The following is an 85,283-nucleotide window of genomic DNA, read 5'->3' on the forward strand; positions in this document are numbered from 1 at the left end:
CCGGCCCCTCTTATATATTGTCTAAACTCGAGGTAACTATGCCTATCAATGCCTCGACTTCCGGTCGCCCCGAACAACCTCTCACTCCCGAGCCAGAGCAACGGCCGTCGGTACCCCGCGAGATTCGTGTTCTCGTTGCGGCCGCGTTCGTGGTGGCGCTCGGATTCGGACTCATCGCACCGATCCTGCCGCAGTTCGCAACCAGCTTTAACGTCGGTGTAGCCGCAGCCAGCGTCATTGTCAGCATCTTCGCCCTGGCCCGGTTGGTCTTTGCCCCGGTCAGCGGAAAACTCACCGATCGGTTGGGCGAACCCACCGTCTATGTCACGGGCGTCCTGATTGTTGCCGCCTCCACCATCCTGTGTGGTTTTGCCCAGAGCTATACACAACTGCTGATTTTCCGCGGCCTGGGCGGGCTGGGTTCAACCATGTTCACCGTCTCGGCCATGGCATTGATCGCACGTATTTCACCACCACAGATTCGTGGTCGGATCGCCGGGTTGTATTCGGGCTCGTTTTTGCTCGGAAATGTCGCCGGCCCGGTGCTTGGATCATTCGCCGCTGGCATGGGCTTCCGCATCCCCTTTTTCATTTATGGCGGGGCACTGATCGTTGCGGCCGCGATCGTCTATTTCTCGCTCTCGCGCACACGCAGGACGCTGACTCCCGGCTCAACCACCAAGGTGCTCGCGGTTGAACGGATCTCCCTGTCTGAGGCCTGGAGTTTCTCCACGTTCAAGGCGGCCTTAGTGTCCGGATTCACCAACGGGTGGATGGCCTTCGGCGTGCGAATGTCATTGATCCCACTCTTTGCCGTGGCAGCCTTCAGCTCCAATGGCACTGTCTTGGCGGGACTTGCTTTGGCCATCTTCGCCGTGGGCAATGGTTTGGCCCTGACCGTCGCCGGAAGGATTACCGATACCTTTGGGCGGCGTGTGCCCATCCTGTGGGGCCTGTCGATTGCCTCGCTGGCCACAGCCACCATCGGTTGGGTCGACAACGTCCCGCTCTTTATTGCGTTATCGGTCCTCGGTGGCATCGGGACCGGGCTCATGGGTCCGGCCCAGCAGGCTGCCATCGCCGATGTTGTGGGCCAGGGGCGGAATGGCGGCAAGGTCTTAGCCACCTTCCAGATGGCCACCGACTTCGGTTCGATCATTGGACCGGTGATTGCCGGCTTCATTGCCGACCAGGCTGGCTTCGGTTGGGCTTTCACGGTCAGTGGTGCCCTCGGCCTGTTGGGTGTGTTGGCCTGGCTTCCCGTCAAGGAAAAACGAAAAGTCGAAAACGCGGCCGGCCCGGGCGCACAAACGCCCCCATCAACAACCGCTGGCACCGAGGACTAACAACTCTGGGGAGCCCTTTTCCGGATGTTCGCGTGTGGAAAGGGTCAAAGAAACAGCAGCGGCTCGGTATCCCTGTTAAGCGCTGAGTTGCTGATCGCGTTCGATGCGCTGACTGATCACCGTGGACACACCGTCTCCACGCATGGTGACTCCATAGAGGGCATCCGCCACCTCCATGGTCCGCTTCTGGTGAGTAATCACGATCAACTGACTGGATTCGCGTAGTTCCTCAAAGATCGTGATGAGTCGACCCAGGTTGGTGTCATCCAGCGCGGCTTCAACCTCATCCATCACGTAGAACGGTGAAGGGCGAGCCTTAAAGATCGCCACCAGAAGCGCAACGGCTGTCAGCGACCGTTCCCCACCGGAGAGCAAGGAAAGTCGCTTGATCTTCTTGCCGGCGGGCCGGGCCTCAACCTCGATACCCGTAGTGAGCATGTTCGCAGGATCGGTCAGGACCAGGCGGCCCTCTCCCCCGGGGAAAAGCCGCTCGAAAACGCGCTCGAATTGCGCTTCGGTGTCCCGATAGGCCTCGGTAAAGACCCGTTCCACGCGCTCATCAACATCCTTGATGATGTCCAGCAGATCCTTGCGGCTCTTTTTGAGGTCTTCAAGCTGCGAGGTTAAGAACACGTGGCGTTCTTCCAGCGCTGCAAACTCTTCCAAGGCCAAGGGATTCACGCGGCCGAGTGCCGAAAGATCACGTTCGGCCGTCTTGAGACGCTTTTCCTGCTCGAGACGATCATAGGCAGTGCCCTGGGGAAGAGCATTTCCTTGCTCATCAACCGTCTGATGTAGGGCTGCCCATTTATCCTCTTCCGCTAGGGGCTGAGGAATGAGAACGTGAGGTCCGAAGTTTTCGATCAGATGCTCACTGGTCAGGCCCAACTCTTCAATGGAACGGTTCTCCAGCGTTTCAATGCGTAGTCGTAGCTCGGCGCGGGCCAGCTCGTCACGATGGACCGAGCTCGTCAGCGCGGCAAGTTCGGCGCCCAACTTATCTACGCGGGCACGGACCAGGGAAAGCGATGCCTCAATTTCTTCACGTCGGGCCTGGAGCAGCTCTCGCTCCGCATCGGCGCGATCGATGGAAATGTTGGTGAAGGAGATGATGCGTTCTACCTTCGCCGATACTTCGCTGGCGGCCAGGGCCTGCGCGCGACGGGCTTCGGCACGTCGTTGAGCCTCCACCCGCGCTCGGCGCTCTGTTTCCGCGGCGCGCTTGAGCGACTCAACACGGGAACGGATTCCGTTGGCGCGTTCCTCGGCACTACGCAGTGCTAATCGGGCGTCGAGCTCCTTTTGCCGAGCGGCAACAGCAGCTGCTGCCAGTTCGTCACGTTCGTCGGTTTCCGGTTCGTGATCTTCGGGTGCTTCCTGGGCCAGATCCAGTCGTTCCAGGAGCTCGGCGAGCCTTTCCTGCTCCACCTCGAGCTTTTCCTCCGCGAGGCTGACCTGCTGATCGAGGCGTTCACGCTCTCCGTACCCCTGGCGCAGCAGTGAACCGAGGTGCTCCATCCGTTGAGCGACCGCAGAGATTTTGGCATCAGAGTCATGCAGGCGACTCAGTGCAGCGTCCGCGGCTTCTTCTGCCGTCATCAATTGTGCCGTCAAGTCTGCGGCGCTCAGCCGCAATGCGCTCAACTGCTGTTGCACCGAATCGAGTTCGTTGGCGGTCTCGGTAATAGCGGCATTCTGTTCGATGAGCGAGGGTGCAGCCGTGGTTCCGCCGCTTGCGGTCCCGGCTGTGAGGATGTCACCGGAAAGCGTCACAGCCCGAGTCGTCGGGTCAAGGGACATCAGTTCCCTGGCCTCACCCAAATCCGCCACAATGATCGTGGACCCCAGAAGATGTGTCAGTGTGCCGCGCAGGGGCTCGGGCGCCGAGATCACCTCAAGGGCAGATTTGCCGAGGGACGTCGTGGGGTGGTCCTTGGCTAGCGCCTCAATATTGCCGCTGATGAGATGGACACGTCCACCGTCGCTATCGCGCAGTCCGCCAAGAATGGCCGTGGCGTGGTCAAGTTCCTCTACGGCAAGTGCTTCGGCCAGCGGGCCCAGTGCTGCCGCTACGGCAATTTCATAACCGGCCTCAACCTCGAGGTGATGGGACAGTCGGCCCAACACGCCCCGATGGTCGCCGGCCAGGATATCTTCCGACGCGTCCTTACGCACCGCTCCCATGCGCAAAGCTTCCAGCCGTCCGTTCAGGGCGCCGAGCTGGGTGGCAAGTTCTTGTTCTCTCTTCTGTTGAAGATCCATGCGGACGACCAAGGCCTCGTGCCGATCTGCGGCATGTTCGTAGGCGGTATCCAGGTCTTCTTCGCCGTCTTGCACGGTGGCTGCTTGTTGTTCCAAGACCGCAAATTCATTTGCTGTTCCTTCCCGCCGGGCGGCCCAGCCCTGGAGGGATTCGCGGAGCCGGCCGAGTTCTCCGGCCGTTGCATCCACCTTGCTACGTGCCGCTCCCACTTGACCTGCGAGTCGGGCCACTCCTTCTCGCCGGTCTGCGGCGACTCGTAGTTGGTTGGTTAAGCGGCGCTGTTCGGCCTGAGCAGCTTCCTCGGCTTCACCCTTCTCCTCTACGGCAGTTTCGAGCAGCTCCCGGCGCATCTCAAGGTTTTCTTCCAGTTCCTCAAGTTCATCGTGCAGTCGTTCGGCCTGCGCCTCGAGTCGGTCCGGGTCCCGGCTGGAGTCGAATTCGAGAGCGTCGGTTCCCAGCAGTCGAGATCGTTCCGCCGCCAGTGCTCCTAGGGAGCGGAATCGCTCACGTGCCGAGGAGAGCGCGAACCACAGGTCTCTGGCCCGATTGAGCTCCGGCGTTGCCTGCGCGGCAGCGACTTCGAGCGTGGCCAGCTCCGCGCGTGTTTCATCAAGGTGAGCCTGGACGATCTTTTGGTTTTCGCGCTGCGTGGTTTCGTCGGCGATATCCTTGCTCAGGGCATCCGACAAGGTCACCAGGTCATCGGCAAGTAGTCGGGATTTGGCATCACGCACGTCAAATTGGACGCTCTGGGCACGGCGGGCGATCTTGGCTTGTTTTCCCAAGGGGGTGAGCTGTCGACGAATTTCGCTGGTGAGGTCCTCGAGTCGATTCAGGTTTCCCTGCATGGCGTCGAGTTTCCGGACGGTTTTTTCCTTGCGCCGACGGTGTTTCAGTACTCCGGCAGCTTCCTCAATGAATCCCCGTCGATCCTCGGGAGTGGCATGCAGGATCTTGTCGAGCTGTCCCTGGCCCACGATGACGTGCATTTCCCGGCCCAGTCCGGAGTCCGAGAGGAGTTCTTGGATATCAAGAAGTCGACATGACGTGCCATTAATCGCATATTCCGAGCCCCCGGCTCGAAACAATGTGCGCGAGATCGTCACTTCGGCGTATTCGATCGGGAGCGCACCATCAGCATTGTCGATGGTCAACGAAACGTGTGCCCGTCCTAGGGCGGCTCGACCCGATGTCCCGGCAAAGATGACATCTTCCATTTTTCCGCCACGCAAGGTTTTAACCCCTTGCTCCCCCATGACCCATGCCAGCGCGTCAACGACGTTTGATTTTCCCGAGCCGTTGGGGCCAACAACGGCCGTGACACCGGGCTCAAACTCAAAGGTCGTCGCCGAGGCAAACGACTTGAATCCGCGAACGGTGAGGGTTTTCAAATGCACGTGGGAGCGTCCTGAGTTTTTGGTGGCTAAAGTTATTGGTGGGCTGCCTTCAATACTATCGAGTCACTATCACTCATTGGCGCTCCCCGCCCCGCTAGTCAGCTATTTCACCAATCACACCAGGAGAAGACCCCCTTGAAGAGTCTTTTGACCATCGATTCATGGCCTTCGACACATGCGGCAGCAGCCGTTCTCTCCGCCGATGGAACAGTCCTTGGCACTCATGGGGATCCACATCACCGCTACGCGCTGGCCTCGGTGACCAAGTTGCTGAGCTCCTATGCCTTCTTGGTCGCCCTCGAAGAGGGTGCCTTTGAACTCGACACCCCGGCCGGACCGGAGGGATCCACCGTGAAGCACCTGCTGGCCCACACCTCGGGCTATGACTTTGCGGAGCGGACGGTGCGCTTTGCCCCTGGCCAGCGACGCTTGTACTCCAATGCGGGATTCGAAGTGCTTGCCGAAAGTTTGGAAGCGGCCACCGAGATGCGATTTGGTGACTACCTGTCCGAAGCAGTTCTTCAGCCGTTGGGGATGGATTCCACGTCTCTAGACGGCAGTGCCGCCGCGGGAGCAACGTCTACACTGCAAGATCTTCTGTCCTTTGCGAACGAACTGCAGAATCCGACCTTGTTGGACACGCAAACTCATTCCCAAGCCACACACGTCGTCTTTCCCGACCTGGCGGGAATCCTTCCCGGCTACGGCCGCCAGAAAAATAACACCTGGGGTTTGGGGTTTGAGATTAGGTCGGAAAAATCACCGCATTGGACTGGGCTGCAGAACTCGCCACAAACTTATGGCCACTTCGGGCAGGCTGGGACCTTCCTGTGGGTTGATCCGGCGTTGGAGGCTGCGTGCGTGACGTTGACCGATCAGCCGTTTGGGCCGTGGGCCGTTGAGGCGTGGACACCATTTAACGACCAAGTTATCAATGAACTGCAAAACCGCTAAAGGCCTCAACGACACATCGCCTTGTGCCAACTGAGAGCCACAATTCATTTCGCTAAATCGGGAATTTACTTATTGACGTCTCTACTCACCGATACAACCACCAACCGCGAGTTCCCTTGGCCGAAGGCCACGTACGGTGCTGGGCACCGTACGTGGTTCTCTGTGGACCTCCGCTATTTTCGCAGGTCGATGCTCAGGCTGCCGTGAGCCGTCGAATAGACGCGAACGTTATTCGTGAGAGGCGGGAGCTTCGTTCCGATCGGACAGACCACCCGGGCAAGCGTTCCTACCTTCCCTGAACTGTCACGAACTACGGTCCAAAGGTCCACGATCTCTTTTCCAAAAACCAACATATCGCCTCTGCCAATCGTTGCGGTATGCAGATTTGCGTTAGATTTTGTCGTAGCCTTCGTTATTGCAATGTTGATGTCGACTTGTTTGGTGGATGCCCGGTTTTTCAGAACAAGGGTAGCGCTGTTCAAGGGGGCGATGCTCGAAAGTTGTAGTTGGATGCCAGCTCCGTCAAGAACTGCAGATTCGGCTCGCATCGGAGCATCGACAGCGTATGCAGTGCGTTGAACGTCGACGATGGCTTCGAACGCTCGCTGCCGGATCAGCTCAGTAAGTTCGGATTCCGCCGGAGCAAGACTTGCCAGCGACTCCTCGGGAAGAAAACGTTCAAGGAACTCGGAATGGGAATCGATCCACTGCAACTGCACGTCGCGCTCGAAAGCCAAGAATCTGCCTGGTTCATAGAAGCGGAGGCCCTTTCGCCTGAACAAGTCAAGGACTAGAAGCTGGGCCAGCTCTCTGTCGGGAACATCCTGCAACAGGTTTTTCGCAATCTCTGTCAGAGAACGTACATAACCAGCGGGTTCAATGGGGGCACTACTGATGTTAGAACCCACGGTACGAGTCCGAATGAAATAGTAATCATAGTCAGCAAGAATCGAGGTCTTTCTGGACCTGAGGTAGCAGGCCGACATCACAATTCCGTCTTCTAGCCGGACCCGCTCTTCATGAAAACGAATGTTGTTTTCGAGCAACAACGAGCGGCGAACTAACTTCTGAGGCGACAATGACCTTAAGACTAAGCGAAGTGGGACGTCTTCTATGGTCTTGGTAAAAAGCGATGCTTGTACTCGTCGTCCACCGAGTCCAACCATTTTAGGAACAACCACGTCCGATTCGGTTTTCCGAGCATAATCGACCATACGACGAAGCGCTTCAGGACCTAACCGATCGTCTGCGTCACAAAAGAAGACGAACTCGGATTCACTGGCAGCAATGCCTACGTTTCTAGGCTTGCCGGGCCAGCCGCTATTTTCCTGGTGAATGACGCGGAAATTTGCATTTCTTGCGGAATACACATCGAGAATCTGACCACTAAAATCATCAGAACCGTCATCCACCGCAATAACATCAAAGTCATCTGAGCTAAGATCTTGCGCTTCCAAAGAGTTAAGTAACTCGGTCAAATATGGCATCGCATTATAAACGGGGATTATTACAGATACCGATCGCTGTACCGATCCCAGCGGAATAGGGGAAACCCGTTCGCGCACGTCAGGGCCGACAGGCGAAGCCGAATTGCGTTCTTGGGAATCTAGAATCTTGGGTGTGCCTTCGCTAGATTTCGACCTACCAGTTCCCCATTTGGACAGCAAACCCATAGTGACCTCCATTAGCGTTCGAAGAGGTTAAGAATCTCCTTTAACTCCTCATACGGAGACTGAAACTCACAAATACGAATATTTCCTCTATTCGATATTATCATTTGCGCTCGAAAACCGAACACAGCTAGTACTTTGCGATTCGTCACGTCGAAGATGAGCCTCAAAAACGGTGGTTCAAGCAGTCGAGGCGTTTTTGCCTCTCCAGCTCAGGCTTACAACCCGCCTACATTCGCTTGAGCGAAAGGCAACCGTGCAGGGTTTCGTAAATTCGCCAGCCACCGACGGCTTTAGCTTCCATACGGCCGAATTCGACTCGCTTCCTCAGTGATCCGTCATTCGTGGTCGCGAAAACATCCAAGATTCTCCCCGGACGGCTCTCCTCCACTGACAAGATCCATGCGCCCGCATTGATGGGCTCCGCCGAAGCAACGTCGACCCCCTCACGATTCACAAGGATCAAGCCAAGCTCCGCACTCAGTGGGCCATTCGACAAGAATTCCAGTTCGCCTGGTGCAACCTCTTTGACTTCCGAGACGACTGGCCCGATGGTATTTCCCACCACTCGGTTTGGACGTGGTTCAGCGCTAAATACTTCTACCCAGTTCTCAACGAAATGACTTTTGCTGAATTTTTCTAGGGTTTCGCGACACACAGACTTCATGGCATCGCGCTGAGCAGGATTCTTCATCAGTTCAAGAATTTTCTCTGCCATCGCTTCGTTGGCTCCGAACGGCAACAGGAATCCATTCTGACCATTATTGATAACGTCCCTAGGGCCATAGTTTGCATCATATGCCGCTACCGGTACCCCGTGCCCCATGCTTTCCAGAAGGATCAGAGGGAAACCTTCAGATGCCGAGGTCAAGAGCGTGACTAGGGCAGAACCATAGATCTCTGCGGGATTGTTTGTGAACGGCATGAACTTCACGCTGTCCTTGATGCCCAACTCGTTAATGAGATCAGCCAGACTATCTTCTTCGGCATCCTTATAGCCGAACCCGAACACCTCCATGCGAGCACGAGGTTCCGCGGCCGCAACGTGTGCGAATACTCGCATTGCCTCATCAAGGCGCTTCTTCGCGTGGATTCGCGCCACCAGGACGATGCGGTAAGGATCAACGATGGCAGATTCGGCGGACGCCTCCGGGGCCACCTGACCAATAACCTTCATAATGTCGCCGTGGCCAAACTGCGATGACAAGTCGCTCTTCTGCGCAGACGTCAGCACAACGAGGCGGTCCCACGCGTCGAGGTTCTTTCCCGCCCGCGTCCAATTGACGCTCGTTGCCGAACCGGACACATACGGCGGTTGCAGGTGATTGCTGTGGGCCGTCATGACCTTGAGGAGATTTGGATGACGGAGTGAACTGACGATGTCGTCAACGTTCTCCCGTGGCAAGTTAGGAAGATTCTCCCTAAATTCTGAAACGATGGCCGGAGCCGCTTCATCTTTGAGGACGCGCTCAAAGGCAAATTTATAGAGGGCTCCCATGGTGGCAAAAGAACGAGGATTCTCACCATGAACGAACGAGACTCCCCAATTTGGGTTACCGGGCGTCTGCCAGATAGTCAGGAAGCACGCCGTATCCTTGCCGAAAAAGCGCTGAACGGTCGGAGATGCACTGCCCGGCTGATACGTCAGAGTCCTCGCGACAGAACCGGTTTCATCCATCTCATCTCGTTGGTAGCGGAATCTGGCCTCGTTAAAGTACTCGACAACTTCGATTCGGCCCACCGGATCCAAACGTACGTATTTTTCGTAAATGCCGTCTCGGAAGTGACGAAATTCGCGACCAGATGTCCCCGTCGGAAATACAGTGATCCCTGACCCTTTTTCGATTTCGAAGGGGGAACGCTTATCAACCGAAGAACTGTCAAGGGAGTACAGAATGCTGTAAGCAGTCACATCTTGGTGCAGGTGACCATCCCTCTTGAGCTCGTCAACATCCAGTTGTAACCGCGGCTGTCCAGCGAGAACCGCGATCTTGACGTTGCTCATCGACCCGTCGGCAGCGAGTGCATTGGCACGCTCGCGAACGGCTTTAACGAGCCCACCGCGTTTGAGGGCGAGAGTATTTACAAGAAAGTGCGCCGTCCGAGTCATACCGACAATCCTACCCAACTCAACTGGTCAGCTAATCATTTACCGGCGTTACGAGTGCCCAGAGTCGTCCATACGATGCGGACGGTCTTCCATATCACCCAACACGTCGTTCACCCGATTGCGAAGTACCCGCTGAATTTTCCGATCCGCACGTTTGAATCCGCTAGGGGCGAGGTTTGCGTTGGCACCTGGGACAGCTGAAGGAGGATCGCCCCATGAAGGGGTCTCGACGAATCAGCGAGGTCAATTCCGCCTCGGCGCAGCGCTGGCACGCCTTACCTTCGCGGCCATAGGCGTTTAAGGATCGGTCAAAGTAGCCAGAAGCGCCGTTGACATTTACGTAGAGTGCATCGAAGCTCGTTCCGCCTGCGGCTAGCGCCCTATCCATGACATCTACGAGCGCGGTGTGCAGCCGCACGACATCCGGGCGCCGGATGGTGGCTGTTGATCGCAGGCCATGAAGTTTCGCTGCCCAGAGTGCCTCATCCGCGTAAATATTGCCCACACCCGAAATGACCTGTTGATCTAGGATGGCGCGCTTGAGTTGTGTGGTGCGCTTGCGAAGGGCCACAAAGAGTGTTTCCGGTGTGGAGGCAGGGTCAAGAACGTCGCGGGCAATATGCGCAGCAGCCTTCGGAATCACCGGAATCTCCGATCCGACGCCACCGGGAAGGTGGTCAACGGTGGAAACTAGGGGTGACAGGAACATCCCTCCGAAGATTCGTTGATCAATGAATCGTAATTCGGCCGGCTTTTCTGCCTCGGGAGATAGCTGCAGCCGCACCTTGAGATGCTTCTCATCGGTTGCGCTGGATTCTTCAACAAGGAGCTGACCGCTCATCCCCAAGTGCGCCACCAAGGCGCTGGGAGTCTCCAAACCATCAAGAATCATCCAGAGGAATTTTCCGCGGCGGACGGCTGAGGTGATACGAGTCGATGTGAGCGTTGCCGAGAAATCGGTGGGGCCTTCAAGATGGCGCCTGACCGAACGAGGATCGACGACCTGCACCGATTCAACGGTTCGGCCGACGACCCAGTCGTCCAGGCCTCGGCGAACCACCTCAACTTCAGGTAGTTCGGGCATGAGTTAGTTCGCCTTTGCGGAGTCGTCCTGCGGGCGAACCATTTTCCAGGTTTCGGCCGCGGCTTCCTGTTCGGCTTCCTTCTTAGAAGGTCCGGTGCCCTGGCCATAGGGGTTGCCGCCAATATGAAGGATTGCAACGTAGCTACGTGCATGGTCCGGGCCGGAACCCATGACGCGGTATTCGATGCTGCCCATTTTCTGGGCTGCTGCGACTTCTTGAATGGCCGTCTTCCAGTCGGTTCCGGCGCCCAAGACATCAACGTCGTGGAGCAGCGGGAGGATCAGTCGCATGACCATGTCCCGGGCAACTTCGACGCCGTTGTTCAGGAAGGTGGCTCCGATGAGCGATTCCATGGTGTCGGCCAAGATGGAGGACTTGTCCTTGCCGTTGGTCAGGATTTCTCCTTGACCCAGCAAAATGAACTCGCCCACTCCGAGGGAACGCGCGATGCCGGCTAGGGCACGGGTACTGACCACGGCTGAGCGTCGTTTGGCCAGATCGCCTTCGGGAAGGTCTGGGTAATTCTTGTACAGGTGGTCGGTGACGGCATAACCGAGCACCGAGTCGCCTAGGAACTCCAGACGTTCGTTGGTGGGGATCCCACCATGCTCATAGGCGTAGGAACGGTGTGTGAGTGCAAGACGAAGCGTCTCGGGGTCAATAGTGACCCCGAGACGCTTCAAAAGCTCTTCTGTTGAAGGCATGAGACAGACTTAAGCGTCTGCGACCTTGCGACCCTTGTATTCAAGGAACAGCTCGGTGCCTGCAGAATCGGTAACAACCTTCGCCTGGTGCGGCAGGCTGTAGGTAACCTGTCCGTTCTCCATGGTCTTCACCAGGGTAGGCGCGGTTGCCTTCCACTGGGCGCGACGGGCGCGAGTGTTTGAGCGGGACATCTTCCTCTTCGGGACAGCCACGGCTACTTCTCTTCTCTCTCGACTGAATGTGTACTCTGTGTCGCATCCTCTGCGACGATGTCGGTCAGCCCGGCAAGAGCTGCCCAACGAGGATCCAAGACCTCATGGTGATGCTCAGGATCCTCATTCAGGCTTTTTCCACATTCGGAGCAAAGCCCTGCACAGTCTTCCCGGCATACCGGTTGGAACGGCAGTGCGGTCACCACTGCATTCCGGAGTACCGGTTCGAGATCTATACGATCATCAACAACCTGGTACTGGTCAAGATCTTCTTCTTCGGTGAACTCGTGTAAGCCCTCGTAATAATAAAGTTCTTGAATGTCGGCATCGAAGTCATACGCGATGGCTTCCAAGCACCGGCCGCATTCACCGTCGATTTCGACAGTAGCGGTTCCGGAAACTAGAATACCCTCGTGCACGGCTTCGAATCTCAGATCCAGATCAATCTCTGATCCTTCACGAACTCCAATGAGTGCCACACCAATTTCACCCGGCGCGGCGACCACTTCATCAAGTTTCGTCATATTTCCTGGGCTTCGCCCAAGATCCTTGGTCAAGAAGACCAAGGGCGAGCTGCGATCAATCCCGTGTGACGACGATTGATCTGAACGCTTTTCGCTGATGATGACTCCTGTAGAACATAGACCGACATTCCATCCTAGCGTGATTCGTGACCGGAACCAAAACCGTTTGCGGCAACACGTGCTGGATCAGATCCTTCAACACCGAATATTTCATCTACAACCCTACGTGCCGAGAAACCATCATCGTGCGGAGCGAATTTCGCGATGAAAGCATCGCTGGGGCCCGTCACGGCCTGTTGACCGCTGAGCGCCTCACCCAGTACGTCCCAAAGCTCCTCTTCGTCACGAACAATTGGCCCAGGAAGTTCTTTGTCATAGTCCAAATAGAACCCACGCAGGTTGTCACGGTAGTTATCGAGATCATATGCGAAGAAGACAATCGGGCGCCTCAGCAGCGCGTAGTCGAAGAAGACCGAAGAATAGTCGGTGATCAATACATCGCTGACAAGGTACAAGTCTTGAATTTCGGGATAGGCAGAAAGATTCAGTACCCTGCCCGCCAATTCGTTGGGAACAGAAATTCCGGAGCTTACCAAGACATGCATGCGAAGGAGCAGCACGGTGTTTTCGCCGAAGCGCTCGTTAAACGTCTCGAGATCGAAGGGAAGCTGAAAAGTAAACCGACCTTTTCCGTTGCCAGCGTCATCGCGGAAGGTAGGCGCGTAAAGGACGACCTTATGCTCGTCCGGAATCCCCAACGTGTTTTTGATCGCTTGGGCACGTGTTGGCGCCGAAGGCTCCAACAATGGGTCGTTTCGCGGGTAACCGAGTTCCAAGATCGGCCCCTTATACGCAAAGGCGCTGCGCATAGCTTCGGTTGCATATGGGCTCGGTGACAGAAGGTACGACCATTGACTGATAGCCCGAGTGACGCGCTCAAGGTAGCCCTCGTCGCGACCCTGAATATCTTCAATGTCATTGAGCATGCGCTTGAGGGGTGTCCCGTGCCATGTCTGAACATAAATCCCTGCCTTGCGACGCGTCACGTAGAACGGCAGGTTCTGGTTCACTACCCAGTACTTGGCCCGGGCGAGATGCCAGAAGTATTCCATCGAAAGCCGTTTTACCGCGATCGTGTTTGGATCCGTAAATTTGTGTTGTCCGGAGTAGATCCAGACCTTCTTGCGAGTGTCACCTCGCCGAAGCAGCTCCTCATAAATGTATCTAGGTGAATCTGCATACTGCTTACCCAGACCAGATTCGAAAACGATAAGTTCCCCATCGGTCGGTAGGCGCCGGAGCAAAGATTGCATGCGTTTCATCACGGGGTAGTAATAGCCACTTCTTCGGAAACGATTCTGCACCTTGTCGGCAAGTTCGTTCTGTTGTAGCTTTTTGACGCGAAGTGGTGACACCTGCAGTTTTGAAATCGCCTCAAAAACACGCGCCGAATGGTTTCGGTCACGAGCCACGATAAAGTTCGATGCTCGATCGTGATTAGTAGGATCGATAGACATCCCTCGCTCCACGGTCTCGGAGAGGCGCTCGATTAAGGCCTCACGTGTGACGGCAATTGCACCAGGTAACTCCTGATCCAAGTCAAGGTGAGATCCGGACTTACCCAAAAAACGTCCGCGATCGAATTGGAAGTAATGCACTGGCTTTTCGAGGAAGCTAAAGTCGAAACCAACACTTGAGTAGTCGGTCACCATGGCGGCACTCTGCTTCATCAAATACTGGACATCGACTTCCCCTTGTTCAATGATTCGCACCGGAGCGTCCTGGAAGTAAGCCCTGAAGTGCTGCATGTTTGGGTGAAGACAAAAAAGCAGCTCAAGATCGTTTTCGCGAACAAGTTTGGCCAACTCGGGGTCATGCAGGAAACCGTTCCATTGCTGGAAGTACTCGGACTCAATGAATGCCTCGCCATTTTGGAGCCAATCTCTCCACGTCGGGATGATCAGAACTTGTCGCGAACGAACTTGAACATCCGTGTTGAACAATGCATCGAACCGAGGCAGGCCGGTGACAGCGACTTCCTTCGGATCGTAACCAAAATCGCCAACGATATAAGACTTTTCATGCTCAGACGACACACAGAACAGGTCTGTTGTGAAGCCGACGGACTTTTTCCCGTAATTTGGCACCATCCACTTAGTACCCATGACTCCGTGCTGAAGGAAAACCTTTCCAGCACGAGACTTTGAAACGAAAGCTGGGTGCCGAGTTGGATACAGATAATCGGGATGGTGCGATCCAATAATGCGGTCGGCTGCCAACGCGATCTCAAAATGTTCTTTCGACTGGTAGCCAACGACGTTGCCCAGTGCGCGAACGTTTTCGAACTCTGGGGAGGACAAATCGATGACGTAGTACGCGTCGACCTCGGGGTGGTTCTCCCTGACGTATTTGAAGAAGTGGTAGCCGTTGTCTTGAGCTTTATATGGCAATTCGCCGATGAGCCATATCGGTTTCCGGCCGCGAGCCGCGACCTTGTTCAGAACGGGGTTGAAGTTCTGAAGAACTTCGAAGGATTCCCTCTCGATGACTTCAAGAATCAGCGAGGTGGCCTTGCGCTTGAACGTGTAATAGGGGTTAATTACCAGCGTCTTACCGTCTAAGGTGAAGTCACCGCCACGAGTTGTCGCCCGAATAGCATAGGGAGTCCGTGCAATGCGAAGGCGTACAGGATCTTCAACGCCAAAAATGACAACTTCGAGATACACGTCAAAATTGTCCGAGGTGTCGATCTGTTGCCAATCCTGACCGACAAAGGACACTTCGGCGTTCCATGAATATCGCCCGAATCCGTATCGCTTACTCGTCTGCGGTTGGACCAGTCGAAGGTCAGCCGGTGCCGTGAATTCTTGGCCGCTACGGCGCCCGATGACAAGCAACTGACCGGAGACAATACGTGAGGTCTTACTGTAGGCAAGGCCCGCCAAACGCAAGGAACCCTCATGAACCGATATCGCGTCAGTACGCAGTTTAACGCTGTGCGTAACTGAGCGGTTCATCGCGATTGCAAGCTCGCCTCGCTTATTGATGTATGGATGCGCACTGCCATAAGGACTATTGTTTTGTTCGAGTTTCCCCAGCTCAGTTTCTCCGGCGCGGCCAATAACACGGTGAAAGCGCACCGCATCTCCCTCGTCAAGAGTGCCCTCTTCGACAAGCTGGTTCATTTCTGCTCTGGAGAGGGGCAAATCATGCCCGGGAATCTCGACTGCCGCAACACCAAGCGGAAGCGCTCCGACTTCACCGGCATACTCCATACACACTCGGAGATAGCCAACGGTGGGATCGTATCCGCCTCCGTCCTCGGATTCTTCAGCGTTCTCAGGATCCTCAGCGAATTCAGAATCTTCGGCAAGCATTTTAGTTACTGCCGTTTGCCATTGTTTTGTCAGTCGGACAAGATCGAAAGTACCGAAGGAGTCGAAAACGTCAGGGCCAATTTGCGTGGAAGTTTTCAGTTCCGAACGGGCAATGATGGTTGTTCCCCGCAAGAAGCTGAGTCCCGAAGGTTGTTGGTTGCTGTGCGTCCTCACCAGCAGGTCCGTACCTACTTGGCTTACCGTAAGTGAAAGCGCGCCCTTGTTTGTTCGGGTCTTGCGGTTCAAGTCCTTACGGTGAAGGTTCCTCCCATATAGGTCCTGGATCATGCTCGCCAAGCTCGTGGGTTTGTGCTTCACAAAGCAACCTTTCAGTCTAAGAAATCATGCAAAATCGGATCAAGTTGGTCTTGTGCCAGCAGCCCAGCGGTAGTCCTCGGGGTCGTCCTAACCGACCTGTCGAGGTTGTGGCTGAAATGCTGTCAGTAGCTGGGCTGCATCAGGCGCCTTCGGGCATGGTGCTTGAAGCCTATGGGGTCTCAAACGAGGACGGCCACGGGAACATTCTCTGTAGGAACTGCTCGACACTAGTCGAGACTTCAGCCGTCCTAGCTGGCGTTGAAGTGACTTCGTTGAGACAAAACATCTGGGGACGTTTTTGTAGAAAAAGTCGCGCAATTTTCTGCTGTGCACTTTCGGAGCCCAGATCGATGTATCGATAATCGACGTCAGCCGGAAAAGCCGCACCCATCGCACACCCGTAGTAATGGGCTAGTGCAGAAGGTATCGAAAGATCACTCTCGCTCCTGAACCTAGCTTTGGCGGTAGCCGTCACTTCCGCCGGATGTGTCTCAGCGATGGTCTTTAGTGTGGACATAAGTTGTGCATGCGCGACATGCTTGAATTTGTGGCTGGTTGTCATCCCGAACGTGGATGCCAAGAGCCGATTGTTATTTCGGGCAGCAATATTCACCGGCAAGTTGGCGGTCTCCGGTAGATCAAAACGTGCGTCCGACAGTGAGAATTTGGGGTACCCGGTTGGAGTGTAGAAAACCTGTTTGCCTAGTGGTCGACCGAAAAACACATCGTCGTTGACGTAGAGGAAACGCTCGGACAGATTCGGGATCCGGTACAACTGCGACTCGATCGAATGCGAATTGAAAGTCGGCAAGGCAGCAGGATCCTCGAAGATATCGGCGTGGTCCACCAGGGTAATCTTCGGATTGTCGGTGTCGAGCCAGGCGGGATGCTGTCCGGCCGTCACGATGAAGATCTGATTAACCCATGGCAGGAACGCTTCAACGGATCTCAACGAAAATCGGAGTTCATCATGCGATTGGTAACGAGCCTCATCGTTGGCCGTCGGTGGAAGTTCACCGGTGATCCGATCCTCGGCCCGCAACCGGTTCGCCTTCCACTCCTCATCAGAACCGTCAACCCACGTGTACACGAGGTCGATGGTCTCTCTCACATCCAAAAGATTTCTAGAGGTCGGCTGCTGTCCGCCAGAAGCCACTAACAACCGAACACCTATCGTCTCGGTCAAGTCCCTCCGACGCCCGACCTGAGACCTGGTGGCGCAGCTCCATCCAGCGATAGCATCTTGGCTCAGCGCTTCCTTCATGATGGGCTCGAGGCTAAATCCTGCGGAACTCAGTAGGGCGCGCAATTCGGTCGCGTCGTTCGGTCCGACATTGACCGTGGCTACACCGTTGGCCCAATGCACCTTCAGACCTGAGGAAGCAATGACCGTCTCCATTGCTTCAGCTTGCATTTGCCGCAGGCTGGCGATGTTGGTGATTGCAGCAGGGGTCTTTCTGTCCACTAGAGCAATGGCGTGTTGCCAGTAGCTTGGAGGAATCAAGGCACCAACCCGTCCTTTCCAACCGGATATCAGGCTCATGTCCACTTCCTTCAAGGTATTACCGTCAAAGCGCTGTTCGCGTTTGCTGCCTGTCTAGTCTATTCATTTTCCCTGAGAAGTTCTGACAACCTGAACTCACCACATAATTCGAGACATCTAAGATGGGTTCGTGACTATCCTTGAAACCTTGACGCGCCAGACCAAACTTCTTTCCGGAAGAATCCATGCGATGGCCGTGGAAAAGCGAGTCATCGGAGCGCTACGCTCATCCACTCCTCAGCAGGACGACGCGGTGGACTTCATCCTCTTCTTCGCCGATGGCCCCGGGCAGAGGTACCAATTAGAACAGTGGCTCGTCCCCTTCGAGTCCCTTGCCGATCGCGGTTATGGTGTGTGTGTGGTCGTCATGAACTCGCTCACTGCAAAATTCGTGGCCAGCAGCACGCGTCTGCCAATCTTGCTTTCTCGTTCGATGGAAACCATCGAGTCGTTGCTGGCATCCTGGGGAACATCGGGCATCTTCTACGTCAACAATTCTCAAGCGAACTTTACAATGCTTCGAGTAAGCGGCCCCGCCCACGTTCATTTGAGCCATGGTGAGAGTGAAAAATCATCAATGGTGTCGAACCAGCTAAAAGCCTACGACTTCGCCTTCATTGCCGGCGAGGTTGCCCGATCTCGAATCATCAACGCCATCCCACGTTTTGATGCGACCAAGCTGGTAGAGATTGGCCGACCGCAGCTCGACGTTGTCGCCAACGGTTCGCCGCCTCGGTTAGCAGAATCACGTGTGAAGGTCCTATACGCGCCGACTTGGGAAGGCGACGGAAAAAATATGGACTACAGCTCTATCGCGCGGGTCGGCCTCAAAATCGTCACGGCGTTGCTTTCCGATGAAAGATTCACTGTCATCTTTAGGCCCCACCCAAAGACAGGGAGCTGGTCGGCAACGGCGCGACAGGAATTGGCTAATATCAGGAAAGCCATCTCCGCTGCTTCCAGCAAAGCACCCGCAGCCGGCCATCACATTGATCAGAACGACGACTCGGGACTGAGCATCCTCGAAGCAGATATTGTCATCTGCGATATTTCCGCCATAGCCATGGATGCAGTTGGGTTGGATAAGCCTATGCTGCTACTTCACAGTGAAAATACCGAAATAACCAAAGAACTCGCTCCCAGCCAAACGCTCTTGCTGAAGCAGGCCAAGGACCTGCTCGATCATGACAACACTCGAGCGTTTGGGGACGAGCTAGAACGCCTCGCCACCGCGGGTGTTACGAGTGAACAACGATCACTGCAAAAAAGGGTGTTTGGTTCTCCCGCACTTGGCCACTCCACTGACCGATTCATAGAAGCTGCAGCTCGCGTAGCCGGAGTTCGCCAGCGCTAAGGACTCCCCTGCCCGGATTGAATCACCCTTGAGTGACTATGCCGTGATCAACGGACGTTGCCTGCTAAACCTTGTGCGTGATGTTCGCGGCGGCGAGCGTCGTTCACTGCAACTACGAGGCTCGCTTCAACGCCTTGACTATGTCCTTTTCTAAGTACGGGGACAAGGTGGCAGCATACGATGCGGTGATGTGCGACCCATCGAAATAGACAACAGTGCCGCCGATGACAGCCGGGCACGTGCCCTTCTGGCAGAAGTAACGCGTGGGATCCACAACTTCAACGTTTGGAATTTTCATGGCCCCTGCAGCATCAGCCAACGGGTCCATCCATTGCCATTCGTCCGTGCTGCCGGAGCACGAAGCATTGGGATTGGCAGCAACAGCAACGCAGTCCGGAATGTTTTTAACCGTGGCTCCAGGGAACGGCGTATCTCGAATGATCACGATTGGAGTGCCGGCGGCCGCCCACTTTTTCAGATAGCTTTTGTAACCAGCACGTGCGGAAGGTTCTGTTGAAGCAAAACTCTGATTCGCAACGGGAACGGACTGCCTTTCGGACGTAATTACAAAGTCAAACTGCCCCTTGCTGGTCTGGTCAAGAACCCATTGTCCGTAATCCGAACAGCCCTGTGCCTTCACCTCTGCATCAAATTTCAGCTTGGCATCGGTCGGGTTGCACCGGGAGACAAGGAACGTGGTGATCGTCCAATCGTTCTCATCTGCAATCCTTTGCAACGCGGGTAACCAATGTCCGGCGTGGGAATTGCCTACCAAGGCAACCTGAGTTTTTCCGGTTCCGTAGGTGCACTTCGGTTTCTTGGCATACGGCTCGTTAGACCAGCAACCATCTTTATAGGCATCGGACTTGTCGGTCTTGGCCAATGATGCAGGCAGTATCAGGTTATTGCGTGGGTTATACGCGCACGATTCTGTTTCTTCGTGCAACACCGAGGCTCCGAAACACGGGACCTCGCCCTTGAGTGCCGCAGCGAGTTGAACTGATTCGTTTGCCTTGCGGATACTTGCTTCGGTAGCAATGCCTCCGGCGATCAGTGAAATGACAGCGGTTCCTACAATGAGGAACCTGACGGGTGTGACATATCGGGAGACATCCAGTGTTTTGCGAAAAGCATCCTCGACATATTTCTTGCTGAGCATCGAAAGAACGATTGTGGCTGCAGCGATCGCCAAGAGATCCAGCGTCCCCAAGGGGCCCGACACAAATGGCACTAGGACAAGGAGGGGCCAATGCCAGAGATAGATCGAGTATGAGTGAGCCCCCAAAAACTGGAAAGGCTTCGAACTAAGCAGACTGTTGGGCGAGACACGCGAGGTGGCAGCTACCCAAATGACAAGCGCCGTACCGAAGACCGGAAGTGCCGCGGCATAACCTGGAAACGCGGTTCCTGCATCAAAGCGAATACCTGCAACAACGATTCCAGCCAATCCTGCCCATGCAAGGAGCGCGGCTACGGGTGTACGGCTAAAGGAAGGACGAGGCCTCGGAAGAAGCGCTACGACGGCACCCGCCGCGAGCTCCCACGCACGAGTGAATGTGGAGAAGTAGGCCACCGACGGATTGGTACTTGTCAGGTAGACAGAGTAGATCCCAGAAACCACAACTATGAACACAACACCAGAAAGCAGGATGGTCTTTGCTTTTAACTTCTGCTTTGCAGCGAACCAGACTAAGCCAGCGATGAAGATCGGCCATATCAGGTAGAACTGTTCTTCAACGGCCAGGGACCAATAATGTTGCACCGCTGTGGGCGCATTGTCTTCGGCCAGGTAATCAACACTGGTCTTCAGCAGATACCAGTTTTGCGAGTAGAACGCTGAGGCAATGGCTTGCAACGTGTTCTCGCGCCAAAACGATTCCGGCGTCAGGACGCGAACGGCAACGATCGTGCTCAGGAGCACCAGCATTGCGGCAGGCAGTAGTCGTTTAACCCTACGCAGCCAGAAAGATCCTAGGTCTTTGATCTGACTCGGTGGATGCTTGACCAGATGCGAAGTGATCAGATAACCGGAGATGACGAAGAAAACATCAACTCCAATGAAGCCACCAGTAATCGATTGAGGGAGCAAGTGATAAATTACGACAAGACCCACAGCAATAGCGCGTAGTCCCTGAATGTCGAGTCTGAATTTTGTACCCGTGATCGTGTTGCTCATAAATCTTTCACTCGTTTCGAATCCTAAGGATCCCGTGGCATAACGACGACGAATCAAACTTGCTGCACCTGATATTTTGAGTTTGGAGAGCAGCGAAAGCGTCGGAAACGGTTCTAACCACCATTCATGTGGATCGCTTTGTGCCAAGACACACCGAAACTATCGCCCCACCGACAGCGCTTGCCTCTAGCCTCGTGATTTGAGACGGCTAACTAAGTTCCTTGACAATCTGGCTCAGGGAATCGAGGGTGTCCTTCAGCTTCGCGACGTGGCGCTCGTCGAAGGCACTGAGGACTCGCTTGAGTTCCGTCGTTGAGATCCCTGTGGTTCGCGGCAGGTAGATGACTTCCACCTTGTCGCCCAGGTCGTCAAACTTGCCCTTCCAATCCTCACCAATGCCGAAGACGTCAACATCGTACTTGGCAATGTCCAGACGCTTTTGGTCCCAGTTGTCTTCCGGGATGGCCAAGTCAACGTACTGAATGGCCTGAACGATTTCGAGGCGCTGTTCAAAGGGCACGATGGGCTTTTTGCCTTTGACGGCGTTGAATTCATCGGTGGAAACACCGACGATCAAACGATCGCCCTTCTCCTTGAGTCGCTTGAGGATGTTCAAGTGACCCACGTGGAAGAGGTCAAAGGTTCCGTAGGTAAGTACTGTCTTGGCCAAGATTGGCTCCAATGCTTGGATCGGCGGAGGGGGTACACGCGTGGCGCCGGTAATTAGATAATGGGGGGCCGGCCGGCCAACATCATCCGAAGATGAGTTGACCATTTCAGTTTAGGTCTCGGGGATGAGTACCAAGGGTTCTCGCGCCACCCGGCGCGCCAGCCACCAAAGTATTGCCGCACGGCTCCGGGTTCTTTGCGCAGACGAGCGGTTTCAATCAGAGCCCAGCTGCTGACGTAGATCCAGCTAAATGGCCAGCGTAGGTTTCGCTTGGCCAGCCACACGCGGTTACGGGCGTTGAGCCGGTAGAACTCTTCGTGCCTGCGCTGATCCACGACAGGGTGGGCAATCCGCAGATCACCCGCGTACCAAACATGGTGTCCGGTGTCCCAGACTCGCCAGGCCAGTTCGATGCCCTCGTGCGCGTACCAAAAGCCGCCGGCCCATCCGCCGGTTTCATCAAAGATGTAGCGTGGCATCAGCAGGCATGTTTCCCCCACATGGAAGACTCGGCTTGATTCGATGGCCGTGCGCTTGTTCAGCCGCGGGATCCAGCGGGTGGGATCGTCATCGCGTTCGGGATCGGTAATTCGGGGTTGCAGCAGTCCCATTTTTGGGTGCTTCTTGAAACGCTGGATGGCAGTTTCAAGAAAGTTGTCATCCAGGAACCAGCAGTCATCATCAACGAAGCAGAGGTACTCCCCCGCGACATGTGGCACGCCGGCATTTCGACCAGCGGGGATGCCGAGGTTATCTTCCAGGTACTTACCGCGGACGCCCTCGGGCAGGCCCAGTGGATCCCACCCGTTACCCACGACAATGACGTCAAGCTCGACGTTCCGTTGCGCCAGCAAGCTCTTGAGGGCTCGGTCCAGCTCCTGAGGCCTGGCACCCATGGTCAGCACTACCACTCCGACGGTGGGTAGAGCAGGTGAAGCGTTTTTCACTGGATCACCGCAACCGTGATGAAGCCATGGTGGCGACGAAGTGACCGAAATTGACCAGCACTACCGCCGGGAGAAGAATCCACAGCATCCACTTTTCGGCGATTCCCGGAGTTCCTGCAATGAGCGAGACCACCGACAGAACCAAGATGAGCAGGCTGAGTTCAACAGCGTGAAGCATCTTGTGGAAGGGAAGGAATCGTGCTGCCGAACGCAGCTTGCCCACGAGGCTCGTCTGCGAGACGGCTCGCGCTTCGGCGGTATCCGGGAGCTTGCCCAGACCGGCCATGCTGCGAGCCGCGTGAACCATGAGGCTCTGGGAACGGTTAAGCACCAGAAGGGTGGAAAGCACTGCGGCAATAAATAGCGTCGGCCATGCTTGAGAGGCATCTGCCCCCTGGGTCTGTAGCTCACGGAATACGCGATAACCCAAAGCCAGAGGAATGAGGGCCTCGGTGGTGTGGTGGCCAACCATATCGATGAAGATCCCGCGGGGTGACTGCGTTCCGCGCCAGCGCGCTACTTCACCATCACTGCAATCGAAATAGAGCTGTACCTGGGAAAGAACCACCGCCAGCAGCGGTCCCCAAACGCCGGGAATGAGTAGTGCAATCGACATGAGCCAGCCAGCCAGGATCATCAGCCCGGTGACACCATTGGCGCTGATGCGGGTGCGCACCAAGACGGCCGTCAGGTAGATCGAAATGTGGCGCAGGTACAGTTCGGCGGTCCAGTGTTCGGCGTTGCGTCGAGCTCGGACCTCCGGCGGTTGGCAGACGGCACGCAACTGCTCGAGGGTCGGATTACTGGGGCGTGCAAAATCGTTGCTCATGAACGTACCCTTCCCTTGTCAATTGTGCCCTGCGCGCCACGGAGGCGTCCCTTAACAAAGCCGACGGCCCACGGGAAGTGGATGGTCGGCAAGACCCTGAGCATCAGGACCTTTTCAAGGGTCGATGCTCGCTTCGACCGTGCTGCGGCAAATACCACCAGGCCCGCATAACCAATTGGTGCAACCTTGGCCAGGTTGACGATGAAATTCACAACCGGAGGCAGATGCTGAGCTACCGACGGGTGCACGATCCAGGCCACGAGGCCGAGGGTGGTACCGACGACCATCAGTGGCGGGAGATCATGACGCAATGACTTGCCGTCCGGATATCGACGGGCAATCTCCCCGCGCCACATCCCAGAAGCATAGGATTGCGCGGCCAAGGACTTAAAGTCATCACGTGGGAAATATCCGGTGCAAAGTTCCGGGTCAAACCAGACTGTTCGTCCTGCCTGCCGAATCCGCAGGCAGAGCTCCCAATCCTGGGCGCGCCACAGCGACTCGTCGTAGTATCCAACTTCGTCAAAAATTTCTCGACGGAAGATGCCAAGGTAGGCGGACTCTGCCGGTCCTTCATCGCCACCGTTATGGTAGGCGGCGCCGCCCATACCCCATGGCGAATGGTAGGCCGCAGCCACCGCTCGCTGAAGCGGATTCTTGCCGCGGGCGTCCATCAGGCCGCCCACATCATGGGCGTCAACACGAAACAGCGTCTCGATACCGCGAGCGGTATAGGAAGGTTCCAATTCGCTGTGCGCATCAACGCGCACAACGATTGGCTGTGTGGACGCTTTGATCGCAAGATTTAGGCCAATGGGGGTTCTCCCCATTGGATTGTGAACCAACTTCACCCGAGGGTCCTCCGACGCAAGCTGCGCGGCAACCTCGTCCGTGGCATCGGTGCTCGGTCCTAGGGCGAGAACGATTTCCTTGTCACCTTTGTACTCTTGGGAGAGCACGCTAGCGACGGCTTCACGTAAATAGTTTGCCTCGTTGAGAACCGGCATGACATAAGAGACGCCGTGAAACTTTGCCGTCTGGGCACTTGTCACTTTTTCTTGGCCTTGTAGGCGTTCACGACGGTCTTGGCATCCCCGTCCATGATCAGAACGCCCTTCTCAATCCACAGAGCCCTATTGCACGTGTCAATAATCGAGTTCATGGAGTGGGAGACGAGAAAAATGGTGCCTGCGTTTTCCCGAATTTCGCGGATCCTGGCTTCACTGCGCTTGCGGAAACGCGCATCGCCGACAGCCAAGGCCTCATCAACGATGAGGATGTCATGCTGTTTGGAAGCAGCAATGGCGAATTTCAGACGCGCCGACATACCCGAGCTGTACGTTCGCATCGGAAGATCAATGAACTCTTCCAGTTCGGCAAACTTGATGATGTCTTCACGCATGGCACTAATTTCTTGGCGGTTGTAGCCAAGCGCTAAGCCACCGAGAACAATGTTTTTATCCCCAGAGAGGTCTGCGATCAACGCTGCGCCAACGCCCAACATGTTGGGACGAGAAGAAGCATAGACCGAACCCGAAGCGGGTGTGGTGAGCCCCGTGATGGTACGCATCAGCGTGGACTTGCCCGAACCGTTGGAGCCAATCACACCGATCGACTCGTTTTCGTAGGCCACAAACGAGATGCCTTTAATGGCGTGTACTTCGCGAATGCCACGGGTTGAGGCTTGCAGCAACCTCTTGGCCCCTGCGCCACCCAAAGACTTTCCACTGGAATAGACCTGGTACTTCACATGCAAGTCATCGACGATGACTACGGGAACACGATCCCCGTCGATGGCTACTTTGGGCGATTCGGAAGCCACCATTGGCGAATCGTCGAAGACGGGTGCCGGTTCAAACTTTGCATGTAGACGTGGATTAATTAAGTCATCAAAACTAGTCAATTCGACCATAACGTTCCTCCGCAGACCAGAAGTAGATGGTGCCTCCGACAAGCGCGACAACAGCCCAAACGCCTAGGACCACCCAATAGAACGGCGGATAGTCGACGCTGTTCATGATGGAGCCACGGGCAATTTGCAGCGCTTGATAGAGCGGGTGGAAGTCAAACATTCGCACCAAAATGGGGAAGGCATTGAGAATACGGTCAACACCGAACAGCACGCCAGAGGTGTAAAACAAGACCCTCGTGATAAGAGGGAGGAACTGCGTAAAGTCGCGTATATGTACGGTGAGTCGAGCACATACCAAGGCCATGCCGGTATTAAACATCGTAAAGAGAGCCAGCAGAGGAACAACCATCAGCCAACTCCACTTGGGCGGTGTACCCAGGATCATGCAGTAAATGAACATGACCCCCAGCATTGGAACCAAGGTCAGAAACTGTTGGATCACCGCAGCGATGGGAAGGGTGATGCGAGGGAATGAGAGGGATTGGACCAAGGAGGCGTTACCGGTGATGGATTTAGCACCGGAATTCACCGAACCCGTAAAGAACTCGAAGAAGAAGACACCAATGACTACATAAGCCGGGAAGTCGTGCGGCTTATTTGCCTGCAAAAGTCCAAAAATAACGCCATACATCAACGCGTTCATGGTCGGTTTGATGATGACCCACAGCATACCCAGTCGGTTTCGCTGGTTAGTCGCCTGGAGCCGGCTTCTGGCAAGTTCAAAGGCAAAATCACGTCTTTGCCATGCCTGCATCAGATAGCTCCGCAGGCTGGGGCGAGCACCGACCCTATTCAGGCCTTGCTGCTCCGCATATTCGGCAGCTGTCATAAGTCTTGTTACCTCGTTGATCACGGTTTACTCGTCCGCTGACGCTGACGAACCTAATGAAGTCTAGTAGATACCCACCGTGATGCCCGGCTGTCGTGGGGCGATCGACCAATGTGTGATCTATGTATCATTGCCTACTTGTCTAGTTTTGCGCCGTCCAGGTAAGCCTTAAGGGTGTCACTTTTCAACGCTTTGCCGATATCGGTAAGGGCTTTCTCGTCGCGCAGGACGATGGACTGGCCGTCGGGAGAGGTGCCGACCCCGGCAGTTGGCAGGGTGAACATCTTGATGTCGGATGCCCTGACGTTCTTGAGCTGAACGCCCAAGCCCGCAGCAGTCGCTGCATCAAAACCATTATCCAGCGAAAGATACGGCGAAACCTTGTCGATGATCTCAAAGATGGTGGAAGGGTTTGTCAGGGTGTCCTTGGACAAGAGCTCCGACATTGCCGCATTAATGAACTTCTGCTGGTTGCGCACTCGCTGGTAATCGCCGTCAATGAATGACTTTCTTTCGCGAACAAATCTCAGGGCGCGATCACCCTCTAGTTCGATGTCACCGACGGGGTAGAAGTAGTCTGTATCGTTGGCAGTGAATTCGAAGTCGTTGGTCACCGTGACGCCACCAAGCGCTGTGGTCAGCTCCCTGAAGCCCTCAAAGTCAATCATGGCTACGTGATCAATCTTGGTATCCAGCATGCCTTCAACCGTCTGGACGGCTAGTGGCACACCGCCTTCGGACATGGCCGCGTTGATCTTTTGACTTCCATAGCCAGGAATGTCGGTGTAGAGATCGCGCATGATCGACATGACGTAAACGCCGGACCGATCTTCAGGAATATGCATCAGCATCATCGAGTCTGAGCGCTGGTCGGTTCCGCCGCCCTGAAGCAAGTCCGCGGTAGCTGTACCGGCTGCACCGTGGTCAACGCCCAACAGCAAGAAGTTCAGTGAACCGTCTTCGGGGTCTTTGACAGGACGAGATTCTTCTTCGGGGAAGGCGTTGTCAATGACTTGGGTTTTTGAATTGAACGTCTGTACCAAGTTAACAACGTAGGTAGAGGCCACGATTGCGGCGATGACCACGACGGCGATGCCGACAATGAGCGCAATTCGTCCTCGACGTTTTTTACGTCGAGTGAGCCTGCGAGGCACATAATCTGGGGGAAAATCATTCTTGGTAGGCAATCAACGTCTCCATTAGACCGGAACGAGAAGTCTTGGGCGACTCGAGGCAATGTATCGGTCGAAAACTTTCGTACAAACAAGGCAAGGCTAACCAGCGTCCCTGTGAGGACGCTGAGTCAACCTTGCCACCATAGGTCATTTTAGCGTTTTGCTACAAAGTCCTTAAGCCATGGCACCAATGCTGGCCCGAGGTCAGCGCGATCGCAGGCTAGGGAAATAACGGCCTGGATGTAGCTGAGCTTGTCACCCGTGTCGTATCGTCGGCCGCGGAAAATCACTGCGTGCACTCCACTACCCGGACCCTCGGCGCTTGCCAGTGTTTGGAGGGCATCTGTTAACTGAATTTCTCCACCCCTGCCCGGGCCGGTCTCATCTAGTACCTCAAACACACGCGGGTGAAGGATATAGCGGCCAATTACCGCGAGGTTTGAGGGTGCTTCTTCGACCGATGGCTTCTCCACCAGACCATTAACCTTGACGAATTCTTCTCCGTCGACGGCCGAGACATCGGCACAGCCGTAGGCGCTGATCTGCTGGGGGTCAACTTCCATCAGAGCAATGACGGAACCACCAGTCTTTTCCTGGACGTCGATCATGATCGAGAGCAATTCATCACGCTCGTCAATCAAATCATCGCCCAGCAGAACCGCAAACGCTTCGTCGCCCACGTGCTGCTTGGCACAGAGGACCGCGTGGCCGAGCCCCTTCGGATCGCGTTGGCGAATGTAATGTATATCACCGAGAGAAGTGGCTTCCCGAACGCGCCTAAGCTTCTCCGTGTCGCCTTTGGCTTCGAGGGTCGCTTCCAACGACGGAACACGGTCAAAGTGGTCTTCAAGAGCACGCTTGCTTCGTCCGGTAACCATCAAGACGTCGGTTAGGCCAGCGCGTGCAGCCTCGGCCACCACGTACTGGATGGCGGGCTCATCAACAACTGGAAGCATTTCCTTGGGCATGGCCTTGGTCGCTGGCAGGAAACGAGTTCCCAACCCTGCAGCCGGAATAACAGCCTTGATTACACGCCTACTTTGAGTCATGGTTCTGACTTTACGTCATGGAATGAACAAACTCAGAACTCAATTACGACGACTGGGTTGGATTGCGCAAACGCTTCAATACTGTTCGTGGCAAATAGTCCGAAACGTCGCCCCCGAGAGATTGGATCTCTTTGAGGAGCGAGGAGGAAAGGTGCGTGTACCGGTTATCTGCAGCCAAAAACACTGTTTCCACACCGGTCATGTGGCGATTCATCACGGCCATGGGCGTTTCATACTGATAATCAACGGTGGAGCGAAGCCCTTTAACGATCGCATCGGCGCCATGGAGCTTGCAGAAGTCTGCCAATAGACCTTCGCCCATCGGCTCTACGCTCACTCCGCGTAAACCACCAATGGTCTCGCGAACCATCTCAAGGCGTTCATCGGCGTCAAAACGGTACTTCTTCGAGTAGTTCGTGGATACGGCCACGATGACTTCATCAAAGAGATTGCTTGCACGGGCAATGATCTCAACATGACCATTATGGATGGGGTCAAAAGACCCGGGGCAGACGGCTCGACGCATACAGTGAAATCTACCAAGCCCACCTCGTTCATTCCCCGTTCGGCCCGCCTAAAGACTCTGCGTGTCGTTTCGGTGCTTTGGCAGTGCTAAATCAATCTCAAGCAATAATGGAGTCATGTCCACTCACGTATTTCCGTGGCAGCGCATGGCTGCTGGTGCCAACTTGCTTTCTCCCAGCGGCGACCTTGGTGTCACCATATTTGAGGAAATCACCACCCTCGCAGCGAAGCATGATGCCATCAACTTGGGACAAGGTTTTCCGGACACCGATGGTCCCCACATCTTCAAGAACATCGCGGCCAGCGGTGTCGCAGGCGACCTCAATCAGTACGCCCCGGGGGCAGGAATACTCCCCCTTCGCAAGGCCATTTCGGATCACCAGCGGCGTTTTTACGATTTAGATGTTGACTACAACGACGAAATTGTCGTGACTACCGGCGCCACCGAAGCCATCGCGGCGGCGATCCTGGCTTTTGTGCAACCGGGCGACGAGGTCATTACCTTTGAACCTTTCTACGATTCCTATGGGGCAACTATCGGGTTGGCTGGTGGCGTGCATAAGACCATCGCTCTGAGTGCTCCTAGCTTCCAGCCCGACATCGAGGATTTGCGCGCCACCTTCACCGATCGAACTCGCATGGTGGTCCTGAACAATCCACACAATCCAACGGGCGCCACCTTTGACAAAAAGGTGCTGGCTGAGATTGTTGCGTTGGCAACCAAACACGATTGCCTCATTCTCTCCGATGAGGTTTATGAACATCTCACCTATGGGGTTACCCATATTCCGATCGCGTCGTTGCCCGGGGCCTGGGAGCGTACGATCACCGTATCTTCGGCTGGGAAGACCTTTTCATTCACCGGGTGGAAGGTTGGCTGGGCAACGGGACCAGCTGAGCTCATCGCAGCCGTTCGAACTGTCAAGCAATTCTTGAGTTACTCCTCGGGCACCGCGTTCCAACCCGCCGTTGCCGAAGCGCTGGGCTCCGACAAATCATTCTTCGATAATTTTGCTCGCGATCTGGGTGAGCGCTGCGAAATTCTTGCCGGTGGATTGGAAGCTGCAGGAATGACGGTATATCGCCCGCGTGGTACCTACTTCATCGTCGCCGACGTGGCACCGCTGGGGTTCGACAACGCCCTGGATCTGGCTCGTCAAATGCCCGAATCGATCGGAGTTGCAGGCATTCCACTCTCAGTCTTCTGCCAACCGGACGGGGCTGAGCGGACTCGAACCCTCATGCGATTTGCCTTCTGCAAGAAGCCGACTTTACTCATGGAAGCATCCACCCGGTTGTCCCTACTATCCGCAAAGCTGGGTGGCTAAGGGTGGCACAGCGTGCCAGCCGCTGGCTCAGCCAACTTGGAGCCCATGCGACCCTGGAAGAAGACGAGTTCGTCCCCGGTGCGTGGGTCTTGTCGTTAGGCGATGCCCAACAATCCCATGTTAACGTTGCACACCCAGAAGAAATCTTCTACGAGTATCTTCGTCGATTGGCAAACCATGTGGATGAGCAGGCCGCGCCGGGAGTCCCCCTACGTGTGCTCCATTTAGGCGCCGGTGCCTTAACCCTTGCTCGCTATATCCAAAAGTTGCGCCCGGGCAGCGATCAAGTCGCCGTTGATTTGGAGCGTGAGCTACTTGACTTCGTCTTAGACGCGCTGCCGATGGCAGATCCTCACAAACTCAGGACAATCATTGGTGACGCTCGGGAGGTGTTGACCGGTGAACTAATCAATGAATCATTCGATATCATCGTTCTCGATATCTTCAGTGGCTCTGGCGCTCCGGAACATCTAACTGTTTCATCCTTTTACGCGGAGATGGATGCGCTGTTGTCACCCGGGGGGATCATCTTGGTCAATGTCGGCGATGACCCGCCCTTTTCCTTCGCGGATACTCAAATTAGCGCCATCTCGGAGATTTTCACCACGGTGATCGGCAGTGCACCTACAGAGATCTTCACTCGAAAATATCCTGGCAACATGATTCTCGCCGGCACCCAAGCCAAGCTCGATCTGGCAAGGGTGGAAAGGTTGCGCAGTGCGGGCCCTCATCCGGGGACCGTGCTATTTGGTTCCGACCTGGATGGGTTCGGCAAACCATAGTCGTGTTTCGCCGTACTTCTTCTCAGCGAACCTTTCCATGCCGGCCGGCCAGATAGGTTCTGGAGATCGGGTGGATCGCTCGATCACCACTGTAGCGTCAACGTCGAGGACCAATGAGACCTTTTCCAAGGTTGTCGCTAGTTCTTCTTCGCTCAAGGGGTACGGCGGATCCATGAATACGAGGTTCCATGATTTCCCGGCGGTTCCGCCAGGGACTGGTGCGAAAGAATCGAGAACGCTGTCCACCGAACCACGACGAACACTCACCAAGGCGCTGTTCCGCAGAGCCTTGTTAACTAATCCGGCGTTTGTTTGGCATACGGCCACCGCCTTGGGCGCCAGTTCTACCAGCAAGACCGAACGCGCGCCCCTGCTGGCTGCTTCAATGCCTAACGACCCAGCGCCAGCGTATAGATCCAATACGCGTGCGTTGGCTAGGACGTCGTAACTTTCAAGTCTGGAGAATAAAGCCTCCTTGACTCTGTCGGTGGTTGGCCGGGTGGAGTCCCCTGGCACGCTCTTGAGTGGAATGCCTCCGGCGGCGCCGGCCACAATACGAGTCATGGTAGATCTATCCCCTTTCCAGGAATGCTTGCATGTCTTCATCGACCCATGCTTCAACGGCCGACTGCAGCCCGGGATAAGAATCCAGACTTACTTCTCCTGCAACAAGTGATTCGGCGGTAGTACGAGCACGGGCAATGAGTTTAGCGTCCTTCATGACGCGTAAAACCTTGAGTGCCGATTTGGAACCGGATTGGCTCGCGCCGAGGATATCGCCTTCCCGGCGTTCATTCAGGTCGGATTCGGCGAGGATGAATCCGTCCGTGGTCGATTCTACGGCCTGCAGTCGGGCCACTGACGGATGATCCGCATCAAGCCACGTTGCCATCAAACACGTTCCGGGTAAACCACCGCGCCCAACACGCCCCCGCAGCTGATGCAATTGCGATATGCCAAAGTTTTCGGCGTCAATGATCACCATGAGCGTTGCGTTGTGCACGTCGACACCGACTTCGATGACGGTGGTGGCCACCAATATGGCAGCTTTTCCGCTATCAAAAGCCTGCATGGCTTCGAATTTTTCATCGCTAGACATCCGGCCATGGAGGGCACGAATCTCGGTGTCGGCAAAGATCGGCATGGACTCCAAGATTTCCATCATCTTCTCAACCGTCATCGACGCCGGTTTTGGGGGCCCGTCACCGGCTGGCGCTTCGCTTTCCGGGTCGGCGGCGGCCGGCAAGAAGTCGTCCTCGGCTGTCTTCTCACTAATCCGAGGGCAGACGACATAGACCTGGTGGCCTTTTGCTGTTTCCTCGGCGATGCGAGTAAATAGCCGCTGTTGCATCTTCGGAATCTGGAGCGGGACCAGATGCGTTGAGATAGGTGCTCTACCCGGAGGGAGCGACTTCATCAGACTGATCTCAAGGTCCCCAAAAACTGTCATCGCGACGGTTCGTGGAATCGGAGTCGCCGTCATAACCAGCATGTGCGGGGGTGTTTCCGCCTTGGAGCGCATGGCATCACGTTGCTCAACACCGAATCGGTGCTGCTCGTCAACGACTACCAGTCCCAAATCCACGAAACTCACCATGTCGGCGAGCAGAGCGTGTGTCCCCACAAGGATTCCGGTCTCTCCGGAAGCCGCTCCCAAGAGCGCCTTTTTCCTTTGCGCGGTGTTCAGCGAACCGGTCAGGATATCCACGCGTGTGGCGCGAGGGTCCGATCCTAATTCTCCACCGGCGCCCAAGGAACCAAGCAGCTTCCTGATGGACTGATAGTGCTGCTGGGCCAGCACCTCGGTGGGGGCCAGCAGTGCCGTCTGTCCTCCGGAATCAATGACCTGCAACATGGCGCGCAGTGCCACGAGTGTCTTGCCCGAGCCCACCTCGCCCTGGAGCAGCCGGTTCATCGGATGTCCGCGGACCAAGTCAGCGGAAATCTCCATGCCAGAAGTGATCTGCCCATCGGTGAGGGTGAACGGAAGTGTCTTGTCGAACGCCGATAGCAGCCCATCGGATGAACCGTGACGAGCGATGGCCGGCTGCTGCAAGCGATAGACGCGTCGCTGTGCCAAGGCCAGTTGCAGGAGGAATGCTTCTTCGAAAGCAAACCGCGTTCTCGCGGCGTAGCCTTGTCCGACGGTCTGCGGCCGATGAATGTTTTCGTAAGCCAACACCCGAGTTGGAATTCGTTGCGTTTCGAGAATTGCCTCGGGAATGAATTCCGGGAAGCCACTGGGCGAAACTCCCGCTAGCACCAACGCCAAAACGTCTCGGATCTTCTTGTTCGGGAACTTTGCCGTGGCCGGGTAAATGGGAATGGGACGTGGGTCGGCATCGGCCGCCGTGTCGAGCAACGAGTAATCGGGCTGCGTAAGTTCCAGATGGTTGCGGTAGATGGTGACTTTGCCGCTGAACATGGCCGTGGATCCGACCTGCAGGTCACGCTTGGCCTCGAAGCCATTAAAGAACGTCATGCGAAGCGTCGACTGATCCGGTCCAAGGGCATCGGAGACGACGACTTCCAACAGGAAACCGGACCGTGACTGCATTCGGCGTTGATTAACCGATTGCACCTCTGCGACGATCGTGACATCGTCTCCCACTGGCAAATCCGAGATCTTGGAAAGCTCTCCGATTTCCATGTAGCGACGGGGAAAATGCGCGAGCATCTCCCCCACCGTTACATAGCCAAAAGCAGTTTCGACCTTGCGAGCGGTAGCTGTTCCAAGAACTGAATCCAACGTGGTTTCGGGCGTGAAAAGTTGATTAGGCGTCATGCGTGCAAAGGTCAGTGACTGAAACGTTGACCGGTGAGCCCATACCTTTGATCACGCTGAGTGCTGCCTCTGCCTCTGGCACGTGAACGTGGACCCGCCAACGGTACCCCTCCTCGGTGGGGTTGACCGGGCTCATGATGACCGAATCGCCGATGGCATCGAGCTGTCCGCGTAGGGTTGCTGCACCCAAGGCATCCAAATTGATCGTGCACATGACTTCCACTCCGGTGTCCCTATTCTGGACTTGGTGGATATGTGGGTCTTGGATGCCGTAGCCGTGAAGTTGTGAGTATTCTTCGTGGTCAATGGTGAGTCCAAGGAGAGTCCCGCGCAGTTCATTAAGAATGATCAGCACGCCCACTGCTCCCGCATCAACGATCTGGGCCGCATGTAATTCGCCCAGTTCGTTTTCTGTTGCCACCACGCCACGTTCGGCCGCAAGGCACAAAGCGTCCAGCAGTTCGATCAGTGCAGCTCTACTTTCGGGTTCCAAAGCGCTGGAGCGCACAGTCGTCAGAGCAGCATCGGAGACCACTGCCATCACCGAAAGCATGGTCCCCGATACTGGATCGCTGAGCGCTGACCAGGCCCTGACTTTCCCGCGTTCCAACGCCGTGGCGAGAACCGGGGCGGTGAGGCGTTCAACGCCACTCAACGGTTCCGCCATCCCTGCCATGAACACAGCCAATAAGGTGCCGGAATTACCTCGTGCCGATTCCATCGCCGCGCGGGAGGCCATGGTCATTAGCTCACCAATGTCTGCAGTTTCCAATTTGGAGATGGCATCATGGGCACTTCGTGCGGTCAGGTATAGGTTGCTCCCGGTGTCGCCGTCGGCTACCGGAAAGATATTGATCGCGTTGAGCCGATCACTATGATTCCCGAGGCTCTTAACGATGCGTTGGAGCCACGTTGCCAGGGCCTTGGAATTGGCGTGTATTTTTTGGTTCATGGTGTGGATGATCACTGGATCCTTAGAGCCCGTTATCCGTGACGAACTTTCCCACCTTGTCATCCTGGAGCGCGTCGGCAAAGGAACCAATAACATCCATGTCCGGTACAACGATGGACTGGCCATCGGCGGAGCGCCCGGTTCCCTTATTCGGAAGCGTGAAGAAGTGCATGTCACTTGACCGCACGTTCGCCATGGTGGTTCCCAACTTTGCTACCTTGACGGCGTCCAGGGTTTCATCCACTGCAACGTAAGGGGCGAATTGCTTGACCGTCTCGGAAATCTTGGCCGGGTCGGTCAACGTTTCCTTGGACATTAGCGTGCTCATGACAGCCTTAACGTACAGCTGCTGGTTGCGAACGCGCTGATAGTCCCCATCCTTGAAAGCGTAGCGTTCACGGACGAAGGCAAGGGCTTCCTCGCCTTTAAGAGTCTGAACTCCCTTCGGGAAGACAAAGCCATCCTTGAGATTCTGCTTGAAGGCGATGGGGTTATTGATTTCGACCCCACCCAACGCATCCGTCAGTCCTTTGAAGCCCTCAAAGTCAATGGAAGCGACGTGATCGATACGCGTATCAAGCAACCCTTCGAGGGTCTGAACTGCTAAGGCCACTCCCCCATAGGCGAAGGCCGCATTGATCTTGGCGCTTCCATGTCCGGGGATATCCAGCCACGTGTCGCGCATGATTGAGGTGACGTAAACACCTTCACGGTTTGAGGGGATGTGAACCAACATCATGGTGTCGGAGCGACCACCGTTAGGGAGCGATGCAAAGTTCTCTTCACCTTGGTCGGTTGCCCGCGTGTCATTACCCAACAGCAGGATATTAACCGCGTCCTTAGAAGCCTCTGCCTTTACTGGCCGCAAGGATTCCTCTGGGAAGGCATTGGGCAGCTTCTCGGTTCCATTGTCGAAGCTGCGTGCCAGCGAGAAGAGGTATCCTCCGGCCACCAGCAGGGCAATGAGGACCAGAGATACTGCACCAAGCAGCACCATCAATCCGGTGCGCTTCTTCTTTTTGGGCGTTTCGTAGCTGGCGCCTTCATAGGAACCATTCATATGTGTCATTTATGCCTCTCAAGCAATTACTCCATTACATCCTAGTCATGTCCCACGCCCGGTAGGCTGTTTAAGTGCCTAGATCGATGTTTACCAGACCAGATACCTTGAACTCACAGTCTTCTTTCAGAATTGAGCGCCCCCGTACGCCGCTCCGTTTCAGGGCCAGCACGAGTATTGTGCTTGGCCTTTCGGGGCTAGCAGTTCTCACCGGATGCGCACCTATCGCCAATGTTCAGTCCGCTGATGACGCGGGGAATCCACTGTGCGCGGAGATGATGGTGGTACTGCCACCAGAAGTCGCAGAACAGCAAAAACGTCAGACCAACAGCCAGGGAACTGCGGTGTGGGGTGATCCTGCGCAATTGGTTCTACGTTGCGGGGTCACTGCTCCGCCACCGTCCACAGATCCCTGTGTCAGCGTGAACGGCGTGGATTGGTTGGCCAAGGAAGGCGAAGATGCCTGGACGCTCACCACCTATGGTCGTGCTCCCGCCACGGAGCTGGTCTTTGACCCTAACGTCATTCCATCGAGCACGGTTTTGGCAACACTCTCCAGCGCAGCATCCAAGATTCCGGCCGAACGTACCTGCACCACCGTGAGCAAGACCGTCGACGTTCCCTAACCCCATAAGCAACGACAGGGGCACGGCACCAATCCAACGTGGTGCCGTGCCCCTTGATGTTTGGGATCAGAATCGTTAACGCAAGCCAGTCTTACGGCTCAGGCCCAGGTGAATCAGTTCATCAATGAGGTCCGCGTAATCGATGCCGGTTTTGGACCACATATGCGGATACATGCTTGAAGGGGTAAAACCTGGCATCGTATTGATCTCGTTAATTATCCATTTGCCGTCCGGTGTGTAGAAGAAGTCAACACGCGAGAGGCCTTCGGCGTTCACTGCGTCAAAGGCATCGGCGGCCAGTCGACGTACTTCCTCAATGGCCTGCTCCGAGAGCACCGCGGGGCAGCTAAGTTGTGCAGCAGCTCCGTCAACGTATTTGGCGTCAAAGTCGTAGAAGGTATGGTCTCCGGCATCAACCACGATCTCGCCCGGCATCGATGAACGCGGCGGAAGTGAACCGCGGCCCTCCAGCACACCGCATTCGATTTCGCGGCCAATAATGCCCTGCTCCACAATCACCTTCGGGTCGTGGATTCGTGCTTCTTCGATGGCCGCGACAAGAGTGTCGGGCGTGTCCACTCGCGAGATTCCTACGGAGGATCCGGCACGAGCAGGCTTAACAAACAGCGGATATTCTAGGCCTTCAACGGACTTCAGCGAGCCTTCGCGATCGCGCTCCCACTGCTTGTCGGGGATGACCACGTAGGGTCCGACTTCGAACCCAGCGGCTTCGAAGACAACCTTCATGAAGTGTTTGTCCATGCCGATGGCGCTGGCTGCGATGCCCGAGCCGACGTATGGCACGTCCACCATTTCCAGCATTCCTTGCAGCGATCCATCTTCACCGAATGGACCGTGCAGCAATGGGAATACCAAATCAACCTCGCCGAGGCTGCGGATCGCGTGTGTTTGGTCGGCCGCCAGCAGCTCGTGGCTTCCCGGTTCCCCGGTCAGCCGCAGGCTTTCTTTTCCCGCGTGCACTTCCGGCTTCTCGGCGTTCGCCAGTGACCAGCCCGCAAGATCTCCGTCAACCAGGGTCCAGGCTCCGTCGCGGGTGATACCCACCGGAATCACATCATACTTCTCGCGATCGATGGCATCCAGAACGCCGGCAGCGGTGACACAGCTGACGGGGTGCTCGGAGGACCGACCACCAAAAAGCAGCAGGACGCGGGGTTTGTTCTCATTTACTTGACTCAATTGAGCTCACCTTCAGACTTCAGTCGACGCCCCAGCAGGCGTGCTCCCATGTTCTCCACGCTCAGCGTGCCTTCCAAAACCATGACCACTGCCTCGGTAATGGGTACTTCTACATTGTGGCGAGTTGCCAGATCCAATACTGCCCGACCGGACTTAATACCCTCCGCGGTCTGCGACATCCGATCGTTGACTTCATCAAGATACAACCCTTGACCCAGCAGCCTGCCCGCGGTGTTGTTCCGTGAGAGAGAAGACGAGCACGTGGCCACCAAATCTCCCAATCCAGCCAGCCCTGAGAGCGTTTCGTAACTGCCGCCCAGTGCCAGGGCCAAGCGCGTCGTCTCCGCGAGGCCACGGGTGATGATCGAGGACTTGGTGTTGTCCCCCATACCCATGCCATCACAAATCCCGACGGCCAAGGCAATCACGTTTTTAGCAATTCCACCGATTTCAACGCCAATGACGTCGGTATTGGTATACGGGCGGAAATAGTCTGTTGAGCACATTGCGGCTATCCAGCTGGCCGTCTCAAGTTCGCGGCAGGCCACCACGGACGCGGTGGGCTGCTTGCGCGCGATTTCCATGGCCAGGTTGGGTCCTGACAACACCGCGATACGCTCTTCGGGCAGATTGGTAACCTCGGCGATCACCTCGCTCATGCGCAAATCTGTGCCGCGTTCCAGACCCTTCATAAGGGACATCAATACCGCTGTGGGTTCCAATGAATCTTTGAAGCCAAGCAACTGCTCGCGAAGACTTTGTGCCGGTACCGCAAGCACCACTATATCGGCAGCAGCAAGTACTTCTGCGGTGTCCGAGGATGAGGTGATGTTGGCGGGCAGCATCGTCTCTCTGAGGTAGCGCGTGTTGGTGTGACGGGTGTTAATCTCAATCGCAACTTCGTTGCGCCTCGCCCACACCATCACCTCGGTGCCGCTTTCGGCCCCGGCGTCAGCCAAAACCTTGGCAAAGGTAGTTCCCCAGCTGCCTGCGCCCATCACGGCGATTTTTCTTGGAGCGGGTCTCATAATTCTTCCTTTTTCGTTTGGTTCGGCGTCGAACCCTTCTCGAAATCACGACCGTTGACTGCTTGGCCGTGCGCTGCCGGATCCCACAGTTTCTCGGGGGCGGTTTCCCCCCGTAGAACCGCAAGGTCCTTGGTGATAGCGCGCATGATTCGATCCGTCGCTTCGTTGAGCACGGTTCGCGTTAGCGGGAGATCTCGTAGATCATCTAGATCCACCGCATCGCCAGCGACCACCGTGACACGCCTGCGCGGAAAGAGCTTGATTCCCTTCGCATAACGTGGGAAGAGCTCTTGGGCTCCCCAATGGGCCATGGGAATCACCGGGGCCCCGGTCTGTAGGGCAAGTCGAGCCGCACCAGTGTGTCCGCGCATGGGCCACAGATCTGGGTCTCGGGTCAGTGTTCCCTCGGGATATATGACAATGACACCGTTGGCGTCTATCACTTCACGGGCGGCATTAAGCGATTGGGACGCGCCGCCGGAACTTCGAGCCACCGGAATTTGCCTGGTCTTGCGCAATATCACTCCAAGGACAGGCACCTTAAACAAGGATTCCTTGGCTAGGTAATGCGGATACCGCTTGCTGCTGTAAATCGCATGGCCAACCACAAGGGGATCAATCTCGGTCACATGATTAGGACACAAGATGAAGCCACCATGTGGCAGTTTGTCGAAGTCACGCCACGTTCGGCCAATCATAAGATTCATGAGTGGCCGAACGATTCCAGCAGCTATAGCAAACGCGGTTTTTGTCCCGCGAGATTCTTTCATGCAAGCAACACTATGCGGATCAGGCGATTTCGTTCATCTCGACGCGCGCACCCAAGTCAGTGAGCTTGTCCATGAACTTTTCGTAGCCCCGGTTGATGAGCTCAATGCCGGTGACGTGGCTGGTACCTTCGGCCGCCAAGGCCGCGATCAAGTGTGAGAAGCCGCCACGCAGATCAGGAATGTCAATATCGGCTCCGACCAATGGGGTGGGACCGGAGATCACTGCTGAATGCTGGAAGTTTCGCTGACCGAAGCGGCAAGGAATGGCACCGAGGCATTCGCTGTGTAGCTGAACCTTTGCTCCCATTTCCACGAGGGCGTTGGTGAAGCCGAAACGGTTCTCATAAACGGTCTCGTGGATGATCGAGACGCCCTTGGCCTGAGTCAAAGCAACGACCAGTGGCTGCTGCCAATCGGTCATGAACCCGGGATGGACATCCGTTTCCAAAATCAAGGGATGGAGTTCCCCACCGGGGTGGAAGAAGCGAATTCCTTCGTCAGTGACCTGGAATTCCCCACCGATTTGGCGGTACGTGTGGAGGAAAGCGGTGAGGTCTCGCTGCGAGGCCCCCTCAACAAAAATGTCGCCCTTGGTGACCAAAGCCGCTGAAGCCCAAGATGCTGACTCATTGCGATCCGGCAGCGCCTTGTGGTTATAGCCGCTGAGGCTCTCGACGCCAATGATGCGAATAATCCGGTCACGGCCGACCGTGATAATCGCTCCCATTTTCTGCAGAAGTGAAATCAGGTCAAGGATCTCGGGTTCGATCGCTGCATTCTCAACCTCGGTGGTGCCCTTGGCACGCACTGCGGTCAGCAAGACCTGCTCGGTGGCTCCGACGCTGGGGTATGGCAGGCTGATCTTCGCGCCGGTGAGACCGTGAGGTGCGCGAATGCTGGTACCCAAGGGGCCGGCCTTGTCGATGACAGCGCCGAAGTGCCGCAGGACGTCAAGGTGGAAGTCGATCGGACGATCGCCGATCTTGCATCCGCCAAGATTGGGAATCAACGCTTCGCCAAGGCTGTGGAGCAAGGGTCCACAAAAAAGAATCGGGATGCGGGAGTCACCGGCGTGGGTGTCAATCTCGTTGGTCGTGGCGGTCTTGGTGCCGCTGGGATCCATGGTCAGATCACCGGTGACTTCGTCCTTGGTGACGGTGACGCCATGGATCTTGAGCAGGCTAGTGACAACGGCCACGTCCTTGATTTCCGGGACATTGCGCAATACAGAGGGTGAATCGCCCAAAAGAGCCGCAACCATGGCCTTGGGGACCAGGTTCTTGGCACCCCTGACGGTCACTTTTCCCTTGAGTGGCACGCCGCCGTGAATCGTTAGGACTTTCGCCATGAACTTGAGAACCTCACCAAAATTGTTAGGCCTTCGAAACCGAAGGAAAGACTTAGCAAGCATACAGCCCCCGGCATTGCCGGGGGCTGTATGGATGGTGTAACGCTGGTCGCGCCGCCGTGGTAATCCGTTTCGATTTACCTTTGTTTCCGGGGCTAGAGAACCACTATGAGCCCAACCAGGCCCCAGTTACGCGGTGAGCCGAAGGCTAGGAAAAGCGTGCCGGAAGAGTGGTCGGCTTAAATGCTGGCCGTTCATTCTCAAACGCCGTCACTTCTTCTTCGTGCTGAAGGGTCAGGCCAATGTCATCAAGACCTTCCATTAGGCGCCACCGCGTGTAGTCGTCGATTTCAAACGGGGCAATGATCGAACCACAGGTGACGGTGCGTGCAGCAAGGTCAACCGTCACCTCGGTGCCCGGGTGGTTCTCAATTTCCTTCCAGATCAGCTCAATATCGCTCTGAGCGACCTGGGCTGCAACGAGGCCCTGTTTGCCCGAGTTGCCTCTGAAAATATCGGCGAACCGCGAGGACAGAACTGCCTTAAAACCGTAGTCCTTTAGCGCCCACACGGCGTGTTCGCGCGACGATCCCGTGCCAAAATCCGGACCTGCGACCAGCACAGATCCCTGAGAAAAGGGCTCCTGGTTCAGGATGAATGACGAATCCTTGCGCCAGCCAGCGAAGAGCGCGTCCTCGAATCCCGTCCGTGTGATGCGCTTGAGGTAAACGGCGGGGATAATTTGGTCGGTATCCACATTGCTTTGACGCAGTGGAACACCAATACCTGAATGAGTAGTAATTTTCTCCATGATGAATCCTTAGGCTACTTTCGCGTCGGAGGAAGAGTCGACAAGGTCGGACGGCGAAGAAAGAGTTCCACGGATCGCCGTGGCCGCGGCAACCTGCGGTGAAACCAAGTGGGTCCGGCCGCCCTTTCCTTGACGTCCTTCAAAGTTGCGGTTTGAGGTGGATGCGCAGCGCTCACCCTCTGCCAACTGGTCCGGATTCATGCCCAAGCACATGGAACAGCCAGCGAATCTCCATTCGGCTCCAAATTCGAGGAAGATCTTATCTAGGCCCTCGGCTTCGGCTTCCAGCCTGACTCGTGCCGAGCCCGGGACAACCATCATGCGGATATTAGGGTCCTTGACCTGCCCCTGGACGATTGCTGCGGCAGCGCGCAGGTCTTCCATGCGGCTGTTGGTACAGGAGCCGAGGAACACCGTGTCGACACGGATCTCCTTCATCGGAGTCCCTGCCTTCAGGTCCATGTACGTCAGTGCACGTTCACAGGCCGCCCGGGCGTTCTCGTCGTCGAAGTCCTCGGGTGCCGGAACAACACCTGAGAGGGAAATGCCCTGACCCGGGTTGGTGCCCCAAGTCACGAAGGGCTCCAGATCGTCGGCGTCGAGGAATACCTCAGCATCGAAGGTTGCACCATCGTCGGTTGCCAGCGTGTCCCATTCGGCAACGGCGGCGTCCCAGTCCGCACCCTGCGGTGCGTGCGGGCGACCATTGATGTATTCGTACGTGGTGGCGTCGGGGGCAATCATCCCGGCACGTGCACCTGCCTCGATGGACATATTGCAGATGGTCATGCGGGCATCCATGGATAGCGAGCGAATCGCTGAGCCGCGGTATTCGAGCACATAACCCTGACCGCCACCGGTTCCAATCTTGGCAATCACGGCGAGGATGATGTCCTTGGCGCTGACGCCCGGCTTCAACGTGCCTTCAACGTTGATGGCCATGGTCTTGAATGGCTTCAAGGAGAGCGACTGGGTGGCCATCACATGTTCGACCTCTGAGGTGCCGATACCGAATGCCAAGGCGCCAAAAGCGCCGTGGGTCGAGGTGTGGGAGTCTCCGCATACGACGGTCATGCCCGGCTGAGTCAAACCCAGCTGCGGACCAACCACGTGCACAATGCCTTGCTCCTTATCGCCCAGCGAGTGCAGACGCACACCGAACTCCGCGCAGTTCTTGCGCAAGGTTTCGATCTGAGTCCGGCTGGTGAGATCGGCTATGGGCTTGTCGATATCCAGTGTGGGAGTGTTGTGGTCCTCGGTGGCTATGGTGAGGTCCACACGGCGCAACTTGCGACCAGCCAAGCGCAATCCCTCAAAAGCTTGGGGTGAAGTCACCTCATGGAGCAGGTGCAGATCGATATAGATCAGGTCGGGCTGACGAGCAGCTCCAACGCCTTCACCTTTGCGCACAACGTGTGCATTCCAAACTTTTTCGGCCAGCGTCTGTGCTGCCTGATGTGCGGCCATAACCGACTCCCTTACTTGAAACAAAGTCCTATGAGACAACTGTTTCATCGCAGCCTACGTAATATCCAGTAAGCGGACTTGCATCTCAAATACTGAGATAGCAATATCATAGTATGGACACATCAAGTGGCGTTGGCGTCATCGACAAAGCGGCCCAGATCCTCAATGCGCTTGAGGCCGGCCCCACTTCACTGGCCCAGTTGGTTGCCCTCACCAAAATTTCACGGCCCACGGTCCATCGCTTGGCTCAGGCCTTGGTTCACCATCGTCTGGTTGGCAAAGACATCCACGGCAGATTCGTCTTGGGTGGTCGCTTGGTTGAGCTCGCCTCCGCAGCCGGTGAAGACCGCCTCATTGCTGCGGCGGGACCGTTACTGATTCAACTTCGAGATGCCACGGGCGAAAGCACCCAGGTCTTCCGCCGCCAAGGCGACTACCGCGTATGTGTGGCTTCGGCCGAGCGGCCCGTTGGCTTACGTGACACCATTCCCGTGGGAACTCAACTCTCAATGCGTGCAGGGTCAGCCGCACAGGTACTCCTTGCCTGGGAGGACCACGAACGCTTGCTTGACGGGCTGCAGAGTGCCAGATTCACTCCCACGATTCTTGCTGGGGTACGTCGTCGCGGTTGGGCTCAGAGTCTTGGTGAGCGAGAGCCTGGAGTCGCCTCAGTTTCGGCACCAGTTCGTGGACCGTCGGGACGCGTGATTGCCGCGGTTTCCATGTCCGGCCCCATTGAGCGGTTATCTCGTCAACCCGGCAGGGCTCACCAAGAGGTTGTAGTCCAGACCGCCAATGCGCTGAGCGAAGCGCTGCGCAAAACAGGAGACTGAACCAACTCTCTTAGGGACAACTTTGACGCCCGTCTATGGGCATTTCTAACCCAATTCCTTGCATCGTGTTGCGTCCCCAAGAACACCTGAAACCACCAAGCTAAGCGGCGAAGTGGTCATAACCCTTAGCTACGTCCGGTTTCTTGCCATCAAGATAAATAGCGGGGCCCATGACCCCGACCTCTATCGCCTTCACCCGTCCAATGACACGGAACCCCACGGGCAGCTGCGTCGATTGAGGGAATGTGGCTAGGAGTCCGTGGTCTTCCCCTCCTCCAAGTACCCAATTCAGCGGGTCTATCTGGAGTCGTTCAGACGTTCTCTTCAACCGCTCCAGATCTAATGACAGCTCCGCGGTGTCCAGATCGAAGGCGACGCCGCTGGCCATGGCCATGCGTTGAGCATCCTTCAGCAGTCCATCGGAGAGATCCATCATGGCCGTGGCTCCGGCTCGCGCGGCTGCCGGTCCGGCAGCCAGCGGCGGCCTCGGGCGTCTCTGGCCCAGTACTAGAGCGCTTTCTTCCTCGCTCCACTCCACATACGTTAATGGTGAATCAAGTAGAGCCAAGCCTGCCGCAGCAACTCCCAAAACACCATTCACGGCGACCACTTCCCCAGGTTCGGCGCCGCTTCGAAGCACCGGCTTCTCAGTTGCCAAGTCTCCGGTGACTGCGGCCGTCACCGATAATTCGCCACCTCTGCCAAGGTCTCCCCCGCCGATGGCACAGCGAATAGCTCCCAGTTCTCGGACAGCGGTACTAAAGCCGTCAGCAAAGTCCTCGACCCAAGCGACAGGTGTTGTGGGTGGCAGAGTCAGGGAGATCACCGCGGATGAAGCATGGGCACCCATGGCATTAATATCGGAGAGATTCTGCGCGGCCGACTTCCATCCGATGTCGAAGCCGCTACTGCAGAAGCCGCTGGGCCAGCACAACCGGAAATCTTGGTTCTCGACCAAGGTGTCGACGCTGATGACAAACTTTCCGCCCGGCGCGGCAATCAATGCAGCATCATCTCCCGGGCCGAGCAACGGGTCGAATGCCTTCAAACGCGGCAAAATCCTCGCCAGCAAACCGCTTTCGCCAAGATTTTCAACGGTCAGCGGTTCAGCTTTGGGCACGTTGTAAAGCTCCAATAAAGTTGTTGTGTCGGGTGATTTCATTTTCGACCGGCTTGACCACCGAGGCTCCAGCAACCACGCCGATGGCGCCCTGAAGGACTTTTCTGGCCTTTCGGGCTCTGCCCGCAGCGCCTATCCGCGCCACCAATGAGGTAACCAGGCCCAAGACGATGCCGAGGAGAATTCCAATGCCGAGCATCAAGGTGGGAACGGGGAAACCTTCAACCTTCGGCGCGGCAGGCACAGTGAATTGAAGATATTGCGCCCCAAACAAGGCACCAAGCCACAATGCCCCAGCCAATGCCGTGGCTAGTGAAATCCACTGAATGACCGAGATGATCGGCCACCACCAGGCGCCTCGGGTCGCACCAATATTGGTATTGGCGATGGCTTGGTCAAGTTCATCCGGGAGGTTTTCGCGTCCCGCTCGTGCAGCACGGCGAATAGATCCCTGCCATGCCTCGGGTGCGCCAGAACTCGCCCCATCAGCGAAGCGTCGGACCGCAGAATCGGCTTGCGCCTTCTGAGCTGCACCCGCGGCCGGCAACGACGTCCGGTTCAACGTGGGGTTCACCTCAGCACTTTTGAGATTAAGTCGGCGTAGCGGATCCGGACGCATTTTTGCCAACCAACGCGTCAGTGGCCATCCGGTGCGCTTATGGGCATCTAACCGGTAGGAAGTTCGTACGGCGTTTACTACCGTCTCAACACCCGAAGCCGAAGCCAGCTCTCCGGTGAGTGTCCGTTTAGCAGCCTCGGCCGGGAGTTTGAGCACTTGCAGTGGCGCACCATCCACCATTTTTGCCGCAACTATGGCCACGTCGGCACTCAGGCGGTTGGTGACGGCGGCGCGTTCGGTCACGACCTTGGCGATCTCCTGACGCAAGGCATCAACGCCTTCACCCGTGAGGGCAGAAACGCCTAAAATTCGGGGAGCTGATAACCCATCGGAAACAAGAATCGACCGCAGGGAATCCATGACTGGTCCCCGTTCGTTTTCCCGGAGTTTGTCGATTTGGTTCAGAACAACCAATGTCACCGAGCCGTGTGTGGCTAGGGGCCTGATGAAGTCATGGTGTACGGCGGCGTCAGCGTACTTTTGTGGGTCAAGAACCCAAATCAGTACGTCAACTTGTCCCGCAAGCTTCGTGGCTATTTCTCGGTTGGCCGCCACTGTCGAGTCAAAATCCGGAAGATCGAGCAGGATCAGCCCGTTAACGTCTTTTTCGGCCCCAAAGATACCCTTTTTATCCAGCCGCAAGGGTGACTTTACGATGTGGCGTTGCTGCACGCCTAGCCAATCAAGCAAGGGATCAGACCCCGCTTGTCCCCAGATCCCGGCCAAGGGCTGGCTAGTGGTGGGACGCGTGGCAGCGGCCTTGGCGAGGTCTTGACCTGCCACGGCGTTGAAAAGGGTAGATTTTCCACTGCCGGTTGCCCCGAAAAAGCCCACGACCGTGTGTTCTGCAGAAAGAGTCCGACGCGTTGAAGCCAATTCGAGGACTCGCCAAGAAGCCGAACTAACCTCTTCGCTTAGTCGCTCCGCCCCCAGTTCGGTGGCTTCCTTCAGAGCTTCAAGACGCCGTTCCAATGGGCTGTCGGCGCTGGTTTGTCGACGGCGGCTCATGCACCCTGCTCTCTGGCTAGTCGGCGGACGGCCGCCGAATTTTTCTTCATGTCTGCAGCATCGTGTTCTGTCGGAACGTCTACTAGGTGGGAAAGGAATCGTTGCTTCTCGGTTTCCAGTAGCGCGGTGCAACGTGTCGACAATGAATCCTTGGCTCGTTTTGTCAGTCGCCGTACGGCGTCCTCACCAAAGATTGTTTCGAGAAGTTTCTGGCCCACAACCGCGGACCCGCCAGCGATGCCAACTTCCAATCCCGTGAGTCCTGCGGTGGAGGCAAATACAACCACCATGAGAGCCACGGCCACGCCGTTAACACCGAATGACACCATTCTCGCAGTCATCCGTTTACCGGCACCCTCTGTCCGAATAATCTCCATCAGGTCCCCCTGCCACGCGCGCACCTCAGCGGCCACGTGTTCAGAGAACCGCGGTGAGAGCGAACTCAGATTAGTGGCAGCCGCAAATGACTTACCCGCCGGGTCCGCACGCCAACGCTCCTCGGTGGTCTCACTGGCCTTGGCCGCTTGATCAACCACCACAGCGTGAAGGCCCGTCTCAATCGCAGCAGCCACGGTGGTGACCGGCTTGGGCTTGCCGGTGAAGAATGCGCCAACTCTGTCGCGCAAGCGTCCAATTCCCGATTCCAAGGATCTGAAGAATTCTCCCGTTCCCACAAAATCCTGCCATCGGGCAAGAACTTCGCCCCTGAGCAAGGTGCCATCTTGGACACTGACAAGTATTTCCTCGTGGGCTTGTTCAAATGCTTCATGCGCAAATTGCGCCAACCGCGCTCCGTTTGATTCTTGCTCCATCATCGCTTGGGAAATGGCGTCGCCTCGGTCAGCAAGGTGGGCCAACACCCCGGCCAGGGTTTGCCGGGCAACGGCCGCTCTGGATTCACTGTCAGCGGCGAGATCACCCAGCCATTGCTTCAACGGCGCCACGGAGCTAGGCGGAAGCATGTCTAATTCGTCGAGAGTCACCTCAGGAACAACAAAGAGCTCTGCGCTATCGAGGCCCTCACGTCCCAGCATTCCCCGTAGGTCCTTGGCTATTTCCTCTTCGACGCCCACCGGTACACGGTCAAGAACCACGGCTACAGTAATATTTCGCCCGGCTGCATCGGAAAGTAGCTTCCAGGGAACTGCATCCGCATACCGGTTAGCCGTGGTGACGAAGATCCACAAGTCCGCAGCTGCCAGCAATTGTCCGGCTAGTCGGCGGTTCTCATCGGATATGGAATCCACGTCCGGAGCATCAAGTAGTGCTAATCCTCGGGGAACCGCATCGTCTTGGAGGAGGATAATCGAATCGGTAAGTTTAGCATCCGGCGTAGCGCCTACCTGCGACGCTGAAATCTCATGACCAGTGCCGACAGCCGTTCCGGTGATGCGGCGGAGCCCAGGCAAGATCCGTTCGTTCTCCAGCCAAGGCAGGTCTAGTTTGTGATGCAACAGGATGGGCTGTCGAGTTGTTGGCCGAATGGCACCGGCTCGCGTCACAGGATGGCCGACGAGAGCATTAACAAGTGTTGATTTGCCTGCGCCCGTGGAACCTCCGACCACCGCTAGTAATGGAGCGTCCAGGCTGCGGTATCGCGGCAAAATATAGTCATCAAGTTGTTCTACCGCGGTACGCACATTTTCGCGTACTTCCTCAACGCCGGCGATATTCAGCGGAAGAACTCCTGCCGCGAGATTTTTCCTGACGGCGGTTAGTAGGTTGATGGCTTCCATGTCAGCGGGCATTGCTTCGCCGAGTGGCGCACTTTCCGATTCAGAGCCATTACTAGTAGTCACCACTACATCATGCCAAAGACTTGCATGATTTATCCGCAAGGCTACCCGAGTCATTTTCGGAACAGATCATGTCGGCTTAAAAACAAATGGTTCCAAACAAGGTTTGGAACCATTTGTGCTTGTGACCCCAACGGGATTCGAACCCGTGTTACCGCCGTGAGAGGGCAGCGTACTAGGCCGCTATACGATGGGGCCGTATAGCTGTAACGTTTTAGGACTGTTACCGTCCGATTCATCTGAATCGTGACCCCAACGGGATTCGAACCCGTGTTACCGCCGTGAGAGGGCAGCGTACTAGGCCGCTATACGATGGGGCCGTATGCTTTGCGCGGAGGACTAACGTCCCCCACGCAAACCGGTCCTCGCTTTCGCGAAGACCGTGACGCTGGGGTACCAGGACTCGAACCTAGAATGTTGGTACCAGAAACCAGTGTGTTGCCAATTACACCATACCCCACAGCGTTGATTCGCCCTCCAACTTCCTTTCGAAAGCTTTCCTGCGCCTCAGCACGAGAAATAACTATACAGTCGGATCTGCATAAAGTACAAATCGGCGGATCACTTGGACTTCCAACCCCCAAAAACCGCGTACTTACAGCGATCCGAGCGGCAAATCGATGACGATTCTTGGATCTTTTAGGTGAAACTGCTTTGTGATCTGGCGCACGAATTAGCGCGGATTTCTAGAGGCCTTCGGCGCATCCGCACTGGTCAGCGCGGCCATCACCGAACGACCGTGAAAACCTAGGATCCTGTCCCAACCACGTGAGTGTCAGTTCGCCTTGCGAGCCGACACTCATGCGGCTGACCGCCCGCGGGCTCCGAGCCCTCGACGCCTGCTTCCTGCCGCTTGAGCTTGAGCTTTAGCTTTAGCTTTAGCTTTAGCGCCACTTTATCGACGCAATTGATGCCATCTGGCGCCGGTCGCTAAAACGTCAATCCCTTTGCGGAGAAACCCCCTCGCGCCAATGACGGCGCCTTGCGGTAGGGCCATGAAGAGCGCATTGGTCTCGCAGTGGCGCTCTTTACGGCCAGGAACACTATGCCTTGGCTCAGCGAGTACCGGGAAGATCCGAAAATCCGCACCAGAGGTCGCATGAAAAGCGGCAGTCAACACGGCTTCTCTTGTACTTCTCCTACTATGCCGAGGAATAAGAAAAGCCCCAGCCCACCCGCGAATCGATATTCGCGGGTGGACTGGGGACTTAGTTCTCGTTATTGGTATTGGTGATGACTTCTTTAGCTATCGGGTGGCGCGGAAGGCGCGCACCCGGTTCAGTGAAGACTCTTTGCCAAGGATGACCATCGACTCGAACAGTGGCGGTGAAATACGCTTTCCCGAAACTGCGGTGCGAATCGGACCAAAGGCGTGGCGGGGCTTAACGCCCATTCCTTCCACTAGTGCCGACTTCAAGACGTCCTGAAGGGTCTCGGCATCCCATCGCGCGGCAGACTCCAGCGCTTCGATGCCCGCGTCAAGAATCTCTGCCGTGTTTTCCGGCAGTCCCTTCAGTGCATCGGCGGCCGGCTCGATAGCCGAATCCTCGGTGAAGAGGAACTCAAGCATTTCTGGCGCCTCGCCGAGCAGCGTGATGCGTTCCTGTACCAGCGGGGCTGCTTCCGAGAGGATTTTGTTCTCTCGATCACTCAGCTGCTCCCCCACCAAGTTATTGGCCTGGAGGTACGGGATCAGACGGTTGCGGAAGTCTTCTGCCTCGAGCATACGAACATGGGTGCCGTTGATAGCTTCAGCCTTCTTGATATCAAAGCGCGCCGGGTTGGAAAGCACGTTATGGACATCAAATGCTTCGATGAGCTGGTCTCGGGTGAAGATGTCTTCATCAGCACTGAGTGACCAACCAAGCAAAGAAAGGTAATTCAGAAGGCCTTCCGGAATGAATCCGCGATCGCGGTGCAGGAAGAGGCTGGATTCCGGATCACGCTTTGAAAGCTTCTTGTTGCCTTGGCCCATAACGTATGGCAGGTGACCAAACAGTGGCATGTACTCGGCCACTCCCACGTCGATCAAAGCGCGGTATAGGGCAATCTGACGTGGAGTGGAAGAGAGCAAGTCTTCACCGCGCAGCACGTGGGTAATGCCCATCAAGGCGTCATCCACGGGATTAACGAGCGTGTAGAGCGGCTGCCCGTTAGCACGAACCACAACGAAGTCAGGAACGGATCCCGCCTTGAAGGTGATCTCCCCGCGCACGACGTCGGTGAACGTCAAATCTTCATCCGGCATGCGCACCCGCAACACGGGATCGCGACCCTCTGCACGGTATCCGGCAATCTGCTCTTCGCTTAGCTCGCGGTCAAATCCGTCGTAGCCCAGTTTCGGGTCGCGGCCGGCGGCCTTGTGGCGGGCTTCCACTTCTTCTGGAGTAGAGAACGACTCGTAGAGGTGGCCTGCTGCGCGAAGTTTGGCGATAACGTCGGCGTAGATGTCACCACGCAGGGACTGGCGGTACGGTTCGTGCGGGCCACCAACGTTAACGCCCTCATCCCAGGTGATACCCAACCAGTCCAAGGCATCAAGCAACTGGTTGTAGCTTTCCTCGGAGTCGCGCTTGGCGTCGGTGTCTTCAATGCGGAAAATCATTTTTCCGCCGGTGTGGCGCGCATAGGCCCAGTTAAACAGGGCTGTACGAATCAGGCCAACGTGCGGGGTGCCGGTCGGAGACGGGCAGAAGCGTACGCGGACGGGGGTTTCATCGGTCACGGTGGGAATGAGGGATACATCAGTCATGATGTTCCCATTCTATGCCGCCAGTGCGCTCGGCCCGTCAAGAGAGTACAGGCGGCCTGTCGGTAAAGGACGTTAGGCGCCTTCGTCCCCTACTCGGGGAGGAAAGCGCCTAACCTCTTAGTTCAATCTATGGCTCTATTTCAAAGACTTAGCGACGGAAGGTATTGCTCAAAGTTCCGATGCCTTCGATCTCAATTTCCACGCGCTGACCGTCAACCACTTCGCCAACACCGGCGGGTGTGCCGGTGAGGATCACATCGCCCGGAAGCAGAGTGAAGGCGGCCGAAGCATAGGCAACTAGGTCGTTGACGCCCCACACCATTTCCGAGGTGTTGCCGTCCTGGACCACTACGCCGTCAAGGCGGGTCATCAATTGTGTGTCCTCGTGATCAAGCTCGGTCTGGATCCATGGACCCAGCGGGCACGAACCGTCCCAGCCCTTAGCGCGGGCCCACTGACCATCTGTTCGCTGGGCGTCGCGCGCCGTCAGATCGTTGGCAATCGTGTAACCAAAAATTACATCTTGGGCCTTGTCGGCCGGAACGTCCTTGCAAATACGTCCAATAACAACGGCCAGCTCCCCCTCATAGGATATTTCCTCCGAGAAGCTGGGCAATGTGATCGGGTCGCCGGTTCCAACTACCGCCGTGTTGGGCTTCAAGAACATCAATGGTTCGGGCGGAACCTTGTTACCCAATTCTGCCGCGTGGTCTGCATAGGTGCGCCCGAAGCACACCACCTTGGAGCGGGGAATAATCGGGGCGAGCAACCTGACGTCTTCAAGCTTGTGCTTGACGCCGGTTGGCTTGATTCCTTGGAAGAACGGGTCGCCGGCGATGACGAGAACCTCGCCATCCTCCACGACGCCGTACATGGGGTCACTGTCAACGACAAAACGAGCAATACGCATGGTTTACAGCTTAGTGGCTTTGTGACTACTAGATGCCCGTTTTGCCGCCGAGGCCTTAGCCACACCTTCTTCGCTTTGATCCTCGTCAGCTACGACATAGGATTCTTCGTCTGGATATCCGGTGGGGTTTGCTGACTGCCACCGCCACATGTCTTCAACCATTTGTTCGAGCCCACGTTCGGCCTTCCACCCAATTTCTTCACGGGCCAGCGTTGGATCTGCGTAGCTTGCGGCAACGTCCCCCGGACGTCGGTCAACAACCTCATACGGAACTTCTTTCTCGGAGATACGAGCGAAGGCCTGGATAACTTCTAGTACTGAAGAACCGTTACCCGTTCCGAGGTTCCACGCGTGTAGCCCACCATGATCCTGCAAGTATTCCAGAGCGGCTAGGTGGCCGGCGCCAAGATCCAAAACGTGAATGTAATCGCGAACACCTGTGCCATCCGGAGTTGGGTAGTCTCCACCAAAGACGTTGACTTTTTCTCGGACACCAACTGCTACCTGGGCGATAAAAGGCATGAGGTTATTTGGAATACCCTGGGGGTCTTCACCGATACGGCCAGACTCATGTGAGCCAACAGGATTGAAGTAGCGCAATTTAGCAATCGACCACCGTGAATCAGAGGCTGCGAGATCATCAAGCATGTACTCGATGTGAAGCTTGGTGCGTCCATAGGGGTTGGTTGCAGAAAGGGCGGTGGATTCGTTGATGGGAAGCTCGACGGTATCCCCGTAAACCGTGGCCGAGGAACTGAAGACCAGCGTTCGAACCCCGTGCTCATCCATGGCTTCGAGCAAGTTCAGGGTTCCGGTGACGTTGTTACGGTAGTAGGTCAACGGCTTGGACACTGATTCGCCAACGGCCTTGAGACCCGCAAAATGAATGACGGCTTCGGGTTTCGCCGCAGCGATGACCTCGGCAACACGGTCCTGATCCAAGAGGTCACCAACATGTAGGTGGGCTTGCTGCCCGGTGAGGTCGGCAACACGCCGCAACGCTTCGGGTGAGGAGTTACTCAGGTTATCGAGGACGTGGACTTCGTGCCCTTGTTCCAGAAGCAACAAGACAGTGTGGGAGCCGATGTAGCCGGCGCCGCCGGTAACCAAGATTCTCATAAGGCTAGTCTACGGAAAACACTAGCCATTACTTGGCTTCAACGTCTCGCCTTTTTGGGTACAGATGTCACTGTGCATCCATTTCGGGCGTCTGCTTGCGGCGGTCGAGAGGCCGGCGCACGCTCTGATTCGTGTAGCTACCTAATCCGTTGGCAATCTATGTGGACGTCTCACTTGCCTCGCGGTAGCGCATCGTGGCCACGAGGGAAAGTCGTCGGGTTGCCTCGAATCGATATTGGCAAAAACCATCTGAACTAAAAAGCTCGATACACATAAGCCTTGTGTTGCCCAGGGTAGATCCCACGGATGCTTTCTCGCGCAGGGGTGCCTGCACCCAGTCGAATGTAGAGAATCTCGAGGCAGGGGATGTGTGCTAAAGAAGTCGCACTTGATTAGCGGTACTACCAGCGATCCATCGCTATCCACCGCGCTTCATAAGCGTGAGGCCTGAACTCTTGGCCAAATCACCGGCTCCACCCGTTTCAAGTGATTCCAGACGCAGCAAGACCCGGACTGACATCGAAGTTCTAACGAAAAATGCGCAACTACGTCAAAAACTTAGCTAGCCTTAAATGGTTCCGTGATCATTTATATCGATGAACCCACATCCTTCCGCAAGCTTGCTCACGAATACCGAATTTTCTCCAACTCCAGAATGTGTAAACCACGCAGTGCCAGCAGCCATTGACCAAATGAAATCAAATCAAGTCAAATCAAAAGAATCGACCCTGTTTCAACACGTAGAGGCGAAATAGCCGTCCGAAGAAAAATGGGGTACCGCCGCGGATAGCGACGGCACCCCATAGCCACAAAGTAGGCTTATGATCGGACGCTCGAGCTGGAATAGCCGATCAGAATCTTCGATCCCAGGGGCAGAGTTCCAACCGCCTGCTTCAAGACGATTTCGATCATGGTGACGGTTATCGTCGTAGTCGATTTGCTTACCTTGTGCAAAGTGACCTGCCCCAGACCCGGCACCTGAATCACTGTGTTCGGGGCCACCGATGCATTGATTGCTGGCAATCCCGCGATCCTGAGATTGGCGAAAGTCGAGGTGTCTGTCAAAGTCACTTTGCCGCCTTCCGGGGAACGACTAGCACTGGTCTCCGCCTTGATGGCGTCTGCCCGAATCAAGCCATTGAGAACATTGAGCCCGACGAGGTTGTTCGTCACGCTACTCTTGAGCGCGGGCGTCAAGACACCCGAGGTCTTCGTCGAGGAAGCCCCGACAGATGCGAGACCAGAGACGGTGACTCCGGCCAAGTTTGCCGCCGTGGTTCCGCCGCCGCATTTGACAGTCGCAAGCGCTGTCGGACCTGACCCTATGAGACCAGTCAATAACGTAGCCTGAGTAGTAAATCCTGTACCCGCCAGATATCCTTTCTGCGGTGGCGTCAATTTGGCGATACTAACACCAAGATTAATGTCTGTTCCGGCCTTAACGCCCACTATCCCGGCTTTGAGGACCTGCACACGCAAGGCGGTCGTGGACACCACGTAGTTGCCGTCAATTAGTTGTTTCGACTGGCCATTCAGCGTAATTTTGCCCACCGACCCCAATACAGGCAATTTCAGGTCAATGATTGTGTTGGGAGCCGCACTGGCGCTAACGGGGAGACCCAGCACCTTGAGACTGGTTATGATCGACTTATTAGTACCGACAAATGCACCAGAGGCGCCCTTCTCCGCGGAGCTGTCGGAGGTAATAGCCCCGGCTGTGATGAGACCGCCCAACAGATTCGTACTGGCCACGGTTGATCGTGCGTCGATTCGCTTCCCGGTCGTTGAAAGGAGGGACTTGACACTGGTTGTCACCGCTCCGACATTTCCTACAGCCGGCACCTTCACAGCAGCCGCACTATTAGTACGAGTCTGGCCGGTGGCAGCGGTGCAGCTGACACCTGAATACGCTGTCGGACCCGAAGTGAGCGATTTGTCAGAATTGAAAATGTAGGAACCGTAGGCGATCCCCACGAAACCAGTACTGACCTGTGCTGGCGTGATACTTGGGACCGCAGCCTGTGACGGCGTCAACGATCCCGCAACAATTAGTGATAAGGCGCCAATCAGCGCCACGACTGTTCGTTTCATAAATTTCTCCCCAGAACAAAAATGACACGAGACCTCGCCGCTCGCAGTGGTCACAGATTACTCCCTGAAGTCAGGGCGAACAATAGAACAAAAAGAGCAGATAGATCGCGCTACCTGCCGCGAAAGCACAATTTCGCTCTCGGTCGATACCTCATTGGGTTATACGGCATTTCGTCGTTTTCACGAGGCCCTGGGCTAAAGCACAGTAGTCCGGAACCACCCAGCTGACCAAGCGTCTTCAATGTTAGGTGCGGATAGAAGAGTGTCAGAGAACGAAGGAAAAGATGACACCGCCCGCGTCCTACCTAAGTTGGGCGTAGCGAGGACCGCGTGAGGCCGTACGATCTGAGACGCCGTAAGCCCAGTGCTAGCGAGGTTCGAGCGCACGTATCTTGCGCATCTGCTGCCACCATCGGAGCTGCGCTGGGCAAAACTCCAGGCGGAGGACTATAAAGCGACTGCCACTCCAATATCTTGGCCGGACAAGCGTCCTGATGGGGAGAAATGCTCACCAACATCAAAGCTCGACGCTCATCAATCGAACCCTCAGAGGCAGTCTACGGACCAATCGAACCCATCTGCTGGCTTTCACTCGAGTTCAGAAACATCCCCAACTTCAAATGGCGAACTTTTCTTGGAGCCGACGGCCACTGTCCATACCGAATCAAAAAATGCCCCCAAGCCCCTTTACGAGGAGCCGAGTTAACTGGCGAAGGGGATGGATCTCTTTCGAATCCCATCCCCTACCCAATAAAAGCGACTTGGTTAGGCCAAGCGCTCAAGCCAACCGTGGCGGTCTTCTACCGTTCCGGTTTGAATCCCAAGCAATTCATCACGCAGAGCCATGGTGACCGCGCCTGCGGCAGCATCCGGATTGCCGATGTGCTCCTCGCCGTTCTTCAACACACCAATTGGTGTGATGACCGCTGCCGTGCCACAAGCGAAGACCTCAGCAATGTCTCCATTCGCGATGCCGTCACGCCATTCACCCAGGGTGATGGTGCGCTCTTCAACTTCGAGCCCACGATCTTGTGCCAGCTGAATAATTGAAGAACGAGTAATTCCTTCAAGGATGGTGCCGGTCAGCCGCGGCGTGACAAGCTTTCCGCTCTTCATCACGAAGAAGACGTTCATGCCTCCGAGTTCCTCAACGGCCTCATTGTTGAATGGGTCAAGGAAGAGCACTTGCTTGCAACCGTTTTGTTCGGCTTCAAGTTGGGCAATTAAGGATGCAGCATAGTTTCCGCCACACTTCGCCGAACCGGTGCCGCCACGGCCGGCACGAGCGTAATTATGGGAAACCCAGATACCTACTGGCTTCAGCTCACCGCCAAAGTAGTTTCCTGCGGGGGAAGCGATGACTCGGTAGGAGACGTTTCGAGCTGCGCGAACACCCAGGAATGCTTCGGTGGCAATCATGAAGGGGCGGAGGTAGAGAGCCTCCCCTTCGCCGTTGGGAACCCACTGAACGTCTGCGCGCACCAAGTTCCGCAACGAATCGACAAAGACGTCCTCATCAAGCTGCGGGAGAGCTAGTCGCTCGGCCGAACGGTTCAACCGGGCCGCATTGGCATGGGGGCGGAACGTCCAGACGCTGCCATCAGCATGTCGGTATGCCTTCAGGCCTTCAAAGATTTCTTGGCCGTAATGCAGAACCGAGGCGGCTGGGTCCATGGCAATCGGACCGTATGGCTCGATGCGGGCGTTGCTCCAGGTACCCGTGGAGTCTTCAGCTGTCGCGGCCCAATCAATGACGGCCGTGTGGTCGGTGAAGAAATCCCCGAAACCCGGGTTGGCTAGTATCTCCGCGCGCTCCTGATCACTTTTTCGGTGTGTTGAGAGATCTTCAATGAATTCCATGATGCCGTCAGGCTTCCTCTTCGACTGGGTATCAGCGCTGGCAAGCCCTAATGGACTTGCCAGCCTAAGATTTGGTTCCTAAATGAACCTATGTTCCACCCTAAGCCAGTGCGGCGATGATTGCATCGCCGATCTCGCTCGTGGTGCGCGGGTCGGTCATTTCATCACGTGATGCAACATCGCCTTCGACGGCTGCCTCAACACGACGGGCCAGCTCTGGCAGGCCCACATGGTCGAGCAAGAGAGCCGTCGAGAGGATTGCAGCCGTCGGATCAGCCTTCTGCTGACCGGCAATATCCGGAGCAGATCCGTGTACCGGTTCAAACATGGATGGTGCGGTGCGATCCATATTGATGTTTCCCGAAGCCGCCAAGCCAATACCACCGGTGATGGCGCCAGCTTGGTCCGTCAAAATGTCACCGAAGAGATTGTCGGTGACAATAACATCGAAGCGCGAGGGGTTCGTGGTCATGAAGATGGTTGCCGCATCCACGTGCAAGTAATCGTGAGTGACCTCGGGGAATTCTGGGGCGATGGCTTCCACCGCACGTCGCCACAGGTGTCCGGCGAAAACAAGGACATTGTGCTTGTGGACCAACGTCAGGTGCTTGCGTGGGCGATCATTAGCGCGGCGGAACGCATCGCGCACGACGCGCTCAACACCGTGTGCCGTGTTAATGGAAACTTCAGTGGCGATTTCATGAGGGGTCCCGGCACGAAGGACACCGCCGTTACCCACGTAAGGACCTTCGGTTCCTTCTCGTACCACGATGAAGTCAATCTCACCGGGATTGGCCAGCGGGCTCGGAACTCCTGGGTAAAGCTTGGAGGGACGCAGGTTCACGAAGTGGTCAAGACTGAAGCGCAGCTTGAGAAGCATCTCTCGCTCGATCAATCCCGAGGGGATCCGAGTGTCACCCGGTGCGGCACCCACAGCGCCAAAGAGGATAGCGTCATGGGAACGCAAGGCGGTGAGTGTCTCTTCGGGGAGCGTCTCACCGGTCTCAAGCCAGTGTTCGGCACCAAGTTTGTAGTTGGTCAGCTTCAGGTTTACACCGGTGTTTACCGTGACCACCTGCAGGACCTTAACTGCTTCGGCAATTACTTCAGGACCAATGCCATCACCTGGAATGACGGCAATATTCAAGGATTCGCTCATGACACATGAGTTTATCGACTCGTATCACTATGTGAGCAACCCGTCTCACAATATGGTCATCGGTGGTGACGTTCCCTCTAAATCTCATGCCTTGGCATGAGGAACCGCGTGACAATTCACCGTAGGCTTGTTGCGAGAGACGCCTCCAAGATTTTTACCCAGGAAACGAATGACGCCGCACCGCACAATAGACAAATGGATTCGAGAGCATCCAGCCAAGATGGACCTCATCTTCGGGCTTTTTATTTTTCTCGTCTTTGGCGTGATATCGGGAGTCGCTTTCTCTGCCAATGGATACGGTTATTTCGCCGCTGTCCTGGCCCTTGCCCAAACCTTTCCGCTCATTTGGCGTCGAAAACATCTAGGTTTCGTCGCAACAGTGATTGTGCTTGCTCATCTACTCCAAGTTCTCACTATGGATCAGATGATGCCCTCGCAGGTCGCCGTTCCGATCACCGTGTATACGCTGGCCGCCTACGGCAAACGATGGCAGTCAATGGTGGGTCTATCGGCAGGATTTGTGGGAGCGCTTTTAGGCAGCTTCCGCTACTCATATTTAGCTGGTTCACAATCGCTGTATGAGACCGTTGCCTCTTTTGTTGGCCTAGGATTGGTAGTTCTCGTCGCTTGGACGTTCGGGGATCTGGTCCGCACCCGCCGCTTGACGATGCAGACACTGGAAGATCGGGCCCGTCGATTAGAAATTGAGCGGGAACAAGAACGTTTGCTCGCTGCTGCCGATGAACGCAGCCACATAGCTAGAGAAATGCATGACATAGTGGCCCATTCCCTATCGGTGATCATTACACAGTCCGACGGAGCTCGCTATGCCAGTGAACAAGATCCTCACATCGCGCGAGAAACTCTTGCCACCATTTCGCAAACAGGCCGTGAATCCTTGCGAGAGATGCGTCGGTTGCTCGGTGTCTTGCGAAGTGATGACGAAGCATCCACCCACCCCCTGCCGACGCTCACTGACATTCCCGACCTCTTGGAAGCCACCCGAAAAATCGGCCTCCAAATCATATTTGAACAGGATGGAAGCGCCCGACGGCAACTTCCCGCCGGTGCAGAACTCACCGCATACCGAGCAATGCAGGAGGCACTCACAAACGTTCTCAAGCATGCCGGCCCAGAAACCACCGTGAGAGTGACCCTTCATTGGGATAACCGGGGATTCAACCTGCAGGTCTCTGACAATGGACGGGGCGCCGGGGCGCTAACGTCGGCTGATGCCGGCCAAGGACTAAGAGGCATGATCGAACGCGTTGCACTTTATGAAGGCCGCGTTGATGCAGGACCACAGGCCGGCGGCGGCTTTCGCGTAAACGTATTTATCCCCTACACCGAGGAATAAGAGACTTGCCTAAAGATAATCCCATCCGGGTTGCACTCGTCGATGATCAGCTTTTAGTTAGAAGTGGATTCAGGATGCTCATCAATTCACAAGCCGACTTAGAGGTCGTTGCCGAGGCCTCAAATGGTCGAGAAGCTATCTCGTCCTTGGCCCTTGCCTCCTCGGATGTCATTCTCATGGATGTCCGAATGCCCGAAATGAATGGGATCGAAACTACCGAACATTTACTGGCAGGGAAAACGAAAGACGTTCCTGGACCAAAAATCATCGTCCTCACCACATTCGATCTTGATGAGTACGCACTATCGGCAATTAGGGCTGGTGCTAGTGGCTTTCTTCTTAAAGACACTCCCCCGGAAGAACTCTTGGACTCGATCCGGACAGTGCACCGTGGTGATGCCGTCATAGCCCCTTCAACCACTCGCAGGCTCCTGGACCACGTCGCGCCCATGCTACGCAGTACGACGCTCCCAGACAGTGCTCACGTAAAAGCGGTAGAATCCTTGACCCGACGAGAACATGAAGTGTTTTCACTCATCGCCAACGGCAGATCAAATCCCGAAATCGCAACCGCGCTCTTTCTATCCGAAGCCACCGTCAAAACTCATGTTGGTCATATTTTGGCCAAACTCAGCGCGCGCGATCGTGTTCAGGCGGTTGTCATTGCCTATGAAACCGGAATCGTCACCCCGTAAAACCCTCCTTAGGTACACATTGGACGCTCAGTCAGTATGGTTGCTCGTCTATCACTTCATAGGTGGGGAGCAAAGCGAAAGGCCTTGGTCCCAAACAGTACGTTTGGGACCAAGGCCTTGAACTATCGAGCCGTGCTTAGAGGCTTGTAGCCTTTACCAGACTGTCCTCGGACGCTAAGTTCGAATCGAAGTCATCCAATCGAGTACCAACGCCAAGCAACTCGGCAATAGCCGCAACCGTACGAACGGCAGCTTTACCATCCCCGTAGGGGTTGGTGGCCAAGGCCATTTTTTCGTATTCCTGAACGTCGTTGAGCAACAGTTCGACAGACTCAAAGATCGTCTCTTCGTCGGTGCCGATGAGCTTCACGGTACCCGCAACAACGGCTTCGGGGCGTTCTGTGTTTTCGCGCATGACGAGCACCGGCTTCCCCAAGCTCGGAGCTTCTTCCTGGACTCCGCCTGAGTCGGTCAAGACGATGTTCGCGGCAGCAATCAAACGAGTGAATTCACCGTAGGCCAAAGGCTCGGTCAAGGTGATGTTTGAGATGCCATCGATTTCCGGCAGCAACGCTTCGCGCACTGCCGGGTTACGGTGCAGCGGCAAAATGAATTCAACGTCGGTTTCGATGGCTGCCAGACGCGCCAGTGCTCGACCAATACCGCGCATGGGCTCGCCCTGGTTTTCGCGCCTGTGGGTGGTCACCAAAACGATCTTGCGGCCTGAAGCAACCAACGCTTCAAGCTGAGGATCACCGAACGGAACATTCTTTTCAACGACTGCGAACAACGCGTCGATAACCGTGTTACCGGTGACCGAGATCGTCTTCGGATCGATCGTCTCATTGATCAGGTTCAGCTGGCTCAGGCTTGTCGGCGCGAGGTGCAGACTTGCGATCTGAGAAGTCATCTTGCGGTTCGCCTCTTCAGGGAACGGCGAGAAGATGTCATAGCTACGCAGTCCGGCTTCAGCGTGGATCACTGGGATTCCCCGGTAGAAGGCCGCGATGGCACCAGCTGTGGACGTCGTGGTGTCTCCCTGGACAACCACGGCATCCGGCTTTTCCTTCTCGAAGATCTCGTCAAGACCATTGATCGTCTTGGTGAGCAACGAGTTCAACGTCTGTCGCGGCTGAATGACATCCAAATCATAGTCAGGAGTGATGTCAAAGAGCTCATTCACCTGATCAAGCATTTCCCGATGCTGACCGGTGACGGTCACTACGCAATCAAAGAGCTCGGAATCCTTCAGAGCCTTAACAATCGGCGCCACCTTGATGGCTTCTGGCCGAGTGCCGTAAATCGGCATAATTTTCTTCACGATTACCTATCCGTTGGGGCGAGTGATGATGTGGATGGAAGTAACTCCATCAGACTAGCGCCAAAGACCGCGAGTATCGATAACATCCTTGCCGGCCAATGCGGTTGCCGGTACTGCCTTGAACTGATCGTGATCGACCAATACCACCACGGTGGAGGCGCTATCCAGGCCTTCTTCGGTGGTAACGAGGCGCACATTGTTGATGCCAGTCAGTGACTTAGGCATCTCTTCAATGTGCGGCTCGACCAACAAGAATTCAACGTCAGCTGCCTTTTCGGCCAGCGAACGGGCAATCGCGATCGACGGCGATTCACGAAGATCGTCGATGTTGGCCTTGAAAGCCAAGCCCAAAACGGCAACTTTGCCATTGAAGCCCGGAGTTTGGGTCGACTCAATAACCTTGTCAACGACCCAGAAAGGCTTCGCATCATTGGTTTCGCGTGCCTGACGAATCAGCTTGGATTCTTCCGGGGCAGCAGAAACGATGAACCAAGGATCTACGGCGATGCAATGTCCGCCAACGCCTGGTCCAGGCTGCAGAATGTTGACGCGTGGGTGGTGATTGGCCAGCTCGATGAGTTCCCAGACGTCGATACCGATCTTGTCTGAGATCACCGACAGTTCGTTGGCAAAGGCGATATTGACGTCGCGGAAGGAATTCTCGACGAGCTTGGCCATTTCGGCAGTCGTCGCATCCGTGACAAGAATTTCGGCTTCGCAGAAGACGCTATAAAGATCCTTAGCCATCTGAGCTGCAACTGGGGTGATGCCACCGACGATGCGATCATTGGTGACGAGCTCTTCCATGACACGGCCGGGCAGGACTCGCTCGGGGCAGTGAGCAATGTGCAGTGTCGAGGCATCCAAATCTGGACGAGCAGCAAGCAAGCGATCGGCCATGTGCTGAGTGGCACCTGGAGGTGAAGTCGATTCCAAGATGACGAGCTCGTTGCCGCGAAGCTTCGGGGCGATCTTGTCGGCGGCAGCCTCAATGTAGGAGAGATCTGCAGTGTGGTCGGCGTTGAACGGAGTCGGAACAGCCACGATGTATGCGTCGGCTTCCGGCGTCTCGAAGCTGGCGGTCAAAGTACCGTTGGCCACGGCAGCGGCGACAAAGTCACCCAAGGCCGGCTCAACAAACGGAACCTCTCCACGGTTAACAGCTTCTACGGTGCGTGGCGTTACGTCGACGCCCTTGACGATGATGCCTTTGGAGGCAAGGATCGCTGCAGTCGGCAGACCGATGTAGCCAAGTCCAACTACGGCAACTTCTTTGATACTCGTCACTATGACGTTTCCCCTTGGTTCGAATGGACGCACCGCAGCGGGGCGTATTTACCCAGCTGTGGCACTGAAGTTCAGGAGGCTACGATTCGTAACCTCGTTCAGAATACTGCATTTGTCCATTCATTGCAGTTTGTGGATGATTTTTGCATACGTTGCCGAGAGCATATTTGCGTTTGCAGACCATGTCCGTTCAGCAAGCATTTTCTGCCGACCCGCGGCACCCATCATCGCTCTCGTTGATGGGTCTCCCAGCAAACTCTCAATGGCTTCTGCTAAAGAATGGAACTCATCCGGTTGCACCAATAGCCCCGTCTCCCCCTGCACCACCAGTTCACGCAGTGCTGGCAAATCCGCGGCAATGACCGGGACTTCGCAGGCTAACGCCTCGACAGGCTTCAGTGGGGTCACCGCTTGCGTGACAGAAAGGTCCCTCCGAGGAACAACAAATATGTCCAATGCGCAGTGGTACGTGCGTGCATCGTCCCGAGGTACCCGACCGGGGAAGATGCAATACTCAGAAATGCCGAGACTCTTGCTTAATTCCTTGAGATTGTTAGCTTCAACACCACTACCGACTATTAAGACACGAAGACGAGGATTGTTAGGGATAAGCTCCGCCGCGGCCATGATCAAAAGATCAAGACCTTCATATGCAACCAAGCTACTGACCGTTCCCACATATTGGTGCTCCGTGGCAAGACCCAACATTTCCCGGGCTTTGACCCGTTCAATCGGTGCTTCAAGAAATGCGTCACCAATCGCATTTGGTGCAATCGAGATCTTGGAGCTGTCAACACCCTGTCGTACTAATTCGGCCTTCATCGTCTGACCTAACGTCAGCACGTGGGTCGCTCGCGATGCCACAAAAGCTTCACGTTCCTTGAACAACACGTAGCGCTGCGAGGTCTTCGCGCCTTCGGGACGAGTTGAGGCCCAAGTATCAGCCAACTGCCCTCGCACCTCATATACCCATGGCAAGCCGTGGGCTTCGGCAACGCTCATAACAGCGAGAGCATTGGAAAAGTCGGTGGTGGTGTGCAGTACGCTGGGGCGCATCCGAAACACAGCTTCTTCCAAGGCATCTGCCTGCTGTTGGATTTTTGATCGCATGTCCGACCGGTATTTGGCAGGCAGTATCCGTCGATACGGAATGCCGTCGACGATGTCTTGCTCTTTCGCCCGAATTTTTCCGACGGATAATGGGTATCCAGCGCGTGTAAGAACTTCGATCTTCCATCCGGCATCTCGGAGGGAGGTCATGATCGAATGTGACCGCTGAGCATAGCCGCTGCCCGTGTGTGGCAGTGAGTTCGTCAAGAAGTGAAGAGCGCTCTGGCCGCCTAATACTTGGCGCTTAGCTTCCTTTGGTCGTGCGGTTGTCGGCAGCTCACCCTGAAAGACAAGAAGTTCGCTTTGGTAATGACGAAGCTGCTTGCTGGGCCCACGCCCGAGATCCGACAGAATATCGATGGCTCTCTGCATATCCCCTAAGTACCAGGCGTGCCGGGCGCGCGCCCGGGACAACGCGACACTCGACGAAGCTCCGCCTCGTAGGACATGCGAAGCGCTCTGCGCGTCGCCGATCGCGATCGCCATATCGCAGAGACGGGCTACGGTTCGATCCGTTAACTTCTGAGGATCCAATTGCAGAAGGTAGGTGCCGAGCTCCGTGGTCTTCCCAGAAAGTAGCAATCCTAGGGCTTTGCAAATAATCGCTCGTTTGGGAATAACCCTCGCCAAGGCCGAAGAACCGCGCGACAGTAAATTGGAGTCAATACGTCGTGCGACTTGTAGGAAAAAGTAGCTGGGGTCATCACGGAGGTTGTCGAGGACAATCCGGGAAATGATCAAACCGTTTCTCGCCATGCGAGGCTGTGCGTTGTATTGATCAGTCGGTTCAGTGGCCATCATTATTTGTACCCCGTGCAGCGATGCCGCGTATCAATTCCACGTATTTTTGGCCCAGCTTTTCCAATGAGGCCTTTTCGAAGACCCAATCACGACCAGTCGAACCGACGTTTAGCTTCTGTCTATTCGCGCTTAATTCGCGCCATAAATCTGCAATGTGGTTAGGATCGTGATCGACGATATCGCCGGCATCCGCATCGCTGATAATTTGTGCTGCTTCACCCTTGACTATTCCGGTGATGTGACAGCCCAAAGATAGAAGTTCATAGATCTTGGATGGGACGGTGTGGTTAAAACTGGCCCAATCGTCTCTCAGACTCACAACACACGTGTCGGCCCACTGGTAATGAGATCGAAGAGCTTCACCTCGCACCGGTTCTTGGAAATCAACGTCTGCCTCGATCTTCTGAGCAAATAGCCGCAAGCGCTCGTTCGCAGTTCCTGCACCCACGATGCGAACCTTGACGTGTTCGGAAACCATCGTTGACGCCAGAATTACAGATTCGAGCCCTTGACTTTCCCCCAGATTCCCGAGGTAAAGCACGTGAAGCTTTGAGTCGGTGCGTTCAGGCGCAGCGGGCAGCGGTTCAAAGTTTCTGGTGCTGATTCCATTGTGGATGGTATGAACAGCACGAACCCCATCTCGAGTAAGAATTTGCGCGAACCCATCTGTCACCGTCACGACCATGGTGGCCCGACGTTGAACAAACCGAACACCCCACTGGGCCAGTCTTGTTAGCCACTTCCAACGCAGGATCCGCGAATCGGAAATTAGTTCGGGCCAAGCGTCCCGCATTTCTAGAAGTAGCGGTCGATTAAACAACTTTGCCACTAAATAACCGATGAACATCGTCGGTAGAGCCGGAACTGTGGCAATAACTACGTTAGGCCGGGCCTGCAACAACGCTCGAGGAAGCATCAGCGCTCCATCAAGGGCATTTTTGAGAATCTTGCCAGTAATGCGCCGTGACTTCTTCATAGAGGCGTATCCGCGGATGTATTCACCATGCGAACCCACCTCGACCGAACCCAACAGCCGCCGTTTCGACTCGCCCTCACCGATCGGTCCACTCCGAGGTGTTACCACCTGGACATTCCATCCTGCATTACGCATAACAAAGACGAAGGAATCCCAGCGACGCTGCGGAGGAGAAACTTCCGGTGAATAGGAATGGGTCAGCAAAAGAACGCGTATGGCCCCCACTGACATAATTCACCTAACTCGACGAGCGACCTCGCCCTATTGATCAATCAATTGTACGCCATAGTGGATTGAGCATTTTTTAGGTGCACTTATGCCCAAAATTGGAAGTAGGCGCGTGGTTTCTAGAAGTCAGAACATGATGTGCTGTTCGTTCAGCCCGAACGATGACACGACCCCGGTAGCCAACAGTTCGGATTCTTCGACGGACCAGGTGTGGCCATCGCCTTGCGAAGATCGCATTTGGACGAAGTTGAAGCGGTCCGCCGAATAAATCGAACCACCAGCCTCGACAACTCGCCGCAAGAAGTTAGTGTCCTCTCCCCTACCGAGTTCGAGGAACGGGACTTCGAGCATTAATTCCCGAGTTGTAAAGATCGTTGGTCCCATCACCAAATCAGTAAATCGGTGTTCTCGCTCTTGGAACCGCAAAATCGTTGCGTTACGTTCGCCCAGATACATGTAGTGCGCCTGTTTACCGACGACGCTAGCCCCACTGTAGCGGTGGGCAGCTGCTTGGTCTTGAAGATAGTGGCTACCGTAAAGGTCGTCATCATCCATCTTGGTGACGTAATAGCCTGTCGCTGAACGAACTGCAAGGTTGAGGCAGCTTCCGAGCGAGGTCGACCGAGGTTGATGGAGCAGAATTAGCCTCCTGATTCCGGCCTCTTGGGCTTGATCCCGGAGCGTTTGTTCGTCCAGCTCGAACCCATGAGTCAGCAGTACCAATTCCACATCTACATTGGCTTGCTGACCCACGGTCGTCAGGATGTGCGCGATCTGCTGTGGCCGGATAGTAGACACCAACGCCGAGATGGTTGGCCTCTGAGTCATAGAGTTAGGTTCGGCAGTTTGCGTGCTGATCCCGGACGTTTTGAGTACCAGTTCGGCGCGATGTGCGTACGTATGTTCTTGCCAGATTCTTCGCTGCCCCAAGTGCACGGTCCGGTCACGCAATTCTTTGCTGCGCACCAAGGAACGAATAATGCTGGCCGAGTCTTTGCGGTTTCCGACTTCGATCACTTCCGACTTATCGAAAAACTCCGCAATCGCCCGACTGGGTGCAGTTACGACAGGCGTTCCTGATGCAGTAATTTCGAAGATTCTCCGCGCACACATGCTCGGCGAATCAATAACGGAATTGACGTTGAGGAACACTTTGTACGCTTTGTATGCAGTGAGCATCTTTTCGTATGGGAGGCTACCCACAACATGGTCTTTGAATGGTGCGGGGAATTGATAATTTTCGTCCCCTCCCAATTGCCGGGAAAAGATCTCCAGGCCGTACTCCATGGTCCCTGAAACGTCTAACGCGCCGGAGAGAAGCATGTTCATTTGTTCACGGCGTTCCGGAAATTTGTGAGCGAAGTACATTCCTGCGAAAGCGACGTCTCGCGCATGGAACCCGATTTTCGGTCGAATGGGATTATGGACTGCAGGCTGCGCAGCGAAACTCAAAGTTCCAATACGGTCATGACCTAGGTCATTTACGTACCGCTCGATCTGTGTCGAATCGGAAGTGTAAACATAATCAAAGAGTCGAGCCGAATCCAAGAAGTCCAGATAATGGGGAGGATCTTCTTTGTTCCAAAAAACTGTTGGAATATCTTGAGATTTACACCAAGTCACCAGATCAACAAGTGCCGGCCGTGGAGCCGAAGTTCCAGTCAAGTGGTAGGCCCATGCTTTCCCATTGCCGGCCCACGCAGACTCGACGAAAAGCATTTCTATCGGAGCTTCTGCGAGTTGCTGCTGCCAAGCATCTGGCGTCAAGGCAAGACAGTCCCACTCGTAGCCCCAAGCCTGCATCGAAAAATCATCCAAGATGACTCCGACCCGGATTCTTGACTGGGTGGATGCTGCAACATTCGGTTGGAGCGGAGGAAAATCCAGCTGGTCCATTCCAGATTGGAGCCTACTGACACGCTTTGCACCTATATCGCTCGCACCGTTTAGGGCCATGTTGCGTTGCCGACGTTTCCAACGGACAACCTGTGCCGGTCCACCTTGTCGCAAATGCCAGAGCGCAGTCCGCAGGGTACTAATGGTTGTTCCTTTCCTACAGGCAGAGACCTGCGACCATCCAAAATTCGTTGATACTATCCGTCGCACCTATCCTATTCCATCACCTATGGGTAGCGTCCAAGGACACTGAATTCATGCTCTTGAGGTGGTCTCAAAGTGCGCTTCGCCCTTGGGATCCGCCTGTCCAGTGAGTCAGGACGCAAGGAACAAGCTCGCTTTCAGCACGAACTAGTCCATAATTCTCGCCCATCCCGATTTGACAGAGCATTCCGCTCACGTGCATGTGAGATTCGACATTCCCAGCAACGGCGCCCGCAAATTCACCAGCTTCGACTGCTAGTCTCAAAACTAATCCAGCACCATCCATGATCCACTGGAGTCTATCCGTGCCTCAAGATCCGCAGAACAGGCCACAGGGACTGACCCGCCGCGGTCTTCTTTCCCTCGCTGCTTTGGCCGCCGGCGGTATTGCAGTATCACCCCTCTCATGGCCCGTGGGAAACATGACTTCTGGTCAGAAGGCTCCGGCGCCAAGTTCGGAACCCAATCCCACTCCACTACCCGGACCGCAAGCCTTTCGATCCCGGGACCCATTATTAACCTCGCCCTTGGTGCGCGCACCAAACACCCGCGGTGCGATTTTGCATTACCCAACGGCGTTCCCAGGTTTAAGTATTAAGTCCGTGATACCGCTTCCAGGGCTAACCAGCGCACCAATCCCATGGATGGCGGTTTCAATAGTAGGACCCGTCAACCAATTGCAGATCGTCAACCCCGAAGCCGGTGAGGCAGTACACGTGGTCAGTCTGTCTACGAGTAACAATGGTGGGATCGAGTCCCTCGTTTGGCATCGGGAACGAAAGACCCTCTATCTCACCACCGGTGGCAGCCTCCTGTACTGGAGCGCGTCCAGCCCCAAAGTAATACACACGATCGGCAAAGTACCTGGTGCCAAGGCGCTATACGAGTTGCAGATGGATTCAGTAGGTAACGTTTGGGGTGGAGCCTACCCCAACGGATCAACTTTCACCTACAATCTGGCAAACAAAAAAATCCAAGTACACTCGCGCATGGCACCAGACACCGATTACGTCCGCAGCTTGGCTATTGGTCCGGGCGATACCATATGGGCGGGCACCGGTTCCCTAAACCCCCGTCTGTTCACCTTTCCCGCAAAGCAGCCATCACAACGCACCGAGATCCAATTGCCGAATCCAATGGAAAACGGTTTCGTCTCCTCCATCAAAATTCTCGGAAATCGCGTCGTCGTGAGCGCCAGCAATGTCCAAGCCGTGCTGTTGCTTGACCCAGTAACGAGAAAGTGGGCCGGCTCATCGGACCGCGTCTGGACCTACCGGCGGGCCTCCATGGAAGTCCAAACCAACGAGCGCACCTACACCATGACTGAGGGGTTCCTCTACGCGACGGACACGATGTCGTGGACGGACACCAGGCTGGGCCCGATCGGGACCGAGTCACCCCTCGCGCTGTACTCCACCGCCAAGTCCGTGATTGTGGTCAGCGAGGTCCCCACCGGCCTGCGCCTCGAGTTCTTTAACCTGGCCAGCGGATCCGTGGACAAGGTACACACGTTCGCACTCACCGACGGTGAATTCACGATCCAATCGCTCATGGGGCACTCCGACGGAAAGGTCTATGTGGGCGGTTTTATGGGACATGGACTCGCCGCCATCGATCCGGACACCGGAGCCCGCTGGCGCTCCCCCGATGGCGAGGATCTTGTCAACCAGGTCGAGGGGATGATCGAGTTCGACGCGACACGCAGCTACATCGGCTCGTACGGCTCTGCGGACATCATCAGCGTGGACAGCCGGAAGAAGAACAAACCCGATGGATACGAAAGGCTGTCACGGCTTGGCTACACGTACCACCAGTCTCGGCCGTTTGGTTGGGCGGTCAATTCCCGCAATGTGTTCTTCGGTACTGTGCCCGATTACGGCCGTTCCGGCGGTGTGCTGGGCATGATCGACCCGGAAACTAACAAGATCGCTTGGGTTCTTGACGGCGGCGGAGTGGGCTTCGTGGAGGCCCACTCTATCATTGGGCTCGCCGCCGATGATCGATACGTCTACGGGACCTCCTCGGTGCGCAATGGCTACGGCATCCCGGACACTGAGGGTCCAGCCAACATCTTCAAGCTTGAGATCGCAACGAAAAAGAAGGTTTGGGAAACCGCACCTGTCGTCTCTTCTGGCGCTTTGTACGCACCCAAGCTCATTGCAGGTTGGCTGGTGGTGGCCGACATTGAAGGCATCAATATCATCGACCCGACCAATGGGAAACTGGCGGCACGGCATCGGCTGACGGATGCACATAACGCCGACAGACGCGCGGGCTGGGCCCTCGCCGACATCGCCAAAGTGGGTGACGGATCCAAAATCGTGCACAGTGCCGAGAGAACCATTACGGTTGTGGATTTCCGCGTTGGCACCAAGGCCACCATCGGGGACCCAAATGGCAGATACAAGTTCGGTAGCCGGCTCACTGCAACGCCATCCGGCAGAGTCTTTGGGCAGACGGATAATACCGTTCTGGTGGAGCTGGACATATTCTCCGGCCCCGACACAGCACTCACCACGCGCAAGCCCGGCGACTAATGAAGCAAAGACAATCGGCATCGGTGGCGACCTCACCGAGCAAGTCGTCGAACACAGCTTTTGGAAAGTCCAGCAAACCCCATGGCACACATCCCCGGATGATATGTGATCTCCCAGTGGCAAATATGCCTATGTGGTACGCCGACTCCGCGTAATGGGCAACGAGTTGGTAGCGCCCACTCCGGGCAGGCATACCAAATTGCCAGAACATCACTACTTTCTGAGGCTATTCAGCAGTTGGCTCCGGATCGTCGCAGTTCCGGAGCCATCCACAAGGCAAATGACGTCCTTACATATGGGTAATCAGAGCGTCACAAGCACCTAACCTCCGTGCCATTTCCCCGGCTTGCATTGGCGACGGGCACTGGAGGTTATGGTTTCATTCGGTGAATGAGGTTATGGTTCCATTCGGTGAATCCGGACTCGTCGACCAACCGTCATCGTTTCTGGCCTTTCGATTCCGCGCTTCAATTGAGCAACGAGTGGCTTCAACACCGTACTATCGATCAAACTGTAGTTACGGAAAGTGTTAAGAACGCGCTGAAGTTCATCTTGATCAACTATTTCCTCGACAAAGCGCTTGATGAATCCAAGTTGCCCCGTCATCAAGTAGTCGATCGCACCGCGACCAGCCTTGGAAGTGCTTTGATTGCGTGTTTCCGCTAGGGATCTCAACACCTCAAGACGTTCCTCAACCATAAACTTGAAATCCTCATCGCGGCGCGAAATTGAGTTCGATCTTAGAACTCGCATATACGACGAATCCTCGATTTCCGCGGCTGAAGTTACAAACACCCCATCCAATCGCAGTAGCTGCGCCATAAACGCAACGTCTTCACCGCTTCGCAGACTTGGGTCATAGGAACATTCACGCAGAAGTACGGTTGGCAAGAGCTTGGCACCATTCATACCTAGAGCACCGGCTCTTTGAAACAGTGGAAGAACCCGACCATTGAGCTCCTTCACCCGACTGCTTGTAGGAGTCATCCTATTGACCTCACGAGTAGATTCATCAACGTCTGATAGCCGACCCAGGACGACGGTTAAGTCTGAGCTGCGAGCATACAAGGCCAGCAGGAAGTTCGACTCCAAGAAATCATCATCATCAACAAAAGTGGTGAATTCCCTGGTGGCAAGTGAAATGCCAGCATTTCGGGCATTCGCCACCCCCGCTAGGGATTGAGGAGCAACCACCAAATCGCGGAGTCCATGGGTCGCTGCCCAAGTTTCGACTACAGAGACCGTCCCATCTTCCGGACCATTCGGGATAACGATCAACTGAATAAGCGACTTAGGTAGCGTCTGCAGCGCAAGCGATTCCAACAAGACTGGTAGGCGGCTCGCTCCCATGTATGTCGCCAAAACTATAGAGATACCCTTGGTTTCAAACTCTCGTAAAGATCGCGGTTCTAACGTTGCTGGTCCCTGAGAACTGGGAACTCGATCGAGCGTATACATCCCATTCTCGTCATCGTGGACAGATAGCTTTTGATTGCCGGATGCAGAAGTCAGCACATCTACGGAACTACTATTCGAAACTCGAATCAGCGAAATTAGATCACGAAGAAGAACCGCGTCAAGGCTGAGGTTTACATCAGTTCGCACAACAGTTCGACCCAGCGTTAATATCCGATCGCTAGATTGCGACGCAGCTATCACGTCATTCATTGGAACTGATTTCTTGTGAGTCGCCACAAGTCCAGCAGAGCGCATCAAGTAGGTGGCGAAATCATGTGCCGTACGGCCTTGCGCCAGTTCAAAGCAGTTCGTCCATAAAGCCCTGATCTTATTCTCGGATGTCCCATGCTGCTCGTACTTGACGACATCGTATTCAGCACGAGGCTGCTTCGTGTCGTTCCACCGATTGTCCAGAGGCCATGCTGCCAGGTAGGGCTGGCCCTCTAAGAGTGCCGAGGCACGATCGTTACCCTCAATTGCCGAGTCGTAGCAGACCGAAACATCTGGTGTCGACGGGACAAGGATCGATGGGACAACTGGCCACACCTTTGTCCCCGATACATTGACAGTGACCTGGTTCGAGTTTGGATTGAGGCGCATATAGGAAACAAGAGATTTTCTGTCGTTTGATGCCACCACATCACATTTGCGGGCCAGCTCTTTGCCGACAGCCAAAGTCGACGGATCCGACGACGAAACGAAAATCGTCCGAATTCCCATACCTCGAGCCCGCGCGATAGCGTCTTTTGCCAGCTTAAGATTCTTCGCGTTCATGAGCTCCGAAGAACTTGTATGTTTAGTACTAGCGAGGTCTTCTACAGACTTGCCAAAGCCGAAGATCAGAGCGTCCGGAACCGCCTCTAAACATTCTCCAAGTCCAGAAGGAGTAGATAGGACGACATCACCAACCGAGCGCAGACTGTCCGCTAGAGGTTCATCACCCACGTAGACAATGCGAAGCAACGGAGTGTTTTTATTTGATTTCTTTTCAAATGACGCATGAAGATCATGTATCCGAGATAGAGAAATCTCGTCAATTATGGACATTCCGGCGGACAGAGCAAATTCGATTCCGTCGAACTCTTCCTGCGATATAATTCCGTCAGAATTCCTTAATACCGATTGATATATAGCATGAACAGGATCATCATTTACAATCTCATTAAATCTGGACATGAAACGTAATGAACCAGAGTCGGTAGCCGGCTGCCATACAAACGGAATTCCAATACGCCTCGCCGCAAGCAAGGTGGCCAGCGATTCGACGAGTCCCCCGGTAGAGATTGCCAGCGAAACACCAAGGTTCCTGAATTCCGAGCCAAGTTCAGACGCTACCTGAGACACGAAATAGTTCATTCGAAGACTGCCATCAAACCTAATATCCCGAACAAAAGTCTCCGTCACACTCGAAACATCTCCGCCTCGACATGTATCTGCTCCCGGGCTCGGAAGGCTTACGCCAAAGGTGAACTCTTCAACTCCCGGGCCTGTCAAGATCGGTTTGTCCAGCATCACTCCACTGTAGTGACCAACTACGCGGGCTACTCGCCCCACGCTTGGCTGATAGACAGATCCTGCCGAACGAGCAGGGATTACGGTTTCGAGGCCCAGTGATGCTTGATATACACCGCGAACCCAGTGTTCCCACTGTTTCAACTCACCTGAGTCATTCGCAGTGATCTTGATATTTTCATCGAGTAAAGAAATTGCCGTTGAATACTCATTCTGGAGCCACGCCTCCCGCACGGAACTTACAAGCGTAGCAGCGGTACCAGTCTGCGCATGCGTTTCGATAAGCGATTCGAGGTCGCTCGCAGACCAGCCGCGCTCGCTGAGCGCCGAACCTAATTCTACCGATTCTTCGAGCACGAGTTGAAGCCAGGCACTATTAACCGTCGACCTAGAGTACTTCGCGGAGAACTGCTGAACCCTTTGCGATCTTTCCAAAAGACCTTGCCGGTGGCGTACCGTCTCTAGAATGAAATTGGCAGCGTCATGTGTCGCGCCAAAGACGTGGTCCTTCGGGAAGATATCGGAAGCGCCTTCTCGATTCCAAACAATCGGCATCGTCCCGCTGGCCATGCCTTCAACCGGAGCTAGGTGAAACGTCTCCCGATAGCTCGGCGACAGCATCCAGCCGATTTTCCGGAACCAGCCGGCCATATCTGGGCCAAATCCCTCAAAGGCTATGTGGGAACGAAGTACCTCGCTTTCGCCGATGCGTGAATAAAAATCACGGTAGGCAGCTTGATGCGCCTGCTTTTTCCATTCCCAGGCGTAGTCCCAAGGGCTATGCCCCCTCAAATGGAGAACAAATCGGTCGTCCTCCTTGATAAGCATTTCCAGCAGATCGAGGGCGCGGTCAGGACGCTTCAGAATCGGCACAAGCCCCGCCATACCCAAATGAAACTCTGAACCGGGAAGCTTAGGGCGAACTAGATCGGCAAAATCGATCGTGTTAGAGATGACCGATGTTTTAGATTCTTTCCACCCCTTCGATTCAATTGCCTTTTGACGATAGAATTCTGAAACGAAAACCACTTTATCGACCTGTTGGAAATCCAACTGATCGAACCACGGCTGAAGCAGTTCGTAGCCATGCAGACGCACAATCAGACGTTGGCCTGGTATCTTATTGCGGGAGTACCAAATGGCATTAAAACTCGAAAACTCACAGATTACGACTTCTGCCCAATCGCGGAAGGGCCTACTTTGCTCGGGGTTAGGATGACTGTTATTTTCCCACAAGTCAATCCGCAGGTCGATCGACGAGGAGTCATTTAGAAGTTCAACTAAATCACCCGCAAACTTGAAATCAGCCCCAGCCAGTACAACTCGAGTTGGACGTTGGGCACCCCTTGCTCGAGACTGCGAACCAAATGCGTCTAGAAGCCTGACATTGTTCTTGTTGTTTGCCGCCTCTATCAAATCCACGGAAAACCCCAAGGCATCGAGCTCGCAAATCGGATCAATCGCTACCGACTCGGTCCGTTCAAGAATTTGCATAAATCGCGCCACCGAAATCGGAACAATCCCACGCGCAGTAAAGTCAGATACCAAAAATTCCACGACCCAGGGCTCAACGCCGTGGTCCGGGATCAAGCCAAGCGCATTCCCATGGTAGCGATCCTGCGCGCCGGAATCCCTGAACTGAAGCCCAGGAATTGCGGATAGGACTGCCGTTTCCCGCGCAGTTTGCAAGGAGCTCCAAAGCTCCGCACTTCCATCAAAAAACATCGCAAAGTGCGACTCAGTCGATTTTGCAGCTTCAGAGATCAATTCAAGATCTCCAACGTATTCCCGAGGATCTATCATTCCTGGAAGGAAAACGGCCAACTCGCTTGAATGGTCAAATGGGAAACCAGAGAGCCTCGTCAGATCGATAGGATCACACATGAGAGGCAAATACGTACGACCGTTAGCTTGTGGCGTGGTGGCCTCAAGCAAGGATCGCTTTTCCTCGCTAAAAACAAAAACTTTTCTAGCACCACCGAAAAGCGATTCGACCAACGAAGTGTTTGTCCAAGCGCTACGATCAAAGTCGATCGTAAAATCATCAACAACGGCCCAGAACTTGTTGGATAGTCGTTTACCGCCGGCAATTCCACGGCTAACAGTCCACCCGAAGCCAATTACTACATCGAATTCTTCCGCTACGCCATAGTTAATGGCCAAAAGCGCAAGTGCGCGACCACGTTCCTTGGCATTGTCAGCCACAATCGGGAGAATAGTAATGAAATCAGAATCTAAACGACCATATTCCGCTGGTAGATCAGCCAAAGAACCGCAAGGGTGCAATAGAGTTATTTCAGCTCCGCGCATGGAGAACTGTGCAATTTGCGATGCCACCCATTGACGATAGGTGGCCACATTCGTCGATTCCTCGTCTACCACACAGAGGATCCTCTTGTTCGCAAGTACTAATTCACTAATCTGCTGCAGTGAGCTCATTCCATACCCTCAAAATCAAAACGTCGGCTTACTGCGGCTTCGATAACTTTGAACTCAATATTCATAGGAGCGCCTTCCTCAAAATCATCGAACATCAGGTAAGGAAATGTGACGTCACAGGCACTCTTTATACGAATGACCGAAAATGTGTCAATCTCTGGACTATCGAGAAACCAAACTGGAATTCCATTATTCCGCGCATATCGGCACAGCTCATACACTTCTTCGCGCAATCGTATTCCAGATTCCGTTTCGATTCCTAACCAAGGACCGGCTGTAAATCCAGAACGATCAATAATCACAATCCCGGGAAAATCAGTGGGCAAGGTCTGAAAACTGTCACCTGGTATAGCAGCCTTGAATGAAATATCCTGCCGAATCAATTCATCACGAACTGTAGCTCCTACGACACCATACAACTTCACATCGTTCGGACTAAGTTGTGGCTTCTGGTTCAAAAGTCTAGAAAGAGTAAGTCCAATATTGTTTTCAGCTACCGTAGGCGTCGATGCCCGGCCGATCTTTGCGAGTACACTTTCGAGTCCAGCCCGACTAGGACTTAGTGAGGTCATTATTCACTCCCAAGCTTCTGAATTATAATCTTTTTTAATTCATTCACTATCGCTACAATTTCACCCAACGGGGTTTTTACAGTTGCTGGTTTCCCAGCAAGACTACTTCCTTCTTCTACGAATGCCCACGAAGCAGCAACTGATCCCGCATAGTCGCTCCATTTCGAGGGAAGATAAGGATTCACAGCGTGATGTTCTCCCGATCGAGCGTCGTTTACTAAAAGATAGTCAAATTTTTTCGTAATACTTAAGAATTTCAAATATGGTAGTGAACCATTAAGGTGAACCTGATCTTCAAGCCCATAGGCGCCCACACCACTGATTGCCCGATCGACTAGATCATCGTAAGCTTTGGCAGACATTCCTCTGGGCCGAGCCCCGGATGCACCCACTGGTATGTAGTTCGTAAATACATGCAAGTGGACCTTGCCACGAATAGCTTTTGGTAGCATACGAATCGCCGTAGTCACTTCGGTCAATCCACGAGTGGCATAGAACTCGCCGAAGTAAGCCAGGTTCACCACTGAGGGGTCAACGACGTAGTCGATTTCTTCGGCGTCGTAGAATGCACTCGGTAGAGTCGGATGATTACTGACCTCCGCAATGGCCGCGACACGATCACGCAATTTGTTACTGTAGATGTGTTCCAACATCACAGATTGCTGATGATGATTGGTAAATATGATTCGGTCTGCACCAGCGTATGCAATGATCTCAGCAATCGAAAAAATTGTTCTGTAGGCTTCTGGGACCGAACCGAATTCTGCTTCCACATCGACCAAAAGTTCGAGGAGGAACTTGTCATCGGGCAGCTCTCCACCACGCGCCAAACCTTCCACGTCCAGCGACAATGGATCCGAGAATTCTGCAACCCAATCAAGGTCAGGGAACTCTCTCTTGATCAAGGATCCTGCGTAATGCGAAGGGGCCCACATCGTTCGCGTGTATAGGTAATCGTAATTACGGCCATTTTTGACTCGATCTACAGCTATTCGTTTCGCCTTAATAGCGAAAGCCTTGAAAGAATCCCATGTGGACCACGATGGAGCCATGGGCAAGAATTGCTTCGTAACGACATAGGGTGCTGCAATGCGCTCAATTGTGTTGTCGATTTTTTTACGATTCGCAAAACTGCAAGAAATTACGTCAAACAGGTCTCCGCTTTCACGGATGCGTTTCGATGCTACGACGGCTCCCGTATCTGTGTATGGCGAAAAATTGTAGAGAACTGCCAGTGCGTTAGGTGCCGTTTGCAAATGATCCCAATTGACTTCAACATTGGGTGCGGTAGAAACAACGTCATTGAATCTAATACGTTGCTCTCTTGAGCAACCGTCAATATATCCTCGTCCCTCTTCATAGAGGGCGTTCGAAAGCGTCTTGTAGAGCTCCACTGACGAAGCGGTGACCAGGCTACGTACACGATCCAAAGATCTAAGATCCGTCACGAATTGTTCAGCTAATGTCACAACATCTTGGCGTTCAGCGATCCGTAACTCGGAACTTTTGGAGAGAGCTGGCGATGTTGGCTCAACTTTTAACCTTGTCGCGCGCAGATAAAGCTCAACGGCCAGGAATCTGTGCCGGTCGTAGATTGGTGATGGAACGTGCTCCTGGGCCTCCTCGCTCAGGTCGCAAAGAATCTTTCCTGCACGGGCTTCAGCAAGCCCTGCATTAGCCATGAGGATTTCTAGTGCTAATTCGGGTTCAGGTTCGTTTCGATCACGACACGAACTGCCGTATTCTTGCATTTGGTCGTCATCAAGGATGGTCAGGCTGCTCCGATAGCCGCAAACCTCAAACGTCTTAGAACCCATGATTCTCTCCATTTATGTCTGCCCGAGTATTCACGCGCCGTCTGAACTTGACAACGCCAAGATAATGTTCTAAGGGCGGAAGAATTAGTCGAATCATCGTCAGTGGCGGGAAGAAGATTGCAATACCGCCGAAATCTGCGCCTGCAAGAAACGAATCTCCTCTACGGTTTTGAGATGGAGTTCACGAGCTAGTGGGCTCTGTTCTCGTGCCAAATTGCTTATGGCAAGCTCCAACCGTTTGGCTGCGTCGTCTACGCCCTTTGTGGACACTGTCTGGGGCGCCATTTTGATTGCCCGTAGCTCTTGACGCATGATGGTTCGCGTATCATTCATCGCAAGCCTCTGTCGAGCGATCAAAGACGACCAGCCAAGCAAAATTCCCAGAGCAATGAAGCATACTGCGGCATTCAGACTATAAAAAGCGATCGTAGCTGCTAGTAGCACGACGATAACCGTCGCAACAGCCGTGAACTTCCAAATTGCCATCCATACCTTTATTTGTGACATGCAAGCTCCCTGTCTCTCATCCGTAAGTACCCGTCGAGTATATCTATCAATTTGCGGGCAATGCGAATTTGGAACGTCAGGCAAAATACGATGCACTGGGAGGGTTCGCTGTGGGGATGAGCAAGATACTTCGACTTTGAACATGCGTGTCGTGAGAAACAGCAAAGGACCGCTCCACTCTTGCTGTTATCAGCGTCCAAAATGCTTCCAGCCAGTCGATTTCCTTCCTAGAACTGCTTCGCCCTCAAAAAGTCACTATTGAACACGGTCTCGCGTTGGTGGGACCAGTCTTAGTAGAAGTTTCAGAGTTGACTTTCCCGGGTTTACAGACTGTGGACTAATGGGGCGGCCTCAAGAACGTCCGCAACTGAAGCGTCCCTGATTTGATGCCCCTGTCTTTTTGAGAGAATGGCGAATATTCCCAAGAAATACGCCGCCGGAGCCGGAGCCCTTGCCATACGGATGGTCGTTGAAACGCTTTCCGATCATCCTTCCGACATCGCAGCTTGCAAGGTGCTGGCGCCGAAGCTCGATGTCGGCGCCGAATCGCTGTGTGTGCGTCGATGGGTACTTCAAGCCTAGGTCGCCGCCGGTGAGCAGGACGGCCCAACGACTTCTGAACCTGACGTGTCGAATCAGTTGGTGGCCGAAAAGCGGGATCGGAAGGAAGCGAACGAGAGCCTGAGCGCAACCTGAGTTTTCTTCGCGAGAGAGCTCGACCCTCGCCACCGCTAATCTGCCGGTTAGTTGGCGAACGACGGGCCGAAGGTCATGTCGTCCCCTTCTCCTCTACAGCTGGCAAGACGATCTACCTCACCGATCCCGGCACCGCAGGAAAACACCTGATCGCGTATGATTCCGGCTGGAGAAACATCTCAAGCCGGCTCATCAGCCGATGGACTGGAACCGTTCGCGTCCGTCGCCTCGGCAGAACGGTCAAAGAATCCTTCGGAGCGCTAGCGGCAGCAGCCACGAATCCCACTGCGATCAATCTCCCTGGGACCTTCTAATACGTAAACGCGGATGCCGTCCGCGTAATAATCCACAACGCCGGAACCACATGGCGGAGAACCTATGGCAACAAATCGTTTACGGCAATCAGCATCTTGTCACACGTGGCTGACGATTCACTCTACGAATCGATCTCATGCATCACCGACTAAGCCCCGGCCGGCCTTCCCGGCACCGCAATCGGCGGAATCCCCAACTTCGAGGATCCACCTTGGCAGAGATGCGGCTGGATGACGCACTCAACCAAGACGGTGTTTAATCGCCCGAAGAGTGGGAGCTCAAGCAGGAACGCGCCCGGGAGCATAAGTACCTCCAAGATATGCGTCTCAGTGACTGGCCCGAAACACTGCCGGGGAAACTGTCTAACTTAATGTCGACTCAGGGTTTCCAAATTCGGTGGGCCCAGCTCTCGCCGCCAATAGTCAAGCACCACTTATCTATGTCAGAACATACCCGGCAATTTGCCGTCCATGTCCAGCTCAACCAAGAGGTCTTTGGCCCTCTCATGGCGACCTGCTTCGGACTCCTCTGATTCAATGTCCCCATAAAGGTCAGCCAGAATAGCGTCCTCGTCCGGGTTCGGGATGGTCAGTCGAGGTCCTTGATCTTCTTCGCCGGAACTCCGCCAACCATAGTGTTTGCAGGAATATCCTTTATCACCAGCGAACCCGCAGCAATGATGCACGATTCGCCCACGGTGACGCCACCCAAAATTGTCGAACCCGCACCAATCCAACTCCCGTCACCGATAAGTATTTCTGGGAAGGAGCCCGCACCTGCCCTTCTATCAGAGGTACCGACTTCGTGTGTGTCGCTGATGAACCGGCAGAAAGCGCCGATGTTGCAGTTCTTACCGATGTGAACGTTTGCTCGAATATAAGCGTCACGGTTGAAAGATGATCCAGAGCCGATACTGACTGGCCCAACGATCTCGGCTCCACGGCGAATTTGGACATTTTCACCGATAACGATGGGTTTCGCCTCAGAGGCGATCATGACCACAGTTGGGTGGATACGCGGGCGTGACCCGACAGTGGCTGCTGCCGGTCGCTTCCATGACTTTGACGGACGCAACTCGATGAGCTCTGCTTCTAGCTCTGTCGTTTTGCGTTCGAGTTCCGCAAGACGTTCTTCAATTGATGGCATGTTATTACGCCACGGATTCCGATGTAGGAAGCTGCTTGATGACCTTCGCCGGCACTCCGCCCGCGAGCGTGTTTGCAGGTACGTCCTTGTTGACGAGAGATCCTGCGGCGATCACTGCACCTGCACCAATGCTCACTTTGCCAACGATAGTGACGCTAGCCCCAATCCATACACCATCTCCAACGGTGATGGGGGTTCGAAGGTAGGGGCCTCCGCGCTTTGATTCTGGTCCCATTTCGTGACTGTCAGTGACGAATCTGACGAACGGCCCGACAAGCACATCATTTCCGATAGTCACTTCCGCACGAAGGTAAGACCCCTTGTTGAAGTAGCATCCTGTGCCGACCTTGATAGGTCCAATCCATTCGGCATCCCGAAGAATCTTGGTGTTCGCCCCTATCTCAATAGGGTTGGCATGCACATTGGCCATGAGCATCACGTTCGGGGCAATGTTTGCGCCTCTTCCGACTTGGCATCCTGGTGGAATGTGCGCGGTCTTAGTCCGGTTCATCCATTCGATCTGTTTGCGGAGGTCTTTATTGTCGGACTCAACTGATTCCAATCGAGATATGGCTACGGCAAGGCGGTTTTCTATTCTGGATATTTTGACTAGATCTTGTGCAACGGCCGATATTACCGGGGAATTGAACCCGAGCCGAGTGTGCTCGGCATCGATCGCTGCTGGATCAGTCAGTTGCGTGCAACCAGCCGAAATTGCTCCTGATGCCCATGAGTCAGCGTTGACCAGCGCCGAAAGGATTTCTGATATTTCGTACCCAGGGGGGGCAACATGACCATCTCCCCATTCTCCGAGTCGCCAGAATACGGATTCAGTAGGTGCCTGGGTAGTCAAGTACGGTAGCGCATGTGCCGAGTAGTATGGGTCGTCACTGGCGTTCTGCAAAAATACGACCGTATTCTTAGCAGGCCCAAGACGCGTTGGAATTATTTCGGAGATTTGTTCCGGTGTCATGCCAGGGAACAAAGTATCTGCGCTGAACTGGATATGAGTTGGAGGCGTCCACACACTGGTACGCGGGTTCATCACCATCGTTACCGACTCAGGAAATAGTGAGCCAAAGTGCAGTGCGGGGAAACCTCCCGCAGATGCACCGACAAACATGATCCGTCGCCCTTCGGAATACTTTCGCACGATTGCGGGGATGTCCCTATGGAACGGGTACCGTGCATCGCCCAGAGTCCACCCGGTGAGAATGTTCGTATCCAACGCAACCGACGGATCAGAAAAAGCGAGTAACGAGAAGCCGCTCTTGCGAGCGACACTCCGGCCGGAGAAGTACGGAAACGTGTTTTTGGAAACAAGGGCGGCTGAAAAGAAAACCAGCAAAACGTCACTGTTACGATCCTCGTAAAGCACGTCAATTCCGCGACCTCGCTCGTGGAAGGTGTGTATGCCCGATACGTTTTCAGAATCTATGAAGTCCGAAAGTGATTTATGAACATACGGCTTCACGTCCGCATAGGCACCGACCTTGCGTCCCCGTTTCACTGACGACCTGCAGAATGTCCGGCAGGCGGGGTGGGCACTAGGTTGCCGAGCACGAGCAATCCAAATTGCTCGGGAAATTCTTCTCGGCGCTTTTCGAGCTCAGTATGTTTGGAAACGTAAGCAGACATAACCGCAATTCTAACAAGGATCTTTCATCCTCCACCTGTTTGCAACACTAAGCGTTGACTGATAAAAAACCTCCGCGTAGACCCATACGTTGCCTCAAAAGAGAACCTCCGTTTCCGGCCTTCGGACTTTTAGCGTGGCGTCATCAAATAAGTATGGCTCTCGTCCATACGGAATTAAGGTTTTCTCTAGACATTCATAAAACCAACGACTACAAGCCGTGTATAACAAGACAGGCGCAGTTGATGCTCCGTCGAGTCTGTTCAACTTGATAACCATGTGGTGCTGAGTGTTGAAGTATCTGGTGATTCTCGCTCGGTTCTGATGCAGCCCCGCTATCCTGAAGCACCATGCCCAGTATGCGGGGTATTTTCTCACCTGATCCAAGACAGACCCGTGCACCGGATCAAGGACATAGCCTGCGGCGGCTAGGGCATGGAAGTGCTGGCGAAGATACGCCGGCAGGTCTGTCAGGAAGATGCCTGTCCCAAACGAACCTCCGTGCAGGTCACCGACCAGATACCGTTGCGGTCCAGGAGTTGGTGGAGCGCCACTATGGCGAGACGTCAACGGTGTTCTGCACCCAGTATTCGCAGAAAGACTGGCACCAGCGACTCGGTTCCGGTGTTCACGCGGACGTGATCATGGTCCGCACTATCCACAACACGGTCTGGGTCGAAACAGGCACCTACAACACGAGGGCGCACACTGCGCTTACAGGTGCGCAATCCAGGATGGAGGACACCAGTGGTTCCCAGCCACACCACCACTGGTACTCACTGGCACGATTGGTCGTGCTGAACCGCACGACTAGGTGTTGCTCAATGCATCAAATACTCTGCCCGCGACAGCGAACGTGGATTTGAGAGTTTACGACACTTTCACCACCCTGAATATGAGCACGGGAGAAGTCGCATGAACCCAATTACCGTCCAAGACCTCCTCGATGCGGGTAAGCATGCTTCCTTGAGCGGCAGCGTGTTGAGTGAACGGGCTGAGAAAGACACCCTGAAGCAACGTCAATACCTGCATGGGGTGCTAGTGGCCGAGTGCTGAATAGCGATAGAAGGTACCTCTGTTCTGGCTTGATGGCGTGTAACCTCGCAGCATCGTGGACACTGAATCTCACCACTTCGTAGACAATCAATCTCACAACTTTGTGTGTCCTGTCTCAGCACTTTGTGGACACGCGATCTCATGAGGTCCTGGACACCAGGTCTCGATACTTCGTGGACAGTTTCGAAGGTCGCTTTTTGGCAGATTCAAGACATGAACAAGCCCTTTTTCACCGCGCATACGCGCCATGATCATCAGCTACGACCCGACTCAACCAGACGCGCCAACGATCAGTGAATCCTGCAAGACCCAGAAAATATCGCGCAGCATCTTCTACCGGTTCCGGTCCCGTGCCGCCACCGAATCCGCGGCCGCACTCCACCCACGCTCCAGAGCCCCCCACCATCCTGCCCGACGCTACGGACCGGAGGTTATCAACCAACTGGTCCGCATCCGCAAGCAGCTCAAGAAAGATGGGTGGGACTAGGGACCGAAAACAATCCACTACGAAGCAACCATCCAAGACCAAGACAGCTTCCCCGGCGGAATGGTCCCCTCGATCGCGACGATTGCCCGACTATTATCTGGGGTCGGCCATGTTGACCGGAACCCACGCAAACGACAGAAATCCTCGTACCTGCCCTTTGTCCGATCAACGGCCATGACCTTGTGGCAGTTGGACGCCTTCGAATACCGCATCAGTGAGGGCAAAGTCCTCACCGTCTACCAGTTACTCGACGACGCGACCCGCTATGACGTCGGGTCTTGGGCTAATCAGCAACACGAGAACAGTCATGACGCGCATGATGTGCTCGCTCGGGCGAACACGTGCCACGGGGCGCCCAAGGAACTACTCAGCGATAATTCCAAGGCCTTCAACCAACTCCGAGGCGGCGGAATCGGGGCCGTGGAGGTCTTCCTCGCGTCCAAGGGGACCATGCCAATCAGTGGAATGCTAGGCCGTCCGACCACTCCGGGGAAGAATGAGCGCTCGCACCAAACCCTGCGACGATTCCTGGAAGCCAATAAACCACAGGATCTCACCGGCCCGCGCCGTCTCATCACCCGTTATCGCGAGCATTAAAACCGGCGCAAACCACACCAGTCGTTGAACCAATCGCCCCCCGAAATGGCGTGGCAGACGTTGGAACACACTCCGGCCACCGAGCCGATACATTTGTCCGTGCTGGAAGCGAAAGCTGCTGAATACTTGCAGAAACGCAAGCTGAAACACGTCACCCTAAGTACGGCGATCCTGACGGTATCCAAGACTGGAGAGCTGATGGATGATGGCCTGTTCCCAGAGCCGACTACGGGCTTGGC

The 85,283-nt window shown here is 55.1% G+C and carries 60 protein-coding genes, 3 tRNA genes and 2 pseudogenes; 13 read left to right on the top strand and 52 right to left on the bottom strand.

The features are described from left to right. Nucleotides 1-38 precede the first annotated feature (38 nt). Nucleotides 39-1,346, top strand: coding sequence for an MFS transporter (locus HED64_RS18445; protein WP_168153425.1), 1,308 nt, complete (start codon nt 39-41; stop codon nt 1,344-1,346). A gap of 75 nt (nt 1,347-1,421) precedes the next feature. Here HED64_RS18445 and smc read toward each other — a convergent pair whose 3' ends face one another. Beyond that, nucleotides 1,422-5,006, bottom strand: a complete 3,585-nt coding sequence (gene smc / locus HED64_RS18450) for a chromosome segregation protein SMC (protein WP_168153426.1) — start codon at nt 5,004-5,006, stop codon at nt 1,422-1,424. Between the two features lie 135 nt (nt 5,007-5,141). Between smc and HED64_RS18455 the strand changes: the two genes are divergently transcribed. Next, complete coding sequence (locus HED64_RS18455) at nt 5,142-5,960, top strand: serine hydrolase domain-containing protein (RefSeq protein ID WP_168153427.1); 819 nt, start codon at nt 5,142-5,144, stop codon at nt 5,958-5,960. 173 nt (nt 5,961-6,133) lie between these two features. On the opposite strand, the gene HED64_RS18460 is transcribed toward HED64_RS18455, so the two are convergent. The 8 genes from HED64_RS18460 to HED64_RS18495 form a co-directional block, all read right to left on the bottom strand. Then, nucleotides 6,134-7,633 (bottom strand): glycosyltransferase family 2 protein, encoded by a 1,500-nt coding sequence (locus tag HED64_RS18460; protein ID WP_168153428.1) that lies wholly within the window; start codon nt 7,631-7,633, stop codon nt 6,134-6,136. A 226-nt stretch (nt 7,634-7,859) separates the two neighbouring features. After that, nucleotides 7,860-9,740 carry a glycosyltransferase gene (locus HED64_RS18465; RefSeq protein WP_168153429.1) on the bottom strand — a complete coding sequence of 627 codons (1,881 nt, stop codon included), beginning with the start codon at nt 9,738-9,740 and terminating at the stop codon, nt 7,860-7,862. Nucleotides 9,741-9,903: 163 nt separating this feature from the next. Beyond that, complete coding sequence (gene mutM / locus HED64_RS18470; protein WP_168153430.1) at nt 9,904-10,824, bottom strand: bifunctional DNA-formamidopyrimidine glycosylase/DNA-(apurinic or apyrimidinic site) lyase; 921 nt, start codon at nt 10,822-10,824, stop codon at nt 9,904-9,906. 3 nt (nt 10,825-10,827) lie between these two features. After that, complete coding sequence (gene rnc, locus HED64_RS18475; protein WP_132357986.1) at nt 10,828-11,529, bottom strand: ribonuclease III; 702 nt, start codon at nt 11,527-11,529, stop codon at nt 10,828-10,830. 9 nt (nt 11,530-11,538) lie between these two features. Next, a complete protein-coding gene (rpmF, locus tag HED64_RS18480) occupies nt 11,539-11,742 on the bottom strand; it encodes a 50S ribosomal protein L32 (RefSeq protein ID WP_132357988.1) in 204 nt (67 codons plus the stop codon). A gap of 2 nt (nt 11,743-11,744) precedes the next feature. Beyond that, the gene (locus HED64_RS18485; protein WP_132357990.1) at nt 11,745-12,308 is read right to left on the bottom strand and encodes a YceD family protein; all 564 of its coding nucleotides are present in this window, start codon (nt 12,306-12,308) and stop codon (nt 11,745-11,747) included. 92 nt (nt 12,309-12,400) lie between these two features. After that, the gene (locus HED64_RS18490) at nt 12,401-15,889 is read right to left on the bottom strand and encodes a CDP-glycerol glycerophosphotransferase family protein (RefSeq protein ID WP_168153431.1); all 3,489 of its coding nucleotides are present in this window, start codon (nt 15,887-15,889) and stop codon (nt 12,401-12,403) included. Between the two features lie 241 nt (nt 15,890-16,130). After that, entirely contained in the window at nt 16,131-17,504 is a 1,374-nt protein-coding gene (locus tag HED64_RS18495; RefSeq protein ID WP_168153432.1) for a stealth family protein, read from the bottom strand. A gap of 130 nt (nt 17,505-17,634) precedes the next feature. Between HED64_RS18495 and HED64_RS20210 the strand changes: the two genes are divergently transcribed. Beyond that, the gene (locus HED64_RS20210; protein ID WP_168153433.1) at nt 17,635-18,858 is read left to right on the top strand and encodes a CDP-glycerol glycerophosphotransferase family protein; all 1,224 of its coding nucleotides are present in this window, start codon (nt 17,635-17,637) and stop codon (nt 18,856-18,858) included. Nucleotides 18,859-18,970: 112 nt separating this feature from the next. Here the strand turns inward: HED64_RS20210 and HED64_RS18505 are convergent, their stop codons facing one another. From HED64_RS18505 to coaD, 10 genes are all read right to left on the bottom strand, one after another. Further along, nucleotides 18,971-21,034: an acyltransferase family protein gene (locus tag HED64_RS18505; RefSeq protein ID WP_168153434.1), complete on the bottom strand. Its 2,064-nt coding sequence runs from the start codon at nt 21,032-21,034 to the stop codon at nt 18,971-18,973. Between the two features lie 208 nt (nt 21,035-21,242). Then, nucleotides 21,243-21,704, bottom strand: coding sequence for an FAD synthase family protein (locus HED64_RS18510; RefSeq protein WP_168153435.1), 462 nt, complete (start codon nt 21,702-21,704; stop codon nt 21,243-21,245). 53 nt (nt 21,705-21,757) lie between these two features. Then, the gene (locus tag HED64_RS18515) at nt 21,758-22,600 is read right to left on the bottom strand and encodes a glycosyltransferase family 2 protein (protein WP_210149989.1); all 843 of its coding nucleotides are present in this window, start codon (nt 22,598-22,600) and stop codon (nt 21,758-21,760) included. A gap of 55 nt (nt 22,601-22,655) precedes the next feature. After that, nucleotides 22,656-23,480 (bottom strand): CDP-alcohol phosphatidyltransferase family protein, encoded by an 825-nt coding sequence (locus HED64_RS18520; RefSeq protein WP_168153437.1) that lies wholly within the window; start codon nt 23,478-23,480, stop codon nt 22,656-22,658. Then, nucleotides 23,477-24,487 carry a glycosyltransferase family 2 protein gene (locus HED64_RS18525; RefSeq protein ID WP_168153438.1) on the bottom strand — a complete coding sequence of 337 codons (1,011 nt, stop codon included), beginning with the start codon at nt 24,485-24,487 and terminating at the stop codon, nt 23,477-23,479. The genes HED64_RS18520 and HED64_RS18525 overlap by 4 nt, the downstream gene beginning before the upstream one ends. 41 nt (nt 24,488-24,528) lie before the next feature. Then, nucleotides 24,529-25,392, bottom strand: a complete 864-nt coding sequence (locus HED64_RS18530) for an ABC transporter ATP-binding protein (protein ID WP_168153439.1) — start codon at nt 25,390-25,392, stop codon at nt 24,529-24,531. Next, nucleotides 25,376-26,245, bottom strand: a complete 870-nt coding sequence (locus tag HED64_RS18535) for an ABC transporter permease (RefSeq protein ID WP_342590775.1) — start codon at nt 26,243-26,245, stop codon at nt 25,376-25,378. Before HED64_RS18535 ends, HED64_RS18530 begins: the two co-directional genes overlap by 17 nt. Before the next feature lie 110 nt (nt 26,246-26,355). Continuing rightward, nucleotides 26,356-27,408, bottom strand: a complete 1,053-nt coding sequence (locus HED64_RS18540) for an LCP family protein (protein ID WP_168153440.1) — start codon at nt 27,406-27,408, stop codon at nt 26,356-26,358. Between the two features lie 140 nt (nt 27,409-27,548). After that, nucleotides 27,549-28,445, bottom strand: a complete 897-nt coding sequence (gene galU, locus HED64_RS18545) for a UTP--glucose-1-phosphate uridylyltransferase GalU (protein WP_168153441.1) — start codon at nt 28,443-28,445, stop codon at nt 27,549-27,551. 43 nt (nt 28,446-28,488) lie between these two features. Beyond that, nucleotides 28,489-28,971 (bottom strand): pantetheine-phosphate adenylyltransferase, encoded by a 483-nt coding sequence (gene coaD, locus HED64_RS18550; protein ID WP_132358014.1) that lies wholly within the window; start codon nt 28,969-28,971, stop codon nt 28,489-28,491. Between the two features lie 115 nt (nt 28,972-29,086). Between coaD and HED64_RS18555 the strand changes: the two genes are divergently transcribed. Then, nucleotides 29,087-30,298, top strand: coding sequence for an aminotransferase class I/II-fold pyridoxal phosphate-dependent enzyme (locus HED64_RS18555; protein WP_168153442.1), 1,212 nt, complete (start codon nt 29,087-29,089; stop codon nt 30,296-30,298). A gap of 2 nt (nt 30,299-30,300) precedes the next feature. Continuing rightward, complete coding sequence (locus HED64_RS18560) at nt 30,301-31,080, top strand: fused MFS/spermidine synthase (protein WP_168153443.1); 780 nt, start codon at nt 30,301-30,303, stop codon at nt 31,078-31,080. Here the strand turns inward: HED64_RS18560 and rsmD are convergent. Genes rsmD through HED64_RS18580 form a run of 4 tightly spaced genes read right to left on the bottom strand, consistent with a single transcriptional unit; the run spans nt 31,042 to nt 35,886 of the window. Further along, entirely contained in the window at nt 31,042-31,644 is a 603-nt protein-coding gene (gene rsmD / locus HED64_RS18565) for a 16S rRNA (guanine(966)-N(2))-methyltransferase RsmD (RefSeq protein WP_168153444.1), read from the bottom strand. The genes HED64_RS18560 and rsmD overlap by 39 nt on opposite strands. A 7-nt stretch (nt 31,645-31,651) precedes the next feature. Next, nucleotides 31,652-33,865 carry an ATP-dependent DNA helicase RecG gene (locus HED64_RS18570; RefSeq protein WP_168153445.1) on the bottom strand — a complete coding sequence of 738 codons (2,214 nt, stop codon included), beginning with the start codon at nt 33,863-33,865 and terminating at the stop codon, nt 31,652-31,654. After that, the gene (locus HED64_RS18575) at nt 33,855-34,832 is read right to left on the bottom strand and encodes a DAK2 domain-containing protein (protein ID WP_342590776.1); all 978 of its coding nucleotides are present in this window, start codon (nt 34,830-34,832) and stop codon (nt 33,855-33,857) included. The genes HED64_RS18570 and HED64_RS18575 overlap by 11 nt, the downstream gene beginning before the upstream one ends. Nucleotides 34,833-34,839: 7 nt before the next feature. Beyond that, a complete protein-coding gene (locus HED64_RS18580) occupies nt 34,840-35,886 on the bottom strand; it encodes an LCP family protein (protein ID WP_168153446.1) in 1,047 nt (348 codons plus the stop codon). Nucleotides 35,887-35,963: 77 nt separating this feature from the next. On the opposite strand from HED64_RS18580, the gene HED64_RS20110 reads away from it, so the two are divergent. Beyond that, entirely contained in the window at nt 35,964-36,503 is a 540-nt protein-coding gene (locus tag HED64_RS20110) for a DUF3515 domain-containing protein (protein ID WP_168153447.1), read from the top strand. Between the two features lie 75 nt (nt 36,504-36,578). Here the strand turns inward: HED64_RS20110 and HED64_RS18590 are convergent, their stop codons facing one another. The 6 genes from HED64_RS18590 to leuC form a co-directional block, all read right to left on the bottom strand. Then, complete coding sequence (locus HED64_RS18590; protein WP_168153448.1) at nt 36,579-37,703, bottom strand: D-alanine--D-alanine ligase family protein; 1,125 nt, start codon at nt 37,701-37,703, stop codon at nt 36,579-36,581. Beyond that, a complete protein-coding gene (locus HED64_RS18595) occupies nt 37,700-38,731 on the bottom strand; it encodes an NAD(P)H-dependent glycerol-3-phosphate dehydrogenase (protein WP_168153449.1) in 1,032 nt (343 codons plus the stop codon). Before HED64_RS18595 ends, HED64_RS18590 begins: the two co-directional genes overlap by 4 nt. Continuing rightward, nucleotides 38,728-39,501: a lysophospholipid acyltransferase family protein gene (locus tag HED64_RS18600; protein WP_168153450.1), complete on the bottom strand. Its 774-nt coding sequence runs from the start codon at nt 39,499-39,501 to the stop codon at nt 38,728-38,730. The genes HED64_RS18595 and HED64_RS18600 overlap by 4 nt, the downstream gene beginning before the upstream one ends. Nucleotides 39,502-39,520: 19 nt before the next feature. Next, entirely contained in the window at nt 39,521-40,849 is a 1,329-nt protein-coding gene (gene murA / locus HED64_RS18605) for a UDP-N-acetylglucosamine 1-carboxyvinyltransferase (protein ID WP_132358036.1), read from the bottom strand. 208 nt (nt 40,850-41,057) lie between these two features. Then, nucleotides 41,058-41,660 carry a 3-isopropylmalate dehydratase small subunit gene (leuD, locus tag HED64_RS18610; protein WP_168153451.1) on the bottom strand — a complete coding sequence of 201 codons (603 nt, stop codon included), beginning with the start codon at nt 41,658-41,660 and terminating at the stop codon, nt 41,058-41,060. A 9-nt stretch (nt 41,661-41,669) separates the two neighbouring features. Beyond that, on the bottom strand, nt 41,670-43,127 hold the full coding sequence (leuC, locus tag HED64_RS18615; protein ID WP_168153452.1) for a 3-isopropylmalate dehydratase large subunit: 1,458 nt from the start codon (nt 43,125-43,127) through the stop codon (nt 41,670-41,672). 113 nt (nt 43,128-43,240) lie between these two features. On the opposite strand from leuC, the gene HED64_RS18620 reads away from it, so the two are divergent. Beyond that, nucleotides 43,241-43,960: an IclR family transcriptional regulator gene (locus HED64_RS18620; RefSeq protein WP_132358042.1), complete on the top strand. Its 720-nt coding sequence runs from the start codon at nt 43,241-43,243 to the stop codon at nt 43,958-43,960. Between the two features lie 100 nt (nt 43,961-44,060). On the opposite strand, the gene thiL is transcribed toward HED64_RS18620, so the two are convergent. The 12 genes from thiL to HED64_RS18680 all read right to left on the bottom strand — a co-directional run bounded on the left by thiL (nt 44,061) and on the right by HED64_RS18680 (nt 58,394). Then, the gene (gene thiL, locus HED64_RS18625) at nt 44,061-45,080 is read right to left on the bottom strand and encodes a thiamine-phosphate kinase (RefSeq protein WP_342590777.1); all 1,020 of its coding nucleotides are present in this window, start codon (nt 45,078-45,080) and stop codon (nt 44,061-44,063) included. Next, entirely contained in the window at nt 45,067-46,707 is a 1,641-nt protein-coding gene (locus tag HED64_RS18630; RefSeq protein WP_168153454.1) for a GTPase, read from the bottom strand. Before HED64_RS18630 ends, thiL begins: the two co-directional genes overlap by 14 nt. Next, a complete protein-coding gene (locus HED64_RS18635; RefSeq protein WP_168153478.1) occupies nt 46,704-48,455 on the bottom strand; it encodes a dynamin family protein in 1,752 nt (583 codons plus the stop codon). The genes HED64_RS18630 and HED64_RS18635 overlap by 4 nt, the downstream gene beginning before the upstream one ends. A gap of 173 nt (nt 48,456-48,628) precedes the next feature. Then, nucleotides 48,629-48,701: transfer RNA gene (locus tag HED64_RS18640), tRNA-Glu, on the bottom strand. Nucleotides 48,702-48,750: 49 nt separating this feature from the next. Next, a tRNA-Glu gene (locus tag HED64_RS18645) sits at nt 48,751-48,823 on the bottom strand. Nucleotides 48,824-48,891: 68 nt separating this feature from the next. Continuing rightward, nucleotides 48,892-48,963 (bottom strand) — tRNA-Gln (locus HED64_RS18650). 786 nt (nt 48,964-49,749) lie between these two features. Next, entirely contained in the window at nt 49,750-51,255 is a 1,506-nt protein-coding gene (gene gltX, locus HED64_RS18655; RefSeq protein ID WP_168153455.1) for a glutamate--tRNA ligase, read from the bottom strand. A 148-nt stretch (nt 51,256-51,403) separates the two neighbouring features. Beyond that, nucleotides 51,404-52,165, bottom strand: coding sequence for a fumarylacetoacetate hydrolase family protein (locus HED64_RS18660; RefSeq protein WP_168153456.1), 762 nt, complete (start codon nt 52,163-52,165; stop codon nt 51,404-51,406). Nucleotides 52,166-52,168: 3 nt separating this feature from the next. Continuing rightward, nucleotides 52,169-53,284: a UDP-glucose 4-epimerase GalE gene (galE, locus tag HED64_RS18665; protein ID WP_168153457.1), complete on the bottom strand. Its 1,116-nt coding sequence runs from the start codon at nt 53,282-53,284 to the stop codon at nt 52,169-52,171. Nucleotides 53,285-54,103: 819 nt separating this feature from the next. Further along, nucleotides 54,104-55,375, bottom strand: coding sequence for a choice-of-anchor P family protein (locus HED64_RS18670; RefSeq protein ID WP_168153458.1), 1,272 nt, complete (start codon nt 55,373-55,375; stop codon nt 54,104-54,106). Between the two features lie 765 nt (nt 55,376-56,140). After that, entirely contained in the window at nt 56,141-57,235 is a 1,095-nt protein-coding gene (locus HED64_RS18675; RefSeq protein WP_168153459.1) for a branched-chain amino acid aminotransferase, read from the bottom strand. 100 nt (nt 57,236-57,335) lie between these two features. After that, nucleotides 57,336-58,394: a 3-isopropylmalate dehydrogenase gene (locus HED64_RS18680; RefSeq protein WP_168153460.1), complete on the bottom strand. Its 1,059-nt coding sequence runs from the start codon at nt 58,392-58,394 to the stop codon at nt 57,336-57,338. 169 nt (nt 58,395-58,563) lie between these two features. Here HED64_RS18680 and HED64_RS18685 point away from each other — a divergent pair, with 169 nt between their 5' ends. Next, a complete protein-coding gene (locus HED64_RS18685) occupies nt 58,564-59,751 on the top strand; it encodes a sensor histidine kinase (protein ID WP_168153461.1) in 1,188 nt (395 codons plus the stop codon). 5 nt (nt 59,752-59,756) lie between these two features. Next, nucleotides 59,757-60,446, top strand: coding sequence for a response regulator (locus HED64_RS18690; RefSeq protein ID WP_168153462.1), 690 nt, complete (start codon nt 59,757-59,759; stop codon nt 60,444-60,446). A gap of 136 nt (nt 60,447-60,582) precedes the next feature. On the opposite strand, the gene wecB is transcribed toward HED64_RS18690, so the two are convergent. From wecB to HED64_RS18715, 5 genes are all read right to left on the bottom strand, one after another. Further along, a complete protein-coding gene (wecB, locus tag HED64_RS18695; protein ID WP_168153463.1) occupies nt 60,583-61,767 on the bottom strand; it encodes a non-hydrolyzing UDP-N-acetylglucosamine 2-epimerase in 1,185 nt (394 codons plus the stop codon). A 54-nt stretch (nt 61,768-61,821) separates the two neighbouring features. Further along, nucleotides 61,822-63,054 carry a UDP-N-acetyl-D-mannosamine dehydrogenase gene (gene wecC / locus HED64_RS18700; protein WP_168153464.1) on the bottom strand — a complete coding sequence of 411 codons (1,233 nt, stop codon included), beginning with the start codon at nt 63,052-63,054 and terminating at the stop codon, nt 61,822-61,824. 120 nt (nt 63,055-63,174) lie between these two features. Next, nucleotides 63,175-64,965 carry a glycosyltransferase family 4 protein gene (locus HED64_RS18705; RefSeq protein WP_168153465.1) on the bottom strand — a complete coding sequence of 597 codons (1,791 nt, stop codon included), beginning with the start codon at nt 64,963-64,965 and terminating at the stop codon, nt 63,175-63,177. Beyond that, a complete protein-coding gene (locus HED64_RS18710) occupies nt 64,952-66,172 on the bottom strand; it encodes a glycosyltransferase family 4 protein (protein WP_168153466.1) in 1,221 nt (406 codons plus the stop codon). The genes HED64_RS18705 and HED64_RS18710 overlap by 14 nt, the downstream gene beginning before the upstream one ends. A gap of 123 nt (nt 66,173-66,295) precedes the next feature. Then, the gene (locus tag HED64_RS18715) at nt 66,296-68,065 is read right to left on the bottom strand and encodes a glycosyltransferase family protein (RefSeq protein WP_245326096.1); all 1,770 of its coding nucleotides are present in this window, start codon (nt 68,063-68,065) and stop codon (nt 66,296-66,298) included. A 1,193-nt stretch (nt 68,066-69,258) separates the two neighbouring features. On the opposite strand from HED64_RS18715, the gene HED64_RS18720 reads away from it, so the two are divergent. Further along, the gene (locus HED64_RS18720) at nt 69,259-70,806 is read left to right on the top strand and encodes a PQQ-binding-like beta-propeller repeat protein (RefSeq protein ID WP_168153468.1); all 1,548 of its coding nucleotides are present in this window, start codon (nt 69,259-69,261) and stop codon (nt 70,804-70,806) included. A 396-nt stretch (nt 70,807-71,202) separates the two neighbouring features. Here HED64_RS18720 and HED64_RS18725 read toward each other — a convergent pair whose 3' ends face one another. From HED64_RS18725 to HED64_RS18740, 4 genes are all read right to left on the bottom strand, one after another. Then, nucleotides 71,203-76,215 carry a glycosyltransferase gene (locus HED64_RS18725; protein WP_168153469.1) on the bottom strand — a complete coding sequence of 1,671 codons (5,013 nt, stop codon included), beginning with the start codon at nt 76,213-76,215 and terminating at the stop codon, nt 71,203-71,205. Next, a complete protein-coding gene (locus HED64_RS18730; RefSeq protein WP_168153470.1) occupies nt 76,212-76,787 on the bottom strand; it encodes a hypothetical protein in 576 nt (191 codons plus the stop codon). Before HED64_RS18730 ends, HED64_RS18725 begins: the two co-directional genes overlap by 4 nt. Continuing rightward, nucleotides 76,787-78,604, bottom strand: coding sequence for a glycosyltransferase family 4 protein (locus tag HED64_RS18735; RefSeq protein ID WP_168153471.1), 1,818 nt, complete (start codon nt 78,602-78,604; stop codon nt 76,787-76,789). Before HED64_RS18735 ends, HED64_RS18730 begins: the two co-directional genes overlap by 1 nt. A 99-nt stretch (nt 78,605-78,703) precedes the next feature. Beyond that, nucleotides 78,704-79,111: a hypothetical protein gene (locus HED64_RS18740; RefSeq protein WP_168153472.1), complete on the bottom strand. Its 408-nt coding sequence runs from the start codon at nt 79,109-79,111 to the stop codon at nt 78,704-78,706. 408 nt (nt 79,112-79,519) lie between these two features. Between HED64_RS18740 and HED64_RS18745 the strand changes: the two genes are divergently transcribed. Next, nucleotides 79,520-79,693 carry a hypothetical protein gene (locus HED64_RS18745; RefSeq protein WP_168153473.1) on the top strand — a complete coding sequence of 58 codons (174 nt, stop codon included), beginning with the start codon at nt 79,520-79,522 and terminating at the stop codon, nt 79,691-79,693. A gap of 1,017 nt (nt 79,694-80,710) precedes the next feature. On the opposite strand, the gene HED64_RS18750 is transcribed toward HED64_RS18745, so the two are convergent. Both HED64_RS18750 and HED64_RS20215 read right to left on the bottom strand, forming a co-directional pair. Beyond that, nucleotides 80,711-81,268 (bottom strand): acyltransferase, encoded by a 558-nt coding sequence (locus HED64_RS18750; protein WP_168153474.1) that lies wholly within the window; start codon nt 81,266-81,268, stop codon nt 80,711-80,713. 4 nt (nt 81,269-81,272) lie between these two features. Next, entirely contained in the window at nt 81,273-82,778 is a 1,506-nt protein-coding gene (locus tag HED64_RS20215; RefSeq protein ID WP_168153475.1) for a hypothetical protein, read from the bottom strand. A 662-nt stretch (nt 82,779-83,440) separates the two neighbouring features. Between HED64_RS20215 and HED64_RS20295 the strand changes: the two are divergent. Both HED64_RS20295 and HED64_RS18760 read left to right on the top strand, forming a co-directional pair. Then, nucleotides 83,441-83,620, top strand: a pseudogene (locus HED64_RS20295) (ATP-binding protein); the annotation flags it as partial. Nucleotides 83,621-84,207: 587 nt separating this feature from the next. Continuing rightward, nucleotides 84,208-85,283 (top strand): annotated as a pseudogene (locus tag HED64_RS18760) (integrase core domain-containing protein); the annotation flags it as partial.

Source organism: Paeniglutamicibacter terrestris (genome assembly GCF_012271785.1).
Classification (GTDB): Bacteria; Actinomycetota; Actinomycetes; order Actinomycetales; family Micrococcaceae; genus Paeniglutamicibacter; species Paeniglutamicibacter terrestris.

Coding starts and splice junctions, on each gene's coding strand:
- leuD (WP_168153451.1), bottom strand. CDS start 41,660: ATGGAGAAAATTACTACTCATTCAGGTATTGGTGTTCCACTGCGTCAA.
- galE (WP_168153457.1), bottom strand. CDS start 53,284: ATGAGAATCTTGGTTACCGGCGGCGCCGGCTACATCGGCTCCCACACT.
- rsmD (WP_168153444.1), bottom strand. CDS start 31,644: ATGACTCGTATTGTGGCCGGCGCCGCCGGAGGCATTCCACTCAAGAGC.
- HED64_RS18675 (WP_168153459.1), bottom strand. CDS start 57,235: ATGGAATTCATTGAAGATCTCTCAACACACCGAAAAAGTGATCAGGAG.
- HED64_RS18630 (WP_168153454.1), bottom strand. CDS start 46,707: ATGAGCCGCCGTCGACAAACCAGCGCCGACAGCCCATTGGAACGGCGT.
- HED64_RS18730 (WP_168153470.1), bottom strand. CDS start 76,787: ATGACCTCACTAAGTCCTAGTCGGGCTGGACTCGAAAGTGTACTCGCA.
- rnc (WP_132357986.1), bottom strand. CDS start 11,529: ATGCCTTCAACAGAAGAGCTTTTGAAGCGTCTCGGGGTCACTATTGAC.
- leuC (WP_168153452.1), bottom strand. CDS start 43,127: ATGGCCGCACATCAGGCAGCACAGACGCTGGCCGAAAAAGTTTGGAAT.
- HED64_RS18710 (WP_168153466.1), bottom strand. CDS start 66,172: ATGTCAGTGGGGGCCATACGCGTTCTTTTGCTGACCCATTCCTATTCA.
- HED64_RS18445 (WP_168153425.1), top strand. CDS start 39: ATGCCTATCAATGCCTCGACTTCCGGTCGCCCCGAACAACCTCTCACT.
- HED64_RS18460 (WP_168153428.1), bottom strand. CDS start 7,633: ATGGGTTTGCTGTCCAAATGGGGAACTGGTAGGTCGAAATCTAGCGAA.
- HED64_RS18580 (WP_168153446.1), bottom strand. CDS start 35,886: ATGACACATATGAATGGTTCCTATGAAGGCGCCAGCTACGAAACGCCC.
- HED64_RS18705 (WP_168153465.1), bottom strand. CDS start 64,965: ATGATGGCCACTGAACCGACTGATCAATACAACGCACAGCCTCGCATG.
- HED64_RS18750 (WP_168153474.1), bottom strand. CDS start 81,268: ATGCCATCAATTGAAGAACGTCTTGCGGAACTCGAACGCAAAACGACA.
- HED64_RS18660 (WP_168153456.1), bottom strand. CDS start 52,165: ATGCGTATTGCTCGTTTTGTCGTTGACAGTGACCCCATGTACGGCGTC.
- HED64_RS18595 (WP_168153449.1), bottom strand. CDS start 38,731: ATGAGACCCGCTCCAAGAAAAATCGCCGTGATGGGCGCAGGCAGCTGG.
- HED64_RS18685 (WP_168153461.1), top strand. CDS start 58,564: ATGACGCCGCACCGCACAATAGACAAATGGATTCGAGAGCATCCAGCC.
- HED64_RS18530 (WP_168153439.1), bottom strand. CDS start 25,392: ATGGTCGAATTGACTAGTTTTGATGACTTAATTAATCCACGTCTACAT.
- HED64_RS18570 (WP_168153445.1), bottom strand. CDS start 33,865: ATGACGCCTAATCAACTTTTCACGCCCGAAACCACGTTGGATTCAGTT.
- HED64_RS18635 (WP_168153478.1), bottom strand. CDS start 48,455: ATGCCCGCTGACATGGAAGCCATCAACCTACTAACCGCCGTCAGGAAA.
- HED64_RS18620 (WP_132358042.1), top strand. CDS start 43,241: ATGGACACATCAAGTGGCGTTGGCGTCATCGACAAAGCGGCCCAGATC.
- HED64_RS18600 (WP_168153450.1), bottom strand. CDS start 39,501: ATGAAAGAATCTCGCGGGACAAAAACCGCGTTTGCTATAGCTGCTGGA.
- HED64_RS18505 (WP_168153434.1), bottom strand. CDS start 21,034: ATGAGCAACACGATCACGGGTACAAAATTCAGACTCGACATTCAGGGA.
- HED64_RS18745 (WP_168153473.1), top strand. CDS start 79,520: ATGGCGAATATTCCCAAGAAATACGCCGCCGGAGCCGGAGCCCTTGCC.
- HED64_RS18465 (WP_168153429.1), bottom strand. CDS start 9,740: ATGACTCGGACGGCGCACTTTCTTGTAAATACTCTCGCCCTCAAACGC.
- HED64_RS18725 (WP_168153469.1), bottom strand. CDS start 76,215: ATGAGCTCACTGCAGCAGATTAGTGAATTAGTACTTGCGAACAAGAGG.
- HED64_RS18515 (WP_210149989.1), bottom strand. CDS start 22,600: ATGGGTGCCAGGCCTCAGGAGCTGGACCGAGCCCTCAAGAGCTTGCTG.
- HED64_RS18715 (WP_245326096.1), bottom strand. CDS start 68,065: ATGGACCAGCTGGATTTTCCTCCGCTCCAACCGAATGTTGCAGCATCC.
- gltX (WP_168153455.1), bottom strand. CDS start 51,255: ATGACTGATGTATCCCTCATTCCCACCGTGACCGATGAAACCCCCGTC.
- galU (WP_168153441.1), bottom strand. CDS start 28,445: ATGACTCAAAGTAGGCGTGTAATCAAGGCTGTTATTCCGGCTGCAGGG.
- HED64_RS18495 (WP_168153432.1), bottom strand. CDS start 17,504: ATGAGCCTGATATCCGGTTGGAAAGGACGGGTTGGTGCCTTGATTCCT.
- mutM (WP_168153430.1), bottom strand. CDS start 10,824: ATGCCCGAACTACCTGAAGTTGAGGTGGTTCGCCGAGGCCTGGACGAC.
- HED64_RS18720 (WP_168153468.1), top strand. CDS start 69,259: ATGGCACCAGACACCGATTACGTCCGCAGCTTGGCTATTGGTCCGGGC.
- HED64_RS20110 (WP_168153447.1), top strand. CDS start 35,964: ATGTTTACCAGACCAGATACCTTGAACTCACAGTCTTCTTTCAGAATT.
- HED64_RS18670 (WP_168153458.1), bottom strand. CDS start 55,375: ATGAAACGAACAGTCGTGGCGCTGATTGGCGCCTTATCACTAATTGTT.
- HED64_RS18520 (WP_168153437.1), bottom strand. CDS start 23,480: ATGAGCAACGATTTTGCACGCCCCAGTAATCCGACCCTCGAGCAGTTG.
- HED64_RS18680 (WP_168153460.1), bottom strand. CDS start 58,394: ATGAGCGAATCCTTGAATATTGCCGTCATTCCAGGTGATGGCATTGGT.
- murA (WP_132358036.1), bottom strand. CDS start 40,849: ATGGCGAAAGTCCTAACGATTCACGGCGGCGTGCCACTCAAGGGAAAA.
- coaD (WP_132358014.1), bottom strand. CDS start 28,971: ATGCGTCGAGCCGTCTGCCCCGGGTCTTTTGACCCCATCCATAATGGT.
- HED64_RS18735 (WP_168153471.1), bottom strand. CDS start 78,604: ATGGGTTCTAAGACGTTTGAGGTTTGCGGCTATCGGAGCAGCCTGACC.
- HED64_RS18525 (WP_168153438.1), bottom strand. CDS start 24,487: ATGCCGGTTCTCAACGAGGCAAACTATTTACGTGAAGCCGTCGCTAGC.
- HED64_RS18740 (WP_168153472.1), bottom strand. CDS start 79,111: ATGTCACAAATAAAGGTATGGATGGCAATTTGGAAGTTCACGGCTGTT.
- HED64_RS18555 (WP_168153442.1), top strand. CDS start 29,087: ATGTCCACTCACGTATTTCCGTGGCAGCGCATGGCTGCTGGTGCCAAC.